Origin of the sequence: Gemmobacter lanyuensis, assembly GCF_014652355.1 — a bacterium.
Lineage (GTDB): Bacteria > Pseudomonadota > Alphaproteobacteria > Rhodobacterales > Rhodobacteraceae > Gemmobacter > Gemmobacter lanyuensis.
On the sequence record NZ_BMYQ01000002.1, the window covers coordinates 228,422 to 336,814 of the forward strand.

Here is a 108,393-nt window from a genome sequence, read left to right on the forward strand (position 1 = left end):
CAGCTTTGAACACGAAATCGCGCTGGCCTCGGCGTTGGGGATTTTCGGGTCGATCGACATGAACCGCAACGACTATCAGTCGGGCTGGGATACCGATCAATTCCCGAACAACCATGCGGAAAAGGCGCTGGCCTTCTACGAAATCCTGCGTGCGGGCGGCTACACCACCGGCGGCACGAACTTTGACGCCAAGGTGCGCCGTCAGAGCCTCGACCCCGAGGATCTGATCCTCGCCCATGTCGGCGGTATGGATACCTGCGCCCGCGCGCTCAAGGCCGCTGCGGCCCTACTGGAAAGCGATGAGCTTGAGGCCAACCGCCGCGCCCGTTACGCGGGGTGGGACGCGCCGGCCGCGCAGGCGATGCTGCAAGGCTCGCTGGAGCAGGCCGCCGACCGCGTGCTGACCGAGGGGCTGGAGCCCCAGCCGCGTTCGGGCCGGCAAGAGCGTCTGGAGAACCTCTGGAACCGCTATATCTGAGCAAGCTTCTGCAAGGCGCGAACCCCGCGCCTTGCAGCTTTGGCCAAGGGGGCCTAATCAGCCGGCATCACTTTCATCCGGATCTGGCCCCATGAATTTTTCCGATTCCCTGCTGATCGCCGCGCCCGTCGATGCCGTCTGGCAGCGCCTGATGGATGACAAGGCCCTGCACGGTGCCATCCCCGGCTGCCGCAGCCTACGAAAACGGAAGGATGGCTGCCTTGAGGCGCAGATCCGCGTGTCTCTGGCCTGGATGAAGCGTGACGTGAAGGTTGCGGTGCGCCGCGATGTCAAAGAAGCAGGCAAGGCCTTGGTCATGATCGGCACGCGGGGCGATGCGCAGACCGGGGCGCTGGCCGTTTCCCTGACGCCAGAGGGTGACGGGTGCCGTCTGGGCTATACGTTCAGCGCCAATCTGGGCGGCAAGGCCGCTGTGCTGGGCGGGGCGCTTCTTGGGCGCACGGCCCGCCGCATGGTGCAGGAAACCCTTCTGCGGCTGGCGCAGCCTACGGTCTGAGTTTCGCTAACGGTTCCGAAAGATTCGGCCCCTAACTTCGGCAGGAGTCCCCTGTCGGAGAATCCGAATCCATGTTGCTGCGCCTTTTGCCGGTCCTGTCTGCGCTGATCCTGCCGGGATTGTCCCATGCGCGCCCTGCGTCATCTTGCGATCAGGCCGCAGCGGTTGTCGCGCAGGAAACGGGGGTGCCGCTGGATGTTCTGCTGGCGCTGACCCGCGCTGAAACCGGGCGGGCCGGTGAACAGGGGCTGACACCCTGGCCCTGGGCCGTCAACCAGGCGGGGCAGGGCTATTGGTTTGATACCCAGGCCGAGGCGGAACAATTCGTCGAGGCGCAGCTGGCTTTTGGCTATTCCAACCTTGATGTCGGGTGCTTTCAGCTCAATCACCGCTGGCACGGTGCCGCCTTCCCCGATCTGCAGACCATGTTTGATCCGGTGGAAAATGCCCGTTACGCCGCGGGCTTCCTGTCAGAAAAATATCAGCAGACTGGTGACTGGGTGGCTGCTGCGGGTGCGTATCACTCGGGGACCGAGGAATATGCCGCGCGCTACATCGACAGGTTTTCAGAAATCCTTTCCGGCCTGTCGGCGGTCCAGATGGCCGGGCTGCCGGAGGCAGGTCCCGTGATGCGGATCAACAGCTATCCGCTTTTGCAACCCGGTGCGGCGGGGTCTGGGGCTTCGCTTGTGCCGCGGGTTGCAGGCATCGGGTCCCTTTTCCTTCAGGTGCCGTAATGCAGCTTCCCGCGACTCGCACCCTGTTCCAGCCCACGATCCTTCTGGCATTGGCGCTGATGTCGGTCATCGCGATGATGATCCTGCCAGTGCCCACCTGGCTTCTTGATTTCGGGTTGGCGCTCTCGTTCGGGCTGGCGATCCTGATGTTCACCGTGACGCTGTTCGTCGAACGTCCGCTGGATTTTTCGGCCTTCCCGACCATTCTGCTTGCTTCGCTTTTGCTGCGCCTGTCGCTCAATGTCAGTTCAACCAAGCTGATCATCGGGCAGGGCCATACCGGCACCGATGCCGCGGGCCATGTGATTGAGGGTTTTGCCAATTTCATCATGGGCGGCAATCTGTTGCTTGGCCTCGTCATCTTTTGCGTCTTGCTGATCGTCAACTTCATGGTGATCACCAAGGGGGCGGGCCGTATGGCCGAAGTCGGCGCCCGTTTCGCGCTGGATGGGATGCCGGGCAAACAGCTGGCCATCGACGCCGACATGGCAGCCGGCGCAATCACCCATGCCGAGGCCAAGATGCGGCGCGAGCGTGAATTGGCCGAAACCAATTTCTTCGGCTCGCTCGATGGTGCCTCGAAGTTCGTCAAGGGCGATGCCGTGGCGGGCCTGCTGATCACCGGGCTGAACATCGTCATGGGCCTGATCATGGGGATTGCCGTGCATGGGATGCCTGCCGGGCAAGCCCTTGAAACCTATGTGATCCTGACCGTCGGTGACGGTCTGGTCACGCAGATCCCGGCCGTTGTGATCTCGGTTGCATCGGCGCTTCTGCTTGCAAGGGGCGGCGCGCAGGGCTCTGTCGATGGCGCTTTTTTCCGCCAATTGGGCCAGTATCCGGGGGCGGTGGGCACGGTTGCAGTTCTGCTTGGTCTTTTTGCCCTGGTTCCGGGGTTGCCCTTTCTGCCCTTCGTGATTGGGGCTGCCGTTCTTGCCTTTATCGCCTGGCGCGGCGGCAAAGGTCCGGCCATCGCCCCGGTCGAGCTGGCCGAGCCCCCGGTCGCCGCCCGCAAATCCATGGGCGATGTTCTTGATTTTGATGAAATTCATGTCGAGTTTGCGCCCGATCTGGTGCCCATGGCGCTTGATCCCGCGACAGGGCTCGACGCCCGGATCAACAACATGCGCACCCATATTGCGGGCAATTATGGCCTGATCCTGCCGGAAATCCGCCTGACTGACGACGCGGCGCTGCCCCCCGGGGCTTATCGCATTCGGTTGCAGGGGGTGGAGCGGGTGCGTGATCGCCTTATGCCCGATCGAGTTCTCGTGCTCTTGGCCGATGGGCTGGAGGCGCCCGAGGGCATTGACGTGCGTGAGCCGGTCTATGCGGCCCCTGCCCGCTGGATCGTGCCCGATCTTCAGGAAGAGGCTGCCCTGGCGGGCCTGACCGTTGTCTCCCCGCCCGAGGTTCTGGCCACCCATATGCTGGAGCTGCTGAAGGCCAATCTCGCCCGGCTTCTGACGCTCAAGGGCCTGCGCCGTCTGCTGGACGAATTCACCAATGTTTCCGATCCGGCACGGGCCGAGGCGAACAAGCGCTTGCTGGACGAACTCGTGCCGGATCGCGTTCCCGTGGACCTGCTGCTCGGGGTGCTGCGGCTGCTTCTGGAAGAGCGGGTGTCGATCCGCAATCTTCCTCTCATCCTTGAATCCGTCGCCGAAGCGCGCGCCCTTGGCGCGGTCGAGCTTGTCTGTGAACATGTCCGACAAAGGCTCGGCTTCCAGATCGTGGCCGAACTGAAGCGCGAAGATGGGACGATTCCGCTGCTTCAACTCGCGCCGGACTGGGAAAAGACCTTTGTCATGTATCAGATGGAGGGGGATCGCGGGTTGCGCGACATTGCCCTGCCGCCCGAGCAATTCAGCCGCCTTGCCAATGCCATGGCAGACAAGCTCAACCGCGCCGCAGAAAACGGGGTTCATGCCGCCCTCGTCACATCAACCCTCCGCCGGCGGTTCCTTCGCACCGTTTTGGGGGCGAAGGGACTGACCAATCCCGTCCTCTCTTATGAGGAAATTGGTCTGGAGGCCCGCCCCGCCATGATCGGCGTCGTGTCCGCATGACGGCGGCCCTGGCACGCCTGACCGAAGTTTCCGGATGGGGGCAACCTGTCATTCTGGGATGGTTCTTGGTGTTCATCCGTGTCGGCGGCCTCATGGCGGTGCTTCCCGCCTTTGGTGACCAGATCATCCCGGCGCGTGTCAGGCTGGTCGTGACCCTCGCCTTTGCGACGATCCTTGCGCCGATGGTCATGGTCCCCCAAAGTGATCTTTCCTTTGGCCCGATCCTGGCAGAGGCCGGGGTGGGTCTGCTGTTTGGCCTGTCCGTTCGGTTTCTGATCTTCGCCTTGCAGACCGCCGGAATGATGATTGCCCAAGCGATTTCGCTGGCGCAGCTTTTCGGGGCTGTGGGTGAACCCCAACCCGTTCTGGGCAGTCTGCTCACGTTGGGTGCACTGGCGGTCGCAGTGGCGTCCGGCCTGCATTTGCGTGTCATTGAGCTTTTGGTGTTGTCCTATGATCTGTTTCCCCCCGGTGTACCGCCCCATCCGGGGGATGTTGCACAATGGGGCACGGGGCGGGCCGCGCATTGTCTGGCGCTCGCGGTATCGCTGGCCGCACCGTTCCTTGCGGCGTCGCTGCTTTACAACATCGCCCTCGGCATCATCAATCGGGCGATGCCGCAGCTTATGGTCTCGTTCATCGGCGCGCCGGCCATGACCTTGGGCGGGCTTGCTCTCTTTGCCGTTGCTGCACCGCTCTTGCTCAATCTCTGGCAAACGGCCTTGGCCGAAGCCTTGTCCAACCCGTTGGCGGTGCCACCATGAGCGCCTCGGTGGATGACGAAGACAAACCGCATGAGGCCAGCGCCAAACGCCTCGAAGACATGCGCAAGCAAGGACAGATTCCGCGTTCCCAGGATCTGTTCGGTGCGGCCGCATTCGCAGGTCTGGTCGGCGCGCTTTTCGGGCCCGCCGCGAAGGCGCCCGAACATCTGGGTGCTTCATTGGCGATACTTTTGGCAAGTCCGGACAGGATCGAGCTCGAGAGGCCTGCGCTTGCCGGCCTATTGCTTGAGGTCTTGACGGCTCTTGCCCCAATTTTCCTTTTGCCAATGGTTGCGGTGATCCTGATGATCACGCTCCAACGCGCCTGGCTTTTCACACCGGGCAATTTCGCATTTCGGTTCTCACGGATATCACCCTTTGCAGCTGCGGCGCAGCGGTTCGGGCCACAAGGGCTTGTGGCTTTCGGCAAGAGCGCAGCAAAGCTTATTGTGATCAGCCTGGTCCTCGGGCTGTTCCTTCAGTCGCGGGAAAAGGTGGTTCTGGGTGTGATGTTCCTTGCCCCGGCCCCGGCCATGGCGGTGACCCTTGGGCTTTTGCGCGATTTTTTGACGGTGGTTCTGGGGATCGTGATCGCGTTTGGCTTGGGCGATTACTTCTGGCAATGGCTGCAACACCGCAAACGTGCGATGATGTCGCGGCAAGACATGATCGAAGAGCACAAGGAGAGCGAGGGCGATCCCCATCTCAAGGCGCATCGTAAACAGCGGGGACAGGACATTGCCATGAACCGCATGTTGCTCGATGTTCCGGGTGCGGATGTCGTGATCGTCAACCCGACCCATTATGCCGTAGCGCTGAAATGGGACCGGGCGGCGCGCCGGCCGCCCGTCTGTGTTGCCAAGGGTGTGGATGAAATCGCAGCCCGCATCCGCGAGCAGGCCCAAAAAGCGGGCGTCCCCATCCACAGTGATCCGCCCACCGCGCGTGCCCTCCACGCGGCCCTGAAGATTGGCGATGAGATCGCGCCCGAACATTACAAAGTTGTGGCCGCCGCCATCCGATTTGCCGAAGCCATGCGCCGCCGGGCAAGAAAGTACTGAGGATGGACAAGCACCAGCTCGCAACGATCACCATGCTCGCGCAGCTTCTCAAGGACCGTCAGCTCGAGGCTCTGCGTCGTTCGGCAGCGCAACAGGCGCAGACCCGTGCGCTGATCGCGGGTCTTGAGGCTGCGCCCGCGTTGGACTTGCCTCCGGTGCCTGCGGCGCAGACAGCCTTGACCTATTCGGTCTGGGCGGATCGTCGGCGATCAGAACTTAACCGCCAGCTGGCAGCCCAGCTCGTCGAGCTTGAAGAACGTCGTTCCGAGGCCTCGCTTGCCTTCGGCCGTGTTCAGGCGCTCGGTCGGGTTGCAGCGAAGCGTAAATGAAAAGGCCCCGGCGGTGCCGGGGCGTTTCTATTTGTCCTCTCGACCGATCTCAGTGATGACCACGTCAAAGACCATGTCGGGAAGGATGTCCCGGGCGGCTGTCAACAGCCGCCGCCTCAGCCGCTCAAGCGGAAGTGATTTCGTGAAGGCTCCCTCAAAGCCGCCTTCATTCGCAAAGGTGAAAAGAACGCGCAGAAAGGCGTTTCTGAGGCGTGGTTCCTTGGCAAAAACCGCCTCGCTGCCACCTGGCACAACCTCGAGGCTTAGCGACACGACGACAAGCGCCGCGATGTTCTGGCGCGCGATCACTGGAACGACGAACTGGCTCGGCATTCGCGCATATTCGGCTTCCTGGCCGGGTTCCAAGGGCAGAGGCGCATTGGTGATGCGCGGTTTGGGTGTTTCGGCTTCGGTCGGCACGGGGCGTAGGTAAAGACCCGCCCCTGCGCCCCCGCCCGCGCCAACCACCGTCAGGATGAGAGGAATGAGGATCTTCTTCATGACAGGTCAGAATGGCAGGATGACATCAGCGATTTGCTGACCGTAACGCGGCTGCTGCACGTCGGAGATCTGACCGCGCCCGCCATATGAGATACGTGCGCCCGCGATCTTGTCATAGGTGATCTCGTTTTGGCGCGAAATGTCGGTCGGTCGGACATAGCCGGTCACAATCAGCTCGCGCAGCTCGAAATTCACGCGGACTTCCTGTTGTCCCTCGAGACGCAGAACGCCATTCGGCAATTCCTCCACGATGGTCGCTGCGATGCGCAGGGTCATCTGTTCGTTCCGCGTGACCGAGCCGTCACCTTTGTAGCTTGAGGCGGATGAGGTCTGCACGGCATCAGCCATGCTTGCGCCATCTGGTAGCCGTTCGTCGAGCCGCTGCGGGATGCCGAACAGGTCCGGCAGAGCCATCGTGTCGCTTCCTGACCTGCTGCGCCCCGAGCTGTTGGAAATCTTGGCGCGATCATCAATTTCGATGACGACAGTCAGGATGTCTCCACGCCGCTGGGCCCTGCGTTCGCCGAACAACGACTCGCGGTTGGCCGACCACAGCGAAGATGCATCGGCCGGGCCTGCGGGTGGAATGTCTCTGGGCAGAGGGGAAGAATACATGGCGTGGTGCTGGTAGCTTCCTTCCAGCGGCGAGAATCCGGGTGATTTTCCGACCTCTTCCAATCGGCTGCAGGCAGCGAGGCACAGGCAGAGCAAAAGTAACCGACGCATCACTGTCCTCATGGGCTCAGGTTCGGGTTCGGGCCGACCGCGACGCTGCCGTCCGGTCGAATTTGCCCGCTGACGCTGGTTTTCGATGCAAGATTCATCACTCGGATCACGTCACCGATCCCGCCTCGCGACAGCGCGCGGCCTTCAGCCGCGATCTGCAAGGAGCCCTTCGCATAGCGCAGCAGGACAAAGGCGTTCCGATCAATGATGGACGCAGGCCCCAGATCGTCTGGCCGCAACGGCCTGTTGGCGTAAAGTGTCACGCGCGCTTCAAGGCCAATGGCCTCATCCGGTCGGGTGAGTGCGCCGGGGGTATCGCGGGCGGCGATCGCCAGATCCTCGGCGGTGATGATACTTTGGGCCCGGATCGTCCGTTTCGGGACAAGAGTTTCTGCTCCGGCCAGGGCAGGTAACAGGCACAGCAGACAGACACGCCACATCATCGCACCTGTGTCGTTGCAGACAGCATCTGATCCGCCGCCGTTATGACCTTGGCATTCAATTCATAACCACGTTGCGCCTTGATCAGTTCGGTGATTTCCCGCACCGAATCGACCGAACTTTCCTCAAGAAAACCTTGCCGCAAGATGCCCAGCCCATCTTCGCCAGGCGCGCCGATGAGTGCCGGGCCGGAAGCTGGACTTTCCAGAAACAGGTTGCCGCCTGTCGCCTCGAGGCCTTTTTCATTGGCAAACCCTGCAAGCGTCAATTGTCCGAGGAGTTGTGGCTCTACCGCGTCGGGAAAATGCGCATAGACCTCGCCTGCCGCATTGATGCTGATCTCGCGGGCATCGCTGGGTATGGTCAGGCCGGGTGCCAGCGCATAGCCTTCGGAGGTGACGATCAACCCGTCGGCGCTGCGCTTCAATGCCCCGTCGCGCGTATAGGCAGCCCCCCCCGATGGCAGCGTCACCTCAAGGTAGCCCCGGCCCTCAATCGCCAGATCAAGGTCGCCCCCCGTCGCCATCAAAGAGCCTTGCGCCAGAATGACCGAAACCGAGGCTGGCCGCACCCCCAGACCAAGCTGGATCCCAGTCGGCAGCATGCTTCCATCGGTGGCCGAGATTGCGCCGGGCTTGGCCAATTGTTCATAATGGAGATCCGCGAATTCGGCCCGCCGCGCATTGTAGCCGGTGGTCGACATGTTCGCGAGGTTGTTGGAGACGACATCGACCCGCATCTGTTGGGCCGCCATGCCGCTTGCCGCGATTTGAAGTGCCTTCATCTTAACGCCCCAATGTCTGTATCACGGTGCGAAGGCGGTCATCCTCACGATCGAGGAAGCTCTGCCCCATTTCATAGGCGCGCTGCACCTCAATCAGGCGGGATACCTCGGTCAGCGGGCTGACATTGCTGCCTTCGAGGTGCCCCTGCAGGATCACGGCCCCCGAAACCGGTTCTTCGCCAGCCGAGGTGGCAAACAACGTTCCGGCCTCATGCCGCAGGTCGCCGGGCTCGATCGGCTGCCAAAGCCCGATGCGCGCAAGGGGCGCCCCATCGGCCGAGAGGGTTCCGTCCGGTGCGAGCTGGACGTCACGCGCATTCGGCGGGACGAAAATCGGCCCACCTCCTTCATCCAAAAGCCTGTGGCCCGTGGCGGTCACCAGATCCCCGGTATCCGAGGGGGTGAAACTGCCGGCCCGCGTCAGCCGGTTCCCTTCCGGAGTTTCCACCAGAAAGAACCCTTCCCCCTCGATTGCAAAATCGAAGGATCCGCCCGTGACAGAAATCTCGCCCTGTGTCAGGTCGATGTTTCGCGCGGAGGCACGTGCCATTGAAAGTGACGGTGCATCGGCAAGTCTTTGGACATATTCGGAAAAAACAACGCCTTCACGTCGGAATCCAGTTGTGGAGGCGTTGGCGATATTGTTCGCGAGGGTTTGGACCTCGCGCATCAACCCAGTCTGACGGGTCAATGTGGTATAGCCGGATACATCCATCTCAGCCTCCTGCGATCTGGGGAACCAGCTGGTCCCGGAAAAAATCGACCAAGCCGGTTGTCATGAAGTTCATGGAAACCCAGAAGACAATCAGCATCATCCCCACCTTGGGTACGAAGGTCAGAGTCGCCTCCTGGATCGAGGTGAGCGCCTGAAACAGCCCGATCACCACCCCCGCGACCAGCGCGACAAGCAGCAAGGGTGCTGAAATCTTGACGGCCAGCCACAACCCTTGCCGGAGCGTGTCATAGATCAGCTGTTCGGTCATATCGGCATCCTCAGGATCTCCTGATAGGCCTCGACCACCTTGTCGCGCACGGCGACAACCGTTTCGACGGCCATTTCACTGGCTGCAAGGGCTTCGACCAAGGCATGCGGATCCGCGCCCCCGATCATGGCAGACCGGGCCGTCGCTTCGCCGGTTGCGAGAACCTGCTCGAATTCGTTGGCGACATCTGACGGACCGGGCGCCGCCTTGTCCGGGCCAAGCGCCTGCGGTGCGGCCGCACTTCGCGCGGTTGCATAGGATTGTGTGGCGAGACTGGTGCGCAAATCCATTCTGGATCTCCTTATCTGCGGAGGAGCTCGAGCAGGCTTTGCGCCATCTGCCGCGCCTGATCGAACATCTTGAGGTTGGCCTCGTAGCTGCGCTGCGCTTGGCGGGCGTCCGCGATTTCAGTGACGAGGTTCACATTGGACCCGAAATAATTGCCGCTTTCGTCAGCGAGCGGATGACTCGGATCATGGATCTGGGGCAGGGGTGCCGGATCCAGGCGCAGCTTCCCCAATTCCACGCCAGCCGCGTTGGCCGCCTCTTCGAACGAGACAGTCTTGCGACGGTATCCGGGCGTATCGGCATTGGCGATGTTTTCCGAGACGTGACGCAGGCGACCCGATTGCGCCTGCATGCCGGAAGCTGCGAAACTGAGTGAGGTGAGCAGATCGGACATGGCTCAACCCTGCCTGCCAAGAGACAGGCGAAGAATGCGAGAGGTGCTGCGATAGATGGCTAGGGCCATATCGTGCTGCTGACGAACCTCCGCTGCCTTGAGCATCTCCGTCTCCAGAGAGACTGTGTTGCCATCTGGTGAGGCGGCTCCTTTCGTCACGCAGATTTCGGCCGCGCCCCGATAGGTGGAACCGCTTTCCAGATGCCCGGGCCGCGACTGCCGCAGCCCCCCACCGTCAGCATAAGCGGCCGCAAAATCCGGCATGTCGCGCGCCCGATATCCGGGTGTATCCGCATTGGCGATGTTGCGCGCAATTTCGCCCTGCCTTGCGCCGGCATGACCGGCAAGAGCCTGTGCCATTCTGACAATCTGCAATTTTTCAAACATCGGGGCTTCTCCCTCGATCACCTTCACCAAGGCTTAAGGGTGATTCCTTTAGAAAGGGTAAGCAGCGAACGAAGGGAGAACCCGATGGCCGGAATTTTTGATGGGCTTTGCGCCGAAATCGCCGCCATTCCGGTCCTGACACGAATTGGCCGTGTGCAAGAGCTTGCGCGCGGAACGCTCCGTGTAGCGGGCCTCAGTGCCGTTGCGGCCTTGGGGGACCGGGTCGCAGTCCGAACAGCTGTCGGCGTGATTGGGGGGGAAATCGTGCGGCTTGCACGTGACGGTGTCACCGTCTTGCCGGATCAATCACCCGAGGGCGCGCGGATCGGTGATCTTGTTGAAATGCTGGGAGAAACCCGGATTGCACCTGATGACAGCTGGGTCGGACGGATCCTGGATCCCTACGGCCAGCCGCTTGACGGTCGCCCGCTTTTCCGTGGCACGCAGCCCCGGCCTCTGAGGGCGCCAGCGCCCGCTGCCGCCGAACGCAGGCGTCTCGGCGCCCGCCTGGCAACGGGATCGGCTGTTTTCGATACGTTCTTGCCATTGGTGCGCGGCCAGAGGATCGGCCTCTTTGCGGGGTCGGGCGTCGGAAAGTCCACGCTGCTGGCGCGATTTGCCCAGCATGTGGAAGCGGATGTCGTCGTGATCGCCCTGATTGGCGAACGCGGGCGCGAACTGCGTGAATTTACCGAACGTACGCTGGGGCCGCACGGCATGGCGCGGAGTGTGATTGTGACAGCAACGTCAGATCAGTCTGCGCTCACCCGGCGGCGATGCGCCTGGACCGCCATGGCGGTCGCCGAGCATTTTCGCGACCAAGGTTTGCATGTGCTGCTTCTGGCCGATTCGATCACGCGCTTTGCGGAAGCGCACCGCGAGGTGGCCCTGGCGGCGGGGGAGGAGGGCAACCTGCGTGGGTTCCCGCCCTCTACCTCGCATACGATCATGGCCTTGGCGGAACGAGCCGGCCCCGGCCCGGAGGGTGCGGGTGACATCACGGCGATCTTCACCGTTCTTGTGGCAGGTTCAGACATGGAGGAGCCTGTTGCCGATATTCTGCGAGGTGTTCTCGACGGTCATGTGGTCATGGACCGCCGCATTGCGGAGCGTGGTCGGTTTCCGGCTGTAGATGTGTTGCGATCCGTCTCGCGAAGCTTGCCCGAGGCAGCAAGCGACGCGGAGAACAATCTTCTTGCGGACGCGCGACGTTTGCTGGGGGCATATGATCGTGTTGAGCCGATGGTCCAGGCGGGGCTTTATGCAACAGGGTCAGATCCAGTGGTTGATCGCGCGATCCGTGTTTGGCCCTTGTTGGACCGCTTTCTGGCTGAACTTTCACCCGAGGGTATTCATAATAGCTTTGCGCGCCTGGCGCAGAGCCTTGAGTAATCGTCCAAAGCAGTGTCTCCGACCGGGTGGCCGTCGATCTCCTGCTTTCGCGGCCGACTTGCGCGCTACAGCTCTACCCACCGTGGCAACTCGTCCATGCAGAATGCGCGCCTGGATCGTTTTATCGAATGTCTTTTTTCAATAGAAACAGTTTGATCAACTTGTCGATTTTCTCGGGTTCGCCCAATTGAGAGGGCGAACCAACGCCAAGGACCTGTCGGGATTTTCGCTCAAGCATTGAGACTTGCATGTCGATGTCCAGGGCGCCGAATGACGATGGGAGGCCAAGTGCGCCTTGGAAAACTTTGCTGAGCGCGGAGGACCCGAGAATGGTGTACCATTTCGCAGCGTCGGACGCCGTTTTTCCTGCCAATTCCGGCAATTGGTCTTGTGCGAAGAGCGCGAGGCGCATGTTCTCGTCAACTGCGCCGACGGCCTCCTGAAATCTCTGTGACCGATAGGAACTGATGATCGTGTCAGCAAAACCCTGTGCCTGGGTGGCCGGCTTTGACTTGTCAAACTGGAAAGTCTTCGCAAGCTCGGCATAGCGCTTGTCGGGCAATCGGTTCGCGAGGTCTGTCTTGTCGTCTGTTCCATCTGCAAGGACTTTGCGAATGAAATAGGATTTCCCGATCTCCTCGGACAGGCCGAAGGCCCCGAGAGCGACCTGTAGCAGCCTGCGATCCTTGACAAGCTGGTCGGCTGTTTCAACCTTCGCGATACGCGCACGAAAGTAAGTTTCCGCCCTTTGTTGTGCCGCATCAGCAACCAGGGCGGCTTCCTGCCGGGCTTGGGTACGCTTCAGGAACGACCAGCCTGCGTAGCCCGACAGGGGGAGCGTGATGGTAAAGCTCATCGCGGACAGGCGGCGAAAAGCTGATTTTCGCGCGGCAGCAAGGCGCGCAGATGTTTCAACACCTGATAGGGCTCGCCTTCACCAACCGCCATCGCCGCTTGTGCAAGATGGCTGCGACTATCAGCGTCCAGCAAGACCTGGCCAAGCTGTTCGATGCCGCGCAGCAACTGCAACCGCGCTTCTTGCGCGTCGGCATCACCAGAGAGCACCAGCTGCGCGATATAGCAGACCCGCCGGACCGGGGTATTGACCTGCTCAGGATGAAGCGCATCCTTCAGCCTCAGGATATTTGCGTTCGGGGTCATCACCGCAAGTCGCGACCGCCGGTCTCCGTTTTCGATGACCGCGCCGTTGATCAGCACCCTCTCATGCGGGCCGAGTTTCAAGACAAGCCCGGTCATCTGACTTCCCCTTCCCCGCGCAGTCCACGCATGATGGATGTATTGATGTCGATCAGAACTGAAACTTCCGCCTCGGCGGAAATCACCTTTCTGCCATGCTGCAAGGAAAACTCTGCGAGATAGCAGAGCTTTTTGCGCAAGGGGTCTGGCAATCCATTTCCTGGGTTTGCCAGATCACGGGCCAGAGTGCGCCAGAGGCGCGCATTGTCGTTCAGGGCCTGAACGAAGGCAGGATAATCTTGCTGCCGATTTTGATATGTCGAGGTGAGGCGCTGGGTGATCCGCGCAAAGAGATCATATTCGATCTGCCGTGGCGATCGGACAGGGGTTTCCGGTCGGCCATAGGCCGTCCGGGCATGGAAGGGGACATTCACGGATAAACCTTTCTCATCAACGGAAGGTGGAAATGACCCGCGGCACCGGCACAGCGCCGCGGGCGGTCATCCGTTAGCGGAACAGGGACAGGATGCTCTGCGGCGCCTGATTCGCGATCGACAGGGCCTGCACCCCGAGCTGTTGCTGGGTTTGCAGGGCCTGCAGACGGGCCGAGGCTTCCTCCATATCCGCATCGACCAGAGAGCTGATACCGGTCGTCAGCGCATCCGACATTTTAGATACGAAGTCTTGCTGGGTGTTCAGGCGCGACTCGGACGAGCCGAAGGCTGCCGAGGCATCCGTGGCGGCCTGGATCATGGTTTCAATTGAGGCGAGCGCCGCAGCGGCGCCCGCATCGCTTTGCACATCCATCGATTCGAGACCCGACAGGGCGCCGTTGCCACGGGCCGCGCTGAACTCAACCGCGGTGCCTGCGACGTTGGATTCGTTTGTGACGGTCAGCGAACCCGAGGTGGTGATGTCGAGCGAGAACTTCGAGGAATCGAAGCCATTCGAGGTCAGTGAATTCTTCAGCCCCGCGAGGATCGAATCTGCCGTATCGCCTGCCTTGACGGTGTAGGCCCCTTCCACGGATCCGATTCGAAGTTTCAGCGCATCGCCTTCGATCAGGCCCGAACTGTCTGCCGGATCAGCCGCCGCATCGGTTTTCGCCAGGGCCCCACCCCCCCCTTGCAGGGTAAGGCCGGTGAGCGTGCTGGTGTCCGATGCCCCGCCCGATGCAGTGAGGGTAGCAGCCGAAACGCTTGCCCCGATGGTGGCCGACAGGTCGGTACCCGCCCGTGTCGACAGGTTTTGGGCATCAACGCCGATGTAGCTGGCTGTCACTGACCCGTTCGACGCACGGTCGAGCGAGGACAAGACATTGATCCCGGTGTTGCCGTTGGTGTTGGTATTCGACGCCGAACCATTGACGAGGTTCAGCCCGTTGAACTGCGCGGCGCCGACGACCGATTTGACCTGTTCGGTCAGGGCTTCGATGTCGGTCTGCAGTTTGGCGCGGTCGGCGGTCTGTTCTTGCGACGCCACGATCTTGCCTTTCATGTCGGTCAAGAGCTTGGTGACGGTTTCCGAAGCCTGCCGCGCGACGGATACGGTCGAGGTGCCCAGTTCAAGGCTGTCCGAGATCGAATCGAAGCCTTTCACATCCGATTCCATCACTTTGGAAATCGCCCAGACCGCCGCATTGTCTTTGGCCGAGGCGACGCTTTTGCCGGTGGAGATCTCGCTCTGGACCTTCTCGAGGTTGCCGTTGATGCCCTTCAGGGTTTGAAGGGCAACCATCGCGCTGGTGTTGGTGAGAATGGACGACATGTCCTGATCCTTTTCAAAGGGCCGTCGCTTTGCGTCCGGCCTTGGGCTGCCTTTCGGCGGTTTCGGCATTCTCGCCCTGCGTTGGCCTTTGGCCCCGCGCCACCCCGTCTGGGATGCCCCTTGATTGATGGGGGCGAACCTCTAACAGTTTGCTAAGGCGGGGCTGATCCTGACCCTCATATTCCGCGCATTTGAATCACTTCAGAAACGTTTGTGCAGGCCCTTGGTGCGCCTGGGCGGGTCGGTACGGCCGCGCGGGTCGTAAGTGGCAAGCCCTTGTTCGGCGCGCGCGATCTCTGCCAGACGCCGCTGGGTGGCCCGCAGCCCGCGTCCTGCTGCCCGCAGAAGCGACTGATTGCCTTCGGCGAGGCGCCGCAATTCAGCACTTTCATAGGGGTCCGTGGGCGCGGTGGATTGGATCGCTGTGAAAGCCTGTTCCAGCCGCGCCAAGGCAGCCAAATCCCCTGAAAGCAGGGCCTGGCGGAGGTCGTGCATAAGGTTCAAGGCTTCAGACATGGGCGGTCTCGGCCTTCAGCATGGCCTTGAACAGCGATTCGGCAAGGCCAATGCCCCCGGCGCGCGCCATGGCTGTCGCTTGCTCCTGCCGGAGGAAAGACACGAATTGCTCTTCCCCGGATCCGCCCGAAAATGGCCCCGCGGAGTCTCCGAGCCCGGCATGTGCCAGCATTTCCGATAGAAAGGCCGCCTCCAATTCCTGCGCTTTCGCACGGAGGGCTGTCTGCCGTTCGGCAGAAATAGGGGGCGCTGTGGGGGGGATAGGGGTCATGCTTGGTTCCTTTCCTGAAGATTTTCCAAGAATGGCCCTGTTGCGGTAAACAAGCGGTAACCCGTTTGCGAAATAACGACAGGATCAACCGGGTCCGAGGCCGAAATGATTCCGCTGCCTGTCGCGCAATTTCCGATGCTCTTGCTGCCTGTTGCCCTTCCAAGCGGCGCCGAGTCGGCGCCGATGGACGCGTTTTCGAAAGTCATGGCCGAGGGGAAAGAGAGCCCCGATGAGATGGAGCTGGAGGACGCCCCCCCTGACCAAGCGCCCTTGAGCAACTTGCCTGTCGTATTGCCCCTGACGGTGGAGATTGGCACCGCACGACAGAGCCCGACTGGAAGCTCTTTGGATTTGGTGGAGTCAAAGGTCGAAGAGGCCCCCGCCGAGATTGCAGCACCGATGCAGCGTATTGAAAAACCTGTTTTTCTTTCGGAGGCTGCCAGTGATCCCGCCAACCCGCCACCGCCAGTTGATGTGCCAGAGAAAGATGTTGTCGTGGTGGCTGCCATCCCCGAAAAACCTGTTTTGCGGCGAACGGTTGCGGAAGCGGTGGTGACCTTTCAGGCCGGGTCTGTGATCGTGGCTGAGGCGGAAACGGCCGAACCCGAGACGCCGCCCCTAGAACCTGCGTCGGTGGAGGCGGCGGTTTCCTCCCGGATTGACGCTGCCACCGGACCTTTGCCCGAGGCCGATCCTCTCGGTACCGATGACGGTGGTGCGGTCGTGCGGCAGGTGCGGGCCGCAATTTCGCCCGACACCCCTTTGCCCCAGATGCCGGAGGTAGCCGAAAAGGGCCGTGTCATCGAGCTTCGCCTTGATCCTGAAGAGCTTGGGCGCCTGTCCATCATCCTCTCCCATGACGGTGATCGGGTCGCCGTTCATATCGTGGCCGAACGCCCGGAAACGATGGATCTTCTCCGACGGCATGTCGACCAGCTGCAGCAAGAGTTTCGGTCGGTCGGCTATCGTGAAACTCAGATGAGTTTTGGCCAGATGGATCAGGGGGGGAACGGTCCACCGCCGCGCCCGACGATCCTGCCTCTGGCTGAACCGCAAGATTTGCCGGGCGATTCGCTTTTGACGCCCGTCGGATCTGCCCCGATTTTGTCGCCCGCGGCAGGCGGGCTCAACCTTCGACTGTGAGGCTCCATGGATATCCCCGCCACCGCTGCCACGCCGCAGGCTGCCGCCACCAGATCGCGCGGTTCGCTCACCTCTGATTTTGATACATTCCTGACCCTGATGACGACCCAGCTGCAGCATCAAGATCCGTTGAAACCGGTCGACAGCACGGAATACCTGTCGCAATTGGCCAGTTTTTCCACGGTCGAGCAGCAATCTTACACCAATAACCTGCTGGAAACCCTCATCGCCAGTTTTGGCGGCATGGGGCTCAGCCAGGCCGCTGCTTGGGTTGGGCGCGAGGCGCGGGGTATCATGCCCGCCCATGTTGCGGGGCCTGAGGCGATTCCGATCTTCCCTTCGATCTCTCCCTCGGCGGACCGGGCGGTGTTGGTCGTCCGCAATGAGGCGGGCGATGTCGTCAACCGAATCGATCTGGCTGTGGGTAAGACTGAATTTTCCTGGCTCCCGCAGGACATGACCGGGGCTGAACTGCCAGAGGGGCTCTATTCTTTCGAAGTCGAGAATTATCAGGGTGATATGCAGCAGACCAGCAGCGCCGTTGAACTGTATGGGCGCGTGACCGAGGTCAGGGCCCTGCCGGGTGGCATGGTTCTGATGGTTGACGGGGGACGAGAGCTGGCGGCTGGATCCCTGACCGCGATCCGGGGATGAGGGCCTTGCCTCATGGCCCGCCCGGCCCTAGCTTGCGCGCCCATGACCATCGCGCCCCCGATCCTTCCTGTGGATGCCCCCCCTCCTTGGCTTGTCCAGGCGGTAGGCGCCACTGTTCCAATCGAAGGGCCCTGGCTGCCGTTGGAAGGGGGGCGCAGCAACCGCGTCTGGCGTGCCGGCGATCTTGCCGTCAAGCTGTACGACCCGACCAGCGCGACACCGCTTTTCCCCAACGATCCTGCCGCCGAGGCGTTCGCGCTGCAAAGCCTGACCTCGCTCCCCCTCGCGCCCAGTTTCGTGTCGTCAGGCGCGGGGTGGCTGGCCTACCGATATCAGCCCGGTGCGAGCTGGCGGCAGGATCCGGCGGCGGTGGCACGGCTTTTGGGCGAATTGCACGGGCTTGGTCCGCTGCCGGGACTGCGCAGCCTGCCTGTCGGACCGCAGCAGATTGGTCAGCAGGCGCGCAGTTTTGCGATCGCAGGCCTGCCGCCCATGCCGAAACTGTCCGACCCTGGTCCGGTTCGCCCCACCATCGTTCACGGGGATGCGGTGCCGGGAAACATCGTTGTGACCCCGCAGGGGCTACGGCTGATCGATTGGCAGTGCCCCGGAAACGGCGATCCCGTCGACGATCTGGCTCTGTTTTTGTCCCCAGCGATGCAGCTTCTCTATCGCGGGGCACCGCTCAGCCTGGCCGAGCGCGAGGCATTTCTGGCTGCCTATCCCTGCCGCGCGACGGTTGCACGGTATGTTTTGCTGGCGCCTTTGCTGCATTGGCGTATTGCGGCCCATTGTGCCTTTCGCGCGGCGCGGGGCGATGCCGGCTATGGCGCGGCGATCCAGCTGGAACTGGGTTAGAGCAAGGCCCCAAGCCCGACCCCAAGTGCCACAAGCGCACCACCGACGAGCATCCAGACAGCCGGATGGGCCTGGCGCTGCGCGGGCTGCGGCAGTTCACTTTGGCGGATCAGCTGCGCTTCGACCAGCGCGGGCAGCTTCGGCCCGAACCGGCCCAGCACGCGGGCGGTTTGCACCAGATCCCGCAGCAAGGCGCGCGGTCCCACATTGGTCTTGATGTAATCTTCGACCACCGGGCGGGCGACCTGCCAGATATTGATATGCGGGTCGAGGCTGCGGGCAACGCCTTCGACCACCACCATGGTGCGCTGCAGAAGGATCAGCTCGGTCCGGGTTTCCATCCCAAATCTCTCTGTCACTTCAAAGAGATAGGCGAGAAGTCGGGCCATCGAGATGCGGCTTGCATCCATGCCGAAGATCGGTTCTCCCACCACGCGCAGCGCGCGGGCGAATTCGTCGATGTCGCGGTCGGCGGGCACATAACCGGCCTCGAAATGCACCTCGGCCACGCGGCGGTAATCCTTGCGGATGAAGCCGAACAGGATTTCGGCATAGACGCGGCGGGTGTAATCATCCAGCCGCCCCATGATGCCAAAGTCATAGGCGATGATGGCACCATCCGGCCCGACCTTCAGGTTGCCGTGATGCATGTCGGCATGGAAAAAGCCGTCGCGCAGCGCGTGCCGCAGGAACAGCTGCAGCACCCGCGCGCCCAGCGCCACGCGGTCATGCCCGGCGGCATCGATGGCGGCGGTGTCGGCCAGTGCAATCCCCTCGGCCCAGCCCAGCGTCATCACCTGTCGGCCCGAAAGGCCCCAATTGGGCTTGGGCACACGGAAACCTTCATCACCTTCGGTATTGGCGGCGAATTCGGCGGCGGCCGCGGCTTCAAGCCGCAGGTCCAGCTCTCCCATCACCACGCCTTCGAAATGCCGGATCACATCCATCGGCCGCAGGCGGCGCGACGCGGGCGAGAGTGTTTCGATCACGCGGGCGGCGAAATAGAAGGCGTCGATATCCTTGCGGAAGGCGCGCTCAATGCCGGGGCGCAGCACCTTGACGGCGACATCCTCGCCCGTTTCGGCCAGCCGCGCGCGATGCACCTGCGCGATCGAGGCGGCGGCCACAGGCTCGGAAAACTCGGAAAACACCTGGTCCACCGGCAGCGCCAGTTCGGCTTCGATGGTCTGTTTCGCGATTCCGACCGGGAAGGGGGGCAGTTTGTCCTGCAGGTATTTCAGCTGCTCGGCCATGTCTTCGCCCACGATATCGGGGCGCGTCGAAAGGATCTGGCCGAATTTGATATAGGCCGGGCCAAGTGCGGTCAGCGCACGGGTCGCAGGCGGCAGGGCCGGATCCCCCTTGAGGCCCAACCATTTGAACGGCCAGCCCAGCACCCGCGCGGCGGCGCGGATGCGCGGCGGCGCCTGCATCGCCTCAAGCACCACGCCGATGGCGCCGGTACGCTCCATCGTGGCAAGGGTGCGGACGAGGCGGATGATATTGTGGGGGCCACGCATCTCAGATCTTCCAGCCGGAATGCAGTGCCGCGATACCGAGCGAGAGGTTGCGGTATTTCACCTGCCCGAAGCCCGCCTTGCGGATCATGCCGGCAAAGGTATCCTGATCCGGGAATTTACGAATGCTTTCAACAAGATACTGATAGCTGTCACGATCATTGGCGATGATCTGCCCCATGACCGGGATCACATTGAAACTGTAGAGGTCATAGAGCTTTTGCATCATTTCGTTCGGCAACTGGCTGAATTCCAGCACCATGAGGCGCCCGCCGGGACGCAGCACGCGGTAGGCCTCATTCAGGGCGTCCTGCACCCGGGTCACGTTCCGGATGCCGAAGCTGATGGTATAAACGTCAAAGCTGTTGGCGGCGAAGGGCAGGGCCATGGCGTCGCCCACCACCCAATCAAGACTTTCGGCCATGCGGTCGGCCTCGGCCCGCTGGCGCCCCTCGATCAGCATGGATTCGGTCATGTCGCAGACCGTGGCATGGGCGCCCGGCGCGCGCTTCAGATAGCGGAACGACACATCCCCCGTGCCGCCCGCCACATCGAGCAGCCGGGTGCCGGGGCGCGGGGCCAGCCAGTCCATCATCGCATCCTTCCAGACGCGGTGGATGCCCATGCTCATGACATCGTTCATGATGTCGTACTTGCTGGCGACGCGGGTAAAGACGCCATGCACCATTCCGGCCTTTTCGGCCTCGTTCACGGTCTGAAAGCCGAAATGCGTCGTTTGCTGGTCGTCGGTCATGGGATACTCGCCGGGGCTTGCCTTGTGGGCCTCGGCACTCCTTATAGGGCGATGTGCGCGCGCTGCAATGCGCGGAACTGTCCGAAGGTGTGCGATGCCCGAACTGCCAGAGGTGGAAACCGTCCGACGCGGCCTGTTGCCGGTGATGGAGGGGCGCGTGATTTTGCAGGCGCAGGTGAACCGCCCGGATCTGCGCTGGCCGCTGCCGCCGGGCATGGCCGAGCGGCTGACCGGCGCGCGGGTCGAGACGCTGCGGCGGCGGTCGAAATACATCCTCGCCGATCTCTCCACCGGCGAGACGCTGCTCGTGCATCTGGGCATGTCTGGGCGGATGCTGATTTCCGGCGCCATGCTGGGCGATTTCCACCATGACCATCCGGCGCCCGCGAAACATGATCATGTCGTGCTGGATATGGAGGGGGGCGCCCGTGTCACCTTCAACGATGCGCGGCGGTTTGGCGCGATGGACCTGCTGCCCACGGCCACGGCGGCGGCGCATCCGCTTTTGGCCGTCATCGGGCCAGAGCCTTTGGGGAATGATTTCCACGAAGATTACCTTGCCGGACGTCTGGCGGGGCGGAACACGCCGATCAAGGCCGCGCTGCTGGATCAGCATCTGGTGGCGGGTCTGGGCAATATCTACGTCTGTGAGGTGCTGTTCCGGGCGGGTATCCACCCTGCCCGCAAGGCGCGCGATGTGACCGGGTCCGAGGTCGCGCGGCTTGTCCCCCTGATCCGCGAGGTGCTGGCCGAGGCGATCGAGGCCGGGGGATCATCCTTGCGCGACTATCGGCAGGCCGATGGCGAGCTGGGCTATTTCCAGCACACCTTCCGCGTCTATGACCGCGAGGGGGCTGCCTGCCATCGTGCCGATTGTGCAGGCAGCATTGCCCGGATCGTGCAATCAGGGCGGTCGAGCTATTTCTGTCCGCAGTGTCAGCGGTAACGCGGGCCCCATGCCCTTGCGCTGTGCGGCAAGGCTGCTAGGACTCTGCCCAGACCAAAGGGGAGCCTCCGCATGGCCTATGAGACGCTGATCGTCGAGATCGAGGACTATATCGCATTGATCCGGCTGAACCGGCCCGATGCGCTGAACGCGCTGAATTCCAAACTGCTGTCGGAGCTGTCCGAAGCCCTGCGCGCCGCGGATGCCGATGATTCCGTGCGCTGCATCATCATCACCGGGTCGGAAAAGGCCTTCGCCGCCGGGGCCGACATCAAGGAGATGTCGCAGAAATCGTTCGTCGAGATGTTCGGCACCGATTTCTTCGCGGCCGATTCCGACTGCATCATGCGGACCCGCAAGCCGATCATCGCGGCGGTTTCGGGCTATGCTCTGGGCGGCGGCTGCGAGCTGGCCATGGCCTGCGATTTAATCATCGCCTCGGACACCGCCAAATTCGGCCAGCCCGAGATCAATCTGGGCGTCGTGGCAGGTCTGGGCGGCACCCAGCGTCTGACGCGCTTTGTGGGCAAGTCCAAGTCGATGGACATGCACCTGACCGGCCGCTTCATGGATGCCGCCGAGGCTGAACGCTGCGGCCTGGTTTCGCGCGTGGTGCCGGCCAAGGACCTGCTGGTCGAGGCGCGCAAGGCTGCCACCAAGATTGCCGAGAAATCCATGCTCACCGCCATGGCGGTCAAGGAATGCGTCAACCGCAGCTATGAAACCACGATGCGGGAAGGCATTCTTTATGAACGCCGCGTCTTCCATGCGCTGTTCGCGACGGAAGATCAGAAAGAGGGCATGGCCGCCTTCCTGGAAAAGCGCCAGCCGCAATTCCGCGACAAGTAAGATGGGGGGCGTTTGCCCCCTTTCCTTTTACGGCGATTTGCCCTAAGGACCCCGCTTACATGCGCGTGGGCCCGCTTAGGCAAGAATCATGTCCGACCCTTCGGGGGCGGAGCCGTGGGTCTTTGGCGCAACCGAAACCAAAGATCTACAGGAGCCAGACCCATGGCCAATACCGTTCAGTCCAAAAAGCGCGCCCGCCAGTCGGAAACCCGCTACGCCATCAACAAAGCCCGCCGTTCGCGCATCCGCACCTTCCTGCGCAAAGTCGAGGAAGCCATCGCTTCGGGCGATCAGGCCGCTGCCGCCGAAGCCTTCAAGAATGCCCAGCCGGAGCTGGCCCGTGGCGTCTCGAAAGGCGTCCTGCACAAGAACACCGTGTCGCGCAAACTGTCGCGTCTGGCCTCGCGCGTGAAGGCGGTTGCCGCCAAGGCCTGAGGCCTTTTCGGACCCGAATCCGCGGAATTTGAAAGGCGCGCCAGACCGGCGCGCCTTTTGCTTTTTCAAGCCCTTTTCAGGCGATTTTCACCGATTTTCCCGGCCTGCGTGGCGGTTTTGCACGGTCTGGGGGATTCGCTGCGACAAAGCGGAGTCAACAGCGAAGTTCGGTTGCAGGCCCCTCCCGCGGCTTGCTAGCTTCACCCTGCGATTCACGGTGTCCTGGGGGACAAGCCGAGAAAGCGATCCAGATGGAAGGGCTGCCATCCTGCTGTTTTAACAGCGGGAATCCTGATTTCCGGGTCGCGTTCAAAAGCGAAGGGGTCTGCGCGAAAGCTGCGTCAGATTCGGAACAGAAGCAACATGTCGGGCTTTGCTCGACGTGACCTGTTTTTGCGTTCCTGACCCTCCCCCCGAACATCAGCGAAGCGTCCGGCGGCTTGGGGGCTGTCCGGCTGGGTGTATCGGTGAAGAACGGGCAGTTGCCCCAATCAGGCCAAAGAATGGCGCGGGACGGGTTGTAAAAAACATGACCAATGAAGCTTGGGGTGAGATTCGTGAGCAGCTGGAGAAACGCCTCGGAAAGAACAATTATACGACCTGGATCGAGCCTCTCAAACTCAACGGTCTGAAGAACGGCGTCGCCCGTTTCGAGGTGCCGACCTCTTTCTTTGGCGATTGGGTGTCGCGCAATTTTGCCGATCACATCCGCGCCCATTTGAACGCCAATGGCGCGCAGGTCGAACGTTTGGAATTTGCGGTGAAGGCCCCGGCGCGTCGTGCGCCTGCTGCGGCCACCGCCCCGGCCGCACCGCGCGCCGAATCTGCCGCACCGGCGCCGGTGGCCCGCCCGAAGGCCGCCGCCCGCGCCCGCGTGTCCGAGGAAGAGCTGCCGGGCGCGCCGCTTGATACGCGCTTCACCTTTGACAGTTTCGTCGTGGGCAAGCCGAACGAGCTGGCCCATGCCGCCGCGCGCCGCGTGGCCGAGGGGGGGCCTGTCTCTTTCAACCCGCTGTTCCTTTATGGCGGCGTGGGGCTCGGCAAGACCCACCTGATGCATGCCATCGCGCATGAGCTTCAGACCCGGCGGCCCGAGCTGCGGGTGCTCTACCTTTCGGCCGAACAGTTCATGTATCGCTTTGTGCAGGCGCTGCGCGAACGTCAGATCATGGATTTCAAAGAGCTGTTCCGCTCGGTCGATGTGCTGATGGTCGATGATGTGCAATTCATCGCCGGCAAGGACAGCACGCAGGAAGAATTCTTCCACACCTTCAATGCGCTGGTGGACCAGAACAAGCAGATCGTGATTTCCGCCGATCGCGCGCCGGGCGAGATCAAGGATCTTGAGGAACGCATCAAGAGCCGTCTGCAATGCGGTCTGGTCGTGGACCTGCACCCGACGGACTACGAACTGCGGCTGGGCATCCTGCAGCAGAAGGTCGAATTCTACCGCGAGCAATACAAGGGTCTGAAGATCGCCGATGGCGTGCTGGAGTTTCTGGCCCATCGCATCTCGACCAACGTGCGGGTGCTGGAAGGCGCGCTGACGCGGCTTTTCGCCTTTGCCTCGCTCGTGGGCCGGGAAATCACGCTGGATCTGACGCAGGACTGTCTGGCCGATATCCTGCGCGCCTCGGACCGCAAGGTCACGATCGAAGAGATCCAGCGCAAGGTGGCTGAACATTACAACATCCGCCTGTCCGACATGATCGGGCCGAAGCGTCTGCGCACCATCGCGCGTCCGCGCCAGATTGCCATGTATCTGTCCAAACAGCTGACGCCGCGGTCGCTGCCGGAAATCGGGCGGCGCTTTGGCGGGCGGGATCACACCACCATCATGCACGGCGTCCGCAAGATCGAAGAGCTGATGGCGACGGACAGCCAGTTGGCCGATGACCTGCAGCTTCTGAAGCGACTGCTTCAGGCGTAAGGGAAAACAGGGGGCTTCGGCCCCCTGTTTCTTTTGGGGGAAGGCGCATTCCGGGATGACGTTTGTGCAACGCGGGCAGGGACTTGGGTCCAGGCTGGCTTGACGCCCCCGACAATCCGGCAGATTGTCGCCGAAATGGCTTGAGAACCGGCGGGAACCGGATAGATTTCTGTTCCCGCAATCCAAGGGGTGACAGGGATGAAGATCAGCATCGAACGCGGCACGCTTCTGAAAGCCGTGGGTCAGGCGCAGTCGGTCGTGGAACGTCGCAATACGATTCCGATCCTCGCCAATGTGCTGATCGAAGCCGATGGCAATCAGGTGAGCTTCCGCGCCACCGACCTCGATATCGAGGTGGTGGACCGCGCCCCGGCGATGGTGGAGCGGTCGGGGGCAACCACCGTCTCGGCCGTGATGCTGCATGAGATCGTCCGCAAGCTGCCCGATGGTGCGCTGGTGACGCTGACCGAGGATGGCGCCGCCGGGCGTCTGACCGTGACGGCGGGCAAATCGACCTTCAATCTGGCGACGCTGCCGAAGGAAGATTTCCCGGTCATGGCTTCGTCCGAATATGCCACCAATTTCGCGGCGCCTGCGCCCGTGCTGCGGCGGCTGTTCGACAAGGCGAAATTCGCGATTTCCACCGAAGAGACGCGCTATTATCTGAACGGCGTCTATATGCATGTCGCGGCGGGCGAGGATGGCCCGGTGCTGCGCTGCGTGGCGACCGATGGCCACCGGCTGGCCCGCATCGACGCCCCCCTGCCCGAGGGCGCGCAGGGCATGCCCGGCGTCATCGTGCCGCGCAAGACGGTGAATGAGCTGCGCAAGCTGCTGGATGACGACGAGGCGCAGATCGCGGTTTCGGTCAGCGAGACCAAGGTGCGTTTTGCCACCCCGGCGCTGACCATGACCTCGAAGGTCATTGACGGTACCTTCCCCGATTACACCCGCGTCATTCCGATGAACAACACCCGCCGGCTTGAGGTGGATGCCACGGATTTCGCCAAGGCGGTGGACCGTGTGGCGACCGTGTCGTCCGAGCGGAGCCGGGCGGTGAAGCTGAGCCTGGACGAGGATCGTCTGGTGCTGTCGGTCAATGCGCCCGACAGCGGCGCCGCCGAGGAAGAGCTGGCCGTGGCCTATGGCGACGAGCGGCTGGAGATCGGTTTCAACGCGAAATACCTGCTGGAAATCGCAAGCCAGGTGGACCGCGAGAATGCGGTGTTCCTGTTCAACTCCTCGGGCGATCCGACGCTGATGCGCGAAGGCAATGATACTTCCGCCGTCTATGTTGTGATGCCGATGCGCGTGTGACCGGCGCCGGGGGGTTCACACCCCCGGACCCCCGTGGGATATTTTCAGACAGAAAATGGAGGGCAGGGTGAGCGGCTTGGCGATCCTTGCGCTGCATCTTTCGCATTTTCGTAGCCATCGCGCGGCACGGCTGGTGTTTGACGGGCGTCCTGTGGCGCTTGTGGGCGCGAATGGGGCGGGCAAGACCAATATTCTGGAGGCGGTGTCGCTGTTGTCGCCCGGGCGCGGGTTGCGCCGGGCGGCGGCGGAGGATTTTGCACGGCGGCCCGAGGCTTTGGGCTGGAAGGTCGCGGCGCAGGTTGCGGGGCTGACGGCGGCGCATGAGGTGGAAACCTGGGCCGAGGCCGGGGCGGCGCGGCAGGTGCGGATTGATGGGAAGGCTGCGCCCCAGGTGGCGCTGGCGCGGATCCTGCGGCTGGTTTGGCTCGTGCCCAGCATGGACCGGCTTTGGACCGAGGCGGCTGAGGGGCGGCGGCGGTTTCTGGATCGGCTGACGCTGAGCTTTTCGCCCGATCATGCCGAGGCGGTGCTGGCCTATGAAAAGGCGATGCGGGATCGCAACCGGCTGTTGAAGGATAAGGTTGCGGACCCGCATTGGTATGCGGCGCTTGAGGCGCAGATGGCGGCTTCGGCTGCGGTGATCGAGGGGAACCGGGCGGCGGCGGTGGCGCGGCTGATGGCGGCGCAGGAGGGGGCCGAGACGGCCTTTCCACAGGCGGCGCTGGAGATTTTGCAGCCTGAAGGACCGGTTGACGATCTGGCACGCGCTTTGGCCGAGACGCGGCGGCGCGACATGGCGGCGGGGCGGACGCTGATCGGGCCGCACCGGGCCGATCTGGGGGCCGTGTTTGCGGCCAAGGGCGTGCCAGCCGATCAGTGTTCCACCGGTGAACAGAAGGCGCTGCTGATCAGTCTGGTTCTGGCCAATGCGCGGGCCTTGGCGGCCGATCTGGGGCGCCCGCCGATCCTGCTTCTGGATGAGGTGGCGGCGCATCTGGATGCCGGGCGGCGTGCGGCGCTTTACGATGAAATCTGTGCCCTTGGGGCGCAGGCGATCATGACGGGGACGGAGCCGGGGCTGTTTGACAGCCTGGGCGCGCGGGGGCAAAGCTTTCTGGTGGCCGATGAGGCTGGCCAATCCATCCTTGAGGAGATGTGACATGACCCCCCAGCGTGTGACGCTGATCACCCTTGGTGTGGCCGATCTGGTAGCGGCAAAGGCATTTTACGGGCGTCTGGGCTGGCAGGAGCATGGCGCGCAGGAGGGCGTGGCCTTTTACCAGATGAACAGGTTGGCGCTGGCGTTGTTCGGCCTGCGTGATCTGGCGGCGGATCAGGGGCAGCCGGAGGCGGTGCTGGGCACGGGGGCTGTGACGCTTGCCCAGAATTTTGCGACCGAGGCGGAGGTCGATGCCGCCTTTGCGGCGGCGCTCGCAGCCGGGGGGCGGGCATTGAAGGCGCCGGAAACGGTGTTCTGGGGGGGCTATTCGGGCTATTGGGCCGATCCGGACGGGCATGTCTGGGAGGTGGCGATGAACCCCTTCTGGCCGCTTGAGGCCGATGGATCGCTGAGGTTGCCGGCATGAGCATTTCGATCTGGCAGGTCCTGGCCTATGCCGGGGGAATGGCGGCGCTTTGGGCGGTGCCCGGCCCGGTCTGGGTCGCCCTGTTGGCGCGCGCGCTGTCGGGCGGGTTTGCCGCCGCCTGGCCTTTGGCAGTGGGGGTGGCGCTTGGTGATCTGCTTTGGCCGCTGGCGGCGATCCTGGGGCTGTCCTGGGTGCATACGCAATATGGCGATGTGCTGTCGCTGTTGCGTTGGGTGGCGGCCGGGGTCTTTCTGACCATGGGGGTCATGTTGCTGCGGAAAAAACCGCAGGCGCCGGGCACGGACAGCCGTCTGACGCGGCCGGGGCTTTGGGCCGGGTTCAGCGTGGGGGTGGCTGCGGTGGTCGGAAATCCCAAGGCAATCCTGTTCTACATGGGTGCGCTGCCGGGGTTCTTTGATCTGGGCCGCCTGACCGCGCTGGATACCGCCATCATCATCTGCATCTCGGCCTTTGTGCCGATGCTCGGCAACCTTGCGCTCGCGCTGTTTCTGGACCGCGCACGGGCTGTTCTGTCCAGCCCCGAGAATATCCATCGGCTCAACCTTGCGTCGGGGATCATGCTGATGGGCGTGGCGCTGGTGATCCCCTTCCTTTGACCGCCTATTTCCGGCCCGAGGGGTGACATTGCCGCCCCTAGCCGCTATAACTCGCGGGCAATTCGAGGGATGCAGGATACATGGCCGAAGCCGCGAAGAAGCCGCAAGAATACGGCGCCGATTCTATCAAGGTTCTCAAAGGGTTGGAGGCTGTCCGCAAGCGCCCCGGCATGTATATCGGGGATACCGACGACGGCAGCGGCCTGCATCACATGGTCTATGAGGTCGTGGACAACGGCATTGACGAGGCCTTGGCCGGTCATGCCGATTACGTTCACGTGAAGATCCACGCCGATGACAGCGTTTCGGTGCGTGACAATGGCCGCGGCATCCCGGTCGATATCCACGCCGAAGAGGGCGTTTCGGCGGCCGAGGTCATCATGACCCAGCTGCACGCGGGCGGGAAATTCAACAATACCGATGACAGCGGCAATGCCTACAAGGTGTCGGGCGGTCTGCACGGCGTGGGGGTTTCGGTCGTCAACGCGCTGTCGGAATGGCTGGAGCTGACGGTCTGGCGCAACGATACCGAATATCGCGCGCGGTTCGAATTTGGCGAATGTGTCACCCATGTCCATGAGGTTGGCCCTGCCCCCGGTCAGCGCGGCACCGAGGTGCGGTTCCTCGCCAGCGCCAAGACCAACCGTGAGGACGGGACATTTTCGAACCTCGAGTACAGCTTCAAGACGCTCGAAACCCGCCTGCGGGAATTGGCCTTCCTGAATTCGGGCGTCCGCATCATCATCGAGGATGAGCGCCACGCCGAACCCCAGAAGACCGAGCTGTTCTATGAGGGCGGCGTCAAGGAATTCGTGAAATACCTTGATCGGTCGAAGCAATCGGTGATGACCGATCCGATCTACATGACCGGCGAGGTGCGCGGCATCGGGGTTGAGGTCGCGATGTGGTGGAACGACAGCTACCATGAAACGGTGCTGCCCTTCACCAACAACATCCCGCAGCGCGATGGCGGCACCCACCTTGCAGGCTTCCGCGGGGCACTGACGCGCACGATCAACAGCTATGCCCAGTCGTCGGGGATTGCGAAGAAGGAAAAGGTCGATTTCACCGGCGATGACGCCCGGGAAGGCCTGACCTGCGTGCTGTCGGTGAAGGTGCCGGACCCCAAATTCTCGAGCCAGACCAAGGACAAGCTTGTCTCCTCCGAGGTGCGCCCGGCGGTCGAGAATCTGGTGAACGAAAAGCTGTCGGAATGGTTCGAGGAACATCCGGCGGAAGCCAAGATCATTGTGGGCAAGATCATTGAGGCCGCCCTTGCGCGCGAAGCCGCCCGCAAGGCACGCGAACTGACCCGCCGCAAGACGGCGATGGACGTGGCCTCGCTGCCCGGCAAGCTGGCGGATTGTCAGGAAAAAGACCCCGCCCTTTCGGAACTTTTCATCGTCGAGGGTGACAGCGCCGGTGGTTCGGCCAAGCAGGGCCGGTCGCGCAAACAGCAGGCCGTGCTGCCGCTGCGTGGCAAGATCCTGAACGTCGAACGCGCGCGGTTTGACCGGATGCTGTCGTCGGAAACCGTCGGCACGCTGATCACCGCGCTTGGCACCGGTATCGGGCGCGATGAGTTCGACATCAAGAAACTGCGCTACCACAAGATCGTCATCATGACCGATGCCGACGTGGACGGCGCGCATATCCGGACGCTGCTGCTGACCTTCTTCTACCGGCAAATGCCTGAAATCATTGATGGCGGCTATCTCTATATCGCGCAGCCGCCGCTCTATAAGGTCTCGCGCGGCAAGTCCGAGGTCTATCTCAAGGACCAGTCGGCCTTTGAGGATTACCTGATCGAACAGGGGATCGATGGCGCCGTGCTGCGGCTTGGCCATGGCGAGGAGATCGCCGGGGCCGATCTGCTGCGCGTGGTCGAAGGCGCGCGTGCCTTCCGCCGCGTGCTGGAGGCCTTCCCGACGCATTACCCGCGCGGGATTTTGGAACAGGCCGCGCTCTCCGGGGCGTTCGACGCCGGGCGCGCCGATGCCGATCTGCAGCTGGTGGCCGATACCGTGGCCAAGCGGCTGGATGGCGTGGCGGTCGAATATGAAAAGGGCTGGCAGGGCCGCATCACCCAGGATCACGGCATCCGTCTGAGCCGCATCCTGCGCGGCGTCGAAGAGCTTCGGACGCTGGACGGCGCCGTTCTGCGGTCGGGCGAAGCGCGCAAGCTTTCGCAGATGGCTGGCAATGTGAAGGATATCTTCGCCTCCGAGGCGACTTTGGCCCGGAAGGATCGCGAACAGCCGATCCATGGACCGATCGACCTGCTGCGCGCCGTGCTGGCCGAAGGGGAAAAGGGCCTGTCGCTGCAACGCTACAAGGGTCTGGGCGAGATGAACCCCGAACAGCTGTGGGAAACCACGCTGGACCCCGATGCCCGCACCCTGCTGCAGGTGAAGGTAGATGACGTGGCCGATGCGGATGACCTTTTCACCAAGCTGATGGGCGATGTGGTCGAACCGCGCCGCGAATTCATCCAGCAGAATGCGTTGAACGTCGAAAACCTCGACTTCTGATTTTGTGGCCCGGCGGGTCCGGGCTGCCCCCGCGCGGAGGTGGGCCTCCGCGCTTTTCCATGCCGAAGGACGCGCCATGTTCACCGTCACGCTTCTGACCAACCCCGAAACCCCGGTGCTGGATCGCGCCACGGTGGAAAGCCTGCGCAACGCCTGGGGCGGGGGGGATGCGGTCTGGCTGGAGCCGGGGGTGGCGGCGGAGTTCGCGCTGCCCGTGGTGCCGGAGAACCGCTGGCAGGTCTGGGAAGATTTACAGGTCCTGCGCGTCGATCTGATCGTGCAAAAGACCGAAGGCCGCCGCAAGCGGATGCTGATCGCCGATATGGATTCGACGATGATCCAGCAGGAATGCATTGACGAGCTGGCGGATGAGGCCGGGGTGGGCGCCTATGTCGCCGATATCACCAAGCGCGCCATGAACGGCGAGCTGGATTTCGAGGCCGCGCTGCGCGAACGGGTCGGCCTGCTGAAAGGTCTGCCCGAGGCGGTGATCGAGCGGGTCTACCGTGACCGCATCACCTTCATGCCCGGGGGCAAGGCGCTGCTTGCGACGATGAAGGCCAATGGTGGTTACGCCGCGCTGGTGTCGGGCGGCTTCACCGCCTTCACCGCCCGCGTGGCAGCCGCGCTGGGGTTTGACGAAAACCGTGCCAATACGCTCCATGCGGCCGATGGGCTGCTGACCGGCACGGTGGGCGAGCCGATCCTGGGCAAGCAGGCCAAACTGGATGCGCTGCTGGAGATATCCGCCCGTCTGGGCATCGACCCGGCCGAGGCCATGGCCGTGGGTGATGGTGCGAATGACCTGGCGATGCTGAACCGCGCAGGGGCAGGGGTGGCGCTGCATGCCAAGCCCTCGGTCGCGGCGCAATGCGACATCCGGGTGAACCACGGCGATCTGACGGCGCTTCTGTTCTTGCAGGGCTATGCCCGCGAAGATTTCGCCGCCTGATCCGCCATGTTTGAAATCGCCAATGATCTGGCCGCGATGCTGATCTGTGCGGCCTTCGTTGCGGGCTTTGTGGACAGTATTGCCGGCGGTGGCGGGCTGATTACCCTGCCTGCCCTGCTTCTTGCGGGGGCCAGCCCGGTTCAGGCGCTCTCGACCAACAAGGTGCAGGGGGCCTTTGGTGCGGCGACGGCGGCGATTTCCTATGCCCGCGCGGGGCATGTGGATGTGCGGCGGCAGCTGGGCGCGGGGGCGGTGGCTTGCGGCGCCAGTTGCGCGGGGGCGCTGCTGGTCAGCTGGATCCCGACCGAGGGGCTGCGCCTTGCCCTGCCGGTGGTGCTGATCGCCATCGCGCTGTTCTTTGCGCTGAAACCGGGGCTGACGGATGATGACCGTCTGGCGCGCGTGACCCCTACCGTCTTTGCCGCGACCGTGGTGCCGCTGGTGGGGTTCTATGACGGGCTGATCGGGCCGGGCGCCGGGGCCTTTTACATGATCGGCTTTGTCCTATTGGGCGGCTATGGCGTGCTGCGTGCGACGGCCCATACAAAATTTCTGAACTTCGCTTCGAACATCGGAAGCCTTGTCGTGTTTGCAGCACAGGGGGCGCCGTGGTGGGCGATGGGGCTTGCCATGGGGGCTGCACAGATTGCAGGCGCCCAGATCGGTTCGCGGGTGGCAATGCGGATCGGTGCGCGGGTGATCAAGCCGCTTTTGGTCGTCACCTCGACCGCGCTGGCGCTGCGCCTGATCTGGCAAATGCTGTGATCCAGCCCACCATGGCCAGTCTTTTTGTTGCAAAAGTTTCAACAAAAGTATTGACGCTGTCGTCGCCCGGGCCTTTTGTGCAAGAAAATTCCTGTCCAGAGACATGAGTCCATCTTGAAAAAACGTCTTCAATCCCTAGCCGCGTTGCTTGCTCTTGTTGCCCTGTCGGCCTGCGCGGCCCCACCCAAGGCTGACGCGCCACCTGCGACGGTGCCGGGCTATGAGGGCGTGCAGGACGGCGAATTCTTTATCGAGCCGGTGCAACCCCATCACCTGCGGGACGGCGTGCCCCGCACCGAGGTGGAGTACAAGGGCGATGAAAAGCCCGGCACCATCGTGGTGGACCCCTATTTCCGCAAGCTGTACTACGTCCTCGAAGGCGGGCGGGCGATGCGCTATTCCATCGCCGTGGGCCGCGCGGGTCTGGGTTTCCGCGGCAATGCCGTGATCAGCCGGAAAGAGAAATGGCCCGCCTGGACGCCGACGGCGAACATGATCCGCACCATGCCCGAAATGTATTCGGAATATGCGGGCGGTCTGCCGGGGGGCTTGGAAAACCCGCTGGGCGCACGGGCGCTTTACCTCTACCGCAATGGCAAAGACACCTATTTCCGTATCCATGGCACGATCGACAACCGTTCGATTGGCCGTGCAACATCGGCCGGGTGCATCCGTCTGTTCAATCAGGATGCGATCGACCTGTTTGACCGCGTGGACTATGGGACGCGCGTCCGCGTTCGCTCGCGCGAGGAATCGGAACAGATCGAAGGCAAGTGGATGGACAATGAATATGGTCTGCTCGTACCCTATGATGAAACGCAGATCCCGCTGATCGCACAGCGCAAGGCCGAGCTTGAAGCCAAGGAAGCGGCTGAAGCTGCTGCCGCAGAAGCAGCTGCTGCCGCAGAAGCAGCCGCGGCGGAACCCGCAACCGAAGAGGCCGCGCAGGGCTGATCGGCGCTGGCAGCTTGTCCGATCTGACAAACGCCCCGGCCTGACCGGGGCGTTTTGCTGTGGCTCACCAGCCGATGTGCCTTTGGAAATCCGAGAGGACCTGCGTCCAGATCCCGACCGTATTGGCAAAGTTTTCCGGCGTCAGCATCCCGGTGGTGTTCACGTCCAGTTCGACATGGGGGTCGCCGGTGGTGTCGGCATAGGCCTTGCCAAAGCGGGTGCTGTGGTTCCATTCGTTCAGCACGGCCACGTCAACCCCATCCGGCGTATCGAACCCGGCAGAAAATTGAATTGAGCCACAGTCCTTGCCATTGGTGCAGCCATAGAACCAGATCGAGAAGTTGGCACCATCCGCGGCTGAATCGATGCGGGGATCGCCCTTGTCGTCAGTGGCCAGTTGCGCCTTGTAACCCAGCCCCTGCAGCGCATCGGCAAGACCCTGTGGATCGGCGGCCGAAAGCAGCCCGGTGGCTGGTCCTGTCTGGGTTTGCGCAAGAAGCGGGCCTGCCAGAAACGGCAGCGCAAGTGCTGTGGCCAATAGTGTCTTCATTCTGAAAATCCCTTATCTGAAGCCATTTGGGAAGCCGCGCCGGATCAATCCGCCCGGTCGGCATCAGGAAAGGATGACATAATCTTTCAGCGTCGTCTCCAGACATTCCCAGGTGCCCGCAAAGCCGGGACGGATCACCCAGCTGTCCCCTGCGCGCAGCGTGGTGGCCCGGCCCTCCACATCGGTCAGCACCGAAACACCTTCCAGGATATGCACATATTCCCATTCCGTATAGCTGACGCGCCACTTGCCGGGGGTGGATTGCCAGATGCCGCAGTACAGGCCATCGCGGTCCTCCAGGTTCCAGGTGGTGTGAACCGGGTCGCCCGACAGCACCTTTTCGGGCGCGGGTCGCGTGATTTCGGGGGCGCATGCCCTGCGGTCAATCCGTTGCAAGAGGTCCATTCTGCTATCCTTTTCCTTGTTAGCGCCATCATTCGTGCTGGTCTGAAACCCTCCGTCAAGTTCCTCGCCGCCGCGACGCGGCGGGCAAGTTTCGCTGGTGCGGCACCGGACCGGGGGCTATACAAAGCCAACCGTTCCTCTTGAGGGAGTGCAAGAGCGACATGAGCGCCTCGAGTACCATCCGGCCTCTGCTGCCTGTCGATATCCAAGCCCGCAAAGGTGCTGACCCGCTGGTGGTGCTGACCGCCTATACCACGCCGATGGCGCGGGTGGTGGACCGGCATTGCGATATTGTGCTGGTCGGGGACTCGGTCGGCATGGTGCTGCATGGCCTGCCCTCGACGCTGGGCGTCACGATGGAGATGATGATCCTGCATGGCCGCGCCGTGATGCGGGGGTTGCAGCGGGCCATGGCGGTGATCGACATGCCCTTCGGATCGTATGAGGAAAGCCCCCAGCAGGCCTTCCGCAATGCCGCGCGGCTGATTGCGGAAACCGGGGCGCCGTCGGTCAAGCTGGAGGGCGGTCAGCATATGGCCGAAACCATCGCGTTCCTGACCAGCCGGGGCATCCCGGTGATGGCGCATGTCGGGCTGACCCCGCAGGCGGTGAACACGCTGGGCGGCTACAAGGTGGTGGGCCGCGACCATGAGGCCGAAAAGGTCATGGCCGACGCCCGCGCGGTGGAAGCGGCCGGGGCGTTCTCGGTCGTCCTGGAAAAGGTGCCCGAGGGGCTGGCCGGCCGGGTGTCGCAGGCGCTGTCTATCCCGACCATCGGGATCGGGGCGGGCGTCAATTGCGACGGGCAGGTGCTGGTGCTGGATGACATGCTGGGCCTTTTCACCGATTTCCGCCCCAAATTCGTCAAACGTTATGCGGAGCTGGGCCTGACCGCCGACGAGGCCGTGGCCGCCTATGCCGCGGATGTCCGCGCGCGCCGCTTTCCGGCAGCTGAACATTCCTTCGCGGATGTCCTGCCGTCCAAGGGACAGAAGAACTGATGCAAATCCTCCGGACTGTTGCGGAATTGCGCACCCGTGTGCGCGGCTGGAAATCCGATGGCCGTCAGGTCGGCGTCGTGCCCACGATGGGCGCCCTGCATGAGGGGCATCTGAGCCTTGTGCGCGCCGCCAAGCGTGGCTGTGACCGGGTGATCGTCACGATTTTCGTGAACCCCAAGCAGTTCAACAACCCCGACGATCTGCAGAAATACCCGCGGACCGAGGATTCGGACGCGGCGCTTCTGGCTGCCGAGGGGGTGGACGTGATCTTCGCGCCCGGCCCGGATGAGGTTTACCCCGAAGGCTTTGCCACGCAGGTCGCTGTCTCGGGTGTGTCCGAACCGCTGGAAGGCACCATGCGCCCCGGCCATTTCGAAGGTGTGGCCACGGTGGTGGCCAAGCTCTTTGGCATGACGCAGGCCGACCGCGCCTATTTCGGCCAGAAGGATTGGCAGCAGCTTCAGGTCGTCAAGCGGCTGGTCGCAGACCTGAACATCCCGATTGAGATCGTGGGCGCCGAAACCGTGCGCGAACATGACGGTCTGGCGATGTCCTCGCGCAATCTGCGGTTGGACCCTCTGTCGCGCGCGCAGGCACCTGCGCTTTACCGCATCATGACCCGCGTCGCGGGCCAGCTGCGTGACGGGGCACCGGTCGATCAGACCTTGGCGCAGGGGCGCGAGGATCTGCTGCAAGCGGGCTTTAGCGCCGTCGAATATCTGGAACTGCGCGCGGCCAGCACGCTGGCACCGATCGCTACGCTTGACGCCCCGGCCCGGCTTTTGGCGGCGGCGACGATTGGCGATGTGCGGCTGATCGACAATATCCCCGTGTGACTTGCCGCAGACGGGGCAGGCCGTTAGCCTGCCCTCATGACCTGGATTGACCTGACCCGGCCGCTCGACCGTCATCTGGCGATCTATGCCGAGGCCGATTACCGCGACCCGCCCTTTGCCGTGCATCCCTGGTGCAGCATTGCCGATCAGGGCTATGCCGTGCAGCGGCTCGACCTCGGCACCCAGACCGGCACCCATATCGATGCCCCCGCCCATATGCACCCCGGCGGCGCCACGCTGGAGGCGCTGCCCCCTGATGCCTTGATCGGTCCCTATGTCACCCTGTGGCCCGGACAGGACGTGCCCCAGCGGGCGGGGGCGGTGCTGCTGTTCGTCAATGCACCCGATGGTGGCGCGATCAGCCGCGCGCAGTTCGACCGGGCGTTGGATCTGGGTTTTGCCGTCTGGGTCATCGCCGGGTCTTTGCAAGTGCAGGGGGAGGAACCGCTCTTCCTGCACCGTGCACTGGCCCGCGCCGGGGTCTTTCTGGTTGAGGATCTGGCCGAAGACCCCGCGCGCCCTTTGCCCGACCGGGGCGAGATGATCGCCGCCCCCCTGCGGCTGATCGGCACCTCGGGCGCACCCTGCCGTGTTCTCGCACGCGGGATGGTGGCGGAGCGGGGGCAAAGTGATTATCTCTGATCCCGTGGCAGGCAAGCGCAGGGGGCGCTGATGTTCGCGATACTTCGGGCCTGGGTCGCGGCCTTCGTGGTGCTGACCATCCTTTACTGGATGCTGCGGGTCTATTTCCGCTCGACCCGGCGTGAGGCGCTGGAACAGCAGTTCGAGGCCGAAGGCCAGACCGGCGACCGCGACGCCTGGGTTGACGCCCGGCTTCGCGATTATGGCCGCAGCCTGAAGATCACGCTCTTGTGGCTGGTCTATATCGTGCCGATGGTGGCCATCGGATTGATCGTTTACTTCGTGAATTACGACTGAAGGAGTGCCCTGGGCATGTGGACAAAGATCAAATGGGGCATTCGGCTGGTGCTGATCGCCATCGTGGCGGCCTTCCTGCACTATACCCTGCCGCAGCGCGATGTGGTGCGCCTGACCGGCACCTATAACCGCATGACCGAGGTCGGCGCGAATTCCATCTTCTACGCCTCGCCCGACAGCGGCACCACCACCGCCACGGTCGATCGCCGCGATATCCGTTTCATCGAAGCGGTCTTTCCCGATGGGGGCGTGATGGTCTACCGGAACGAGGATACCGGCTGGGTCTGGCCGCCCTACTTCAAATACGACAGTTCGAACCTGCAGGCCGAGGCGACGAATTACGTCTCGACCAAGGAAAAGCCGGAATGGGTGGCGGTCACCCATTATGGCTGGCGGATGCCGATCTTCTCGATCTACCCCAATGCGGTGAAGATCCGCCCGGTCGATGGCCCGGATGTGCAGCTGATCCCCTGGGTCAATATCATCGTGCTCGGGCTTCTGGCACTGGGATTCGGGATGCTGTGGCGCATGTGGCAGCAGTTCAAGGAACGCATGATCGAACCGGCGGTGGACGATCTGAACAACACGCTGGATGCGATGGACGCCGGGGCCGATGCCGCCAAGGCCAAGGCGCGCGGCTTCTGGGGGCGGATGTTCCGCCGCAAATAACCCCCGGCCAACAAAAAACCGCCCGGATTGCCGGGCGGTTTTTCTTTCTGTCGGCTGCTTACTTCCGCAGCGTGCCGCCGGTGGCCTTGCTGACCTTCTCGACGATCTTGGCGGACACGGCTTCAATGTCCTTGTCGGTCAGGGTGCTGTCCTGCGGTTGCAGGCGCACGGTGATCGCCACCGATTTCTTGCCCGCACCCATCTGCGCCTCGGCCTTTTCGCCGGTGAACTGGTCAAAGACGCGGACGCTTTCGATCAGCGCCTTGTCCGACCCGGCGGCAGCGTTGACAAGGGTCAGCGCCTCGACCTGCGCGTCCACGACAAAGGCAAAGTCCCGCTCCACCGCCTGCAGATCCGAGATCGCAAGTGCGGGCTTCGTGGGCGTCTTGGTCTTGGGCAGCGGCACATTGGCAATCTGCACGGTGAAGGCGACAGCGGGGCCCTTGATGTCGAACAGCTGCAGGATGCGCGGATGCACCTCGCCGAAGGTGGCAAGCGCATTCGGCCCCAGCCCGATCACGCCCGACCGGCCGGGATGCCACCAGCCCGCAACCTTGCGGCCGATCTGCACCTTGGCGGGGGCGCCCAGCGTGGCCAGCACGGCCTCGGCATCGGCCTTGGCGTCGAACACATCCACCGGACGGCGCGAGCCGTAGGGATCGCGCGCGGCCGAGGCACCGACCAGAAGGCCGGTGGCCACGGTGGTCTGTTCCCCCGGCTCACCGCCCGCAAAGACGGGGCCAACCTCGAACAGCGCCAGATCCATGAAGCCGCGCGCCTGATTGTGCCCTGCGGCCCGCAGCAGGCCCGGCAGCAGATCGGGGCGCAGATGGGTCATTTCCGACGAAATCGGGTTGTCGACCTTCACTGCATCGGCGCCGCCGCCAAAAGCCTCGGCCGCGGTCTTGTCGATGAAGCTGTAGGTCACGCATTCATTATACCCCAGCGCCGCGATCTGCCGGCGCGCGGCTTTTTCGCGGATCTGCAGCGGCGTCAGGATCGGCTTTGGCACCCCGGCGGTGCGGCGCACCATCGGCTTGCCCACCAGCTTGGTCAGCGAAGCGACGCGGGCCACTTCCTCGACCAGATCGGCCTCGCCCTGCACATCGGGGCGCCAGCTGGGCGGGGCGGCCTGATCGCCGGTCAGGGTAAAGCCAAGCGCGGTCAGCGTGGCGCGCTGATCGGCCTCGGGGATGTCCATCCCGACCAGACTGACCACGCGGGCCGGATCAAAGCGGTAGCTGCGGCCGGTATCGGGCACGGCGCCATCGACCACCATCTCGGACGCCTCACCCCCGCAGAGATCAAGGATCATCTGGGTGGCCAGGTCCAGCCCTGCCAGGGTGAAGGCCGGGTCCACCCCGCGTTCAAAGCGGTAGCGGGCATCCGAGTTGATCTTCAGCGCACGGCCCGTGGTGGCAATGGTGATCGGGTCCCAGAAGGCGCTTTCGAGGAAGACATCGACCGTCTCCTCGGTGCAGCCCGAATGTTCGCCGCCCATGATGCCCGCAAGGCTTTCGGGCCCCTGATCATCGGAAATCACCATCATGCCGGGGCGCAGGGTATAGGTCTTGCCATCCAGCGCCAGCAACTCTTCCCCGCCCGCAGCGGCGTGGATCCGCAGATCGCCCTTGACCTTGGCCACGTCAAAGACATGCAGCGGGCGGTTTAGCCCGAAGGTGAAATAGTTGGTAATATCCACCAGCGCCGAGATCGGCCGCAGGCCGATGGCGCGCAGGCGGGCCTGCATCCATTCCGGCGCGGGGCCGTTCTTCACGCCGCGGATGGTGCGGCCGGCAAAGACCGGGCAGCCCTTGGCCTTCAGCGCATCGTCAATCCGAACGCCGACGGGCGAGGCGAAGCTGCCGTTGATCGCAGGCACCTCAAGCGGTTTCAGCACGCCCAGGCCGCGCGCCGCCAGATCGCGCGCAATGCCGCGCACGCCCAGGGCATCGGGGCGGTTCGGGGTGATCTTCACATAGATCATCGGGTCATTGATGCCGCGATAATCGATGAACTTCACACCGACGGGCGCATCGGCGGGCAGCTCGATAATGCCGTTGTGATCGTCCGAAAGCTCGAGCTCGCGTTCCGAACATAGCATGCCGTTGCTGTCCACGCCGCGGATATTGCCGGGTTTCAGGTCCACGCCGGTGCCGGGCACATAGGTGCCGGTGGGGGCGAAAACGCCGACAAGGCCGGTCTTCGCGTTGGGGGCGCCACAGACGACCTGCACCTCCTCCATCGCGCCTTCGGGGCCATTGGGCCAGGTGGCCACGCGGCAAACGCGCAGGCGGTCGGCATTGGGGTGCTGCACAGCCTCGATCACGCGGCAGATGCGGAAGGCGCCCAGCTTGTCATCCGGGTTCACCACCTCCTCGACCTCATGGCCGAGATCGGTGAGCGCATAGAGGATCTCGTCGAGCGTCGCGCTCGTTTCGAGGTGATCCTTGAGCCAGGACAAGGTGAATTTCATGGCACGCCCTCTGCGGAATTTCTTGCCTTGGCCTTAGCGCATCATGGGGCCGAGGGGAAGGCGGCGCGGCAGAAATGCAGCTGCCGCAGGTCAGGGGCGTGGCGCGTTGTGTTCGGCCAGCTCGCAGACCATGGTTGCCGCGCTTTCAAAGCCGAAGGCATGGCGCAGCAGGCCCAGCCGATCATGCTTGATCACCCGAAACCCCAGCCGTTCATAGAGCGCGCGGGCGCGGATATTGGTGTCGATCACCTCAAGGCGGATGGCGTCATGGCCGCGGGCTTCGGCCTCGGCGCAGAGCATCTCGACCAGCGCGCGACCGATGCCCCGCCCGCGATGGTCGCGCGCCACGCAGATGCCATCGACCAGAAAGCGCTGGTTGTCGACCTCATGGCTCAGCGCGGCCAGAAGCGCCATGCGCCAGCCCGCGCCGATCAGGCCATAGGTGGCGCGCATGTCCGGCCAGCCACCTTCGGCAAAGGCACCTTTGGCGGTCTTGAACCCCGCAAGCCCCACAAGTTCGCCCCCGTCGACCGCAGTAATCGCATGGTCCGACCGCATGACGCGCGCCAGATAGGCCATGGCGCGGGGTTCGGGGCCCATGACGCGGCCCAGCTTGCTGCCGAATGCCTCCCAATAGATGCGGGCGGCGACGGGGCGATGTTCGGGGGCAAGGCCAAGGCGGATTTGCAGGGTCATTGGCAGGCCTCGGACAGGGTGGTGCTATGGCCTGCGCCCAGAATCCAGCCCTCATCGGCCGGGGTGTCGCCGGGGGGCGGGGCCAGCAGCGGGTCAAGCCGCCCCTCGGCCCCCAGACGCCACAGCGCGCGCGAAAGCAGCGCCACCTGCGCCGCGTCCCGGATGCCACCAAAGGCGGGCAGCTGCCGCGCGACAGCCGCCGCTAGAAGCGAGGGCCAGACCTCGGCCAAAGTCACCCGCGCCGGTGGCTGAAACGGCCAGACCGAAACGCCGGGCTGCCGCGCCAGACGTGCGATCATCGGCAGGCCCATCATCACCTGCGACCCGACGGCCCCGGTGGTGTAGAGCTTCCACACCGGATGGGTGCCGCGCAGATCGCGTTCGACGCGCCGCCGCTCGGCCAGGCCCAGATCCGCATAGCGCGTGGGCTTGCGCGGTGGCAGGTCGGGCAGGTCAAGCCCGGCGGGGCGGCCCCAGAACAGCGGCCCCAGCCGACGGTTGATGCCCGCAGCCACGGCAAAGCGGTTGTTGGCATTGGCGGGGCTGTCGGTGATTTCACGTTCGAACCACTGCCAGACGGCGGGCGCCTCTGGCGTGCCGGTCAGGCGTTCGGCAAAGCCTGTGGGATAGCCGAAGGCGAAATCGCAGCCGACCAGCCAGTCGCCCGTGGCGATCAGGTCCTGTAGTGCAGTTTCGGCGGCCTGCCGGGTGCGGAAATAGCGGGTTGCCACCGTGCCATCCACGCAGGTGCCAATCCAGATCGCATCGGCGCTGGGGCGGGCGGGGCTGGGCGTGGATGCGGCCGACCAGTCGACAATGGCAACATTCAATCGGCGCATCGCAGCAGGGTCTCGGCGCGGGCAAGGTCTGCGGGGGTGTTGAGATTGGTGAAAGGGTCGGGGTCGCTGGCGGGGAAGGGAGCCTCCACGGCGCCCTGCGCCTCGCAAAAGGCCATGACCCGCGCGCCGCCCGTGGCCAGATAGTCGCGCAACGCCCCGCGCAGGCCGCGGGGCCAGAGCGCGAAGGTCGGATGCCAGCGCCCGGCGCTGCTCGCCACGGCAAGGCGCCCCTCGCCCGCAAGCCACAGGCGCGGCACCAGATCGCCGGGGAAGAAGGGCGTATCCACCGCGACCGAGACTACGGCGTCCGCGCCCTCGGCCCAATCCAGCGCCGCCAGCACGCCCGAAAGCGGTCCCTGAGATTGCGCGTCGGGCAGGATCGGCAGCCCGGTAAAGGCCAGGCGCGTCGCATCCCCATTGGCGGAAATCGCCAACCGTTCCACCTGCGGTTCAAAACGGTCCTGCACATGCTGCACCATGGGGGTGCCGTTCAAGCCCAGCAGGGCCTTGTCCACGCCCCCCATGCGGCGGCCCGTGCCGCCCGCCAGGATCACCCCGAATATCCGCATCCCGACCCCGGTTGCATGTGCCTGATCCAAGCCCTAAGCCTTCACTGCTCAGCCGTAAAGCCGGAACCATCATGCTGTCTCCCTCGGTCCGATCGACATTCCTGCGCGGGTTGCGCGCCTCATTGCCCTTTACGGCGATGATCGTGCCGTTCGGTGCGCTCTTCGGCATCGTGGCGCGGGCGCATGGGCTTTCGATCCTCGAGGCAATGGCCTTTTCCATCGTCGTCATCGCTGGCGCGTCGCAGTTCGCGGCGCTGCAACTGATGCAGGAAGGGGCGCCCTTGCTGATCGTGATCCTGACGGCCACGGCGGTGAACCTGCGCATGGCGATGTATTCGGTGGCGATGGCGCCGCATCTGGGCCGGGCGCCGTTGTGGCAGCGCGCGCTGGTGGCCTATGTGCTGATCGACCAGAGCTATCTGCTCGGCGCTGCCGCCTTTGAGCGGGAGCGTGGGTGGTCGCTGGCGGAAAAGCTGGGCTATTACTTCGGCTCGGTCGTGCTGCTCTGTGGGCTGTGGTATCTGGCGACATGGGTCGGGGCGGCCTTCGGGGCGCTGCTGCCGCAGGGGCTTGCGATCGATTTCATCGTGCCGGTGACCTTCCTTGCGATGATTTCGCCGATGCTTCTGACCCGTGCCCAGATGGCGGCGGCGCTGGTGTCGATCGGCCTGTCACTTGCGTTGTGGTGGATGCCCTACTCCTCGGGGCTGCTGGTGGCGGCGCTTTGTGCCATGGCGACAGGGGCTGCCGTCGAAACCTGGGAGGGCCGCAATGCCTGAGATGATCGCCGACAAGTGGCAGCTTTGGACCGTGATCCTTGGGCTGGGCCTGACGACCTTCGTGCTGCGCTTTTCGTTTCTGGGGCTTATCGGCAACCGGCAATTGCCGCCGCTGGTGCTGCGGCTTCTGCGCTACACGCCGATGGCGGTCATTCCGGGGCTGGTGGCCCCGGCGGCGGTCTGGCCTGCGGCAACGGGGGGCGAAACCGACCCGGCCCGTCTCTGCGCTGCGCTGGCGACCGTGGCGGCGGGGCTTTTGTGGCGCAATACCCTGGCCGCCGTGGCGGTCGGGGTGGTCACGCTTGTGGCGGGATTGCAGATCTTCGGCTGAGCGCCCCGAAACCGGGCGCCCAGCCGATCTGATCAGTCGTGCAGGCGCGGATCGCCCGCCTGCAGCAGCAGGATGCCGTGATTGTCGTCGGCATCATCATCGGTGATGGTGCGTTCGGTCACGCCCGGCAGTTCCGCAAAGGCCTTCATCAGCTTTTTCGGGAACATGGTCTGCGGCAGGGTTTCGAACCCCGGAACCCCGGCCAGAATCTCGGTGATCGAATCAGTGCAATGGGCCTTGGCCACGGCACCGTGCGCCATGGCGCGCTGCATCACCAGCTCGGCCACCTCGGGCGGGACGACCTTGGTCTGTTCCACCACGTAGTAGGTTTCGCGGGCATGATAGTCGATGTAGAAATTGACCATCTTGTCGGTGATGCCGAAATGCACGTCATTGCGTTCGGCCAGACGCGGCAGGGTCCAGCTGCCCGCCGGATCGAACATGATCCGCTGCGAGCCGTTGATCATCAGCCCCGAATGCGCCCCAGCCCCGTTCGAGGTGCTGACCACCGTGAACAGCGTGATGGCGGGCGGGCCGTCATGCACGTAGCGGGCCTTCGCGACGGCCTCGTCCGGGGCCCATGTCGGTTCGGCCGCACCACAGGCGGCCAGCGCCGCGACCAGCGCGAGCGACAGGAAATGGCGGCGCATGCTGCGCTCCTATGCAGGGGCGGTCAGGCTCAGGCGTTGGCCAGCGCGAGGAAGATCAGCACGCCGATCGAAATAGCGGCGCCCCAGGTGACCATTTTCACGAAACCGGCAAAGGTTTTCTCTTGGTTGCGGATGTCCATGCTGCCGATCTTGTGCTCGCCCATGATGCGTCTCCCGTTGATGCGCGTTTGCAATGCCTGTTAGCCGATTCACCGGCCTCTGTCACGCCCCAGTGACGGGCGGCGGCGTTTCGGGGGGCGGCGGCGCGTCCCAGTCCTTCGCGAGGCGAAAGCCGATGCGGCGGGCGGGTTCCTCGGGTTCGGCGCGCGGCACGGCGCGCAGCAACACGTTCAGCTGCGTGACATGCTGCACCAGCTGGGTTTTCACCCCATCCTCATCCCGGCCGTAAAAGGTGATCAGATCGGGGTCGAAATAGCCCAGACCTTCGATCCGCAAGACCCCGGCATCGCCCCCGGCAAAGCCCATGGCGACCTCATCCTCGGCCTCAAGCTGGGATTCGAAGTTGCGGATATAGAGGATCAGCCGCTCATAGGCCCATTGCGCCTCGGACTTTTCCTCGATGGGCTGGCGGCTTAGGGCCGCGGGCAGCGGTTCCTGTTCGGCGGTCGGCATGGCGGTCGGATCGGCATGCACCACCCCGGCGCAGGGCAGGGCGGTGGCTTCATGCAATTCTGCGCTGGTGCGGATTTCGTCGGTCATGCCCTCTCCCATAGCCAAAGTCCCTGCGGGCTGAGGGAACGCCGCGCCTCGCCCCGATGCAAGAGATAGTTGAGATGGGCGACCGCCTCGACCAGTGCAAGGCCATAGGAGCCGCCGTCAATCTCGCGCTTGAACAGCACGGGAAAGCAGCCCGCCGCGGTTTGTGGCTGCGACAGGTGTTCGCGCAGCCGGTCCAGCGCCGAAAGGTGGTTTTCCATCATCTGCCGCAGGCGCAGCGGCAGGCCCGTGAAGGGCAGCTTGTGCCCCGGCAGGACAAGGTGCCGCTCTTCGGCGCAGGTGGCAAACCGCGCGCAGGAGGCAAGCCAGTCCGCCAGAGGGTCAGCCAGTGGTTCGGTCGCATAGACCCCGATATTGGCCGAGATCGAGGGCAGCAGCTGATCCCCGCCCAGCACCAGATCGTCCGACAGGCTCCAGAACGTCGCGTGTTCGGGGGCATGGCCGTCGCCCATGCGAACCAGCCAGTCACGCCCGCCCATCCGTAGCGTCGCCCCATCGGTCAGTCGCGTAAAGCCGAGCGGCAGCGGATGTACCACATCGCAAAAGTTGAAGGGCCGTTCCGCCGCTCGCTGCGCCAGCAGGCCCGGCTCCATCCCCGCGCCCTGCCAGAAGGCGATCTGTTCGGCGCTGGCCTGCGGCTGTTCATCCAGTGTCAGCATCCGGGCATAGATCCACCCGGTGCGCGGCATCAGGAGCTCGGCCCCGCGGGCCTGAAACCAGCCTGCCAGCCCAATGTGATCGGGGTGATGATGCGTGACCAACACCCGCCGCAGGGGCCGCCCGGCCAGCGGGCCTGCCAGCCAATCTTCCCAGATCGCGCGGCTCTTGTGGCTGTTCAGGCCGGTGTCGATCACCGTCCAGCCATCGTCATCGGCCAGCGCATAGAGGTTCACATGATCCAGCGCCATCGGCAGCGGCATCCGCAGCCAAAGGATGCCGGGCGCAATTTCGGACCACGCGCCGGGGGCGGGCGCGTCCTGCGGGTAGCGGATGGTCACGAGGCCAGTGCCTCGGGCGTCAGGGCGTAAAGATCGGCGGCGCCTTCGCGCAGCTGCGCCAGCAGGGCGGCATGTTCCGGCAGCAGGCGGCGGATCGCGATGCGCGCCAGCGGCAGGCGTGCGGCATCGGCCAGCGCGGCCTTCAGGTGGTAATGCCCGCCCAGCACCCGTGCAAAGGCCCGCAGATAGGCCACCGCCCCGGCGTTCCGGTCATCGGCCGATTGTGCGACCAGCCATTCCGTCGCCTCGCGCAGCGCTTCGGCCGCGGCCCAGACATCGCCCGCCAGATCGGGCAGATTGGCGCGGCTGTTGCGGGCGTGATCCTCGATTTCCTGCAGCAGGCGATAGGCGGCCTCGCCGCCGTCCATCATCTTGCGGCCCACCAGATCCATCGCCTGAATGCCGTTAGTGCCTTCATAGATCGAGGTCACGCGGACATCGCGGCTGAATTGCGCGGCGCCGGTTTCCTCGATGAAGCCCATGCCGCCATGCACCTGCACGCCCAGATGGGCGACCTCATGGCCGATGTCGGTGCCAAAGGCCTTGGCGATGGGCGTCAGCAGCGCGGCGCGGGCCTGCCAATCGGTGCTGCCGGTCGCGCGGGCCATGTCGATCGCCACGGCACAGGCCAGCGCAATGGCGCGGGCGCTGAAGGTTTCGGCCTTCATCACCCCCAACATCCGCCGCACATCCGCATGGTCGATGATCGATGTGGCGCCCAGCGGGGTCTTGCCCTGCTTGCGGTCCTGCGCATAGGCCAGCGCCTGCTGCAGCGCAGCTTCCGCCACCGAGACGCCCTGCACCCCCACGCCAAGCCGGGCGTTGTTCATCATGGTGAACATCGCGGCCATGCCCTTGTGTTCCTCACCGATCAGCCAGCCCTTCGCCCCGTCGAACTGCATCACTGCGGTGGGCGAGCCGTGTAGGCCCATCTTGTGCTCCAGGCTGACGACGCTCAGGCTGTTGCGGGCGCCGAGGCTGCCATCGGGGTTGGGCAGGAACTTCGGCACCATGAACAGGCTGATGCCCCGCGTGCCGGGGGCCGCATCGGGCAGCCGCGCCAGCACAAGGTGGCAGATGTTTTCGGCGAAATCATTGTCGCCCCAGCTGATGTAGATCTTTTGCCCCGACACGGCATAGGTGCCATCGCCATTGGGTTCGGCCCGGCTGCGCAGCGCGCCGACATCGCTGCCCGCCTGGGGTTCGGTCAGGTTCATCGTACCGGTCCATTCGCCCGAAATCAGCCGCGGGATATAGAGCGCCTGAATCTCGGGGCTGGCGTGATGTTCCAGCGCCTCGATCTGGCCCTGCGTCAGCAGCGGGTTGAGCTGCAGTGCAAGGCAGGCCGACCCCATCATTTCATTCACCGCGGTGGTGACGGCCATGGGCAGGCCCATCCCGCCATGTTCGGGGTTGGCCGAAATCCCTACCCAGCCGCCTTCGGCAATGGCGCGGAACCCCTCGGCAAAGCCGGGCGAGGTGCGGACGACCCCGTTTTCCAGCCGCGCGGGAAATTTGTCGCCCGCACGGTTCAGCGGCGCCAGCACGGTTTCCGACAGCTTGCCTGCCTCGGACAGAATCGCCTCGACCGTGTCGGGCGTGGCTTCGGCGAAAAGCGCGGTCTCGGCCACCTGCTGCAGCCCCACGATCTGATCCAGAACGAAGCGGAATTCGGAAACCGGGGCGCGGTAGGGCATCTATCCTCCTTGCCGCGCTTGGCATTTCTTGGGCGCGGGCGTAATCAGGGTCACTGTGTCAGCGGCAAGACTAACGCAAGGTCAAACCGCCTCAAGTTCAACGCTGCGTCACGACCGATGGAAACCCGCCTGATCACCGCCACGCCCGAGGGAATCGCCGAGGCTGCCGCCATTTTGCGCGCGGGCGGCCTTGTCGCCATGCCAACCGAGACGGTCTATGGCCTTGCGGGGGATGCGCGCGATGGCCGGTCGGTTGCGCGGATCTATGCGGCGAAGAACCGCCCTTCGTTCAACCCGCTGATCGTGCATCTGCCGGATGTCGAATCGGTGTCGCGCTATGCCCATCTGACGCCCGAGGCGGAACGGCTGGCCGCCGCCTTCTGGCCCGGCCCGCTGACCATGGTCCTGCCCCTGCGCGACGGCGCGGGGCTGTCGCCCTTGGTGACGGCGGGTCTGACGACCGTGGCGATCCGGGTTCCGGCGCATCCGGTGGCACGGGCGCTGCTGCGCGCGGCGGACCTGCCGCTTGCCGCGCCGTCGGCCAACCCCTCGGGTCGGGTGTCGCCCACGCGGGCGGCGCATGTCATGGCCGGGCTGTCGGGCCGGATCGAGGCGGTGCTGGACGGTGGCGCCTGTGCCGTGGGGGTGGAAAGCACCATTCTGGCGCTGGATGGCCCTGCCGCCCTGCTGCGCCCCGGCGGGGTCTCGGTCGAAGAGATCGAGGCCGTTCTGGGCCACTCCCTGCTGATGCCGGGGGATCCGACCACGCCCAAGGCGCCGGGGCAGCTTGCATCACATTACGCACCCGAGGCGCGGGTCCGTCTGAACGCGACCGCCGCCGCGCCGGGGGAGGTGCTGGTGGGCTTTGGCGCTGTGCGGGGGCAGATTTCCTTGTCAGATCAAGGTGATCTGATCGAAGCCGCCGCCAATCTGTTTCATATCCTGCGTGAGGCTGACAGCCTTGCCGGCCCGCTGGGCGCCATCGCCTTTGCCCCGGTGCCCGAAAGCGGGCTGGGCCGCGCGATCAATGATCGTCTGCGTCGCGCGGCGGCACCGCGCCCCTGAGACAATCCGCATCATGCCCCGGATCGGCGCCGGGAACCGGATCATAGCCTGATCCGCCCCAGGGGTGGCAGCGGCAGATGCGATGCACCATCAGATAGCCGCCCTTCACCCCGCCGTGGCGGTGCAGCGCGTCAAGCGCATAGGCCGAACAGGTGGGCTGAAACCGGCAGCCATGCCCAACCCAGGCCGACAAAAACAGCCGATAGGCGCGGACGGGCAGGGCGATGACATGGGCCAGCGGGGTCATGCGGGGTTTTCCCGTTGGATGGCCCGACGCAGCCATTCAGGCGGGCTTTCCAGTCGGGGCGCGCGGCGGCCGGGGGGCGTGGATCTGGCGCAGGGCGCCTTCCAGATCGGCCTGCAGCAGGGCAAAATCGCGGTCGATGGTCACGCCGGGGCGGCCGACCAGCACATAATCCCAGCCGGGACGCGCCAGGGTGGGCAGCACCATCCGCACCACCTCGCGCAGGCGGCGCTTGGCGCGATTGCGCGCCACGGCATTGCCAATCTTCTTGGAGCAGGTGAACCCCACGCGGATCGCATCTGATCCGTCATCGCGGCGTCGGGCCTGCAACAAAAATCCCCCCGCGCCCTGACGACGGGCCGAGGCGGCGCGCAGGAAATCGGCGCGCTTGGCAAGAATGGCATAGGCCGGATATGACGAAACCGCCGCAAGGCCATCGGGGCTTGCCGCAAGGTTGCGGTCAGTCTCCGGGGCCAGCGGCGGTGTCATTTGCGTCACCTCGAATGGCCCCATTGCTGGGGCCAGCCAAAGATCAGGCCGACAACTTCTTGCGGCCCACGCGGCGGCGGGCGGCCAGCACCAGACGACCACCTTTGGTGGCCATGCGGGCGCGGAACCCGTGGCGACGCTTGCGAACCAGGTTCGACGGTTGGTAAGTGCGCTTCATCGCGGCTCTCCGTATGACATGCAGCCCGAACCCCGAGAGGATTCGAGGGCCGCGGCATCTGAAGCCCGTCCTTTAGGGATGGTTTCTCCACAAGTCAATTCGGCTTCGGCGCCATCCCTTCGTTTTTCCTGCCCATTTGCGCCGCGATCTGGCCGGAATGTTACAGATCCCTCGCCACGGGGGCCGTTTTCGGTGCTTTCCATCAACCCGGCGTGAGGGGTCTTTCCCCGCGCCGCCAGAATCGCAGATGGTTGGCGCATGACCGATGAAACATCTTCTCAGCGTGCCTCCGGCCGCCTTGCGCGCCTGCCCATCCTGATCATCCTGCTGGCGGCGGGGATCGGTGCGGTGGCGCTGCGCGATCAGCTGTCCTTTGCTCAATTGGCGCAGCACCATGACACGCTGCTGATGTGGCGGGATTCGTATTATGCGCTGACGGTTGCGGGGTTTTTGCTGGCCTATGTTGCGGTGGTTGGGCTGTCACTGCCGGGGGCTACGGTTTTCACACTTGCAGGCGGGTTTATGTTCGGTGTCTTTCCCGGCGTGGTCTTCAATGTCGTCGCGGCGACGACGGGGGCCTGCCTGATCTTCCTTGCGGCGCGGTCGGGCTTTGGCGCGCGGCTTTCGGCACGATTGGCGCAGGGGGGCGGGGCTGCGGCCCGGTTGCAGGCCGCATTGCAACGGAATGAACTGTCGGTCCTGCTGATCATGCGACTTGTGCCGGTGGTGCCCTTCGTGCTGGCCAATCTGATTCCCGCCTGTCTGGGCGTGCGGCTGGGGCGTTTTGCCCTGACCACGGCGGTTGGCATCCTGCCCGCCACGCTGATCTTTACCTCGGTCGGGGCGGGGCTTGCGGATGTCTTTGCCGCAGGCACCCAGCCTGACCTTGCGGTCCTGCTGAAACCGCAGGTTCTGTTGCCGCTTCTGGGTCTTGCGCTGCTCGCGGCGCTGCCGCTGTTCGTGGCGCCGCTGCGGAGGGTGCGATGATCCGCGCCGATCTGTGCATCATCGGGGCCGGGGCCGGGGGGCTGTCGCTGGCGGCGGGGGCGACGCAGATGGGCGCGCGGGTCGTGCTGGTTGAAGGGGCCGAGATGGGGGGCGATTGCCTCAATCACGGCTGCGTCCCGTCCAAGGCGCTGATCGAGGCCGCGCGGGCCGCGCATACCATGGCCACGGCCGGGCGTTTCGGATTGGCGCCGGTGCGGCCCGTCGTCGATTATGCGGCGGTCATGGATCACGTGGCCCGTACCATCGCCGCCATCGCGCCCATGGATAGTCAGGAACGGTTCGAGGGGCTGGGCGTCCACGTCATCCGCGGCTGGGGCCGCTTTGCCGGCCCCGATACGCTGGAGGCTGCGGGCCAGCAGATCCGGGCGCGCCGCTTTGTCATCGCCACCGGGTCACGCCCCGCGCTTCCGCCGCTGCCGGGGTTGGACGAGACGCCCTATCTGACCAACGAAACGCTATTTTCCCTGCGCGCGGCACCGGCGCATCTGCTGGTGCTGGGGGGTGGCCCCATCGGGGTGGAAATGGCGCAGGCGCATCTGCGGCTGGGCGTGGCCGTCACGCTGATCGAATCGGGAAGGCTGATGGGGCGTGAAGATCCCGAATTGGCCGCCCAGATCACCGCCACACTGCGCGCCGAAGGGGCCACTGTGCTGGACCAGACCGCCGCGCTGCGGGTGGAACCGGCCGGAGAGGGCGTGCGGCTGCATCTGGCCGACGGGCGGCAGATCCTCGGCAGCCATCTTCTGGTGGCAACGGGGCGGCGCGTGGCGCTTGAGGCGCTGAACCTTTCGGCGGCGGGGGTTGAGGCTTCGGCCACCGGCGTCCGGGTGGGCGATGATCTGCGGTCGGTCAGCAATCGCCGCGTCTATGCTATTGGTGACGCCGCGGGACGGGGGCAGTTCACCCATGCGGCGGGGTATCACGCAGGGATCGTGCTGCGGCAGGTGCTGCTCGGCCTGCCCGCCCGCATCGGGGCGCCCATTCCCCGCGTCACCTATAGTGACCCGGAACTGGCGCAAGTCGGCTTGACCGAGCCCGAGGCCCGCGCCGCCCATGGCGACCGGCTGCAGGTGCTGCACTGGGGATTTGACCACAACGACCGCGCGCAGGCCATGGCCGAAACCACGGGCCGGATCAAGCTGATGGTGGTGCGGGGCCGTGCGGTTGGCGTGTCGATCTGCGGCCCCCATGCGGGTGAGCTGATCGGTCTTTGGGCGCTCATGCTGGGAGCGCGTCTCCGCCTTTCGGCGCTTGCCGGTGCCGTTCTGCCCTATCCCACGCTGTCCGAAGTTTCGAAACGCGCGGCAGGAGCCTATTTTTCCCCGAAACTGTTTGATAATCCTGTGATCAGGCTGGTGGTCCGGTCGGTGCAGCGCCTGCTGCCCTGACGGGTGTGCCCGCTGGACAGGACAGATCGGGGGCTGCGAAAGCGATTGAGACATCTGGCCGCGCGCATCCTGAATACGCTTTCAGGGCGGTTCCTGCTGCTGACCGTGGCCTTTGTCATGCTGGCCGAGGTGCTGATCTTTGTCCCCTCGATCGCGCGGTTCCGGCTGGATTACCTGCAACTGCGGCTGGAAAAGGCGCAGATCGCCTCGCTGTCTCTCGATGCCAATGCCGGGATGATTCCGGCCGAGCTGGAACAGGAACTGCTGGCCAATGCCGGGGTGTTCAACGTCGTGCTGCGGCGCGATGAGGTGCGCCAGCTTGTGCTGTCTTCGGCCATTCCCGAACCCGTTTCGGCCACCTATGACCTGCGTATGGCGGGTCCGTATGAGTTGATCCGCGATGCGATGGTCACGCTGTTTGATCCGAAGGAACAGATCATCCGAATCATCGGCCAGCCGGTCCAGGATGCGGGTCTGTTGATCGAAATCACGCTGAAGCAAAGCCCGCTGCGGCGCGAGATGCTGGATTACGGGCTGCGGATCCTGATTCTGTCGGCGCTGATTTCGGTCATCACGGCGGCGATGCTGTTCTTTGCGGTGCGCGGTCTGATGGTGGTGCCGATCCGCCGCGTCGTGCGCCACATGCAGGCCTATGCCGCAGCGCCCGAAGATGCGCGGCTGGTCATCACCCCCACGGCGCGGGTGGTCGAACTGCGCGATGCCGAAGCGGCGCTGGCGCAGATGCAGACCGAACTGATCGCGGCGCTGCGACAGAAGGAACGTCTGGCACAGCTGGGCGGTGCGGTGGCCAAGATCTCGCATGACCTGCGGAATATCCTGACTTCGGCGCAGCTTTTTGCGGATCGGATCGAACAAAGCGCCGATCCCGGTGTGGCCCGCGCAGTGCCCAAGCTTGTGACCTCGATCAGCCGGGCGGTGAACCTCTGCGAGGCAACGCTGGCCTTCGGCAAGGCCGAAGAACACCCCCCGCGCCTGTCACGCTTTGCGCTGCGCCCGCTGCTTGAGGAAGTGGCCGAGGGCGAAGGCCTGTCTCCTGGCAGCGAACCCAGCTGCCTGATCGATGCCGCGCCTGGCCTGATGATCCGCGCCGACGACGAACAGTTGCACCGCGTGCTGGCCAACCTGGTCCGCAATGCCCGTCAGGCGATCGAGGCCACGGGCCGTTCCGGCACCATCGAGCTTTCGGCGGGCGAGGGCGAACAGGATTGGTGGATCCGCGTGGGTGACACCGGCCCCGGCCTGCCCCCCAAGGCGCGCGAGCATCTGTTCATGGCGTTTCAGGGCGCGGCGCGCAAAGGCGGCTCGGGACTGGGTCTTGCCATTTCGGCCGAGCTGATCCGCGGCCACGGCGGGCGGCTTGATCTGCTGCGCTCGGATGAGGACGGCACCGAATTCCTGATCCACCTGCCGAAATCGGGGGGGCTCGATCTCTCCGCGCCCGAGGCGGCGGTCTGATCGGGCGCCTGCGCCTTCGGCAATATCCTGATCCCCCTGCGAAAATCGGCGGCTGAGCCAAGCTGGCCGCCGGAAAGGCCCTTTGGTGCAGAAAATTAGCTACCAGCAATAAAGTTTTCAGAAATCTGCGTTTTCGCTCTTGCGCTGGTCCGGCGATGGGGCTAATTCCCTGCCTCAAGACGGACCCGTAGCTCAGCTGGATAGAGCATCAGACTACGAATCTGAGGGTCGGGCGTTCGAATCGCTCCGGGTCCGCCACTTCCCCTCAATCAACCGCACATTCGACGCATGGAGCTGATTTGCTTCAGCATTTCCTGCGGCGGGATCGTGCGGCAGATGTCCCGCATCATGCGGACATCCGCCCCGAGGCCCGGCCAGAACCCCATTTTTTGTGATTTCAGCGGGCTGCGGACTTCGGGCCAGCGGACGACCGTGAGGGGCAGGCCTTCGGCAATCAGGCGGCGGTTCATCGCAACCTCAAGACCGAATCGCGCAGGCGGCTCAAGCCCTTGCAGGATCTGCCGGGGCAGCAGGCGTTCGCCCGAAATGTAATCCAGCCCGATCCAGCGCCAGGGGGCGGGGGCATTGCCGCGCAGCGAGATCGTGGTTGCGGCCCGCCCCGCCAGAACCGGGCTGATCAGTTCGGTCAGGTGCCGGGGGGCGAGCCCCACCAGATCGGCATCCAGCAGCAGGATCAGATCCCCGCGCGCCGCGGCAAGACCACGGGCCACGGCACGCGTCTTGCCGGTGTTCCGTTCCTGCCGGATCAGGGTCACGCCGAACGCCTGCGCTGCGATTTCGGCCGTTGTGTCGCGGCTGGCGTCATCAACGACGATCAGTTCGTCGATCAGCGGATGCCCCGAGACGGCCGCCAGCACCCCACCCAGCCGGGCGGCTTCATTATGGGCCGGGATGATGCAGCTCAGGCGCGTCATACCCGTGCCTCGCGCCGCAGGTGCAGGGCCAGCGCAGCCAGACCCAGCAGCCCGAGGCCCGTCCAAACCAGCGCGGGCGGCGGCTCTGCGCCCAGACTGTAGCCCAGTGCCATGAGCGCGGCGGTTTTGATGGCTCCGGCAGCCAGATTGGCCCCGAGGAAGGGACCCAGGCGCATTCCCGCCGCGCCCGCCGCCGCCAAAACCGGGGCGCCCGCGCCCTGGGTCAGTTTGGCGAGGATCAACCATCGCGTGCCGTTGCGCGCAAACCCTGCGCTGAGCGCGGCAATGCGGTGCCGATCAAGGCCCAGCCGCGCCTGCCAGCGGGCAGGGATGCGCCGCGCCCCCTGATGCCCCAAAGCGTAGAACATGAGATCTCCGATCAGGTCCCCGACCAGACAGACCACAAAAGTCACGCCCGGGGGCAGCGCCGCCAGCCGCACCAGCCATCCGGCAATGATGGTGGCGACCGGGCCTTCGAGAATGGTCACGGGCAGCAGGATCAGCAGGCCCCAGTCCGAAATCAGCCGCAAAAGGGTGGCCGTCTCCATCCGCTTATTCCGCGGGCACCTGCATCGGGATGGCGCCCCCCTGGGTGGGTGCCATCGGCGTGCCGCGCCAGTCGAATCCGCGCCCCGCAAAAGTGAAGAGCCAGAGCACCGGCATCATCACGTCGCGGAGCATTGCGGCCAGCAAATCGATGGGCGCAAAGCGCCACCCGGCCTGCCGCGCCAGAAGCCCCTCGGGCAGATACCACGCAAAGGCGAACAGCAGCGGCGCCAATGCCGACGGGGCAAAGCCAAGCGTCAGAACCAGCGGGATCAGGGGGCCGTTCAGCGGCTCCAGCAGGAAGAGCGCGGGAAAGCCAGCGCGGCGCACACGTGACCAACGCAGCTGCCGCCCCCAGACCTGCCCAAGGCGGCGCTGCCCGATCGGTTGGGCAAAGGGGTCCTGCGTCAGCCTGACCTGTAGCCCCATGCCCCGCACCACCTTGGTCGCGGCGACATCCTCGGCCAGATCCTGCCCCAGCAGGGCAAGCCCGCCGGCATCATCCAGATCGGCCTTGCGCCACATCAGGGTCTTGCCCTGCGCAAAGCCGAAACCCAGCTCGTCTGCGGCCAGCTGCAGGCGTGCCTGGTTGCCGTTCAGGAAGGCCGCTTCGACCGCCCCCCACAGGCCCTTGGCCCGAACCCCGACAGGCGGCGCGCTGACCAGCCCGGTATCTGCCTGCCACGCCGCCAGCACCTGATGCAGGTAATCGGGTGGCAGCAGGACGTTGCAATCGCTCAGGACCACGAATTCGCCCTCGGCGGCATTCCAGCCTTGCCACAGATTGTTAAGCTTGGGGTTCCGCGTGATGGGGTGATCCCCGATCATCAGCCGGGCTTCGACCTGCGGATGGGCGGCGATCAGTCGGCGCAGCACCGGAATGGCCGGATCATCGGCGCGCGCAACGCAGAAGACCAGTTCCCAATCGGGATAGATCTGGTCAAAGCTGGTGGCAAAGGTTTCGGGATCATGTGTATCCAGCCCGCAGACTGGGCGGATCAGGCTGATCCGCGGCAGGGGCCCTGCGGGCAGATCGGCTGCGGGGCGGTCAAACCGGCGGATGACCAGCAGGGCCGAAATCCAGTGCAGGCCCAGAAGGGTCAGAACGATCAGTGCGGCGATCATGGCAGCACCTCCTCAAGTTTTGCAGAGTTGCAGGGGATCGGAGCAGAGGCCGGCGCCGCCCACCCGATAAGCCGCAGGTGGCCGTCGGCATCTTCTGCCAGTGCGGTGAAGCTATCGACCCAGTCGCCGCAATTGGCGTAGGTCAGGCCGTGGCGGCGGTGCAGCATGGGCTTGTGAAAATGGCCGCAGATCACGCCGTCCTGATCCATGGCCCGGGCAAGCGCGGTCAGCTTGCGTTCATGCCGCGATCCCAGCGCCATCAGGGCATTCACCCCCGCCAACGCGGCCTCGATCAGGCTGCGACGGTCGCGGTCCATTTCCCGGCGCAGGCGCGACAGGCGCCGGTCGAGCACGCGCAGGCCGTTGTCCAGGCGACTGCCGATCCGCGTCGCAACATGGCTGCGCAGCCACCGGCCGTCGGCCACGTCGCCATGAATCACCAGATAGGACCGGCCATCCCCGCTGACGTGGATGGCCTGTGTCACGATGGCGATGCCCGGCGGCAGGTGATGGGGTTCGGCCAGCGCCTCGGCGTCGTGGTTGCCGATCAGATAGACAACCCGCGTTCCGCTGGCTGCCCGCGCTGCCAGCAGGCCCAGAACCGCATCCTGTTGCGGCCCCCAATGCGGGCGGCGCGGATGCCAGATATCCAGCACGTCACCAACGAGGTAGATCGTGTCGGCCGAACAATTCTGAAGAAAATCCAGCAGCCGGTCCGCCCGGCAGCCCAGCGCGCCCAGATGCAGATCTGAAAGGAACAGCGCGCGGTGGTGGTGGCGGGGGGCGGGGTGCATGGCGGCCTCCGGTTCGGTTTGCCCCCAAGCATCGCCGCCCCGCGCGTCAGCCGCGTGACGGCTTCATCACAGTTGCATGACGGTCGGGCAGATCAACCGACGCGACGACCCTGCACCCAGACCCCGCGCACCGCGCCTGCGTTTCCGATCCGGGCCACGCGGATCACGTCGGCCCGCCCGCCGGGCACCAGATGCCCCCGGTCGGTCAGACCCGTCGCCTCGGCCGGGGCGGCAGTGACGGTCGCAATGCCGCGCGCCATGTCACCCCACAGATCCCCCAGCATCAGCGCCGCCGAGAGCAGCGATGAGGGCACATAATCAGACGACAGGATATCGAGCAGCCCCGCCTCGGCCAGCACGGCGGCTGCCACATTGCCGGAATGCGATCCGCCGCGGATCAGGTTCGGCGCCCCCATCATCACGCGAATACCATGGGTGTGGCAGGCGCGGGCGGCCTCGACCGTCGTGGGGAATTCGGCGAAATGCACACCATGCGCGGCCGATTGCGCGACCTGTGCCTCGGTCGTGTCATCATGGCTGGCCAGCACAGCGCCGTAGCGCCGCGCCTCGGCCACGGCGGTGGCTTCGTGCTGGGCGCCCAGCCGGTCGCGCAGGGCACGCTGGCTTGTGACATGGTCGTCGAACTGGGCGTCGTTCAGGCCATGCTTGCCGCAGACGTAATCGCGCAGCTTGCTGAGATCGCGGAACTGCCGCTCTCCGGGGGTGTGGTCCATCAGACTGACGATACCGATCCGGTCATCGGGGCCGAATTTGGCCATTTCCTCGACCAGCGTTTCGGAACAGACCTCGGCCCGCAGATGCAGAAAATGGCTGATCCGCAGCGCCCCGGCGGCGCGCAGGTCCAGAATTTCGGTTGCAAGCGCCCGTGCATATTCGCCGTAATTCGCCTTGCCCTGCGTGACGACCGATCCCACCCGCAGCGCATCGAACACCGTCGTGATCCCGACCGAGGCGAGTTCGGCATCATGCGCCACGATGGCCGCCTGATGCGGCCAATCGACCCGCGGGCGGGGTTGGATATGGCGTTCCAGATTGTCGGTGTGCAGTTCGATCAGGCCGGGCATTACCAGATCACCGCCGCAGTCGATGGCGCCCTTGGGCAGCGCGCTGCCGGATGTGATATCGGTGATCCGGCCATCTTCCATCCGCAGCGTGCCGCGAAGGGTGGCATCGGGCAGGACCAGCGTGGCATTTGCAAGGAGGGTCTGGGTCATTCTGAAGGTTCCTGTCTTGCGATCCGGCGCGCGAAAGGCCCCAATGGCATGGGGGCGTCACAGCGGTGTGACATTGGCCCGCTAAGGCAGCGCGCATGGATCAGATCAAACGTTTTGCCGTGTATTACGCCCCGCCGGCCGGGGATTTTGCCGATGTCGCGGCCGCCTGGCTGGGCTGGGATGCCGCGCTGGGCTGTGCGGTGCAGCAGCCCGACCTGGGCCTGCCCGCCGCGGAAATCACCACGGAGCCGCGCAAATACGGGTTCCATGGCACGATCAAGCCGCCCTTCCGACTGGCAGAAGGCCAGAGCGAGGCGGATCTGCGGGCGGGCCTTGCCGCATTGGCGCGGCAACTCGCGCCGGTGGTTCTGCCGGGGTTGCGGTTGAAGAACCTTGACGGTTTCCTTGCGCTGGTGCCGCAAGGTGACGCCGCCGCGCTGGGCGCGCTGGCTGAGGCCGTGGTCAAGGGGTTGGAGCCGTTTCGCGCCCCCCTCAATGCCGCCGAGATGGCCAAGCGCCGCCCCGAACGGCTGACGCCGCGCCAGCTGCATCTGTTGCAGGCCTATGGCTACCCCTTCGTGATGGAGGAGTTCCGCTTTCACCTGACGCTGACGAACCGGCTGTCCGAGCCGCTGGCCAGCTTGGCGGCGGAACGTCTGATGGCGCATTTCGCCCCGGTGATCCCGCAGCCCTTTGTCATCGGCGACCTCTGCCTGTTTGGTGAGGCTGCGGATGGACGCTTTCATCTGCTGCACCGCTATACCCTTTCCGGCTGAAGCGCTGCGAGGAACCGGACCAGACCCAGCGCCGGGGTGCCGTCATTCAGCACCTGCCGCACGGCCAATCCGTCCGGCAGGGCGAAATCGGCGCGCGCCAGCCGCCGGACCTGATCGTCGCCGCTTTCCCGCCCCCGCCCCGCAAGGCGCGCGGCCAGCACAGCGGGGGGGGCCGTCACCAGCACCACGGTCAGATCGGGAAACCGCCGTGCCGCATCGGGCAACACCGCGCGCGAAAGGTTGAGCAAGACCGTCCCCGTCCCCGCCAACTGCGCCACCGGGATGGCATAGCGCAACCCATGCGCCCGCCAGTGCAGGGCGAAGGCTCCGCTGGCGGCCAGGGCGTCGAACTCGGCCTCTGTCACGGAGTGGAAATCCTCGCCCCCCGCTTCGGCAGGGCGGGTGATCCAGCGGCGCACCCGGCGCAGATCGGGCCGGGCGGCGCAGGCCGCATCCATCAGCGTGTCCTTGCCCGCGCCCGACGGGCCGACGACGGCAACGATCCGCGCCGTCATGCGGCCAAACCCGGGGTAAAGGCGGTGACATCGACCAGCCGGTCACAGACCCGCGCCCGCGCGCCTTCATCGTGGAAGATACCCAGAAGCGCCGCACCCCGCGCCTTGGCTTGCATGATCAGATCCAGCACCACCTCGCGGTTCCGGGCATCAAGGCTGGCCGTTGGCTCATCCAGCAGCAGGACCGGATAGTCATGCACGAACCCCCGGGCGATGTTCACGCGCTGCTGTTCGCCCCCCGAAAAGGTGGTGGGCGACAGCGACCAGAGCCGTTCGGGGATGTTCAGCTGCGCCAGCAGACGGGCGGCGCGGGCCTCGGCCTCATCCCGCGGGACGGAAAGGCGCAGCAGTGGTTCCGCCACCACCTGCAAGGTCGGCACGCGGGGCACCACACGCAGGAACTGACTGACATGGCCCATGACCTGCCGGCGCAGACGGATGATGTCACGCGGGGCGGCGCGGGCCACATCGAGGCCCGCCACCAGGATCTGCCCGCCTTCGGTGCGGTAATTGCCCTGCACCATCCGCATCAGGGTGGATTTCCCCGCCCCCGACTGGCCTACAAGGCCAACACATTCTCCCGGCGCCACCGTCAGCGCCGCGCCCGCCATCACGGGAATGACCGCCCCACCCTGATTGTGCAGGGTAAAGGATTTGGACAGGTTTGAAATCTGGATCATCACCAAGGCTTTCGCTGAAAGGTCTGTCTTGTGCCGGTTCCCTGCATGTCACACCTGCAGAACCGAACTGACGAGAAGCTGGGTATAGGCATGCTGCGGATCATCGAGCACCTGATCGGTCAGGCCCGCTTCGACGACATGGCCCGATTTCATCACCATCAGCCGGTCGGCCAAGAGCCGCACCACCGCCAGATCATGCGTCACGATGATGACCGACAGGCCCATTTCCCGCACCAGCCCGCGCAGCAGATCCAGAAGCCGGGCCTGCACGCTGACATCCAGCCCCCCGGTTGGCTCATCCATGAACACAAGCCGCGGGCCGGTCACGAGATTTCGGGCAATCTGCAGGCGTTGCTGCATCCCGCCCGAAAAGGCCGAGGGGCGGTCATCGATGCGTTCGGCGGCAATCTCGACCCGGCCCAGCCAGTCGGTCGCGGTGTCGCGGATGCGGCCGTAATGACGTCCGCCCACGCCCATCAGCCGTTCGCCCACATTGCCCCCGGCGCTGACACCCATCCGCAGCCCGTCGCGCGGGTTCTGGTGGACATAGGCCCAGTCACCGCGCAGCAGGCGCCGCCGGTCGGCCTCGGACAGGGCCAGAACATCGGTGCCGTCAAACAGGATCTGCCCGGCGTCAGGGCGCTGGTGGCCCGCAAGGCAGGACAGCAGCGTCGATTTCCCCGACCCGCTTTCGCCGACGATCCCCAGGACCTCGCCGGGCCAGAGATCAAAGCTGACATCCGCGCAGCCGATCCGGGCGCCATAAAGCCGGGTCAGACCGGTGACTTGCAGCAGCGGGGTGTCCGTCGTGCTGGGCACCAGCAGGGCGTTTTGCGTACCATCCATCAGGCAATCTCCTTGCTCAGCGGGGACAGCCGCCCGCGATGCCCGGCCGCCTGACGGCCGGTGCAGAAATCGGTGTCGGAACAGACGAACATCCGGCTGCCCGCATCATCGGTGATAACCTCGTCCAGATAACTTTCCGCCGCGCCGCACAGGTCGCAGGCGTGGTCTGCTTTGCTGGCGCGGAAGGGATGGTCCTCAAAATCAAGGCTGACGACCTGCGTATAGGGCGGCAGCGCATAAATGCGGCTTTCCCGCCCCGCGCCGAACAGCTGGATCGCCGGATTGTCCGAGAGTTTGGGGTTGTCGAATTTCGGAATGGGCGAGGGGTCCATGACATAGCGCCCCTCGACCTTCACCGGATAGGCATAGGCGGTGGCAATCTCGCCATGGCGGGCGATGTCCTCGTACAGCTTCACATGCATGAGGCCGTATTCCTCAAGCTCGTGCATCTTGCGCGTCTCGGTTTCGCGCGGTTCCAGAAAGCGCAGCGGCTCGGGGATCGGCACCTGATAGACAAGGATCTGCCCCTCGGTCAGCGGCGTTTCCGGGATACGGTGGCGCGTCTGGATCACCGTCGCCTCGGCCGTGGACTCAGTGGTGGCCACGCCTGCGGTGCGCTGAAAGAAGCGGCGGATCGACACGGCGTTTGTCGTGTCATCGGCGCCCTGGTCGATCACCTTCAGCACGTCATCCGGCGTCAGGCACGCGGCCGTCACCTGCACGCCGCCCGTGCCCCAGCCATAGGGCATGGGCATTTCACGGCTGGCAAAGGGCACCTGATAGCCGGGGATCGCCAGCGCCTTGAGCAGCGCGCGGCGGATCATGCGTTTGGTCTGTTCATCCAGATAGGCAAAATTATAGGCGTCGTCAGACATGGGAAACCTGCGCGGCAAGGGGGGCTATGCGATGCGGCGTCATTCGGCGGCCGCGCGCGGGGAAGGTTGGGTCTGGGCCAAGGCCTCGGCGCGCAGGCGGCGCACCAGTTCCAGCTCGGCCTGGAAATCGACGTAATGGGGCAGCTTGATATGTTCGAGGAACCCGGTCGCCTGCACATTGTCGGCATGAGAGAGAACGAATTCCTCATCCTGCGCGGGGGCTCCGGTGAAATCCTCGCCCAGTTCTTTCCAGCGCAGGGCGCGGTCCACCAGGCTCATGGCGATCGACTTGCGCTCGCACTGGCCCAGAACCAGCCCGTAGCCGCGGGTGAATTGCGGCGGCTCGGTGCGGGATCCCTTGAACTGGTTGACGGTTTCACATTCCGTCAGGGTCATTTCCCCGATGGTGATGGCAAAGCCCAGCTCGGGGATCTCCAGTTCCACCGCGACGGCGCCGATGCGCAGCTCGCCCACGAAGGCATGGGTGCGGCCGTAGCCCCGCTGGGTCGAATAGGCGAGCGAGAGGATGAACCCCTCATCCGCGCGGGCCAGTGCCTGCAGGCGCAGGGCGCGGTTGGCGGGCAGTTCCAGCGGCTGGCGTGTCAGATCGGGCGGGGCTTCGCCTGTGTCGGGCGTGGCTTCGATCAGCTCGTCGCGGTCCAGAAGCGCGGTCACATGCGGCACGGGGGCCATGTCGGGCGCGGCCTGCGGCGTGGGGGCAAGGGGCGCGCCTTCGGCCGCCAGTTTGAAATCCAGCAGGCGGTGGGTGTAATCGAAGGTCGGGCCCAGGATCTGCCCGCCGGGCAAGTCCTTGAACGTGGCCGAGATGCGCCGATCGACCCGCATCCGCGCGGTATCCACCGGGATCGAGGTGCCAAAGCGCGGCAGGGTGGTGCGATAGGCGCGGATCAGGAAGACCGCCTCGATCAGATCGCCCCGCGCCTGCTTGATCGCCAGCGCGGCAAGATCAGGGTCATAGAGCGACCCTTCCGCCATTACGCGATTGACCGCCAGCGCCAGCTGTTCGCGGATCTGCGGCACCGAAAGCTCGGCCACCGTGGTGTCGCCACGGCGGTCTTCGGCCAGCCAGGCATGGGCATTGTCGATGGCGCGTTCGCCCCCTTTGACGGCGACATACATCAGGCATTCTCCACGATGGTGCTGCGGGGCAGGGCGGCAAGGGTGCTGCCGCTGGTGAACAGGCAATCAAAGCCCAGCGGGAAACGCGCCCGGTTGGCGATGAAGGCCGCCGTTTCGGGCAGGGACAGTTCCGCCCGGTCGCGGATGCCGGGACCGCGCAAATGCGCGCCGCTGGCGGTCAGGGCGGGCAGCTCCACGATCAGCGTGGCGGAACGGTCAGGGTAATCCGGCAGGCCCATGGAAAAGCGGCTGACGGGTTGCAGCGCGTCCCAGGTGCCAAGTGCGATGGCCGCACTTTCGGCCGCGACCAGCGGCGCCCCGCAATGGAAGGCGATCCAGGCGCGCACGGCTTCGGTATCCGCTGCGCCCGCCAGATGTACCGGCACCGTCGGGTCGGCCAGCGTCAGAAGTGCCACACCCGCCGCCACCGAAAGCGGCGCGGGGGGCTGGGCGCCGGTTACGGTTTGCATCGTGCCGGGGCGGGCCATTGCGGCCAGAAGCGCCCGGAAGGCATGGGCCGATTGCACTGCCGGCTCGACAAATCCGCCAGACAGGACGCTGGCATCTTGGGGGGCGGTCATGCGTCTTCTCCGCGGACGAGGGTGAAGAAATCGACCTTGGTGGCCTGCGCGCGTCCGGCGCGGGCAGCGCGGGCATCGGTTTCAATCCGGGCAAGGGGCGCCAGGATGCGGGCCTGAAGGTCTGCGGCGGCGCCGGTCTGCATCAGCGCATCCACAAGGGCGGCGCGGTGGGCATGGTCACGGTCGCGGCCCTGCACATGGGCATGGCCCACGGTGCCGCAGGTCAGCTGCAGGCTGCAGCGCGTGACGGTGATTTCCCCTAGATGGAAGGGCGCGCCGCTGCCGCCCGTGCGACCCTGCACCATGACCGCTCCCACCTCGGGCGGGCGGAGCCATTGGCTTTGCGGCAGGTCCGGCAGCAGGGCGGCCAGATCGGCGGGCCGGGCGCGTGCGAGCAGGCCCATCCAGTTCTGTCTGTCCATGATCGACATCTTGCGAATTTGTCCAGATTAATATACAACTAGACAAATCATAGGTCATGCAGGGCCTCGGGCTCAAGAAAAGTCCTGTGAATTTTCCATGACGTTCGGATGAACGGGGGGCGGCCTTGGCCACGCGCAGCGCAATCTGGAAATCCATTGCCGACACGCTGGCGGCCGAAATCGCTGAGGGCCATTACGCCCCCGGCGACCGCCTGCCGACCGAGGCGCAGCTTTCAGCCCGCTTTGGCGTGAACCGCCATACCGTGCGCCATGCGTTGCAGACGTTGGCCGATCTGGGCACCGTCCACGCAAGGCGCGGATCGGGCGTCTATGTCACGGCGCGGCCCACGGACTATCCGCTGTCGCGGCGGACGCGGTTCCATGAAAACGTCCTCGCCTCGGGGCGGACGCCTTCGCGCCGGCTGAACCGGCTGGAAACCCGCGCCTGCGACGGGGAGGAGGCCGCAGCCATGCGCCTGAACCCCGGCGATCCGGTGCATGTGGTGGAGGGGATTTCGCTGGTCGATGATCAGCCCATCGCGGTTTTCCGGTCGCTGTTTCCCGCCAGCCGCCTGCCCGGTTTGCTGGAACATCTGAACGCCGTGCCTTCGGTCACGGCGGCGCTCGCGGCCGTTGGCGTGGGGGATTACACCCGCGCGGAAACCCGGCTGACGGCGGTGGCGGCGACGCCGACGCTGGCGCTGCATCTGCGGCTGGCCGAAGGGGCACCGCTGCTGCGCAGCCGCGCGCTGAACCATGATCCGGCAGGGCAGGTGGTGGAATTCGGCACGACCTGGTGGGCTGGGGATCGGGTGACGCTGACCGTGTCACCAGATCCGCATCTGCCTGTCACAGACCCGTCGCCTTGAGCGCCTATTGTCACGGTCAAACCGCTGCAAGGCCGAGATCGTGATGCCCTCCTTTCTGCCCCCGCTGCGCCTGACCGGCGCCGAAATCCTGCGCGACGGCGAATTGCAGCGCCGGTCCATCGGCATTGCCGAAGGGCGCATTACCCGCGGCCCGCTGCCCGAGGTGAATCTGTCGGGCTATTTGATCCTGCCGGGTATCATCGACCTGCATGGCGACAGTTTCGAACGGCAGGTTGCGCCGCGCCCCTCGGCCCCGTTTCCGCTGCGGGCGGGGCTGGCCGCCACCGACCGCGAGGCTGCGGCCCACGGTCTGACCACCGCCTATCTGGCCCAGGGCTGGAGCTGGGAGGGCGGCCATCGCAGCCCTGACCATGCCGAGGCGCTGGCCGAGGCGCTGGCCGCCTATCGGCCGGACTCGCTCATTGACCTGCGTCTGCAAATCCGGGCCGAAACGCGGCTGGTGTCGGAAGGCGACCGCCTGATTGAGGCCGTGCGCCGCCACCGCATTGATTATGTGGTCTTCAACGACCATGCCGAAGAGGGTCTGACAATGGCGCGCGGCGATCCGGCGGCCTTCGCCTATTGGGCGCGCAAGCTGGGCGTGAAACCCGAACAGCTGCGCGAGCGGCTGGAGGCCGTCCGCACCCAGGCCCGCGCCGTGCCCCGGCACCTGTGTTCTCTGGCCGAGGCCTTTGACCGCATGGGCGTGATCTATGGCAGCCACGATGACCCTGATGGCGAAACCCGCGAATTCTATTCGATGATCGGGGCGCGGATCGCGGAATTCCCCACCTCGCGCCGTGCCGCCGTGGCCGCCCATGCAATGATGAGCCCGGTCCTGTTGGGGGCGCCCAATGTGGTGCGGGGCGGCAGTCAGGCGGGCAATGTCTCGGCGCGGGAGCTGATTGCCGAAGGGGTTTGCGATGCGCTGGTGTCGGATTACCACCTGCCTGCGCTGGCCATGGCCGCGTGGGCGCTGGTGGACCGCGGGCTTCTGCCGCTGCCCAAGGCCTGGGCGATGATTTCCTCAACCCCGGCCGAGATCCTGCGCATGACCGACCGGGGACGGCTTGATCCCGGGATGCGCGCCGATCTGGTGGTGGTGAATGCCGAAACCCGCGTGGTCGAGGCGACCATCGCGGGCGGGCGTCTGGCCTATCTGGCCGGAGAGGCCGCGCGCCGCTTTCTGGCGCAGCCGGTGCCGCTGCGCCTTGCGGCGGAATGATCAGCCGCCGTATTTTTCCAGAAACGCCTCGGCAGGAAGGGCGCGGAAATCGGCCAGCGCGTCGCGCAGCCGGTCGTGCGGCCAATCCCACCAGGCCAGTGCCATCAGCCGGTCGGCAATCCCCGCGCTGAACCGCGCGCGCAGCGGCACGGCGGGCACCCCCGCCACGATCATGTAGGGCGCGACATCCTTCGTCACCACCGCCCCGGCGGCGACAATGGCCCCCGCACCCACCGTCACCTCGGGCTTGACGATCACGCCATGGCCCAGCCAGGTATCCGGCCCGATCACCGTGCGGCGGCCTTCGCGATGGGCGAAAAAGTCGGGATCATCGGCCACATCCTCCCAATAATAGGACGACCGATACAGAAAATGGTGGAGCGAAGCGGTATGCATCGGGTGATCCGTCGGCCCGATCCGCGTCATGGCTGCCACATTGGCGAATTTGCCCAGCGTGGTATTGGCGATGTCAGCCAGCCGGTCGCAATAGGCGTAATCCTCGAACCAGGTGTTGAGGATGCGGCTTCCGGCGCCGACCTCGCACCAGGCGCCGAAACTGCTGTTCACGATCTGGCAATCGGGGCCGATCACCGGGGTGGTGGCGGAAAGTTTGGGCATATCAAAAACCTGCAACGGAAGGGGCGTCAGCCGCGGATCAACCTGCGCCGCAGCCAGCCGGATATCGTGTCCATCAGCATGACCATCAGCACGATCAGGACCATGTAATAGGCAACCTCCTCCCAGTCCTTCTGGGTGATGATCGCCTGGGTCAGCATCAGGCCGATACCGCCGCCCACGATGGCCCCGATCACCGTGGCGCTGCGGGTATTGCTTTCGAGGTAATAGAGCACCTGGCTGAGCAGCACCGGCGTCACCTGCGGGATCACGCCAAAGCGCGCGCGCAGCAGCGCCCCGGCCCCGGTGGAGCGCACGCCCTCGACCTGCTTTTCGTCGATGTTTTCCAGCGCCTCGGAAAAAAGTTTGCCGAAACTGCCGGTATCGGTGATCAGGATGGCCAGCGCCCCCGTCATCGGGCCAGGGCCAAAGGCACGCGACAAGATGATGGTCCAGATCAGCCCATCCACCCCGCGGATGAAATCGAAGACCCGGCGCAGGGCAAAGCGCAGGGCGCGCAGGGGCATCATGTTCGATGCGGCCAGAAAGCCCAGCGGCAGGGCCACAAGGGCGGCGCCAAAGCTGCCCAGGAAGGCCATCAGCATGGTTTCAAAGATTGCCCAGGCCACATCGGCATGACGCCACATCTTGTTGGTCCAGACATCGTGCAGCATGGCCAGGATGTTCGGGCGGGCCGAATCGACGCGATCGCCCCAAAGCGCCAGCGCCGCAAGTTCACCCCAGCTGCGGTCATGGAAGGGGCTGTCGAGCGTGAAGAAGAACAGCTCCCACCCCGGCTGGTAGCGGAAGGTTTCGACCTTGGACCGTGTATAGTTGAAGCGCCCCGCATCGGTCTTGACGCTGATCCGTGTGTCGGAAACGCTGAGCCAGTCGGGCAAAGGTTCCGGCGCGGTCAGCGCCAGCCGGTCGCCTTCGGGGCGGATGTCGATGGTGCCATAGCCCGGCACCACATAGCGCGCGCCTGCATCATCATAAGTCACAATATGCCCGCGCCCAAGGTCGATGGTCGTGACCGCGCCCTGCACCGTGACCCAATCGGGAAGCTTTCCTGCGGGGTAGGTGCCCTTTGCCTCGCCCTCGACCGCGACGGTCAGGGCGCCGCTGCGGTTGTTGCGGGTGACATGGGTCTTGTAGTTCCAGAAATCCGACAGAAGGATCGCGGCATTGTCGAGCCGCGCGCGCGCCGCCAGACCCGCCACATCAAAGGACAGCGCGGCATAGACCAGATAGGCCAGCACCAGCGCGGGCAGGGCCAGCGCGACAAGGCGGCGGCGGATAAAGCGGGACGAGATATCATCGATCAGCGCGGCATCAAGCGAGGCCATAGGTCAACCTTTCACCATGCGGGTGCGGAAACGATCGGACAGGCGGTCGATCAGGGCGATGGTCAGGAACAGCATGAGGAAGATCGCCACCACCTGATCGTAGCGGCCCTGTCCCCATTGCATTGCAAGCTTCAGCTCGTGACCGATGCCGCCCTCGCCCACGAAGCCCAGAATGGCCGAGGCGCGGACGTTGATTTCAAAGCGCAGCAGGGCATAGCTGATCCAGTTCGGCGCGACCTGCGGCAGAACGCCCAGCCACATCCGCTGCGTCCAGCCCGCGCCGACCGATGTCAGCCCTTCGACCGGTTTCAGATCGGCGTTTTCGGCCACTTCGGAAAACAGCTTTCCCAACGCGCCCGCGGTATGCAGCGCGATGGCGATGACGGCCGGGATCGGCCCGCCGCCCAAGATGAAGATCAGCACCAGCGCCACGACGATTTCCGGCACCGCCCGCAGCGCATCCATCAGGCGGCGAAAGATGCCCGTCGCCCGCGGCCAGCGCGCCAGCCCCCGGGTGGACAGCAGCGCCAGCGCCATGGCGGCCAGCGCCCCCAGCAGCGTGGCCACCGCCGCGATGTTCAGCGTCTCGATCAGCGAGGGCAGATAGCTGATCGCAAGGGCCGGAACTTCGGCCCGCTTTTCCCAGGCTTCGGACAGGACCTCTGCCGGGAAGGCGCCCAGCATGGGCAGGCCGTCCAGAAAGCCGCCCGCGTTCCGGTCTTCCGCCATGCGAAAGCCCGAAGCCATGAGAACGACGAACAGCAGCAGCAAAAGCCCGCCATAGAGACGGCGGCGCTGTACCTGTTGCAGATAGCTGTCGCGGAGCGTGCCGGGTTCGGGCTTGGGGCCGCGGTCCGGGCCAAAGGCGATGTCAACCATGGGCAGTCCCCCAGGGCCCGCGGCAGTCCGGGGCCGGAAATGAAATTGCCGGACCCCCTTTCAGGGGCCCGGCAGAGCGTTCTGAAATTACTGTGCGTCCTGCAGCTTGCGTGCTTCCAGGATGCCTGCGTAAGCGTCGAGCGTGACCGGCACAAAATCCTTCGCCTCGCCCGCAGCCACACCATAGGCGCAGTCCTTGTCGGTTTCATGAAGGTCGGCGGTCAGTTTGGTGACCTTGTCCTTCACGTCCTGCGGCAGGGCTTTGCGCACGACCATCGGGCCTTCCGGGATCAGCTTGGATTTCCAGATCTCGACCAGATCATTCATCTCGACCAGACCGGCATCGGCGGCCTTGCGGAAGGCGCCCGAATTGTAGCCGTCTTCCCAGTTGCCCAGACCGTCAGCCCAGCTGACGCCCGCGGCGAAATCGCCGTTCGCCACGCCCACGATGGTTTGTTCGTGCCCGCCCGAGAATTTCACTTCGCCAAAGTAATCCTCAAGCTTGCCGTAGGTGGCCATCAGTTCGGCGGCCGGCACCAGGTAGCCCGAGGTCGAGTTCGGTTCCCCGAAGGCAAAGACCTTGCCCTTAGCATCTTCGATCTTGGTGATGCCGCTGTCCTTGCGGGCAAAGGCAATCGAATAGTAACCGGTCGACCCATCGGCGTTCTGCTTGGTCAGGGCCAGGTCCACGGCATTCGGGTCGGTCAGGTGGATCTTCGCAAAGGCCGAGGCGCCCAGCCAGGCCATGTCCAGCGTCCCGCCCAGCAGGCCCTGAATCACGCCATCATAATCGGCCGGGGTGAAAACCTTGACCGGCACGCCCAGCTCGGCCTCGATCGCGGCGCGGTAGCATTCGTTCGAGGTCATGCGGTCCTGCGCGTTTTCGCCGCCGAGGATGCCGATGTTGAATTCCTTGATCTCTTGCGCGGCAGCGGCGCCCGACAGGGTGGTCGTCGCAGCAAGGGCGAGAAGGAGGTATTTCATGGTCGTCTCCGTAACGGCCCCCGTCCGTCGGGGGCGGGGTGAAACTCAGGCCAGCATCTGCTCGGCCCAGGCGGCATCGGCCTCGGTATCCGTGGGGATCGCGGTCGAGGTCGCGGCTTCGTTGAAGGTGTCGTCGGCGCCATAGATGTCGCGGGCGACGCCGGTCGAAAGCTGTTCGGGGCTGCCGTCAAAGACGATGCGCCCGTCGCGCATGCCGATAACGCGGTCGCAATAGCGGCGCGCGGTATCGAGCGTATGGAGGTTCGCGATCACCATCCGCCCGTCTTCGACATTGATGCGGCGCAGGGTATCCATCACGACCTGCGCATTCATCGGGTCGAGGCTGGCGATGGGTTCATCGGCCAGAATGATCCGGGGGTCCTGCATCAGGGCGCGGGCAATGGCCACGCGCTGCTGCTGACCACCTGACAGGGCCTCGGCCCGTTTGGGGGCCTGTTCGGCGATGCCCAGCCGGTCGAGAATATCCAGCGCGCGCAGGATATCGGCGCGGGGCCAGAGGTTGAACATCGCGGTCAGGGTCGAGCGGCGGTTAAGCAGACCGTGCAGCACGTTCGAGGCCACATCCATGCGCGGCACAAGATTGAACTGCTGGAAGATCATCGCGCATTGGCTCTGCCATTCCCGGCGGGCGGCGCCGCGCAGCGACAGGATCTCGCGCCCGTCCACGTGGATTTCGCCGGCGCTGGCATCGGTCAGGCGGTTCATCATGCGCAGGAAGGTGGATTTCCCTGCGCCCGACCGCCCTATGATGCCGACAAAGGCAGGGCGATCGACCGAAAAGCTGATATTGTCCACCGCGGCCTTCTGGCCAAAGAGACGCGAGACGTTGCGAACCTGCAGCATGGTATCCCCCTGAACCTGTTGCCAGCGGGATAGGCAGGCTGTGTGACAGCCGCGTCGCGCCGCCGTGAAAGTTTCACGACGAAGGGGGCCGGGGGCGGACGGGCCGCCCCCTGCGGGTCAGTGCGCGCGGGCCGGTGCTGCGGTCAGCAGATCACGCACCATCGGGATGACACGGGTGCCGTAAAGTTCGACCGAGCGCATCAGGTCAGCATGGGGGGTGGTGCCGGCCGAATACTTCATGCTGAAGCGTTGCAGACCCAGCGCCTGCACCGTCGAGGCGATCTTGCGCGCGACGGTTTCGGGGCTGCCGACATATTGGCTGCCACGCTCCACCTCATGCAGGAAGGCGTCCTTGGTGATGGGCGGCCAGCCGCGTTCGCGGCCGATACGGTCATGCAGCGCCTTGTAGCCCACATAGGCGGCCTCGCGCGCGGCCTCGTCCGTGTCGGCGATCAGGCCGGGGGAATGCACGCCCAGCGGTTTCGGCGCCGTGCCGATCTGGCGATGTGCGTCGTGGTAAAGCTGCACGAAGGGTTTGAAGCGCCGCGGATCGCCCCCGATGATTGCCAGCATCATCGGCATGTCATAGCGCACCGCCCGCACGACGGATTCCGGGCTGCCGCCCACCCCGATCCAGGCCGAAATCCCGCCCGGTCCGGCGGGGGGATAGACCGCATCCACCTTGACCGGGTCGCGGTGCTGGCCTTTCCAGCTGACCTTGCCGCCACGGTTCACCGTGGCAAAGAGATCCAGCTTTTCCTCGAACAGCGTCTCGTAATTCCGCATGTCATGGCCAAACAGCGGATAGCTTTCGGTGAAGGACCCCCGGCCCAGGATCACCTCGCCCCGCCCGCCGGAAATCGCGTTCAGGGTCGAAAACCGCTGATAGAGCCGGATCGGATCATCGGTGGACAGCACCGTCACCCCGGTGGCCAGCCGGATGCGCTGCGTGCGCGCCGCGATATTGGCCAGCAGGATTTCGGGCGCGGAAATCGCGAAATCGTCGCGGTGATGTTCCCCCAGCGCGATGACATCCACGCCGACCTGATCGGCCAGCACCGCCTCGGCCACCACATTACGCAGCACCTGATCCTGCGACAGCAACCGCCCCGCGGCATCGCGCGTCACATCGCCGAATGTATCAAGACCGAAGTCCATGATCTGTCTCCTGTTCGTCCGTTGTGGCTAAGCTAAGTGCAGCAAGGCTCGCTGTCGCCCTGCGTCATCGCACAGCCAGATGATTGTTTTGGCCATTTTGCACGAATTCGCCGAAATCCGCTGGTTTTGTCACATCCCTTGCACCCGGGGGGCATAGGGCATATGTAGCGCCGCTATTGTCCCTTTTGGCCCCGGGGGGGATTCTCATGATCCAGACACCGTACTACCTGATCGACCGGGCGAAGCTTTCCCGCAATCTTGCGATCATCGACCAACTCCGTCAGGGGTCGGGTGCGAAGGCCCTGCTTGCGCTGAAGTGCTTTGCCACCTGGCCGGTCTTTGACCAGATGCGCGAACAGATGGATGGCACCACGTCGTCCAGTCTTTATGAACTGCGCCTCGGCCGCGAGAAATTCGGCAAGGAAACCCACGCCTATTCGGTGGGCTGGTCCGATCACGAGATCGCCGAGGCGGTCAGCTATGCCGACAAGATCATCTTCAATTCGATCGGTCAGCTGGAGCAGTTCGACAACCAGTCGGCCAGCATCTCGCGCGGGCTGCGGCTCAATCCGCGGTTCTCGACCAGCGGCTTCGATCTGGCCGATCCGGCCCGGCCCTTCTCGCGCCTGGGCGAATGGGACCAGACCAAGATCGAAACCGTGATGGACCGCATCTCGGGCTTCATGATCCATTACAACTGCGAAAACGCCGATTTCGACCTGTTCGACCGGCAGCTTTCGCGGATCGAGGATGAGTTCGGCGGCCTGCTGAAGCGCCTGAAATGGGTCAGCCTTGGCGGCGGGATCCATTTCACCGGCGAAGGCTATCCGGTGGACAAACTGGCCCGGCGGCTGCGCGAATTCGCCGACCGTTTCGAGGTGCAGGTCTATCTGGAACCCGGCGAGGCCGCGATCACCAATTCGGCCAGCCTTGAGGTGACGGTGATCGACATCCTCAACAACGGCAAGGATCTGGCCGTGGTGGACAGCTCGGTCGAGGCGCATATGCTCGATCTGCTGATCTACCGCCAGTCGGGCAAGATGGAGGTCAGCGGCGATCATCCCTATATGATCTGCGGCAAATCCTGTCTGGCCGGGGATATCTTCGGGGAATTCAACTTCCCCGCCCCGCTGAACGTGGGGGACCGCCTGTCGATCGCGGATGCGGCGGGTTATACCATGGTCAAGAAGAACTGGTTCAACGGCGTGAAGATGCCCAGCATCGTCGTGCGCGAACTCGATGGCTCGCTGAGCCTCAAGCGTGAATTCGGCTATGCCGATTACGAGAGCAGCCTCGGCTGATTGCCGGGGTGCCTCCCTTCCCTCTGTCCTTAAAGGAGACGGTTCGAAGTGAAACGGAACGTTCTGATCATCGGCGCCGGTGGCGTGGCTCAGGTCGTCGCGCATAAATGCGCGCAGTATAATGACCGGCTGGGCGATCTGCATATCGCAAGTCGCACCAAGGCCAAATGCGAGGCCGTCGTCGCCAGCGTTCACGAAAAGAACGCGATGAAGGTGCCGGGCGTGTTCGAGGCCCATGCCGTCAACGCCATGGACAGCGCGGAAGTGGCAGCCCTGATCCGCAAGACGGGCTGCCAGATCGTCATCAACGTGGGTTCGTCCTTCGTGAACATGACGGTGCTGGAGGCCTGCATCGAAACCGGCGCCGCCTATATGGACACCGCCATTCACGAAGACCCGGCCAAGATCTGCGAAACGCCGCCGTGGTACGGGAACTACGAATGGCAGCGCCGCGACCGCTGCAAGGCGGCGGGCGTGACCGCGATCCTCGGCATCGGCTTTGACCCCGGCGTGGTGAACGCCTGGGCGCGCGTGGCCGAAGGCATGATGGACAAGATCACCTCGATCGACATCGTCGACATCAACGCAGGCAGCCATGGCAAATGGTTCGCCACGAACTTCGACCCGGAAATCAACTTCCGTGAATTCACCGGCACGGTCTATTCTTGGCAGCAGGGGGCCTGGCAATCGAACAAGATGTTCGAGGTGGGCCAGACCTGGACCTTGCCCGTCGTCGGTGACCAGAAGGCCTATCTGACCGGCCATGATGAGGTGCACAGCCTCTCGAACCGCTACAAGGATGCCGATGTCCGCTTCTGGATGGGCTTTGGCGACCATTACATCAACGTTTTCACCGTGCTGAAGAATCTGGGCCTGCTGTCCGAAAAGCCGGTGAAAACCGCTGAGGGGCAGGAAGTCGTGCCGCTGAAGGTGGTCAAGGCCGTGCTGCCCGATCCGGCCAGCCTTGCGCCGAACTACACCGGCAAGACCTGCATCGGGGATGTGGTGAAGGGCGTGAAGGACGGTCAGCCGGTCGAGGTGCTGATCTACAACGTCGCCGACCACAAGGAAGCCTATGAGGAAGTGGGCAGCCAGGGCATCAGCTATACCGCAGGTGTGCCGCCGGTTACCGCGGCGCTGCTTATTGCCGATGGCACCTGGGATGTCGGCACCATGGTCAATGTCGAAGAGCTGGACCCCAAGCCCTTCATCAACCTGCTGAACACGATGGGGCTGCCGAGCCGCATCAAGGATGCCGCAGGCGACCGCCTGCTGACGTTCTGAGATGAAAAGGCGGCCTGCGGGCCGCCTTTTTCGTTCCGGGGATCAGCGTTTCATCATCGCAAGGCGGATCAGCGCGCGTTCCATCACCGCCATTGCCGGCGCCTTCGAGGCCGACCGCAGCGTCAGGTCCGTCTCCACGATCAGCGCCAACGCATCCTCGATCCGCTTGACGCCCCAATCCTTGGATTGCCGCAGGATGCGGTCCTTGCGCGGCCCGCGCACCCGGTAATGGGCCTGCCCGCTGGTATCGGTCGCCAGAGCATGCAGCGTGCGGAAGTGGCGCAGCGCCATGATGCAGATGGCCACCGGCTGCGTGCCCTGGCCTTCCAGTCGCCGCACCATCGGGCCGATGGCCCCGCTGCGCCCCTCGGCCACGGCGTCTATCAGGTCATCGACCTCGGCCTCGATGGTGGCGGGGGCCATGGCGGCCACATCGGCGGGCGACAGCGGCGTCCGGTCCTGCCATTTGTAGAGCGCGATCTTTTCCACCGTCTGGCGGAAATCACCGGGGTCGAGCTCGCGCGCGAGCGTTTGCAGATCGGCCATGGCGGCGCGGTCAATCTCGGTCAGACCGGCTTTCCGCAGCGTGGCCTCGATCTCTTCCCGGCTGGGCGGGTCGTCGTATATGCCGATGCAGCGGGCAGTGGGATGGGCCTCGAACAGCTTGACCATCGCGGATTTGGTGGTCAGCCCGCCTGCCGTCACCACGATCTGGGCATCGCCCGGCCGCCATTCCTTGAGCGCGGCGGTAATGGTCGGCGTCAGCGTATCGGTTGCATCTTCGACAAAGGCCACGCGGGGGCCGGGAAAGAACCCCTGCGCCTTGATGGCATCCATCAGCAGCGCCGGATCTTTCCGCAGTTCGGCGGCCTGCATCCGGCTCAGGCGCATTTCGCCCTCGCCTTCTGGGCCGATCAGCGCAAGGATCACCTCCTGCCGCCGCAGGGCAACCCGCATCGCATCCTGCCCAAAGATCAAAATCCCCGCCGAGGCCGGGTCCGGCTTGCCGAAATAGGCAACCGCCGCCGCACCGGTCAGCTTCATGGCAAGGTGCCGGCCGTGGCCACCAGCCGCGTGACGATCTGGTCCGCCAGAATCCGCATCAGCCGATAGGCGGCGTCTTCTTCCGCCGCGAGGCCCGAAACCGTCGATCCCGTCGCCGACCACGAGGTAAAGCTCTGCGCGACCCCTTCGGTCACGCTGGCGCCGCCCTGATCCTTCAGCTGCCATTCGACCCGACCGCGCAGGTGATAGCGGCTGATCGCGTTTTCCGGCGTGACGCCCACACCGATTCGCTCGGTGCTGATCTGATAGCTCAGCGCATAGCGCGGGGTCTGCGGACGGCCCAGACGCTCTTCCAGCCGCTCGACCAGATCGAATCCGTTCTTGCTGTCGGGGCTGTCCACCCGCACCGCGCCCTGCAGCGCGGCGGCAGGCCCGCCCGGCGCATAGGCCGGTGTGAAGGTGCAGCCCGAAAGGGCCGCACCCGCCATGACCATGAAATTACGGCGTTTATACCACGACATTGATGATGCGCCCCGGAACGACGATGATCTTCTTCACCGGCTGACCGGCGAGGAACTTGATCACATCCTCATTCGCAAGCGCGATCTTTTCAACCTCGGGTGCGGGCATGTCCTTGGGTACGCTGATTTCCGCCCGCCGCTTGCCATTGATCTGGATGGGCAGCGTCACCGTGTCATCGATCAGCAGCGCCGGATCAGCCTTGGGCCAGGGCGCCTGCGCGCAAAGCCCCTCACCGCCCTGATAGGTCCAGATCGATTCCGCGATATGCGGCGTCATGGGCGACATCAGCTGCGCCAGCGTGCGGATCGCTTCCTTCATCACCGGGGTCGAGGCATCGGCCTTGGCCAACGTATTGGTGAATTCGTAAAGTTTGGCGATGGCCTTGTTGAAGGCAAAGCCGTCGATCCCGCGCGTGACTTCGTCCACCGCCTTGGCCGTGGCTTTCCGCAGCGCCAGATCATCGGTGCCCGCGTGATCGGCGGGCATTTCGCCGATGCGGCTGCACAGGTTCCAGACGCGCGACAGGTGCTTGTAGGCCGCCTCGGCGCCCGAGGCGGTCCATTCCACATCGCGTTCGGGCGGGCTGTCCGACATCACGAACCAGCGCGCGGTATCGGCACCGAATTGCGCGATGATGTTCATCGGATCGACGACATTCTTCTTCGACTTCGACATCTTCGCCGAAGGGATGACCTCGACTGCCGTGCCGTCCTTCAGCGTGGCGCCGCCCTCGCTGCGCAGGATGTCCTCCGGCAGGTGATAGACCGGCCGCCCATTGGCATCCCGCGTCAGGTAAATCTCATGCGTCACCATGCCTTGGGTGAACAGGGCATTGAACGGCTCGCGTGCCTTGGCGGGCAGATGGCCCGTCTCGTTCATCGCGCGGGCGAAGAACCGGCTATAGAGCAGGTGGAGAATCGCATGTTCAATCCCGCCGATATACTGGTCGACGTTCATCCAGTAATCGGCATCCTCGGCCACGGTCGGCGTGGTCGCGCGCGGCGCGGTGAAGCGCGCGTAATACCAGGACGAATCGACGAAGGTATCCATCGTGTCGGTTTCGCGCTTCGCCGCCGCACCACATTTCGGGCAGCTGCAATCACGCCAGGTCGGGTGACGGTCCAGCGGGTTGCCGGGCTTGTCGAAGGCCACGTCATAGGGCAGCTCGACCGGCAGGTTTTCCTTCCGTTCGGGCACCACACCGCAGCTCGCACAATGCACCACCGGGATCGGGCACCCCCAATAACGCTGCCGCGAAATGCCCCAGTCACGCAGACGGAACTTGGTGACGCCCTGACCAAAGCCGCGGGATTCGGCCAGCGCAATCGCCTGCGCCACGCCTTCTTCCCCGGTCATCACGCTCTCGCCCGCAATGCCGCGGACATAGCGTACGCGCTCGGATTTCAGCGGCGTATAGGCTTCGGTCAGCGCGGCGTCCTCGGCACCCTCAGCCACAAAGACCTGGGTGATCGGCAGGCCATATTTGCTGGCAAATTCGAAATCGCGCTGGTCGTGCGCCGGGCAGCCGAAAATCGCGCCGGTGCCGTAATCCATGAGGATGAAGTTTGCGATCCAGACCGGCAGCTCCCAATCCGGGTTCAGCGGATGCTTCACACGGATGCCCGTATCGAACCCGATCTTCTCGGCCGTCTCCAGCGCCTCGGCCGTGGTGCCGCCCAGACGGCACTGCGCGAGGAACGCTTCGACCTTCGGATCGCCCGCCAGCGCCTTGGCCATCGGGTGATCCGGGCTGATCCCGGCGAATGAGGCCCCCATCAGCGTATCGGGCCGCGTGGTATAGACCTCCAGCCGGTCAAAGCCGTCCGGCGCGCCCACGGTATCAAAGGCAAATTGCAGCCCGCGCGACTTGCCGATCCAGTTCGCCTGCATCAGACGCACCTTCTCGGGCCAGTCCTTCAACCCGTCCAGCGCCTCCAGCAGATCCTCGGCCATGTCGGAAATCTTGAAGAACCACTGCGTCAGCTCGCGCCGCTCCACCGCCGCGCCCGACCGCCAGCCCTTGCCGTCGATCACCTGCTCATTGGCCAGCACGGTCATGTCGACCGGGTCCCAGTTCACCATCGCCGCCTTGCGATAGACCAGGCCCTTTTCCATCATGTCGATGAACATGGCCTGCTGCTGCCCGTAGTATTCCGGGTCACAAGTGGCGAACTCGCGGCTCCAGTCGATCGACAGACCCAGCGGCTTCATCTGCCCGCGCATGTCGGCGATATTGCCATAGGTCCAGTCCTTGGGGTGGCCGCCCCGCTCCATCGCCGCATTCTCGGCCGGCATCCCGAAGGCATCCCACCCCATGGGATGCAAAACCGAAAACCCGCAGGACGATTTGTAGCGCGCCACCACGTCGCCCATGGTGTAGTTGCGCACATGGCCCATGTGGATACGCCCCGACGGATAGGGGAACATCTCCAGCACATAGTATTTCTGCTTCGCCGGGTCGCGCTTGGCGGTGAAGACTCCGGCCTTGTCCCAGGCCTCTTGCCATTTCGCCTCGATCACGGCGGGTTCGTAGCGCGACATGCTTGCCTCATTCATCCAGCGGATTGCCGCGCGGAATTAACCCGACCCGGCCCCAAAGGTCCAGCCCAAGCCCGGTTTCCCCGCAACTTTCCCTGATGGATTTTCTGTCCCCAAATATCCCGGGGGACGCTGCGCCGCAGGCGCAGCGGGGGGCAGAGCCCCCATCTTCCTTACAGCTTGCTGTCGCGCACGCGCAGCTGGCGGGCGCGGGTCAGGATCGCATCCTCGACCGCGCGCTGCGTCTCGGGCGCCACGGCGCTGCCGCCGCTCCCTTGCAGCGCAACCTTCAGCGAGCGCGCATCCAGCGCCGGGTCGCTGACATAAATCGTCGCGCGATAGGACCGACCGCCCCCGGGCGGGGTGCCATAGCCGGTGACGATCACACCCGTGAAGGGATCGACCGATTCGACCGGCAGGAAGTTGAGAACCTCCAGCGACGCCTGCCAGAGATACTTGTTCACCTCGACAGTGGTGTTCGGGTCGCGGCTTTTCGAGAACAGATCCCAGACTGTGCCGCGGTCTTTCTCGTAATCCGCGCGGGCGCGCTCGATCGCGGCTTCCTGTGCCTCACGGGCCTGCTGGTTTTCAAAGCTGGTCGCGGTCGGTGCAGCGCTTCGGCCGCTGAACGGACCCGATCCGATGCTGCCGCCACAGGCCGAAAGCGCAAGAACCACGCATCCGGCGGATGCTGCTGCTGCAAGGCTCTTCACGTTCATTCCCGCCCCCGTGTGGTCATTCCTGCTGTCTATACCGAGGGGGCAGAGCCGAACAAGGCTTTTCGGTTTCAGCTGTTACCGCGCCTGCGCGAGGGGCGCCTCTTTGCCGATCCTTGGGGCTTCGTGGCACTGTGACATTGCTGCACCACGCATCGCCCGTTTGGCTGATGCCGCGCCGCAATGATTGCAATCAGGCGGATGAGAGCGGAAAAGATACCCATACCCAATTCGGACTGGACCGAGTTGGGCCGCACCTTTGAGTCAACGAGGGAAAACATGAAAAAGATTCTCCTGGCGACCAGCATTCTCGCTGCGACCACCGGCTTCGCCGCTGCTGAAGTGGCCGTTTCGGGCGCCGCCCGTATGGGTCTGGTTTACGACGGCAACGACACCGAATTCTCGTCGCGTATCCGCGTCACCTTCTCGATGTCGGGCGAAACCGACTCGGGTCTGTCGTTCGGCGCTTCGATCCGCGCTGACCAAGCCGGCACCGGCAACGCTGGCGCTGATGGCGCTGGTGGCGCGTTCGGCGGCGACGACATGGACGCTGGCACCGTGTACATCTCGGGCGCCTTCGGCAAGCTGACCTTCGGCGACAACGACTCGGCTGCTAACGTTCTCGTTGGCAACGTTTCGGGCGTTGGCTTCACCGGCCTCGGCGACTTCAACGAACTGGGCTACCTGGGCCAAGTCGACACCTCGGCTCTGTACGAATACTCGACCGGCGCTCTGTCGTTCGCTCTGTCGTCGTCGCAGCTGAACACCGACGACGCCGTTTCGGTCGCCGTGAAGTACTCGACCGACGCGTTCTCGGTGGCTCTGGGCTACGAAGACGACGCTGCTGACTCGCAAATCTCGCTGGGCGGCTCGGCCACCTTCGGCGCTGCGACCGTCAAAGCCGTCGTTGCTGACGTTGACTCGGCCGCTGACACCGCTTTCGCTCTGTCGGTTGACTACGCGATGGACGCCACCACCGTCACCGCTTTCTACGCGGACCACGGCGCTGTTGACGGCTTCGGCCTCGGCGCTTCCTACGACCTGGGCGGCGGCGCTGCTCTGGTCGGCGGTGTGGTTGACAACGGCGTCGACACCGTTGCCGACCTCGGCGTGACCATGAAGTTCTGATCCTAACGGATCTGAACAGGAAAGAGCGGGCTTTGCCCGCTCTTTTCTTTTTTGCGGTGCCGTGTCTATGTCGGGCAAACGACGGAGGCAGATATGGCATTGGCAGACATCAAGGCGCGGATCGCAGCCGCCGAACGGGCCGCAGGTCGACCCGAGGGATCGGTCGCGCTGATTGCGGTGTCGAAGATCCAGCCGCTGGACCGCGTGGTCAGCGTGCTTGAGGCCGGGCATAGCGTGTTCGGTGAAAACTATGTGCAGGAAGCGGCCGGAAAATGGCCCGACCTGCGGGCGCGGTTCCCCGGCACCAAGGTGCATATGATCGGGCCATTGCAGACCAACAAGGCCAAGACCGCGCTGGAGCTGTTTGACGCGATCCACACGCTCGACCGCCCATCGCTGGCAGAGAAACTCTCGCGTCTGGTGCAGGCGCGCGGCGTCGCGCCCGAGCTTTTCGTGCAGGTCAACACCGGGTCAGAGCCGCAAAAGGCCGGTGTTTTGCCCGAAGATGCCGACGGTTTCATTGCAGCGTGCCGGCTGCTGGACCTGCCAGTCACGGGCCTGATGTGCATCCCCCCCGATGGGGAAGACAGCGCCCCCCACTTCCGCATGCTGGCCGAAATTGCCGAACGCAACGGCGTCAGCGCCCTGTCGATGGGGATGAGCAGCGATTTTGAAGTCGCCATCGCCCATGGCGCCACCCATGTGCGGGTGGGCAGCGCCATCTTCGGGGCGCGCGTCACGGCCTAAACCAGCCAGACCCGCGCCTGCGGGGGCAGCGCGATATGCCCGTCATAGACGGGCACCTGCCCTTCGGACAGTTCGTCGCGGAGGTGGCTGGCCCCCTGCGCGCGGACCCAGGTCTCTGACAGGTGGACCCAGCCATCAGTAAAGTTGAACAGGCACAGAACCGTACCTGTCGGGGCCCGTCGCGCAAAGGCAAAGAGGCCGGGAATCGGTGCCTCCAGAACCTCGGTCGGGGTGGCGCCGTGCAGCGCCGTCACCGCCCTGCGCCGCGCTAGGATATGCTGAATACCCCGAAAGGCGCGCGCCGAATGCCCCGCGCTGTCATGGCGCAGTGCCGCCAGATCCCAGTTCATGCGCGGGCGGTGCAGCCAGCGGCTGTCGTGGGCATGCTCGGGCACGGACAGATAGCTGTAGTCGTTGAGCAGCGCGAGTTCGTCCCCCATGTAGATGAGAGGAATCCCGCCAAAGCTTGCGATCAGGGCGTGACCCATCAGGAGCCGCTGCAAGGCTGTGTCGGCAGACGCCTCATCCCCCTCGGCCAGCGCCTTTTCTAGCCCCGCCAAGGCGGCGAAAGACCCCGAAATCCGCTTGTCCCCCGTCAGCGGATTGGCCTGGAACAGCGCGCCGCGGGCGAAGCTGCCGGGAAAGCTGCCATCGTAGAAATCCGACAGATAGGCCCGATGCGCGGGACCAGAGAGGCCGAGCGCCGCCGCATCCTCATCCGTCACCGCCCAGCCGATGTCATCGTGGCAGCGGATATAGGTGGCATAGGTCGCATTGGTCAGCCGGTCGGGAAAATGGCTGCGCAGGACATGGGTCATCATCCGCGTGTCGCGCGTGGCAAGCGCCCCCCAGAACTGCACCATCAGGCTGTTGTGATAGGCAAGGTTTCCTTCCTTGCCGTCATGCCGCCCCCGGCCCAGATAGGGCAGCATCTCCGCGGGCGCGACGATGGCCTCTTCCAGATGGATCACCGCCGGGGCCGCAATGCGACAGCAGGCCCGCAGCGCCTGCAGGATCATGTGGACCTCCGGCTCTGACTGGCAGCGGGTGCCCATGCGTTTCCACATGAAGGCCACCGCATCCAGCCGCAGCACATCCACCCCCTGATTGGCGAGGAAGAGCATGATCTGGGTGATTTCCAGAAACACCTCTGGGTTGGCCCAGTTCAGATCCCACTGATGTTCGTTGAAGGTGGTCCAGACCCATTTCCCGAAATCGGGGTAATGGGTGAAGTTGCCCGGCGCATGTTCGGGAAAGACCTCGACCAGCGTTTCCTCAAATCGCTTTGGCACTTCGGGCGAATCGAACATCAGGTAGTAGTCCTGATAGCGACGGTCGCCCGCGCGGGCGGCCTCGGCCCAGGCATGTTCCTTGGCGGTATGGTTCAGAACCAGATCGACGCAAAGGTTGATCCCCCGTTCGCGCAGCGCGGTCGCGACGGTCGCCAGATCCTCCATCGTGCCATAGGCCGGGTTGATCTGGCGGTAATCCATCACCGAATAGCCACCATCGCTATCGCCTGGGCGCGGCTTCAGACAGGGCATGAGATGGACATAGCTGATGCCCAGATCCTGTAGGTAATCAAGTTTATCAACCACTTGGGGTAACGTTCCCGCAAAGCGGTCGATGTAGAACACATAGCCCGCGCGGTCGGACCGTTGGAACCAGTCCGGCTCCAGATCGCGCTGCAGGTCAAGGCGGCGAAGATCGGCAGGTCGGGCCTTCCATCCGGTCCGCAGCGCGTCGAGCAGCCGGGCGCGAAAATCCGCATACCCCGGCAGATGACCATAGAGCGTCTCAAGCATGGGCCAGAGATCGGGCGCACTGCGGTTCAGCCGCAGGGTAAAGATCTCATCATCCTTGATGCTAGCCTTGCGTGCCATCTCTGCCTCCCTGAATGGGGGCAGCATATGGGTTTGAAAGCGGTTTGGAAAGCCTCAGCCGATGATCAGCCGGGTCTGCAGTTCAATTCGCTCGGCGATCCAGCGCAGGTCTGCCGGGTCAAAGGCGACGCAGCCCGCCGTGGGGTAGTGCGGCCTGCGCCAACGGTGCAGGAAGATCGCCGAACCCCGGCCGGGCGTGGCATTGGGCCAGTTCCAATCGGTGATCAGCACAAGGTCATAGAGCGGATCGGCGCGGCGCATCTTTTCATGGCCAAAGGGGTGGGGCGCGCGGACCAGATGGTTGTAATCCGGGTCGGTGCCATCATCGGACCAGAGGTCACAAGGCCCGATCGGCACCGCCCAATCCGGCAGGCCCGACAGGCGGTCGGGGCGATACATCATGCCGACGATGCGATGCACCCCGGCCGGGGTCGCGCCATCGCCTTCCCGCTTTTGCGCGGCGGGCACGATACCACCCCGGCCGACGACCGAAGGGAAGCGCCGCCCGCGAAACCGCGTGCCCCAGCGGGTGACGACAAGGTCCAGCGCGTTCATAGCAGGTGGCCCGACTTGCGCGCCTTAGTGGCCAGATAGGCACGGTTCTGCGGGGTTTCGCCCACTTTCAACGGCACGCGTTCCACCACGGCGATGCCCTGCCCCTCCATCATCGCGATCTTGCGGGGGTTGTTCGTCAGCAGCCGTACCGAAGAAAATCCGAGCCGCCGCAGGATGCTGGCGCCGATGCGGAAATCGCGTTCATCATCCTCGAACCCAAGGCGATGGTTCGCCTCGACGGTGTCAAACCCCTGATCCTGCAGGGAATAGGCGCGCATCTTGTTCGCAAGGCCGATCCCGCGCCCTTCCTGGTTCAGATAGAGCAGGATGCCACCGCCATCGGCCCCCATCTGCGCCAAGGCGGCGCGCAGCTGCGGGCCACAATCGCATTTCAGGCTGCCCAGCACATCACCGGTGAAACAGGCGGAATGCAGGCGCGCCAGAACTGGCTTGTCGCGCGGGGGCTGGCCGATCTCGATGGCGTAATGTTCTTCGGCGCCATTTTCGGGGCGGAAGATATGCACCCGCCCGACCTCTGACGCGACCATCGGCAGCCGGGCCGACACGATTTCATGCATGGCGCTGGCCTCGGCCAGGGCAGGCGTCGCCTCGCGCAGGTCGATCAGCGTCAGGTTGGAAAAGGTCGCCGCTTCGGCCCCGTTCGGCACCGGAACCAGCAGCGCGGCGGGCAGAAGATGCGCCGATTTCGCAATCTGGATCGCGGCGCGGTGCAGGGCGGCACCCCCGTCGCGCAGGCAGAGGAACGGCCCCTTCATCGGCTGGCGCAGATCATCGGCGGGGTCTGCCATGGCCCGCAGCCAGCTCACCCCCAGATCGTCCGGAACGGCCAGCCGCGCCACATCCCCGTCATAAACCTGCGCCTTCAGCGTTTCGGCCCGGCGGCTGGTCAGCGCCAGTTCCGGCCGCCCGATGCAGCGCAGATCGGCCAGGCGATCCTCGGTCAGCGCCTCGACCGCGACGGCCAGCGCGGCCTCTTCGCCCTGGCACAGCACCACAGGCACCCCCATGCGAAGGTCGCCCCGTGCGCGGGCCAGTCGTTCGGTAATGCTGGGGGCAAGTGGCATGGCATGTCCTTTCCGTCGCCCTGATGTAACGGGGCGCGCGAAGAATTGAAACATAAGACGGCCTGCCGACACGTCCGCGTGAAAACTCTGTCGCAAATCTTGCCGGAACCGTGTGGGCTTCGCATCTGTTGGACATGAACAAACGGGGGCAGAGATGGCACAACTCCGCAAGATCCTTCTGGTCGATGATGATGACGACCTGCGCGAGGCGCTGAGCGAACAGCTGGTGATGACCGAAGACTTCGACGTGTTCGAGGCCGCGACCGGCCTTGAAGGCATGGAGAAGGCCAAGGCCGGTGCCTATGACATCGTCATTCTGGACGTGGGCCTGCCCGACACCGACGGGCGCGAACTCTGCCGTCGGATGCGGAAGCAGGGGGTGAAATGCCCCATCCTGATGCTGACCGGGCATGATTCGGATGCCGACACGATTCTGGGCCTTGATGCTGGCGCGAACGACTATGTGACCAAGCCCTTCAAGTTTCCGGTGTTGCTGGCGCGCATCAGGGCGCAACTGCGGCAGCATGAGCAATCCGAAGACGCGATTTTCCAGCTTGGCCCTTACACCTTCAAACCGGCGCAGAAGCTTTTGGTCGATGAGAAAGACCGCAAGGTCCGTCTGACCGAAAAGGAAACCAATATCCTGAAGTTCCTTTACCGCGCACAACAAGGCGTGGTGGCCCGCGACGTGCTGCTGCATGAGGTCTGGGGCTATAATGCCGGGGTCACGACCCACACGCTGGAGACGCATATTTATCGGCTGCGGCAGAAAATCGAGCCCGATCCGTCGAATGCGCGACTTCTTGTGACGGAAAATGGCGGTTATCGCCTCGTCGCCTAGGGCATATTTACGTTAATTTAACCGCCAAAGGTCTTATTGTTGCCTGTATGGCATACTATATGATCGGCGCAGGGCTATCGGTCGCGGGGCCGATGACCCAAGAGTTCCCCTCGCCACATCGGGGTCATGATGTGGCTCCTCCCTGTTGGACTGGCCGGGCCTCGTGCCCGGCCTTTTTTTGCGCGGTGACGCGAAGTGCCACATTCTCCCCGTTGGAATCCGGCAGACCCGTGCTTAAATTTCCCGACAGACGCATTCCGCGTCAGAGGATGTCAGATGATCGGACGTTCCGCCTTTACGGTCGTGGCCCTTGCTGCGATGACGCTGCCGGCCTTGGCCGATGATGTGACCTTCACCCTCTCGAACATGTCGAGCGCCGACCTGACCGAGTTCTATGCCTCGCCCGTCGGCAACGACAATTGGGAGGAGAACATCCTTGGCGGTGGTGTCCTGTCTGCCGGGGCCAGCGGCGAGGTGACGATCAACGGGGCGCAGGGCTGCGATTATGACCTGCGGATGGTCTTTGCCGATGGCGATGTGGTCGAGGACAGCTCGAACATCTGCGACACCGCGACCTATACAATTCAGTGACCCGGGCGGAGGGTGCTTGCCGCACGGCTCCACGCCTCCTAGAGATGGGGGCGAAGGAGCCGCGCAATGACATTCACCCTCGCCACCTGGAACATCAACTCGGTCCGCCTGCGCGAGGCGCTGGTCTGCCGCCTGCTGCAGGAAGAGGCGCCTGACGTTCTATGCCTGCAAGAGATCAAGACCCCGGTCGAGAAGTTCCCGCTCGAACAGTTCCACGCGCTTGGCTATCGCCACATGGTGGCGCGGGGGCAAAAGGGCTATAATGGCGTGGCGATCCTGTCCAAACTGCCGATCACCGATGTGGGCGGGCGCGATTTCGCCACGCTGGGCCATGCCCGCCATGTGGCGGGGCAACTGGAAAACGGCGTGACCATCCACAATTTCTATGTGCCTGCCGGGGGCGACATCCCCGACCGCGAACAGAATGTGAAGTTTGGCCAGAAGCTCGATTTCCTGACCGAGATGCGCGATTGGGCCCATGCGGAAAAGCCCCAGAAGGCCATTCTGGTGGGCGATCTGAACATCGCCCCGCGCGAAGATGATGTCTGGAACCACAAATCGCTGCTGAAGATCGTCAGCCATACCCCGATCGAGGTGGAGCATCTGGCACAGACCCAGGATGCGGGCGCCTGGGTCGACGTAACGCGGCAGGATATCCCCGAGGGGCGGCTTTACAGCTGGTGGAGCTATCGCGCCGCCGATTGGGATGCCGCCGACAAGGGCCGCCGTCTGGACCATGTCTGGGCGACGCCCGATATCTCGGGGGCGGCGCATGGATCGCGCATCCTGCGGCCGGTCCGGGGCTGGGAACAGCCCTCGGACCATGTGCCGGTCTTTGCCAGCTTCGATCTGTAAGGCGCCTCAGGCGATCAACTTGCCCACCGCCGCGGCCACCGCGGCGCCGAGGGCCTCATGCGCGTCGGCCTCGAAATGCACACCGTCGAGGGCGCTGACCGCGATCACATCGCCCGCATCCAGAAAACCCACGCCGCGCGATTGCGCCAGGGCCTGATACAGCGGTGGCAGCGCCCGCGCCTTGGCGGCACCGCCCCAGAAATCGGCGGCCAGCACGCCGACCTCGACCACCGGGGGCGGGCAGATCAGCAGCACGCGAAAGCCGCCGTGGCGGGTCTGCATCTCGGCGCTGGACGCCAGATCCAGCAGCCCGGCAATGCCGCCCATGATCGTTTCGGGGCTGGCGCCGAAGCGGGTTTTCACGTCATTCGTGCCCAGCATGATCGTCAGCACATCAATCGGCCCATGGCTTTGCAGCGCCTGCCGCAAGGCGGGGTGGCCGTTCATCAGCCCGTCCATCCCCGGGTCATCGAACTGCGCGGTGCGCCCGGGCAGACCTTCCTCGACCAGCTCCCAAGCGGGGCCAAGATGCTGCCGGGCGACACCGGGCCAGCGCACGGTCGGCCCGAACCGGGCATAGGTTTCACGGTCGGCCATAGGCGGGGTGCCGTGGGTGTTGCTGTCGCCAAAGGTCAGAAGTAGGGGCATCGGGCTCTCCTTGTCCGGGGCAGGCTAACGGTTGTGGCGGGTGTTGCAAATCCCCTTGGCCTTTCGCGCGGCTGCGCCCATATAAAGGCAAAGATTTTGCACGAGGATCCACATGTTCGGACTGGATGGAACCAAAGCCGCTGCCGCACCTGCCACGGGTGACCTGATCAAGGACAGTTCGGAAGCCACCTTCATGGCCGATGTCATCGACGCCAGCCGCGAGGTGCCGGTGATCGTTGATTTCTGGGCACCCTGGTGCGGCCCCTGCAAGCAGCTTGGCCCCGCGCTGGAGGCGGCGGTCACTGCGGCCAAGGGCCGGGTGAGGATGGTGAAGATCAACGTCGATCAGAACCAGATGATCGCCTCGCAACTGCGGATTCAGTCGATCCCGACGGTCTATGCCTTCTGGCAGGGCCAGCCGGTCGATGGCTTCCAGGGGGCGCTGCCCGCGTCCGAGCTGGGCAAGTTCGTCGAGCGCGTCGCGGCCCTTGCGGGGGATGGCGGTCTGGGTGAGGCGCTGGAAACCGCCGAACAGATGCTGGGCGAAGGCGATGCCGTCTCTGCCGCAGAGGTCTTTGCCGCCATTCTGGGCGAAGAGCCGGAAAATGCGGGCGCTTTTGGGGGGCTGATCCGCGCGCATCTGGCGGCCGGCAATCTTGATCAGGCCGAGGCTTTCCTTGCGGGCGTTCCCGCCAAGATCGCCAATGCCAAAGAAATCGAGGCCGCCCGCGCCCAGATCGAGCTTGCCAAACAGGCCGCAAGTGCCGGCCCCGAGGCCGATCTGCGCGCCGCCGTGGCCGCTGACCCCGACAACCATCAGGCGCGCTTTGATCTGGCCGTGGCGCTGAATGCGGCAGGCAAGGTGGATGAGGCTGTGGATGAGCTGCTCGATCTGTTCCGGCGCAATCGCGACTGGAACGATGGCGCGGCGCGGACGCAGCTTTTCACCATCTTTGATGCGCTGAAACCGCAAGACCCCATCGTACTGCGCGGTCGTCGTAAACTTTCGTCGATGATATTTGCCTGAACCGCGCTGCGGCCTAGGTTAGTCGCATGATCAAACCCGCTGACCTGCCCGATGTGATTCCGATCTTCCCTCTGCCGGGGGCGTTGCTTCTGCCGCGCGCCCGGTTGCCCCTGCATATCTTTGAGCCGCGCTATCTGGCGATGCTTTCGGATTGCATGAAGACCGATCACCGCCTCATTGGCATGATCCAGCCGCGCGAGGTGCCCGGCTCGGCCGAGCGGCGCCTTCAGGCCATTGGCTGCGCAGGCCGCCTGACCGGCTTTTCCGAAACCGAGGACGGGCGCTACATGATCACCCTTTCGGGCATCTCGCGGTTCCGCGTGGCCGAAGAGGTGGCTGGGTTCCAGCCCTATCGCCGCTGCCAGGTGGAATGGGCGCCTTTCACCCGCGATCTGGGACCTGCCGAAACAGACCAGGCCTTCCAACGGACCGAATTTCTCGCCCTGCTGGGCCGTTATTTCGAGGCGCAGGGGCTTTCGACCGATTGGGGCAGCCTGCATGAGGCCGACCCGGAACTGCTGATCAACTCACTCTCCATGTTGTGCCCCTTCGATCCGTCTGACAAACAGGCGCTGCTGGAGGCGCCTTCCCTGCCGACCCGGCGCGAGACGCTGGTCACGCTGATGGAAATCGCCCTCCGCGGCGGCACGGATGGAGAAAGACTGCAATGACCGATCATGTGGTGGTGGAACGCCGGATGCTGGAGGCGCTGGTCTGCCCGGTGACCCAGGCGCAGCTGACCTGGGATGCCGAGCGGCAGGAGCTGATTTCCAAGGCGGCCAATCTGGCCTTCCCGGTGCGGGATGGCATTCCGATCATGCTGGTGTCCGAGGCTCGCCCGCTGGAATGACGGGCCACAGGACGACAGGTTAGATCGGGCGCCCGGCCAGAAGGCGCGGCAGATCGTCCGAAAGGCCCGCCGCCTGCCGCATGAAGCCGCGCCGCAACCCCGGCAGGGCATTGACGACCCCAAGGCCCAGATCGCGGCCCAAGCGCAGCAGCGGGTTGTTGTTGGAAAACAGCCGGTTGACCGTATCCATCCCCAGCGCAAGCGTCGTGGAATCAAACCGCCGCCATTGCTGATACCCTTCCAGCGTGACGGGGCTGCCAATGTCATCGCCGCGGCGATGGGCATCGACCACCACCTGCGCCAGCGCGCCTACGTCACGAAGGCCGAGGTTCAGGCCCTGACCGGCAATCGGATGCACCCCATGCGCGGCATCCCCCACCAGCGCCACACGCGGCGCGATGAAGTGGTTGGCCAGCGTCAGGTTCAGCGGATAGGTAAAGCGTGCCCCGGCCAGTTCGATCTGGCCCAGAAAATCGCCAAAGCGCGGGCGCAGCACCTCAAGATAGGCGGCATCGTCCAGCGCCTGTATGGCGCGGGCGGTGGCGTCCGTCTCGCTCCAGACGATGCTGGAATGGTGGCCCCCGGCCAGCGGCAGGATCGCCAGTGGCCCGGCGGGCATGAAGAACTGATGGGCGGTGCCTTCGTGGTTTTTCTCATGCCGGATCGCGGTGACCAGCGCGGTCTGCCCATAGCCCCAGCCGGTGCGCCGGATGCCCGCACGCGCGGCGGTGCCCGACTGGCGCCCGTCGCAGCCCACCAGAAGCCGCGCCGAAATCTCGCGCCCCGAGGCAAGTGTCACGCTGATCCCCTGCGGCCCCGGCGTTTGCGCCACGACCGTTTCCCCCGACAGCAGGGTGATGCGCGGTTCCGCCTGCATTGCAGTCAGGAAGGCCGCGTAAAGATGGCGATCCTCGACCATATAGCCCATCGGGCCTTCCTCAAGCTCGGCGCTGTCAAAGCCGAGGAAGAAGGGCGAAGGCCCCTGTCCGGCGATGCCGTCGCTCGCCTTGATCTTCAGGATGGGCTGGAAGCTGTCGATGCGGGGCCAGACGCCCGTGGCCATCAACAGGCGTTTGGACGCCAACGCCAGCGCATAGGCGCGGCCATCAAAGCCCGCCTCGGCCCTTTGGGGGGCGGGGCGGCTGTCCACCACGGTGACAGAAAGCCCGCCTTGCGCGAGCGCGAGCGCGAGGGCCGGGCCATTCAGCCCGCCGCCCGCGATAAGAATGTCTGTTTCCGGCGTCATGGCGCAAATATGGCGTGCCGCACGGGATTGTCCATGCGCCGATGCGTCGCTAGCGTGGCGAAAAACGGAGGCGCGCGATGAACAAGTGGCTTGGGCGGACGGCGGCGGATCTGGGGCGGGCGATCGGGGCGGGCAAGCTGCACCCGGTCGAGCTGACCGAGGCTTATCTCGACGCCATCGCAAGCCATCCCGAGGCCAAGCGCATCTATGCCCGCACCACCCCGGCGCGCGCGCAGTCGATGGCGATCTCGGCCGCCGGGCGGGCGCGGGCGGGCACGCGGATCGGCCCGCTCGATGGGGTTCCGCTGTCCTGGAAGGACAATTTCGATGCTGCGGGCGCGGTCTGCGAGGCGGGTTCTGCCCTGCTGCGCGGACGCATTTCCGAAAGCGATGCCGAAGTGCTGCATACCGCCACGGCGCAGGGGCTGGTTTGTCTGGGCAAGACGCATATGACAGAACTGGCCTTTTCGGGGCTGGGGCTGAACCCGGTCACGGCCACGCCGCCCTGCATCAACTTTCCCGGCGCGGTGCCGGGGGGATCGTCTTCGGGCGCGGCGGCTTCGGTCGCCTTTGGTCTGGCACCTGCCGCCATCGGGTCGGACACGGGCGGGTCGGTGCGGGTGCCTGCGGCCTGGAACGACCTTGTGGGCCTGAAAACCACGCATGGCCGCCTGTCGCTGAAGGGGGTCGTCCCGCTGTGCGAAAAGTTCGACACGGTCGGCCCCTTGGCTACCAATGTGGAAGATTGCGCGCTGATCCTTTCGGCGCTGACCGCGCGGCGGGCTGCCGACCTGAAAGGGGCCAGCCTGTCGAACGCCCGTTTCGCCGTGCTGGATACCGTCGCGATGGAGGATCTGCGCGAAGCCCCCGCCAAGGGGTTTGAAGATGCGGTCTCGCGCATGGCCCATGCCGGGGCGGACATCATCCATATCGACGCCCCCGAGGTGGCCGAGGCCATGTCGCTGGCCGGGCTTTTGTTCACGCCCGAGGCCTATGCGATCTGGGGCGACACCATCGAGGCCGCGCCCCACAAGATGTTCCCCCCGGTGTTGGAGCGGTTCCGCTCGGGCGGCACGGTCAAGGCCACCGATTACATCCGCGCCTGGCGGCGGCTTGAGGAATTGCGCAAGATCTGGGAACGCCGCGTGGGCGGGTTTGATGCGGTGCTGCTGCCCACCTCTGCCATCCTGCCGCCCGATGCGCAGCGCCTGATCGACGATCCGGCCTATTTCGCGGCGGAAAACCTGCTGGCCCTGCGAAACACCCGCATTGGCAATCTGATGGGCGTTTGCGCGCTGACGCTGCCCACCGGGCAGCCGTCGTGCGGAATTTCGCTCATGGCGCCGGCGATGCAGGAGGAGCGCCTGCTGCGCTTGGGCGCGGCGGTCGAACGGGTGCTGGGCTAGGCCCATCGGCGCGGGGCGAAAAAGCCACAACCCCGCCCCCGCCCCCCGAAAGCGCGTCGCGTTTTGCTGGACCGGGCGGGACTTGCCCGCTATCCTTTCGGAAAACGGGGCGCTACGACCCCGACGAGAGGCAGATAAATGGCGTTTCCAGAGCGGTTTTCGAACCTGCCGGACTATGCGTTTCCGCGTCTGCGGAAGCTGGTCGATCACTTGAAGCCCGGCGGGGCCCCGATTGCGATGACGATCGGCGAACCCAAACATGCGATGCCCGATTTCGTCGGCCCGATTCTGGCGGCCAATCTGGACGGGTTCGGCGTCTATCCGCCCAACGACGGCACGCCCGAACTTCTGGCGGCCATCGGGGGCTGGTTGCAGCGCCGGTATGGCGTGACGTTGGGTGAAGATCGGCTGATGGTGCTGAACGGCACGCGTGAGGGGTTGTTCAACGCCTGTATCGCGCTTTGCCCGGAAACCAAGCGCGGCAAGCCGCCGGTCGTGCTGATGCCCAATCCCTTCTATCAGGTCTATGCCGTGGCCGCGCTGACCGTGGGGGCCGAGCCGGTCTATGTGCCTGCCACCGCCGCCACCGGTCATCTGCCTGATTATGCGGGTCTTCCGGCCGAGCTGCTGGACCGCGTGACCGTGGCCTATATCTGTTCGCCCGCGAACCCGCAGGGCGCCGTGGCCAGCCGCGATTACTGGAAGACCCTGCTGGCGCTGGCAGAAAAGCACGATTTCCAGATTTTCGCGGATGAATGCTATTCCGAAATCTGGCGCAGCGCGCCGCCCCCCGGCATTCTGGAGGTCGCGGCCGAGGTGGGCGCCGATCCGGAACGCGTGGTGGCCTTCCATTCGCTGTCGAAACGGTCGAACCTGCCGGGGCTGCGGTCGGGCTTTGTGGCCGCCGGTCCGCAAAGCATGTTGCGCCTTCGCAAGCTGCGCGCCTTTGCCGGGGCGCCGTTGCCCCTGCCGCTGCAGCGCGTGGCCGAGGCCGCCTGGAATGATGAGGCGCATGTCGCGGCGTCACGCGCGCTGTATCAGCAGAAATTCGCGTTGGCCGACCAGATCTTTGCCGGGATGCAGGGCTATCAGTCGCCTGAGGGGGGCTTCTTCCTCTGGCTGCCGGTCGAGGATGGCGAGGCGGCGACGCTGAAGCTCTGGACCGAGACTGGCGTGCGGGTTCTGCCGGGGGCCTATCTCTCGCGCGAGGTTGCGGGGGATAATCCGGGCAAGCCCTATATCCGCGTCGCGCTGGTGGCGTCGAAAGAGGAAACGGAACGCGGCCTGCAGACGCTGCGCGACTGCCTTTACGGGTGAGATGAGATGGCCCTGTATCAGATGCGTCAACGTGATCCGCTTGTAGACCCCTCGACCCAGGCCGTGCTGGAACGCCGCGCGCGTGAGCTGATCGGGCTTGCGCTGTGCTTTGCCGCGCTGCTCTTTGCGGTCATGCTGCTGTCCTATTCGCCCGAGGATCCGGGCTGGATGGTCGCCTCGGATCAGCCGGTGAACAACTGGCTGGGGCGTCTGGGGGCTTCGGTCGCATCGACGCTGATGATCATCACCGGGCGCGGGGCTTGGGCCATTCCCACCATCCTGCTGGCTTGGGGTGCGCGCTTCCTGCTGCATCGCGGGGCCGAACGGGCCGTAGGGCGCGTGGTCTTTGCGCTGATCGCGGTGGCGATGGCCTCGGTCTTTGCGGCGACGCATGTGCCGGGCGATGGCTGGGCGCATTCCTTCGGGCTGGGGGGCCTTTTCGGCGATACCGTGCTGGGCGCGATGCTGGGCGTGGCGCCGGTCAAGGCGACCTTCGGGCTGAAGCTGCTGTCGCTGATCATGGGGCTGGCGCTGCTGGCCATGATGCTGTTCGTCACCGGCTTTGATCTTGAGGAATTGCAGGTGATCCGGCATTTCCTCGCGGTCGGGTCGGTGCTGACCTATTCGCAGATCATGGAATGGGCAGGGCAGGGCACGGCGGGGGCGCTGAATGCGGCTTCGGCCATGCAGGAACGTCAGCGCCAGCGCAAGGCGGATGCCCAGGCGCTCCGCACCTCGCAGCCAGAGGCGCATCGCTTCGCGCCGGTCAATCTGGCGCCGCCGCAACCCATGGCCGTTCCGACGGCGCCGCCCATGGCGGTGGCCGCAGCCGCGGCAGCCCGGCGCAACCGCGTGATCCGCGCCGGGGCTGAGCCTGAGCTGCCGCTGATGCCCGAGGCGGATCCCTACGCCGATTACCTGCCCGAGGGCGACGACGCCCTGTTTGAGCCGATGCCCGCGCCGATGCCCGTCATGGCGGCGCCGCCGATGGCCCGCCGCCCCGACGCGGGTCTTTACGCGCCCGCGCCGATGATGGCCCCGCCCTCGCGCAAGAAGGAAGGATTCCTCAGCCGTTTCCGCCGCGCCCCCGAACCCGAACTTCCCCCCCTGCCGATGTTCGAAGACCCCGAAATGCCCAGCGATCTGCCGCCCGAAGACCGTATCAAGGCCCGTATCTCGGATGTGATCCGCAGTCGCGTGCGGCATGGCATGGGCGCGGCTGCCCCGCAGCCGCATATGACGCCGCTGCAGGCCGCCATCGCGCGGCGGGAACCTGCGCTGTCGAAGCGCGGTCTGGGCGGTGTGACGCGGGTTGAACCGCCGTTGGTCGCGGCCCCCGCAAATGCAGCGGCAACCGGGCCGATGAATGCGGTATCGGCGGCAGTTGCCTCGGCCGCGGCGCGTGCGGCGGCGGCACAGGCCCAACTGGCCGAACATCAGGCTGCGGCGCCCGCGTTTGCGCGCCCCGCCCCGCCCGTTGCGCCGGCCCCCGTGGCCCCTGTGCTGATGGCAGAACCTGCGCCGACGATGCCGGACCTGTCTACCGCGCCTTCGGCTGCGCCTGCCGCTGCTGCCCGCGTGGCGGCGCAGACCCCGGCCGCTGCTGCCGCGGCTGCTGCCGTTGCGGCGGCAATCCGCGCCGGGGCGGCCCGTGCCGCAGCCCCCGCCCCCCGCATGGCTGGCGCCGTCCGTGCCGAAACGCCGGCGCCGCTGTCCCGCCCGGGTGGGGCGGCCCCGCTGACCCGCCGCGCCGAACCGGCCGCCTTCCATCCGCAACCCGAAGAAATCGCGCCTGCCCGCCCCGCCCCGCTGTTGCGCGCGCCTGCGCCCGCGCCCGGTGTTGCGCCCATCCCTGCCCCGCAGCCCGCGCGTTTCGTGGCGCCCGAGCCGGTGCAGGAAGACTGGCAGGTCGAGGATGATTTCGACCGCGCCTTCGATCGCATTGCCGCAGGCGAAGACAACTTTGACGATCTGCCGCCAGAGGCTGGCGACTGGTTGCCGGACGACAATTACGAACCCGACTTCGACCCGACCCCGGTTGTCCCGGCGGTCCATGCGCCCGCCAATACCGCGCCGCTGCGGCTCGCGCCCTCGCGCCATGATACCCCGGCGGCCGCGCCCCGCATTGCCGCGCCGCTGATCGCGCCCGAGGTGAAGCGCGGTGTGGTGCAGCATCCGGCGAAAAAGCCCGTCGCGCCGTCAACCCGCGCCGTCGCCGAAGCCCAGCCCCGCCTGCGGTTCGAAGATCAGGTGCAGCCGGACTATGAACTGCCGCCGCTTTCGCTGCTGTCCTCGCCCTCGACCATCCAGCGCCATTCGCTGTCGGATGAGGCGCTGGAGGAAAACGCCCGCATGCTGGAAAGCGTGCTGGACGATTACGGCGTGAAGGGCGAAATCGTCAGCGTCCGGCCCGGTCCTGTGGTGACGATGTATGAACTCGAACCGGCGCCGGGTTTGAAGGCCAGCCGCGTGATCGGCCTTGCGGATGACATCGCGCGCAGCATGTCGGCCCTGTCGGCGCGGGTGTCCACCGTGCCGGGGCGCAGCGTGATCGGGATCGAACTGCCCAACGCACAGCGCGAAAAGGTGGTGCTGCGCGAAATCCTGTCGGCCCGCGAATTCGGCGACAGCGCCATGCGCCTGCCGCTCGCGCTTGGCAAGGATATCGGCGGCGACCCGGTGGTCGCGAACCTTGCCAAGATGCCCCACCTGCTGATCGCGGGGACCACGGGGTCGGGCAAGTCGGTGGCGATCAACACCATGATCCTCTCGCTGCTCTACAAGCTGACGCCCGAGGAATGCCGCCTGATCATGATCGACCCGAAGATGCTCGAACTCTCGGTCTATGACGGGATCCCGCATCTTCTGTCGCCCGTGGTGACGGACCCGAAGAAGGCCGTCGTCGCCCTGAAATGGGTCGTGGGCGAGATGGAAGAGCGCTATCGCAAGATGTCGAAGATGGGGGTCCGCAACATCGACGGCTACAACGGCCGCGTGCGCGAGGCCATCGCCAATGGCGAGATGTTCAAGCGCACCATCCAGACCGGCTTTGACGAGGACACCGGCGAGCCGGTTTTCGAAACCGAGGAATTCCAGCCCGTCGCGATCCCCTATATCGTGGTGATCGTGGACGAGATGGCCGACCTGATGATGGTCGCCGGGAAAGAGATCGAAGCCTGCATCCAGCGCCTTGCACAAATGGCGCGGGCCAGCGGCATCCACCTGATCATGGCGACGCAGCGGCCTTCGGTCGATGTGATCACCGGCACGATCAAGGCGAACTTCCCGACGCGGATTTCCTTCCAGGTCACCTCGAAGATCGACAGCCGCACCATCCTGGGCGAACAGGGCGCCGAACAGCTGCTGGGCATGGGTGACATGCTCTATATGGGCAATGGCGCGCGCATCACCCGGATCCATGGCCCCTTCGTCAGCGACGAAGAGGTCGAAGAGATCGTGAACCACCTGAAATCCTTCGGGCCGCCGCAGTATATGTCGGGTGTGGTCGAAGGCCCCGAGGATGATGTCGCCAGCGATATTGATGCCGTGCTGGGCCTGAACACCGGCGGCAATACCGATGGCGAGGATGCGCTTTACGATCAGGCCGTGGCGATCGTGGCCAAGGACCGGAAATGTTCGACCAGCTATATCCAGCGCAAGCTGGGCATCGGCTATAACAAGGCCGCACGTCTGGTCGAGCAGATGGAGGAGCAGGGGGTCGTCACCGCAGCCAACCATGTGGGCAAGCGCGAAATCCTGATCCCCGAGGCGTAATCTCACCCGCCGATTGCAAGGCCCGCCCTCGTGGCGGGCCTTTTCGATTGCACCCCCTACAGGCCGCTTGCCAGACGCCCCGCGATCTGACATCATTTCACCTGAGCCGTGACGATGGCGTCGTCACAAAGGTCCGAATCGGACCTGCCGCTTGCAGTAAATCTGCCAAAGTCCTGTACGCCGGGACCTTTCGGGGTCTTGGTCATGCATATGCCAGATCCCTTGATAGAGGTCTGACATGACTGAACGTCCGCAAATGTATCGCTTCCATCAGGGCGACCGCGTTCTTCCCTTTGCCGCGTCGGAATATGACGCGCGTCTGGCCGGCCTGCGCAAGAGCATGGCCGCCGAAGGGGTCGATGCCTGCGTCTTCACCTCGATGCATAACATCGCCTATTACTCGGGCTTCCTCTACTGCTCGTTCGGGCGGCCCTATGGCCTTGTGGTGACCAACACCGAAAGCGTGACCATCAGCGCCGGTATCGACGCCGCCCAGCCCTGGCGCCGTTGCCATGGTGACAACATCACCTATACCGACTGGCAGCGCGACAACTACTGGCGTGCGATCCTGTCGGTGACCGGCTCGGGCAAGGTGATCGGTTATGAAGGCGACCACCTGACGCTGCTGCAATCGGACAAGCTGCGCGGCTTCCTGTCGCCCTCCAAAACCGTTGACATCGCCCCGGCCACCATGCGCCAGCGCATGATGAAATCGGCGGCCGAGCTGGAAATCATCCGTCACGGCGCCGCCGTGGCCGATGTGGGCGGCTTTGCCATCCGTGATGCCGTGAAGGAAGGCGCGCGCGAGATTGATATCGCCATGGCCGGCCGCGATGCGATGGAACTGGAAATCGCCAAGCGCTTCCCCGATGCCGAATACCGCGACACCTGGGTCTGGTTCCAGTCGGGCATCAACACCGACGGCGCGCATAACCCCGTCACCGCCCGCCAACTGCAGCGCGGCGACATCCTGTCGCTGAACACCTTCCCGATGATCTCGGGCTATTACACCGCCTTGGAACGGACGATGTTCGTGAAAGAGGTCGATGCGGCCAGCCTGAAGATCTGGGAAGCCAACGTCGCGGCCCATGAATATGGCATGTCGCTGCTGAAGCCCGGCGCCTCTTGCGCGGAAATCACCGCCAAGATCAACGCCTTCTTCGAAGAGCGCCAGCTGCTGCAATACCGCACCTTCGGCTATGGCCACTCGTTCGGCGTGCTGTCGCACTACTATGGCCGTGAAGCCGGTCTGGAACTGCGCGAAGACATCGACACCGTGCTGGAGCCGGGCATGGTGATCTCGATGGAGCCGATGCTGACCATCGCCGAAGGCCAGCCGGGCGCCGGTGGCTACCGCGAACATGACATCCTCTTCATCACCGAGGATGGCAACGAAGACATCACCAAATATCCCTACGGCCCGGAATTCAACGTCGTGGGCTGATCCTTCGGGACAGGGTGAAACGGGAAAGGGCAGGCCGCGCGGCCTGCCCTTTTTCCATCTCAGATCCGGAACAGCGGCTGTAACAGCCGTGGCATCATGCTGTTGAACCGCAGTGGCGCGTCAGTCGCGGCCAAGCAGATGCAGGGCGGGCCTGCTTCGGCGGTGGGGGTATGTTCCAGCTCTTCATTGGCGATTTCCACATCGCCTGGGCCGAACCGGTCGGTCGCGTCGCGGAAGGCACCTTGCAGCACCAGCGTCAGTTCCGTCCCGCGGTGGCCGTGATCCGGCACCGCCTGCCCCCCGGGGATGTAAAGCAGCCGCGCCCGCGCCCCGGCCGAGGTCGGCAGGATCGCCTGCCGCACGCCCATGCCCAGCGGGCGCCACTTCACCGATTCCAGATCGCCGCCGATGTAATCCTGCAAAGGCGTTGGCAGAACGCTGCGGCGTGGGGCGGGCCGCTGCGCCGTGCGCGGGGTCATGGGCAGGCTGTCGATGCGGGCGAGGCAATCATCCAGGCTGCTGTCCGACACGCTGGCCGAACAGCCATCCAGCACCGTCGCCCCCACGGCATCAAAGGCCCCGGCGCGGGCGCGGCAGTCATCGCACATCGACAGATGTGTGGCGACGACAAGATTGAAGGCTTCGGGCAGGCTACCCGCGGCATAGGCCATCAAGAGGCTGTCGTTCAGGTGGTGGCGGATCGTCGACATCGGTCTTGCCTTCATCACTTCATCTGCGCCCGCAGCCGGTCAAGTGCCAGCCGCAGCCGTGATTTGATCGTTCCAAGCGGCAGCCCGGTTTCTGCCGCGATCTCAGTATGGGTCAGGTCCCCGAAATAGGCCTTTTCAATCAAGCTGCGCTGGGTTTCGGGCAGGGTGGACAGCGCCGCCCCAAGCCGTTCGGTATCCTGTGCCAGTTCAAGCGCCGCCTGCTGGTCGGGTTCCGCCTCGGGGCCCCAGGGCAGATCCTCGGGCTCGGGGCGTGCGGCGCGGCGCAGGGCGTCGATCCGCCGGTTCCGCGCGATGGTGAAGACCCAGGTCGTCACGCTTGCGCGTTCGGGATCGTAAAGATGGGCCTTTTGCCAAAGGGTGGCCATCACGTCCTGCATGCATTCCTCGGCAAGCGCCTCGGCGGCGCCGGATTTCATCAGAAACCCTTTGACGCGCGGGGCATAGTGTCGGAACAGCGCGGCAAAGGCCGTCCGGTCCTGTCGATCGCGCACCGCAAGCAGAAGTGCCGTCCAGTCTTCTTCTGCTGTCGTTGTCACGCTCTCGACGCCCTTTCGCAATCCGGCCTGCCGCGCAGCATAGGGGCGGCGCAGAAGCTGTGCATCCGGAAAAATAGAGGTTGTGTGAGCGATCATCATGGCGGTGATACGCGCGCAATTCCCTTTCGGATCACAGGGCGACGTGCTTTTTATGGCGGGTGATCCGGTCGGCGCCCTGCCGCGTATCCGTTGAAAATGCGTAGCCAGACAGGACACCCCATGCCCTTTGAAATGCCGCCCGCCCCGCGTCGCCGTGTTGCCGTGATCGGTGGGGGGATCTCGGGGATGGCCGCCGCGCATTTTCTGGCCGATCAGGCCGAGGTCACGCTGTTCGAGGCCGCGCAGCGCCTTGGTGGCCATGCCCGGACCGTGGTGGCGGGCAAGCGGGGCGACCAGCCGGTCGATACAGGTTTCATCGTCTTCAACAATGAAAACTATCCGCATCTGACGCGGCTTTTTGATGACCTGCGCGTGCCGACCAAACCCAGCAACATGAGCTTTGGTGCCTCGTTCGGGGGCGGGCGGATGGAATATGCTCTGGCCAGTCTCGATACGCTGTTTGCGCAACGCTGGCGCGGGATGGATCCGCGCTTCTTGCGGATGCTGCGTGATATTCTGCATTTCAACGCCAATGCCGAACGCGCGTTGAAATATCCGGGCATGACGATCCGCGAATTCCTGCGGGAACTGGGGACGGGCGCCTGGTTCCGTGACCGTTATCTGCTGCCCTTTTCGGGGGCGATCTGGTCAACCCCTGCGGCAGATATTCTCGATTTTCCGGCCCATGCGCTGATTACTTTTTTCCGCAACCACAAGCTCATGAATACCTCGGGGCATCACCAGTGGTATACGGTCGATGGCGGGTCGGTCGAATATGTCCGTCGGCTGCAGGCCGGGCTTGAGGCGCGCGGCGTCCAACTGCGCCTTGGGGCCGGGGTGGCCGGTGTGCGTCGGTCCGAAGGCCCGCAGGTCCGCGCCTATGGCGGGGACTGGGAAAGCTTTGATGAGGTGGTCTTCGCGCTGCATTCCGATGATGCGCTGCGCTGCCTTGCCGACCCCACGCCGGAAGAGCGCGCAGCACTGGAGGCCGTGGGCTATCAGCCGAATGAGGCCATCCTGCATTGCGATCCGTCGGCCATGCCCAAGCGGCGCAAATGTTGGTCAAGCTGGGTCTATGTCGAATCGCAACTGCCCATGACGGATCGCGTCTCGCTGACCTATTGGATGAATTCGCTGCAGGGCATCCCCGAGGAAGACCCGCTGTTTGTGACACTGAACCCCGCCGCCCCGCTGCGCGAGGAGTTGATCTATGACAGCGTGACCTTCCGCCACCCGGTCTTTGACCTTGAGGCTCTGGCGGCACAGCGCGCGATCCGCGCGATGAACGGCACCCGCGATACCTGGTTCTGTGGCGCCTGGATGCGGAACGGTTTTCACGAGGATGGCATCGCCAGCGCTGTCGAGGTTGTCGAGGCGATGGCCAGCCGCAACCGGCAGCAGGCGGCGGCATGATGGCGGGGGTCGATCACATCGCGGGGCAGACCTTCCACGGCCGCAAGGGGGCCGTGACCAACGCCTTCCGCTATGGGGTCGATTACCTGCTGCTGGATGCCGAGGAGCCGCCCGCCGCCCCGCGGCTTTTCTCTCGCAACCGGGGCAATCTTCTGTCGCTGTGGGATGTGGATCATGGCGGGCCGCCCGGTGCGGGGCGCGGGGCGGCCTGGCTGCGTGAGGTCTTGGCCCAACACGGCCTGCCCAGCCCTCGGCGGATTGAGCTTCTGGCCCAGCCGCGTGTCCTGGGCCATGTGTTCAACCCGGTCAGCTTCTGGCTCTGCCATGGTGATCAAGGGGTGCAGATCGTGGTGGCCGAGGTGACGAATACCTATGGCGACCGCCATTCCTATCTCTGCCATCGCGTGGATCTGGCGCCAATCACGGCCGCTGACCGGATCGTGGCGCGCAAGATCTTTCACGTCTCGCCGTTTCAGCCCATCGCGGGCGAGTATGAATTTCGCTTCGACCTGCGCCCCAATCGGATCGGGATCTGGATCGACCATAGCCATGCGGGGGGCGGTATTTTCACCAACCTCATCGGTGTCCGTCGGCCGCTGACCACCGGGGGCATCCTGCGGGCTTGCCTGCGCCGTCCCCTTGGGTCGCGCCGGGTGCTGGCGTTGATCCATTGGCAGGCGCTGCGGCTGTTTCTGAAGGGGGCGGGGTTCCGCAATCGCCCCACCCCGCCCGAGCAGGAGGTGAGCCGATGAGCTCGCATCTGCAGGGCAAGCGATACTGGCTGGTCGGCGCGTCAGAGGGGCTGGGCGCGGCTCTGGCGCAGGGCATGGCGGACCGGGGCGCGCGGCTGGTGCTTTCGGCCCGCAATGCTGACCGTCTGGCCGAGGTCGCGGCCCCCCTGGGCGCCGAGATCGCGCCGATGGACGTGGCCAAGCGCGAGGATGTGCGCCGCGTGGCCGAAACCGTCGGGCCGGTCGATGGTCTGGTCTGGCTGGCGGGCATCTATTGGCCCATGCGCGCGCAAGACTGGAACCCCGATCAGGTCGAGGCGATGTGCGACGTGAACTTCACCGGCTGCGCGCGGGTGATCGGGGCAGTGCTGCCCGGCATGGTCGCGCGCGGGCAGGGGCATCTGGTCATCACCGGGTCGCTCTCGGGCTTTCGGGGGCTGCCGGGGGCGGTGGGCTATGGCGCGTCCAAGGCGGGCTGCATGTCGCTGGCGGAAACGCTGCATGCCGATCTGCGCGGCACGGGGGTGCGGGTGCAGCTTGCAAACCCTGGTTTCATCCGCACGCGCCTGACCGCCATGAACGATTTCGCCATGCCGCAAATCATGGAGCCTACCGCGGCGGCGGACCATATGCTCCGCCTGATGGAGAGCAACCGCTTTTCCGCCAGCTTCCCCACGCCGTTCCAATGGCTGTTCCGGGGCGGAAATTTCCTGCCCGATGCCTTGTATTACCGCCTCTTCGCCCCGAAATCGCGCTGAACCGCGGGAACGGCGGGGCATGGGGGTGTGATGCGGTGGCTGGTGGTTTTGCTGTTGGGGATAGGCGTCCTGTGGTGGCTTTGGTCGGCGCGCACGCTTTCGCCCGCGGCCTTTGCGGCCCGCTATACCGAGCCGCTGCCGCCGCAACCGCCCGCCGCCGTCTATCATCTGGGCCACAGTCTTGTGGGGCGCGACATGCCCGCCATGCTGGCGCAGCTTCTGCGGCACCGCTATCACAGCCAGCTGGGCTGGGGCGCCTCGCTCAACCAGCATTGGCAGGGCGCCGTCCCCGGTCTGGCCGAGGAAAACCGCCCCCCCGCCTATCGTCCCGCACAAGAGGCGCTGGCCTCGGGCGAATACGATGCCGTCGTGCTGACCGAGATGGTCGAGCTGCGCGATGCCATTCGGTATCATGATAGCGCCCGCGCGCTGGCAGATTGGGTGCGCCTCGCCCGTGGCGCCCGGCCGGATGTGCGGGTTTACCTGTATGAAAGCTGGCACCGTCTGGATGATCCGCAGGGGTGGTTGGAGCGGCTGGACCGCGATCTGCCCGATCTGTGGGAGGGCGCGCTTTTGCGGCGCGCGATGGCGCAGAGGGATGTCGGCACGGTTTATGTGATCCCTGCCGGCCAAGTCATGGCGGCGCTGGTGCGGCGGATCGAGGCAGGCGAGGTGCCGGGCCTGAGCGGGCGGCGCGATCTCTTTGGCCTGATGCCCGATGGGTCGCCCGATCCGATCCATCTGAACGATCTGGGCGCCTATGTCGTGGCGCTGACCCATGCCGCCGTCCTGACGGGGCAAAGCCCTGTGGGCCTGCCCCATGCGCTGCGCCGCGCCGATGGCACGCCTGCCACCGCGCCGACTGCCGAGGCCGCGCGCATCATGCAAGAGGTGGTCTGGCAAGTGGTCAGCCGCTATGCTCTGACCGGCGTATCCGGTTGAAAGGCTTGCCGCATGTCCTTTGTTGCCCTGCTGGCTGAGGTTCTGTTCATCGGGCACAGCCTTGTCGGCCCCAATCTGCCGCCCATGGTCGAGGCGGGGTTGGCCCTGCGCGGGGCCGCGGGCGCAGAGGTGCAGGCGCAGATCATCAATGGCGCCTCTCTCAAATATCAGTGGGACAATGCGGCCACGGCCGAGGGCGTGGATGGCAAGGCGGCGCTGGCCACGGGCAAGGTGGACGCGCTGATCCTGACCGAGGCGATTCCCTTGGCGGGGCAGGTGGAATGGGCCGACAGCGCCGGGCAGGTGGCGGCCTGGGCGGGCCTCGCCTGGCAGAGCAACCCGGAGACGCAGGTTTTCATCTACGAAACCTGGCACAGCCTGAAATCCGGCACCGGGGTGACGATCCCGGATGATCCGGGCGGGGATGTGCCTTGGCTCGATCGGGTCCAGGCCGACCTTCCGGTCTGGCAAGGCCTGACCGAGGCGGCCAATGCCGCCCGCCCGCCTGCGGCCCCTCCGGTGCGGCTGATTCCGGCGGGGCAGGCCATGGCGCTGGCGGCAAAGGCCGCAGCGGCGGGCGATCTGCCGGGCATCACCCGGATTGAGGACCTTTTCACCGATGACATCCACCCCAATGGGCGCGGCACCTATCTGGTGGCCATGGTGCATCTGGCGGCGCTGACCGGGCAAAGCCCCGAGGGGTTGCCGCCCATGCTGGGGCGCCGCTGGCAAAGCCGCGATGCGGTGGTGTCGGACGATCTGGCGCGGGCGCTGCAACGCATTGCCTGGCAAGCGGTGCAGGAAACCCCGGCCCGCGCGACGCCCGCGCCCGCCGCCGCACCCGCCCCGCAGGCCGCGCTGACCCCCATCACCAATCCGTCACTGGGCTTCGGCCTGTCGGGCGTCAATGACTGGTCCGTGCAGCAGCCCTTTCTGGATGTGATGAAGACCGCCCGCCCCTGGACCGCGCATCTGGGCGACCAATGGGGGGGCATGGATCATGCGGCCCTGGCGGCGGGCGGTTGGCTTGATGACAGCGGCTGGCCCAAGGCGCTACCGCCGGGGGTGCGGGGCATCACCACGCTGGTGCTGACCGATCTGCCAACCGACGCAGGCGGGGTGGCGGGGCGCTATCTCTTGCGTTGGCGCGGCACGGGGGAGGTGCGGCTTGAGGGCCGCGCCCAGGATATCCGGCCCGAAGAGGGCGGGCTTTCCTTCGCCTATACCCCCGGCGAAGGGGCAGTGCTGATCACCCTTGCCGCCATTGATCCGGCCGATCCGATCCGCGGTATGACGCTGGTTCGCACCGACCGGCAGGCTGCGCTGGATGCGGGGCAGATCTTCAACCCCGATTGGCTGAACCGCCTGCGCGGAGTGCGGCTGATCCGGTTCATGGACTGGATGATGACGAATGATTCGCCGCTGGCGCGGATCGAAGATAGCCCCAAACCCGATGACTACACCTGGGCGCGCGTGGGTGTGCCGCCCGAAATCATGGTCGCGCTGGCGAATGAACTGGATGCCGATCCCTGGTTCACCCTTCCGCATCTGGCCTCGGATGATCTGGTGCGCTTTTATGCGGAAACCGTGGCCGATCTGCTGGAACCGGGCCGCGTCGCCCATGTCGAGTTTTCCAATGAGGTCTGGAACTGGCAATTCGCCCAAGCCCGCTGGGCCGAGGAGCAGGGCAAGGCCCGTTGGGGCGCCGAGGGGACCTGGCTGCAATTCTACGCCCTGCGCGCGGCCGAAGTGGCGGGCATCTGGGCCGAGGTTTTCGGCCCCGAGGCGCGTGACCGTCTGGTCCGCGTGGTCGCCACGCAAACCGGGGTGCCGGGGGCCGAGGATGCGATCCTGAACGCGCCCCTTGTGGTGGCAGAAGGCCGCCCCGCGCCGAAAACCGCCTTTGATGCCTATGCCGTCACCGGCTATTTCGCGGCCCTTCTGGGCAGCGAGGCAAAGCGCCCCATGCTGCAAGGCTGGCTGCGCGACAGCGCCGCCGCCAATCCGGCGCAGCCCTATGCCGGGGCCATCATCCTAGCGGCCGAGGAATTGCTCGATGGCCGCCACTCTGGCTTGCCCGAGGATACGCTGCAGGATCTGACCACCCGGATCTGGCCGCATCATCAGGCGGTGGCCCGCGCGAATGGCCTGCGGCTGATGATGTATGAAGGCGGCAGCCATGTCGTGGGCTATGGTCCGGTGGTGGACGATGACCAGATCACCGCCTTCCTGCAGGCGCTGAACTACACGCCCGAGATGGGGGCCCTTTATGGCCGCCTGCTGACTGCTTGGGGCAAGGTGGCCGATACACCCTTCAACGCCTTCGTCGATGTTTATCGCCCGACGAAATGGGGCAGTTGGGGCGCGTTGCGGCATTTGGGCGATGACAACCCGCGCTGGCAGGCTCTGGCACGGGGGTGTGACCCGTGCTGAGCGTGATCCTTCCCGCCTCGAATGAGGCTGATTACATCGGCGCCTGCCTGCAGGCGCTGTTTGCGGGCCACAAGGTGCCGGGCGGGGCCGAAGTGGTGGTGGTGGCGAATGGCTGCACCGATGCTACGGCGACAATCGCCCGCGGCTATGCCGATGCGGCAGCGGCGGCGGGCTGGGGCCTGCAGGTGCTGGACCTGCCGCGCGGTGGCAAGATCGGCGCGCTGAATGCGGGTGATGCCGCGGCGCGCGGCGATCTGCGGGCCTATCTGGATGCCGATGTGCTGGTCAGCCCGGCCCTGATGGCCGAACTGGCGGGCGTGCTGGCGGCCGCTTCCGGGCCGCTTTATGCCAGCGGCACGCCAGTGGTGGCCCGTGCCCGCAGTGCGGTGACCCGGGCCTATGCACGCTTCTGGCAGACGCTGCCCTTTGTCCGCAGCGTGGCGCCGGGGTTTGGCCTTTTCGCCGTCAATGCGGCGGGGCGGGCGCGCTGGGCGGCCTTTCCGCCGGTCATCTCGGATGACACTTTCGTACGGATTCATTTCCGGCCTGCTGAACGGGTGCAGATTGCGGCGACCTACAGCTGGCCGATGATCGAGGGGTTCCGGGCGCTTGTCCGGGTGCGCCGCAGGCAGGATGCAGGCGTGCAAGAGCTTCTGCGCCTGCGCCCGGATCTGATGCTGAACGAAGGCAAGGCACCTTTGACCCCCGCCGGGCTGATCGCACGGGCGCTGCGGCACCCGCTGGGCTTTGCCGCCTATGCGGCGGTTTCCATCGCGGTGCGGATGCGCCGGGGTGGGACGGGCTGGACGCGCGGGCGCTAAAGGCTGCCGCGCAGGTCAAGCCAGCCGCAGCGCCGGGCCAGCTCTTCCACCGGGGTGCCGGTATCAACCGTCATGCCCGCGCGGAACCCGGCCGAACGCCGCGCGCGCCACAGATCGCGGCGCAGATGCAGACCTGACCGGCTGATCTTGGTGATGGGGCTGCGCAGCGGCAGCTGCCCCGCCCATTTGCGCTGCATCGCACGGTAGCAAGCGACGTAGTCGGGCCCCAGCGCCTCGTGAAAGCGGTCATTGTGGATGCAAGGAAGGCTGGTTGCATAGGCGCCCCGCCCGGCCGCGCGGGCCTGCGTGACGATGTCGGTGCCGTAGAAATGCCAGCCTGCCAGGGTTCCATCAAAGCGCAGCCCGCTGTCGCGGCGCAGGATGATGACCATCTCATCAAAGCTTTGCACCGGGACCGGCGCCATGGCGACGCGGCCCACGATCTGCCCCAGCGACGACGACCAGACCGGCCCGAAATGCGCGCCATCCAGCCCGACGCCAAAGGGCGACACCACCGCCCAATCCGCAGGCAGATCGGCGATGCGCCGGGCCAGCAGATCCTCCCACCCCCGGGGGAAATAGACATCGTGATGGGCGAAAATCACCACGGGCGCGGTCGTCGCATCCAGCGCGCGATTATAGGCCACGGCGGCCGAGGGCGCGTTCCATTCCACATGCAGCGGCACATGGGCCGTCATCGGCGACCGGCGCAGGTTGGCGTCCAAAAGCTCTTCAGAATTGCTGGCAACGGCAAGAACGAAATCTGTCACGATGGCCCCCGGATCAGCAGGGCGAGCTTTGTCGTCTCACGGTCAATATCGTGCCGGGCCAGCACGCGGGCGCGGCCCGCCAAGCCCATCTCGGTCAGGCGCGGCAGTGGCGTTTCGGCCAGCGCGCCGATGGCGCTGGCCAGCGCCTCGGCATCGCCCGCGGGCACCAGCCAGCCGGTTTCGGGCGTCACCAGTTCCGGCAGACCGGCGATCGAGGTGGCAATGACCGGGCGGCCTGCCGCCATGGCCTCCATCACCACCATGGGCAGCCCCTCGGCGAAAGAAGGCAGGATCAGCGCCTGTGCCTGACGCAATTCCGCGCGCACGCCGGCCTCATCCAGCCAGCCGGTCAGGGTGATGTGGCGGCGCAGCGTCTGTTGTTCGATCATCGCCTCGATCTCGCCGCGCAATTCGCCATCGCCCACCAGCGTCAGACGCAGGCCGGGGTGCTGGCGGGCGGCGCGGGCCACGGCCTCGATCAGCAGGGAAAAGCCCTTCTGTTCGCTGAAGCGCCCCACCGCCACCAGCCGCAGCTTTTCAGGCAGCGGCGCGGGG

The 108,393-nt window shown here is 65.0% G+C and carries 119 protein-coding genes and 1 tRNA gene (2 of these 120 only partly in view); 58 read left to right on the forward strand and 62 right to left on the reverse strand.

Annotated features, from left to right (window positions below; all coding sequences use genetic code 11):
• The 7 genes from xylA to IE101_RS06190 form a co-directional block, all read left to right on the forward strand.
• Positions 1-478 carry the end of a xylose isomerase gene (gene xylA, locus IE101_RS06160; RefSeq protein ID WP_189632941.1) on the forward strand. The gene continues 824 nt to the left of window position 1, outside the view, so 478 of the gene's 1,302 nt are visible here — the last part of the coding sequence; its start codon lies off the left edge, out of view; the stop codon is at positions 476-478.
• A gap of 91 nt (positions 479-569) precedes the next feature.
• Positions 570-995 (forward strand): SRPBCC family protein, encoded by a 426-nt coding sequence (locus tag IE101_RS06165; RefSeq protein ID WP_189632942.1) that lies wholly within the window; start codon positions 570-572, stop codon positions 993-995.
• A 71-nt stretch (positions 996-1,066) separates the two neighbouring features.
• Positions 1,067-1,732 carry a transglycosylase SLT domain-containing protein gene (locus tag IE101_RS06170; RefSeq protein WP_189632943.1) on the forward strand — a complete coding sequence of 222 codons (666 nt, stop codon included), beginning with the start codon at positions 1,067-1,069 and terminating at the stop codon, positions 1,730-1,732.
• Positions 1,732-3,801: a flagellar biosynthesis protein FlhA gene (flhA, locus tag IE101_RS06175; protein ID WP_189632944.1), complete on the forward strand. Its 2,070-nt coding sequence runs from the start codon at positions 1,732-1,734 to the stop codon at positions 3,799-3,801. Before IE101_RS06170 ends, flhA begins: the two co-directional genes overlap by 1 nt.
• Positions 3,798-4,565 (forward strand): flagellar biosynthetic protein FliR, encoded by a 768-nt coding sequence (locus tag IE101_RS06180; protein ID WP_189632945.1) that lies wholly within the window; start codon positions 3,798-3,800, stop codon positions 4,563-4,565. Before flhA ends, IE101_RS06180 begins: the two co-directional genes overlap by 4 nt.
• A complete protein-coding gene (locus IE101_RS06185) occupies positions 4,562-5,626 on the forward strand; it encodes an EscU/YscU/HrcU family type III secretion system export apparatus switch protein (RefSeq protein WP_189633112.1) in 1,065 nt (354 codons plus the stop codon). The genes IE101_RS06180 and IE101_RS06185 overlap by 4 nt, the downstream gene beginning before the upstream one ends.
• A 2-nt stretch (positions 5,627-5,628) precedes the next feature.
• Positions 5,629-5,955, forward strand: a complete 327-nt coding sequence (locus IE101_RS06190; protein WP_189632946.1) for a hypothetical protein — start codon at positions 5,629-5,631, stop codon at positions 5,953-5,955.
• A 27-nt stretch (positions 5,956-5,982) separates the two neighbouring features.
• Here IE101_RS06190 and IE101_RS06195 read toward each other — a convergent pair whose 3' ends face one another.
• From IE101_RS06195 to IE101_RS06235, 9 genes are read right to left on the reverse strand one after another with little or no spacing between them, the layout of a single operon-like run.
• On the reverse strand, positions 5,983-6,456 hold the full coding sequence (locus IE101_RS06195) for a flagellar basal body-associated protein FliL (protein WP_189632947.1): 474 nt from the start codon (positions 6,454-6,456) through the stop codon (positions 5,983-5,985).
• Between the two features lie 6 nt (positions 6,457-6,462).
• Positions 6,463-7,182 (reverse strand): flagellar basal body L-ring protein FlgH, encoded by a 720-nt coding sequence (gene flgH, locus IE101_RS06200; protein WP_189632948.1) that lies wholly within the window; start codon positions 7,180-7,182, stop codon positions 6,463-6,465.
• An 8-nt stretch (positions 7,183-7,190) separates the two neighbouring features.
• Positions 7,191-7,625, reverse strand: coding sequence for a flagellar basal body P-ring formation chaperone FlgA (gene flgA / locus IE101_RS06205; RefSeq protein WP_189632949.1), 435 nt, complete (start codon positions 7,623-7,625; stop codon positions 7,191-7,193).
• On the reverse strand, positions 7,622-8,407 hold the full coding sequence (flgG, locus tag IE101_RS06210) for a flagellar basal-body rod protein FlgG (protein ID WP_189632950.1): 786 nt from the start codon (positions 8,405-8,407) through the stop codon (positions 7,622-7,624). Before flgG ends, flgA begins: the two co-directional genes overlap by 4 nt.
• 1 nt (position 8,408) lies before the next feature.
• Complete coding sequence (locus tag IE101_RS06215) at positions 8,409-9,122, reverse strand: flagellar hook-basal body complex protein (protein WP_189632951.1); 714 nt, start codon at positions 9,120-9,122, stop codon at positions 8,409-8,411.
• 1 nt (position 9,123) lies between these two features.
• Complete coding sequence (locus tag IE101_RS06220; protein WP_189632952.1) at positions 9,124-9,390, reverse strand: flagellar biosynthetic protein FliQ; 267 nt, start codon at positions 9,388-9,390, stop codon at positions 9,124-9,126.
• The gene (gene fliE, locus IE101_RS06225; protein ID WP_189632953.1) at positions 9,387-9,680 is read right to left on the reverse strand and encodes a flagellar hook-basal body complex protein FliE; all 294 of its coding nucleotides are present in this window, start codon (positions 9,678-9,680) and stop codon (positions 9,387-9,389) included. The genes IE101_RS06220 and fliE overlap by 4 nt, the downstream gene beginning before the upstream one ends.
• Before the next feature lie 11 nt (positions 9,681-9,691).
• Positions 9,692-10,072, reverse strand: a complete 381-nt coding sequence (gene flgC, locus IE101_RS06230; protein WP_189632954.1) for a flagellar basal body rod protein FlgC — start codon at positions 10,070-10,072, stop codon at positions 9,692-9,694.
• Positions 10,073-10,075: 3 nt separating this feature from the next.
• Positions 10,076-10,459 carry a FlgB family protein gene (locus IE101_RS06235; protein WP_189632955.1) on the reverse strand — a complete coding sequence of 128 codons (384 nt, stop codon included), beginning with the start codon at positions 10,457-10,459 and terminating at the stop codon, positions 10,076-10,078.
• Between the two features lie 84 nt (positions 10,460-10,543).
• Between IE101_RS06235 and IE101_RS06240 the strand changes: the two genes are divergently transcribed.
• Positions 10,544-11,851 carry a FliI/YscN family ATPase gene (locus IE101_RS06240; protein ID WP_189632956.1) on the forward strand — a complete coding sequence of 436 codons (1,308 nt, stop codon included), beginning with the start codon at positions 10,544-10,546 and terminating at the stop codon, positions 11,849-11,851.
• Positions 11,852-11,972: 121 nt separating this feature from the next.
• On the opposite strand, the gene IE101_RS06245 is transcribed toward IE101_RS06240, so the two are convergent.
• The 6 genes from IE101_RS06245 to IE101_RS06270 all read right to left on the reverse strand — a co-directional run bounded on the left by IE101_RS06245 (position 11,973) and on the right by IE101_RS06270 (position 15,602).
• Positions 11,973-12,707, reverse strand: a complete 735-nt coding sequence (locus IE101_RS06245) for a DUF1217 domain-containing protein (RefSeq protein WP_189632957.1) — start codon at positions 12,705-12,707, stop codon at positions 11,973-11,975.
• Positions 12,704-13,108 carry a flagellar biosynthesis repressor FlbT gene (flbT, locus tag IE101_RS06250; RefSeq protein ID WP_189632958.1) on the reverse strand — a complete coding sequence of 135 codons (405 nt, stop codon included), beginning with the start codon at positions 13,106-13,108 and terminating at the stop codon, positions 12,704-12,706. The genes IE101_RS06245 and flbT overlap by 4 nt, the downstream gene beginning before the upstream one ends.
• Positions 13,105-13,482 (reverse strand): flagellar biosynthesis regulator FlaF, encoded by a 378-nt coding sequence (gene flaF / locus IE101_RS06255; RefSeq protein ID WP_189632959.1) that lies wholly within the window; start codon positions 13,480-13,482, stop codon positions 13,105-13,107. Before flaF ends, flbT begins: the two co-directional genes overlap by 4 nt.
• Before the next feature lie 73 nt (positions 13,483-13,555).
• Positions 13,556-14,815 carry a flagellin N-terminal helical domain-containing protein gene (locus tag IE101_RS06260; protein ID WP_189632960.1) on the reverse strand — a complete coding sequence of 420 codons (1,260 nt, stop codon included), beginning with the start codon at positions 14,813-14,815 and terminating at the stop codon, positions 13,556-13,558.
• A 201-nt stretch (positions 14,816-15,016) separates the two neighbouring features.
• Complete coding sequence (locus IE101_RS06265; RefSeq protein ID WP_189632961.1) at positions 15,017-15,331, reverse strand: hypothetical protein; 315 nt, start codon at positions 15,329-15,331, stop codon at positions 15,017-15,019.
• The gene (locus IE101_RS06270) at positions 15,324-15,602 is read right to left on the reverse strand and encodes a rod-binding protein (RefSeq protein ID WP_189632962.1); all 279 of its coding nucleotides are present in this window, start codon (positions 15,600-15,602) and stop codon (positions 15,324-15,326) included. Before IE101_RS06270 ends, IE101_RS06265 begins: the two co-directional genes overlap by 8 nt.
• Positions 15,603-15,737: 135 nt before the next feature.
• Between IE101_RS06270 and IE101_RS06275 the strand changes: the two genes are divergently transcribed.
• From IE101_RS06275 to IE101_RS06285, 3 genes are read left to right on the forward strand one after another with little or no spacing between them, the layout of a single operon-like run.
• Complete coding sequence (locus IE101_RS06275; protein WP_229804042.1) at positions 15,738-16,745, forward strand: flagellar hook-length control protein FliK; 1,008 nt, start codon at positions 15,738-15,740, stop codon at positions 16,743-16,745.
• Between the two features lie 6 nt (positions 16,746-16,751).
• The gene (locus IE101_RS06280) at positions 16,752-17,399 is read left to right on the forward strand and encodes a flagellar hook capping FlgD N-terminal domain-containing protein (protein WP_189632964.1); all 648 of its coding nucleotides are present in this window, start codon (positions 16,752-16,754) and stop codon (positions 17,397-17,399) included.
• A 42-nt stretch (positions 17,400-17,441) separates the two neighbouring features.
• Entirely contained in the window at positions 17,442-18,257 is an 816-nt protein-coding gene (locus IE101_RS06285; RefSeq protein WP_189632965.1) for an aminoglycoside phosphotransferase family protein, read from the forward strand.
• Here IE101_RS06285 and ubiB read toward each other — a convergent pair.
• Complete coding sequence (gene ubiB / locus IE101_RS06290) at positions 18,254-19,777, reverse strand: 2-polyprenylphenol 6-hydroxylase (protein ID WP_189632966.1); 1,524 nt, start codon at positions 19,775-19,777, stop codon at positions 18,254-18,256. The two genes, IE101_RS06285 and ubiB, sit on opposite strands and share 4 nt — an antisense overlap.
• Before the next feature lies 1 nt (position 19,778).
• Positions 19,779-20,528: a bifunctional demethylmenaquinone methyltransferase/2-methoxy-6-polyprenyl-1,4-benzoquinol methylase UbiE gene (ubiE, locus tag IE101_RS06295; protein ID WP_189632967.1), complete on the reverse strand. Its 750-nt coding sequence runs from the start codon at positions 20,526-20,528 to the stop codon at positions 19,779-19,781.
• 94 nt (positions 20,529-20,622) lie between these two features.
• Here ubiE and mutM point away from each other — a divergent pair, with 94 nt between their 5' ends.
• The 12 genes from mutM (at position 20,623) to IE101_RS06355 (ending at position 33,410) form a co-directional block, all read left to right on the forward strand.
• Positions 20,623-21,474 carry a bifunctional DNA-formamidopyrimidine glycosylase/DNA-(apurinic or apyrimidinic site) lyase gene (mutM, locus tag IE101_RS06300; protein ID WP_189632968.1) on the forward strand — a complete coding sequence of 284 codons (852 nt, stop codon included), beginning with the start codon at positions 20,623-20,625 and terminating at the stop codon, positions 21,472-21,474.
• Between the two features lie 72 nt (positions 21,475-21,546).
• Positions 21,547-22,323, forward strand: a complete 777-nt coding sequence (locus tag IE101_RS06305) for an enoyl-CoA hydratase (RefSeq protein ID WP_189632969.1) — start codon at positions 21,547-21,549, stop codon at positions 22,321-22,323.
• Between the two features lie 162 nt (positions 22,324-22,485).
• The gene (rpsT, locus tag IE101_RS06310) at positions 22,486-22,758 is read left to right on the forward strand and encodes a 30S ribosomal protein S20 (protein WP_189632970.1); all 273 of its coding nucleotides are present in this window, start codon (positions 22,486-22,488) and stop codon (positions 22,756-22,758) included.
• A gap of 529 nt (positions 22,759-23,287) precedes the next feature.
• A complete protein-coding gene (dnaA, locus tag IE101_RS06315) occupies positions 23,288-24,688 on the forward strand; it encodes a chromosomal replication initiator protein DnaA (RefSeq protein WP_189632971.1) in 1,401 nt (466 codons plus the stop codon).
• Positions 24,689-24,886: 198 nt separating this feature from the next.
• Positions 24,887-26,005, forward strand: coding sequence for a DNA polymerase III subunit beta (gene dnaN, locus IE101_RS06320; RefSeq protein WP_189632972.1), 1,119 nt, complete (start codon positions 24,887-24,889; stop codon positions 26,003-26,005).
• Positions 26,006-26,072: 67 nt separating this feature from the next.
• On the forward strand, positions 26,073-27,164 hold the full coding sequence (gene recF / locus IE101_RS06325; protein WP_189632973.1) for a DNA replication/repair protein RecF: 1,092 nt from the start codon (positions 26,073-26,075) through the stop codon (positions 27,162-27,164).
• Between the two features lies 1 nt (position 27,165).
• Positions 27,166-27,591: a VOC family protein gene (locus IE101_RS06330; protein WP_189632974.1), complete on the forward strand. Its 426-nt coding sequence runs from the start codon at positions 27,166-27,168 to the stop codon at positions 27,589-27,591.
• Positions 27,588-28,208 (forward strand): LysE family translocator, encoded by a 621-nt coding sequence (locus IE101_RS06335; RefSeq protein WP_189632975.1) that lies wholly within the window; start codon positions 27,588-27,590, stop codon positions 28,206-28,208. Before IE101_RS06330 ends, IE101_RS06335 begins: the two co-directional genes overlap by 4 nt.
• 80 nt (positions 28,209-28,288) lie before the next feature.
• Positions 28,289-30,739, forward strand: a complete 2,451-nt coding sequence (gene gyrB, locus IE101_RS06340; RefSeq protein WP_189632976.1) for a DNA topoisomerase (ATP-hydrolyzing) subunit B — start codon at positions 28,289-28,291, stop codon at positions 30,737-30,739.
• A 76-nt stretch (positions 30,740-30,815) separates the two neighbouring features.
• Positions 30,816-31,691: a phosphoserine phosphatase SerB gene (serB, locus tag IE101_RS06345; protein ID WP_189632977.1), complete on the forward strand. Its 876-nt coding sequence runs from the start codon at positions 30,816-30,818 to the stop codon at positions 31,689-31,691.
• Positions 31,692-31,697: 6 nt separating this feature from the next.
• A complete protein-coding gene (locus tag IE101_RS06350) occupies positions 31,698-32,456 on the forward strand; it encodes a TSUP family transporter (RefSeq protein ID WP_189632978.1) in 759 nt (252 codons plus the stop codon).
• A gap of 114 nt (positions 32,457-32,570) precedes the next feature.
• Positions 32,571-33,410: a L,D-transpeptidase gene (locus tag IE101_RS06355; protein ID WP_373296070.1), complete on the forward strand. Its 840-nt coding sequence runs from the start codon at positions 32,571-32,573 to the stop codon at positions 33,408-33,410.
• 64 nt (positions 33,411-33,474) lie between these two features.
• On the opposite strand, the gene IE101_RS06360 is transcribed toward IE101_RS06355, so the two are convergent.
• The gene (locus tag IE101_RS06360) at positions 33,475-33,960 is read right to left on the reverse strand and encodes a YbjN domain-containing protein (RefSeq protein ID WP_189632979.1); all 486 of its coding nucleotides are present in this window, start codon (positions 33,958-33,960) and stop codon (positions 33,475-33,477) included.
• Positions 33,961-34,023: 63 nt separating this feature from the next.
• Positions 34,024-34,365, reverse strand: coding sequence for a cupin domain-containing protein (locus IE101_RS06365; protein WP_189632980.1), 342 nt, complete (start codon positions 34,363-34,365; stop codon positions 34,024-34,026).
• Positions 34,366-34,526: 161 nt separating this feature from the next.
• Here IE101_RS06365 and panB point away from each other — a divergent pair, with 161 nt between their 5' ends.
• From panB to IE101_RS06390, 5 genes are read left to right on the forward strand one after another with little or no spacing between them, the layout of a single operon-like run.
• Positions 34,527-35,366: a 3-methyl-2-oxobutanoate hydroxymethyltransferase gene (gene panB, locus IE101_RS06370; RefSeq protein ID WP_189632981.1), complete on the forward strand. Its 840-nt coding sequence runs from the start codon at positions 34,527-34,529 to the stop codon at positions 35,364-35,366.
• On the forward strand, positions 35,363-36,202 hold the full coding sequence (gene panC, locus IE101_RS06375) for a pantoate--beta-alanine ligase (protein WP_189633114.1): 840 nt from the start codon (positions 35,363-35,365) through the stop codon (positions 36,200-36,202). Before panB ends, panC begins: the two co-directional genes overlap by 4 nt.
• A gap of 36 nt (positions 36,203-36,238) precedes the next feature.
• Positions 36,239-36,844, forward strand: coding sequence for a cyclase family protein (locus IE101_RS06380; RefSeq protein ID WP_189632982.1), 606 nt, complete (start codon positions 36,239-36,241; stop codon positions 36,842-36,844).
• A 30-nt stretch (positions 36,845-36,874) separates the two neighbouring features.
• Positions 36,875-37,141: a hypothetical protein gene (locus IE101_RS06385; protein ID WP_189632983.1), complete on the forward strand. Its 267-nt coding sequence runs from the start codon at positions 36,875-36,877 to the stop codon at positions 37,139-37,141.
• A 15-nt stretch (positions 37,142-37,156) separates the two neighbouring features.
• Positions 37,157-37,810 (forward strand): DUF1523 family protein, encoded by a 654-nt coding sequence (locus IE101_RS06390; RefSeq protein WP_189632984.1) that lies wholly within the window; start codon positions 37,157-37,159, stop codon positions 37,808-37,810.
• 58 nt (positions 37,811-37,868) lie between these two features.
• On the opposite strand, the gene pheT is transcribed toward IE101_RS06390, so the two are convergent.
• From pheT to mobA, 4 genes are all read right to left on the reverse strand, one after another.
• Positions 37,869-40,286 carry a phenylalanine--tRNA ligase subunit beta gene (gene pheT, locus IE101_RS06395; protein WP_189632985.1) on the reverse strand — a complete coding sequence of 806 codons (2,418 nt, stop codon included), beginning with the start codon at positions 40,284-40,286 and terminating at the stop codon, positions 37,869-37,871.
• A gap of 90 nt (positions 40,287-40,376) precedes the next feature.
• On the reverse strand, positions 40,377-40,982 hold the full coding sequence (locus tag IE101_RS06400) for a GNAT family N-acetyltransferase (RefSeq protein WP_189632986.1): 606 nt from the start codon (positions 40,980-40,982) through the stop codon (positions 40,377-40,379).
• Positions 40,979-41,821, reverse strand: a complete 843-nt coding sequence (locus IE101_RS06405; RefSeq protein WP_189632987.1) for a molybdopterin guanine dinucleotide synthesis — start codon at positions 41,819-41,821, stop codon at positions 40,979-40,981. Before IE101_RS06405 ends, IE101_RS06400 begins: the two co-directional genes overlap by 4 nt.
• Positions 41,809-42,390, reverse strand: coding sequence for a molybdenum cofactor guanylyltransferase MobA (gene mobA, locus IE101_RS06410; protein ID WP_189633115.1), 582 nt, complete (start codon positions 42,388-42,390; stop codon positions 41,809-41,811). The genes IE101_RS06405 and mobA overlap by 13 nt, the downstream gene beginning before the upstream one ends.
• Before the next feature lie 71 nt (positions 42,391-42,461).
• Here mobA and IE101_RS06415 point away from each other — a divergent pair, with 71 nt between their 5' ends.
• Both IE101_RS06415 and IE101_RS06420 read left to right on the forward strand, forming a co-directional pair.
• On the forward strand, positions 42,462-43,169 hold the full coding sequence (locus tag IE101_RS06415; RefSeq protein WP_189632988.1) for an AzlC family ABC transporter permease: 708 nt from the start codon (positions 42,462-42,464) through the stop codon (positions 43,167-43,169).
• Position 43,170: 1 nt separating this feature from the next.
• Positions 43,171-43,500: an AzlD domain-containing protein gene (locus IE101_RS06420; RefSeq protein ID WP_189633116.1), complete on the forward strand. Its 330-nt coding sequence runs from the start codon at positions 43,171-43,173 to the stop codon at positions 43,498-43,500.
• A 32-nt stretch (positions 43,501-43,532) separates the two neighbouring features.
• Here the strand turns inward: IE101_RS06420 and IE101_RS06425 are convergent, their stop codons facing one another.
• Genes IE101_RS06425 through IE101_RS06445 form a run of 5 tightly spaced genes read right to left on the reverse strand, consistent with a single transcriptional unit; the run spans position 43,533 to position 47,583 of the window.
• Entirely contained in the window at positions 43,533-44,150 is a 618-nt protein-coding gene (locus IE101_RS06425) for a hypothetical protein (protein WP_189632989.1), read from the reverse strand.
• A gap of 29 nt (positions 44,151-44,179) precedes the next feature.
• Positions 44,180-44,314 carry an aa3-type cytochrome c oxidase subunit IV gene (locus IE101_RS06430; RefSeq protein ID WP_189632990.1) on the reverse strand — a complete coding sequence of 45 codons (135 nt, stop codon included), beginning with the start codon at positions 44,312-44,314 and terminating at the stop codon, positions 44,180-44,182.
• A gap of 58 nt (positions 44,315-44,372) precedes the next feature.
• Complete coding sequence (locus IE101_RS06435; RefSeq protein WP_189632991.1) at positions 44,373-44,870, reverse strand: DUF6173 family protein; 498 nt, start codon at positions 44,868-44,870, stop codon at positions 44,373-44,375.
• Positions 44,867-45,886, reverse strand: a complete 1,020-nt coding sequence (locus tag IE101_RS06440; protein WP_229804043.1) for an MBL fold metallo-hydrolase — start codon at positions 45,884-45,886, stop codon at positions 44,867-44,869. The genes IE101_RS06435 and IE101_RS06440 overlap by 4 nt, the downstream gene beginning before the upstream one ends.
• Positions 45,883-47,583 (reverse strand): acyl-CoA dehydrogenase, encoded by a 1,701-nt coding sequence (locus tag IE101_RS06445; protein ID WP_189632992.1) that lies wholly within the window; start codon positions 47,581-47,583, stop codon positions 45,883-45,885. The genes IE101_RS06440 and IE101_RS06445 overlap by 4 nt, the downstream gene beginning before the upstream one ends.
• 117 nt (positions 47,584-47,700) lie before the next feature.
• On the opposite strand from IE101_RS06445, the gene IE101_RS06450 reads away from it, so the two are divergent.
• Positions 47,701-48,648, forward strand: a complete 948-nt coding sequence (locus IE101_RS06450; protein ID WP_189632993.1) for an L-threonylcarbamoyladenylate synthase — start codon at positions 47,701-47,703, stop codon at positions 48,646-48,648.
• On the opposite strand, the gene yidD is transcribed toward IE101_RS06450, so the two are convergent.
• The 3 genes from yidD to rpmH are packed head-to-tail and all read right to left on the reverse strand — an operon-like array spanning position 48,608 to position 49,559.
• Complete coding sequence (gene yidD, locus IE101_RS06455; RefSeq protein WP_189632994.1) at positions 48,608-48,895, reverse strand: membrane protein insertion efficiency factor YidD; 288 nt, start codon at positions 48,893-48,895, stop codon at positions 48,608-48,610. The genes IE101_RS06450 and yidD overlap by 41 nt on opposite strands.
• A 36-nt stretch (positions 48,896-48,931) precedes the next feature.
• Positions 48,932-49,381, reverse strand: coding sequence for a ribonuclease P protein component (gene rnpA, locus IE101_RS06460; RefSeq protein WP_189632995.1), 450 nt, complete (start codon positions 49,379-49,381; stop codon positions 48,932-48,934).
• 43 nt (positions 49,382-49,424) lie between these two features.
• A complete protein-coding gene (gene rpmH / locus IE101_RS06465; RefSeq protein WP_149141565.1) occupies positions 49,425-49,559 on the reverse strand; it encodes a 50S ribosomal protein L34 in 135 nt (44 codons plus the stop codon).
• Between the two features lie 258 nt (positions 49,560-49,817).
• Between rpmH and IE101_RS06470 the strand changes: the two genes are divergently transcribed.
• The 4 genes from IE101_RS06470 to IE101_RS06485 all read left to right on the forward strand — a co-directional run bounded on the left by IE101_RS06470 (position 49,818) and on the right by IE101_RS06485 (position 53,689).
• Entirely contained in the window at positions 49,818-50,546 is a 729-nt protein-coding gene (locus IE101_RS06470) for a TVP38/TMEM64 family protein (RefSeq protein WP_189632996.1), read from the forward strand.
• On the forward strand, positions 50,543-51,955 hold the full coding sequence (locus IE101_RS06475; RefSeq protein WP_189632997.1) for a dihydrolipoyl dehydrogenase family protein: 1,413 nt from the start codon (positions 50,543-50,545) through the stop codon (positions 51,953-51,955). Before IE101_RS06470 ends, IE101_RS06475 begins: the two co-directional genes overlap by 4 nt.
• Positions 51,956-52,072: 117 nt before the next feature.
• Positions 52,073-53,431 carry a sensor histidine kinase gene (locus tag IE101_RS06480; RefSeq protein ID WP_189633118.1) on the forward strand — a complete coding sequence of 453 codons (1,359 nt, stop codon included), beginning with the start codon at positions 52,073-52,075 and terminating at the stop codon, positions 53,429-53,431.
• 181 nt (positions 53,432-53,612) lie between these two features.
• Positions 53,613-53,689: transfer RNA gene (locus IE101_RS06485), tRNA-Arg, on the forward strand.
• Between the two features lie 11 nt (positions 53,690-53,700).
• On the opposite strand, the gene IE101_RS06490 is transcribed toward IE101_RS06485, so the two are convergent.
• The 5 genes from IE101_RS06490 to IE101_RS06510 form a co-directional block, all read right to left on the reverse strand.
• Positions 53,701-54,366, reverse strand: coding sequence for a glycosyltransferase family 2 protein (locus IE101_RS06490; RefSeq protein WP_189632998.1), 666 nt, complete (start codon positions 54,364-54,366; stop codon positions 53,701-53,703).
• On the reverse strand, positions 54,363-54,914 hold the full coding sequence (locus IE101_RS06495; protein WP_189632999.1) for a DedA family protein: 552 nt from the start codon (positions 54,912-54,914) through the stop codon (positions 54,363-54,365). Before IE101_RS06495 ends, IE101_RS06490 begins: the two co-directional genes overlap by 4 nt.
• 4 nt (positions 54,915-54,918) lie before the next feature.
• Positions 54,919-56,037, reverse strand: a complete 1,119-nt coding sequence (locus IE101_RS06500; protein ID WP_189633000.1) for a ceramide glucosyltransferase — start codon at positions 56,035-56,037, stop codon at positions 54,919-54,921.
• Entirely contained in the window at positions 56,034-56,831 is a 798-nt protein-coding gene (locus tag IE101_RS06505; RefSeq protein WP_189633001.1) for a UDP-2,3-diacylglucosamine diphosphatase, read from the reverse strand. The genes IE101_RS06500 and IE101_RS06505 overlap by 4 nt, the downstream gene beginning before the upstream one ends.
• 92 nt (positions 56,832-56,923) lie before the next feature.
• A complete protein-coding gene (locus IE101_RS06510; RefSeq protein WP_189633002.1) occupies positions 56,924-58,066 on the reverse strand; it encodes an alpha-D-ribose 1-methylphosphonate 5-triphosphate diphosphatase in 1,143 nt (380 codons plus the stop codon).
• A gap of 95 nt (positions 58,067-58,161) precedes the next feature.
• Here IE101_RS06510 and IE101_RS06515 point away from each other — a divergent pair, with 95 nt between their 5' ends.
• Positions 58,162-58,842, forward strand: a complete 681-nt coding sequence (locus tag IE101_RS06515) for a DUF1045 domain-containing protein (RefSeq protein ID WP_189633003.1) — start codon at positions 58,162-58,164, stop codon at positions 58,840-58,842.
• On the opposite strand, the gene phnN is transcribed toward IE101_RS06515, so the two are convergent.
• The 7 genes from phnN to phnG are packed head-to-tail and all read right to left on the reverse strand — an operon-like array spanning position 58,824 to position 63,901.
• Positions 58,824-59,357: a phosphonate metabolism protein/1,5-bisphosphokinase (PRPP-forming) PhnN gene (gene phnN, locus IE101_RS06520; protein WP_189633004.1), complete on the reverse strand. Its 534-nt coding sequence runs from the start codon at positions 59,355-59,357 to the stop codon at positions 58,824-58,826. The genes IE101_RS06515 and phnN overlap by 19 nt on opposite strands.
• On the reverse strand, positions 59,354-60,037 hold the full coding sequence (gene phnL, locus IE101_RS06525) for a phosphonate C-P lyase system protein PhnL (RefSeq protein WP_189633005.1): 684 nt from the start codon (positions 60,035-60,037) through the stop codon (positions 59,354-59,356). Before phnL ends, phnN begins: the two co-directional genes overlap by 4 nt.
• A 48-nt stretch (positions 60,038-60,085) precedes the next feature.
• A complete protein-coding gene (gene phnK / locus IE101_RS06530; RefSeq protein ID WP_189633006.1) occupies positions 60,086-60,883 on the reverse strand; it encodes a phosphonate C-P lyase system protein PhnK in 798 nt (265 codons plus the stop codon).
• Positions 60,883-61,758: an alpha-D-ribose 1-methylphosphonate 5-phosphate C-P-lyase PhnJ gene (locus IE101_RS06535; protein ID WP_189633007.1), complete on the reverse strand. Its 876-nt coding sequence runs from the start codon at positions 61,756-61,758 to the stop codon at positions 60,883-60,885. The genes phnK and IE101_RS06535 overlap by 1 nt, the downstream gene beginning before the upstream one ends.
• A 39-nt stretch (positions 61,759-61,797) precedes the next feature.
• Positions 61,798-62,898 (reverse strand): carbon-phosphorus lyase complex subunit, encoded by a 1,101-nt coding sequence (locus IE101_RS06540; RefSeq protein ID WP_189633008.1) that lies wholly within the window; start codon positions 62,896-62,898, stop codon positions 61,798-61,800.
• A complete protein-coding gene (gene phnH / locus IE101_RS06545) occupies positions 62,898-63,479 on the reverse strand; it encodes a phosphonate C-P lyase system protein PhnH (protein ID WP_189633009.1) in 582 nt (193 codons plus the stop codon). The genes IE101_RS06540 and phnH overlap by 1 nt, the downstream gene beginning before the upstream one ends.
• On the reverse strand, positions 63,476-63,901 hold the full coding sequence (phnG, locus tag IE101_RS06550; RefSeq protein WP_229804044.1) for a phosphonate C-P lyase system protein PhnG: 426 nt from the start codon (positions 63,899-63,901) through the stop codon (positions 63,476-63,478). The genes phnH and phnG overlap by 4 nt, the downstream gene beginning before the upstream one ends.
• A 125-nt stretch (positions 63,902-64,026) precedes the next feature.
• Here phnG and phnF point away from each other — a divergent pair, with 125 nt between their 5' ends.
• Both phnF and IE101_RS06560 read left to right on the forward strand, forming a co-directional pair.
• Positions 64,027-64,770, forward strand: coding sequence for a phosphonate metabolism transcriptional regulator PhnF (gene phnF / locus IE101_RS06555; RefSeq protein ID WP_189633011.1), 744 nt, complete (start codon positions 64,027-64,029; stop codon positions 64,768-64,770).
• Between the two features lie 43 nt (positions 64,771-64,813).
• Positions 64,814-65,995, forward strand: coding sequence for an alpha-D-ribose 1-methylphosphonate 5-triphosphate diphosphatase (locus tag IE101_RS06560; protein WP_189633012.1), 1,182 nt, complete (start codon positions 64,814-64,816; stop codon positions 65,993-65,995).
• On the opposite strand, the gene IE101_RS06565 is transcribed toward IE101_RS06560, so the two are convergent.
• The 6 genes from IE101_RS06565 to IE101_RS06590 all read right to left on the reverse strand — a co-directional run bounded on the left by IE101_RS06565 (position 65,996) and on the right by IE101_RS06590 (position 71,841).
• Positions 65,996-66,613 carry an LbetaH domain-containing protein gene (locus tag IE101_RS06565; protein ID WP_189633013.1) on the reverse strand — a complete coding sequence of 206 codons (618 nt, stop codon included), beginning with the start codon at positions 66,611-66,613 and terminating at the stop codon, positions 65,996-65,998.
• A gap of 26 nt (positions 66,614-66,639) precedes the next feature.
• On the reverse strand, positions 66,640-67,956 hold the full coding sequence (gene phnE, locus IE101_RS06570; RefSeq protein WP_189633014.1) for a phosphonate ABC transporter, permease protein PhnE: 1,317 nt from the start codon (positions 67,954-67,956) through the stop codon (positions 66,640-66,642).
• Between the two features lie 3 nt (positions 67,957-67,959).
• A complete protein-coding gene (gene phnE, locus IE101_RS06575; protein ID WP_189633015.1) occupies positions 67,960-68,835 on the reverse strand; it encodes a phosphonate ABC transporter, permease protein PhnE in 876 nt (291 codons plus the stop codon).
• A gap of 87 nt (positions 68,836-68,922) precedes the next feature.
• Positions 68,923-69,819 (reverse strand): phosphonate ABC transporter substrate-binding protein, encoded by an 897-nt coding sequence (phnD, locus tag IE101_RS06580; RefSeq protein ID WP_189633016.1) that lies wholly within the window; start codon positions 69,817-69,819, stop codon positions 68,923-68,925.
• Between the two features lie 45 nt (positions 69,820-69,864).
• Positions 69,865-70,683, reverse strand: a complete 819-nt coding sequence (gene phnC / locus IE101_RS06585) for a phosphonate ABC transporter ATP-binding protein (protein WP_189633017.1) — start codon at positions 70,681-70,683, stop codon at positions 69,865-69,867.
• A 117-nt stretch (positions 70,684-70,800) separates the two neighbouring features.
• Entirely contained in the window at positions 70,801-71,841 is a 1,041-nt protein-coding gene (locus tag IE101_RS06590; protein ID WP_189633018.1) for an LLM class flavin-dependent oxidoreductase, read from the reverse strand.
• A gap of 206 nt (positions 71,842-72,047) precedes the next feature.
• Here IE101_RS06590 and nspC point away from each other — a divergent pair, with 206 nt between their 5' ends.
• Both nspC and IE101_RS06600 read left to right on the forward strand, forming a co-directional pair.
• A complete protein-coding gene (nspC, locus tag IE101_RS06595; RefSeq protein WP_189633019.1) occupies positions 72,048-73,142 on the forward strand; it encodes a carboxynorspermidine decarboxylase in 1,095 nt (364 codons plus the stop codon).
• 48 nt (positions 73,143-73,190) lie between these two features.
• Positions 73,191-74,426: a saccharopine dehydrogenase family protein gene (locus IE101_RS06600; protein ID WP_189633020.1), complete on the forward strand. Its 1,236-nt coding sequence runs from the start codon at positions 73,191-73,193 to the stop codon at positions 74,424-74,426.
• 42 nt (positions 74,427-74,468) lie between these two features.
• Here the strand turns inward: IE101_RS06600 and holA are convergent, their stop codons facing one another.
• From holA to IE101_RS06620, 4 genes are all read right to left on the reverse strand, one after another.
• On the reverse strand, positions 74,469-75,470 hold the full coding sequence (gene holA / locus IE101_RS06605) for a DNA polymerase III subunit delta (protein ID WP_189633021.1): 1,002 nt from the start codon (positions 75,468-75,470) through the stop codon (positions 74,469-74,471).
• Positions 75,467-75,952 (reverse strand): LPS assembly lipoprotein LptE, encoded by a 486-nt coding sequence (gene lptE / locus IE101_RS06610; RefSeq protein WP_189633022.1) that lies wholly within the window; start codon positions 75,950-75,952, stop codon positions 75,467-75,469. The genes holA and lptE overlap by 4 nt, the downstream gene beginning before the upstream one ends.
• Complete coding sequence (leuS, locus tag IE101_RS06615) at positions 75,939-78,494, reverse strand: leucine--tRNA ligase (RefSeq protein ID WP_189633023.1); 2,556 nt, start codon at positions 78,492-78,494, stop codon at positions 75,939-75,941. The genes lptE and leuS overlap by 14 nt, the downstream gene beginning before the upstream one ends.
• Positions 78,495-78,664: 170 nt before the next feature.
• Positions 78,665-79,210 carry a DUF3576 domain-containing protein gene (locus tag IE101_RS06620; RefSeq protein ID WP_189633024.1) on the reverse strand — a complete coding sequence of 182 codons (546 nt, stop codon included), beginning with the start codon at positions 79,208-79,210 and terminating at the stop codon, positions 78,665-78,667.
• A gap of 276 nt (positions 79,211-79,486) precedes the next feature.
• Between IE101_RS06620 and IE101_RS06625 the strand changes: the two genes are divergently transcribed.
• A complete protein-coding gene (locus tag IE101_RS06625; protein ID WP_189633025.1) occupies positions 79,487-80,335 on the forward strand; it encodes a porin in 849 nt (282 codons plus the stop codon).
• 93 nt (positions 80,336-80,428) lie between these two features.
• Entirely contained in the window at positions 80,429-81,082 is a 654-nt protein-coding gene (locus IE101_RS06630; RefSeq protein WP_189633026.1) for a YggS family pyridoxal phosphate-dependent enzyme, read from the forward strand.
• On the opposite strand, the gene IE101_RS06635 is transcribed toward IE101_RS06630, so the two are convergent.
• From IE101_RS06635 to ribA, 3 genes are read right to left on the reverse strand one after another with little or no spacing between them, the layout of a single operon-like run.
• Positions 81,079-82,965 (reverse strand): amylosucrase, encoded by a 1,887-nt coding sequence (locus IE101_RS06635; RefSeq protein ID WP_189633027.1) that lies wholly within the window; start codon positions 82,963-82,965, stop codon positions 81,079-81,081. The two genes, IE101_RS06630 and IE101_RS06635, sit on opposite strands and share 4 nt — an antisense overlap.
• A gap of 54 nt (positions 82,966-83,019) precedes the next feature.
• Positions 83,020-83,520 carry a L,D-transpeptidase family protein gene (locus tag IE101_RS06640; RefSeq protein WP_189633028.1) on the reverse strand — a complete coding sequence of 167 codons (501 nt, stop codon included), beginning with the start codon at positions 83,518-83,520 and terminating at the stop codon, positions 83,020-83,022.
• Positions 83,517-84,605, reverse strand: a complete 1,089-nt coding sequence (gene ribA, locus IE101_RS06645; RefSeq protein ID WP_189633029.1) for a GTP cyclohydrolase II — start codon at positions 84,603-84,605, stop codon at positions 83,517-83,519. The genes IE101_RS06640 and ribA overlap by 4 nt, the downstream gene beginning before the upstream one ends.
• A gap of 154 nt (positions 84,606-84,759) precedes the next feature.
• On the opposite strand from ribA, the gene IE101_RS06650 reads away from it, so the two are divergent.
• The 3 genes from IE101_RS06650 to IE101_RS06660 all read left to right on the forward strand — a co-directional run bounded on the left by IE101_RS06650 (position 84,760) and on the right by IE101_RS06660 (position 86,892).
• Positions 84,760-85,446 carry a response regulator transcription factor gene (locus IE101_RS06650; protein WP_189633030.1) on the forward strand — a complete coding sequence of 229 codons (687 nt, stop codon included), beginning with the start codon at positions 84,760-84,762 and terminating at the stop codon, positions 85,444-85,446.
• 276 nt (positions 85,447-85,722) lie between these two features.
• Complete coding sequence (locus IE101_RS06655; protein WP_189633031.1) at positions 85,723-86,037, forward strand: hypothetical protein; 315 nt, start codon at positions 85,723-85,725, stop codon at positions 86,035-86,037.
• Between the two features lie 66 nt (positions 86,038-86,103).
• Positions 86,104-86,892 (forward strand): exodeoxyribonuclease III, encoded by a 789-nt coding sequence (locus IE101_RS06660; protein WP_189633032.1) that lies wholly within the window; start codon positions 86,104-86,106, stop codon positions 86,890-86,892.
• Positions 86,893-86,898: 6 nt separating this feature from the next.
• Here IE101_RS06660 and IE101_RS06665 read toward each other — a convergent pair whose 3' ends face one another.
• Positions 86,899-87,540, reverse strand: coding sequence for an SGNH/GDSL hydrolase family protein (locus tag IE101_RS06665; protein WP_189633033.1), 642 nt, complete (start codon positions 87,538-87,540; stop codon positions 86,899-86,901).
• A gap of 112 nt (positions 87,541-87,652) precedes the next feature.
• Between IE101_RS06665 and IE101_RS06670 the strand changes: the two genes are divergently transcribed.
• The 3 genes from IE101_RS06670 to IE101_RS06680 are packed head-to-tail and all read left to right on the forward strand — an operon-like array spanning position 87,653 to position 89,417.
• Entirely contained in the window at positions 87,653-88,567 is a 915-nt protein-coding gene (locus tag IE101_RS06670; RefSeq protein WP_189633034.1) for a thioredoxin family protein, read from the forward strand.
• Positions 88,568-88,593: 26 nt separating this feature from the next.
• Positions 88,594-89,238 carry an LON peptidase substrate-binding domain-containing protein gene (locus IE101_RS06675; RefSeq protein WP_189633035.1) on the forward strand — a complete coding sequence of 215 codons (645 nt, stop codon included), beginning with the start codon at positions 88,594-88,596 and terminating at the stop codon, positions 89,236-89,238.
• The gene (locus IE101_RS06680) at positions 89,235-89,417 is read left to right on the forward strand and encodes a Trm112 family protein (protein ID WP_189633036.1); all 183 of its coding nucleotides are present in this window, start codon (positions 89,235-89,237) and stop codon (positions 89,415-89,417) included. The genes IE101_RS06675 and IE101_RS06680 overlap by 4 nt, the downstream gene beginning before the upstream one ends.
• Positions 89,418-89,436: 19 nt before the next feature.
• On the opposite strand, the gene IE101_RS06685 is transcribed toward IE101_RS06680, so the two are convergent.
• On the reverse strand, positions 89,437-90,663 hold the full coding sequence (locus IE101_RS06685) for a UbiH/UbiF/VisC/COQ6 family ubiquinone biosynthesis hydroxylase (RefSeq protein WP_189633037.1): 1,227 nt from the start codon (positions 90,661-90,663) through the stop codon (positions 89,437-89,439).
• 77 nt (positions 90,664-90,740) lie between these two features.
• Here IE101_RS06685 and IE101_RS06690 point away from each other — a divergent pair, with 77 nt between their 5' ends.
• The 4 genes from IE101_RS06690 (at position 90,741) to IE101_RS06705 (ending at position 98,604) form a co-directional block, all read left to right on the forward strand.
• Complete coding sequence (locus IE101_RS06690; protein ID WP_189633038.1) at positions 90,741-92,069, forward strand: amidase; 1,329 nt, start codon at positions 90,741-90,743, stop codon at positions 92,067-92,069.
• Positions 92,070-92,207: 138 nt separating this feature from the next.
• Positions 92,208-93,386 carry an aminotransferase class I/II-fold pyridoxal phosphate-dependent enzyme gene (locus tag IE101_RS06695; RefSeq protein WP_189633039.1) on the forward strand — a complete coding sequence of 393 codons (1,179 nt, stop codon included), beginning with the start codon at positions 92,208-92,210 and terminating at the stop codon, positions 93,384-93,386.
• Positions 93,387-93,407: 21 nt separating this feature from the next.
• Positions 93,408-97,160, forward strand: a complete 3,753-nt coding sequence (locus IE101_RS06700) for a DNA translocase FtsK (RefSeq protein WP_229804045.1) — start codon at positions 93,408-93,410, stop codon at positions 97,158-97,160.
• A 238-nt stretch (positions 97,161-97,398) separates the two neighbouring features.
• Positions 97,399-98,604 (forward strand): aminopeptidase P family protein, encoded by a 1,206-nt coding sequence (locus tag IE101_RS06705; RefSeq protein ID WP_189633041.1) that lies wholly within the window; start codon positions 97,399-97,401, stop codon positions 98,602-98,604.
• A 59-nt stretch (positions 98,605-98,663) separates the two neighbouring features.
• Here IE101_RS06705 and IE101_RS06710 read toward each other — a convergent pair whose 3' ends face one another.
• The gene (locus IE101_RS06710; RefSeq protein ID WP_189633042.1) at positions 98,664-99,314 is read right to left on the reverse strand and encodes a ChrR family anti-sigma-E factor; all 651 of its coding nucleotides are present in this window, start codon (positions 99,312-99,314) and stop codon (positions 98,664-98,666) included.
• A gap of 14 nt (positions 99,315-99,328) precedes the next feature.
• A complete protein-coding gene (locus IE101_RS06715) occupies positions 99,329-99,970 on the reverse strand; it encodes a sigma-70 family RNA polymerase sigma factor (RefSeq protein ID WP_373296072.1) in 642 nt (213 codons plus the stop codon).
• A 120-nt stretch (positions 99,971-100,090) separates the two neighbouring features.
• Between IE101_RS06715 and IE101_RS06720 the strand changes: the two genes are divergently transcribed.
• Genes IE101_RS06720 through IE101_RS06745 form a run of 6 tightly spaced genes read left to right on the forward strand, consistent with a single transcriptional unit; the run spans position 100,091 to position 107,068 of the window.
• A complete protein-coding gene (locus IE101_RS06720) occupies positions 100,091-101,383 on the forward strand; it encodes an NAD(P)/FAD-dependent oxidoreductase (protein WP_189633044.1) in 1,293 nt (430 codons plus the stop codon).
• Complete coding sequence (locus tag IE101_RS06725; protein WP_189633119.1) at positions 101,383-102,135, forward strand: DUF1365 domain-containing protein; 753 nt, start codon at positions 101,383-101,385, stop codon at positions 102,133-102,135. Before IE101_RS06720 ends, IE101_RS06725 begins: the two co-directional genes overlap by 1 nt.
• Positions 102,132-102,872 carry an SDR family NAD(P)-dependent oxidoreductase gene (locus IE101_RS06730; RefSeq protein ID WP_189633045.1) on the forward strand — a complete coding sequence of 247 codons (741 nt, stop codon included), beginning with the start codon at positions 102,132-102,134 and terminating at the stop codon, positions 102,870-102,872. The genes IE101_RS06725 and IE101_RS06730 overlap by 4 nt, the downstream gene beginning before the upstream one ends.
• A gap of 30 nt (positions 102,873-102,902) precedes the next feature.
• The gene (locus IE101_RS06735; RefSeq protein ID WP_189633046.1) at positions 102,903-103,814 is read left to right on the forward strand and encodes a hypothetical protein; all 912 of its coding nucleotides are present in this window, start codon (positions 102,903-102,905) and stop codon (positions 103,812-103,814) included.
• Between the two features lie 12 nt (positions 103,815-103,826).
• Positions 103,827-106,247 carry a hypothetical protein gene (locus tag IE101_RS06740; protein WP_189633047.1) on the forward strand — a complete coding sequence of 807 codons (2,421 nt, stop codon included), beginning with the start codon at positions 103,827-103,829 and terminating at the stop codon, positions 106,245-106,247.
• Positions 106,241-107,068, forward strand: coding sequence for a glycosyltransferase family 2 protein (locus IE101_RS06745; protein WP_189633048.1), 828 nt, complete (start codon positions 106,241-106,243; stop codon positions 107,066-107,068). The genes IE101_RS06740 and IE101_RS06745 overlap by 7 nt, the downstream gene beginning before the upstream one ends.
• Here IE101_RS06745 and IE101_RS06750 read toward each other — a convergent pair.
• Both IE101_RS06750 and IE101_RS06755 read right to left on the reverse strand, forming a co-directional pair.
• Positions 107,065-107,838 carry a glycosyltransferase family protein gene (locus tag IE101_RS06750; protein WP_189633049.1) on the reverse strand — a complete coding sequence of 258 codons (774 nt, stop codon included), beginning with the start codon at positions 107,836-107,838 and terminating at the stop codon, positions 107,065-107,067. The genes IE101_RS06745 and IE101_RS06750 overlap by 4 nt on opposite strands.
• Positions 107,835-108,393, reverse strand: partial view of a glycosyltransferase gene (locus IE101_RS06755; RefSeq protein WP_189633050.1) — the 3' portion only. 635 nt of this gene lie beyond the right edge of the window; the window shows 559 of its 1,194 coding nt (coding positions 636-1,194); its start codon lies off the right edge, out of view; the stop codon is at positions 107,835-107,837. The genes IE101_RS06750 and IE101_RS06755 overlap by 4 nt, the downstream gene beginning before the upstream one ends.

What these genes read in the sequence shown, in the direction of transcription:
- rpmH (WP_149141565.1), bottom strand. Translation starts at nt 49,559, where the DNA reads ATGAAGCGCACTTACCAACCGTCGAACCTGGTTCGCAAGCGTCGCCAC.
- IE101_RS06660 (WP_189633032.1), top strand. Translation starts at nt 86,104, where the DNA reads ATGACATTCACCCTCGCCACCTGGAACATCAACTCGGTCCGCCTGCGC.
- IE101_RS06215 (WP_189632951.1), bottom strand. Translation starts at nt 9,122, where the DNA reads ATGGATGTATCCGGCTATACCACATTGACCCGTCAGACTGGGTTGATG.
- flhA (WP_189632944.1), top strand. Translation starts at nt 1,732, where the DNA reads ATGCAGCTTCCCGCGACTCGCACCCTGTTCCAGCCCACGATCCTTCTG.
- IE101_RS06425 (WP_189632989.1), bottom strand. Translation starts at nt 44,150, where the DNA reads ATGCGCCGCCATTTCCTGTCGCTCGCGCTGGTCGCGGCGCTGGCCGCC.
- IE101_RS06640 (WP_189633028.1), bottom strand. Translation starts at nt 83,520, where the DNA reads ATGAACGCGCTGGACCTTGTCGTCACCCGCTGGGGCACGCGGTTTCGC.
- IE101_RS06500 (WP_189633000.1), bottom strand. Translation starts at nt 56,037, where the DNA reads ATGATCGCCGCACTGATCGTTCTGACCCTTCTGGGCCTGCACTGGATT.
- IE101_RS06190 (WP_189632946.1), top strand. Translation starts at nt 5,629, where the DNA reads ATGGACAAGCACCAGCTCGCAACGATCACCATGCTCGCGCAGCTTCTC.
- IE101_RS06360 (WP_189632979.1), bottom strand. Translation starts at nt 33,960, where the DNA reads ATGAAGACACTATTGGCCACAGCACTTGCGCTGCCGTTTCTGGCAGGC.
- phnL (WP_189633005.1), bottom strand. Translation starts at nt 60,037, where the DNA reads ATGATCCAGATTTCAAACCTGTCCAAATCCTTTACCCTGCACAATCAG.
- IE101_RS06280 (WP_189632964.1), top strand. Translation starts at nt 16,752, where the DNA reads ATGGATATCCCCGCCACCGCTGCCACGCCGCAGGCTGCCGCCACCAGA.
- IE101_RS06415 (WP_189632988.1), top strand. Translation starts at nt 42,462, where the DNA reads ATGCTGTCTCCCTCGGTCCGATCGACATTCCTGCGCGGGTTGCGCGCC.
- leuS (WP_189633023.1), bottom strand. Translation starts at nt 78,494, where the DNA reads ATGTCGCGCTACGAACCCGCCGTGATCGAGGCGAAATGGCAAGAGGCC.
- IE101_RS06365 (WP_189632980.1), bottom strand. Translation starts at nt 34,365, where the DNA reads ATGGACCTCTTGCAACGGATTGACCGCAGGGCATGCGCCCCCGAAATC.
- IE101_RS06195 (WP_189632947.1), bottom strand. Translation starts at nt 6,456, where the DNA reads ATGAAGAAGATCCTCATTCCTCTCATCCTGACGGTGGTTGGCGCGGGC.
- IE101_RS06270 (WP_189632962.1), bottom strand. Translation starts at nt 15,602, where the DNA reads ATGACCCCTATCCCCCCCACAGCGCCCCCTATTTCTGCCGAACGGCAG.
- flgG (WP_189632950.1), bottom strand. Translation starts at nt 8,407, where the DNA reads ATGAAGGCACTTCAAATCGCGGCAAGCGGCATGGCGGCCCAACAGATG.
- flgH (WP_189632948.1), bottom strand. Translation starts at nt 7,182, where the DNA reads ATGCGTCGGTTACTTTTGCTCTGCCTGTGCCTCGCTGCCTGCAGCCGA.
- IE101_RS06650 (WP_189633030.1), top strand. Translation starts at nt 84,760, where the DNA reads ATGGCACAACTCCGCAAGATCCTTCTGGTCGATGATGATGACGACCTG.
- IE101_RS06400 (WP_189632986.1), bottom strand. Translation starts at nt 40,982, where the DNA reads ATGACCCTGCAAATCCGCCTTGGCCTTGCCCCCGAACATCGCCCCGTC.
- IE101_RS06725 (WP_189633119.1), top strand. Translation starts at nt 101,383, where the DNA reads ATGGCGGGGGTCGATCACATCGCGGGGCAGACCTTCCACGGCCGCAAG.
- IE101_RS06710 (WP_189633042.1), bottom strand. Translation starts at nt 99,314, where the DNA reads ATGTCGACGATCCGCCACCACCTGAACGACAGCCTCTTGATGGCCTAT.
- serB (WP_189632977.1), top strand. Translation starts at nt 30,816, where the DNA reads ATGTTCACCGTCACGCTTCTGACCAACCCCGAAACCCCGGTGCTGGAT.
- IE101_RS06305 (WP_189632969.1), top strand. Translation starts at nt 21,547, where the DNA reads ATGGCCTATGAGACGCTGATCGTCGAGATCGAGGACTATATCGCATTG.
- mobA (WP_189633115.1), bottom strand. Translation starts at nt 42,390, where the DNA reads ATGCGGATATTCGGGGTGATCCTGGCGGGCGGCACGGGCCGCCGCATG.
- nspC (WP_189633019.1), top strand. Translation starts at nt 72,048, where the DNA reads ATGATCCAGACACCGTACTACCTGATCGACCGGGCGAAGCTTTCCCGC.
- IE101_RS06185 (WP_189633112.1), top strand. Translation starts at nt 4,562, where the DNA reads ATGAGCGCCTCGGTGGATGACGAAGACAAACCGCATGAGGCCAGCGCC.
- IE101_RS06435 (WP_189632991.1), bottom strand. Translation starts at nt 44,870, where the DNA reads ATGACCGACGAAATCCGCACCAGCGCAGAATTGCATGAAGCCACCGCC.
- IE101_RS06390 (WP_189632984.1), top strand. Translation starts at nt 37,157, where the DNA reads ATGTGGACAAAGATCAAATGGGGCATTCGGCTGGTGCTGATCGCCATC.
- holA (WP_189633021.1), bottom strand. Translation starts at nt 75,470, where the DNA reads ATGAAGCTGACCGGTGCGGCGGCGGTTGCCTATTTCGGCAAGCCGGAC.
- IE101_RS06420 (WP_189633116.1), top strand. Translation starts at nt 43,171, where the DNA reads ATGATCGCCGACAAGTGGCAGCTTTGGACCGTGATCCTTGGGCTGGGC.
- IE101_RS06240 (WP_189632956.1), top strand. Translation starts at nt 10,544, where the DNA reads ATGGCCGGAATTTTTGATGGGCTTTGCGCCGAAATCGCCGCCATTCCG.
- flgC (WP_189632954.1), bottom strand. Translation starts at nt 10,072, where the DNA reads ATGTCCGATCTGCTCACCTCACTCAGTTTCGCAGCTTCCGGCATGCAG.
- IE101_RS06220 (WP_189632952.1), bottom strand. Translation starts at nt 9,390, where the DNA reads ATGACCGAACAGCTGATCTATGACACGCTCCGGCAAGGGTTGTGGCTG.
- dnaA (WP_189632971.1), top strand. Translation starts at nt 23,288, where the DNA reads ATGACCAATGAAGCTTGGGGTGAGATTCGTGAGCAGCTGGAGAAACGC.
- fliE (WP_189632953.1), bottom strand. Translation starts at nt 9,680, where the DNA reads ATGGATTTGCGCACCAGTCTCGCCACACAATCCTATGCAACCGCGCGA.
- IE101_RS06535 (WP_189633007.1), bottom strand. Translation starts at nt 61,758, where the DNA reads ATGTCTGACGACGCCTATAATTTTGCCTATCTGGATGAACAGACCAAA.
- IE101_RS06670 (WP_189633034.1), top strand. Translation starts at nt 87,653, where the DNA reads ATGTTCGGACTGGATGGAACCAAAGCCGCTGCCGCACCTGCCACGGGT.
- IE101_RS06540 (WP_189633008.1), bottom strand. Translation starts at nt 62,898, where the DNA reads ATGTATGTCGCCGTCAAAGGGGGCGAACGCGCCATCGACAATGCCCAT.
- IE101_RS06275 (WP_229804042.1), top strand. Translation starts at nt 15,738, where the DNA reads ATGCTCTTGCTGCCTGTTGCCCTTCCAAGCGGCGCCGAGTCGGCGCCG.
- IE101_RS06735 (WP_189633046.1), top strand. Translation starts at nt 102,903, where the DNA reads ATGCGGTGGCTGGTGGTTTTGCTGTTGGGGATAGGCGTCCTGTGGTGG.
- IE101_RS06445 (WP_189632992.1), bottom strand. Translation starts at nt 47,583, where the DNA reads ATGCCCTACCGCGCCCCGGTTTCCGAATTCCGCTTCGTTCTGGATCAG.
- IE101_RS06260 (WP_189632960.1), bottom strand. Translation starts at nt 14,815, where the DNA reads ATGTCGTCCATTCTCACCAACACCAGCGCGATGGTTGCCCTTCAAACC.
- flbT (WP_189632958.1), bottom strand. Translation starts at nt 13,108, where the DNA reads ATGACCGGGCTTGTCTTGAAACTCGGCCCGCATGAGAGGGTGCTGATC.
- dnaN (WP_189632972.1), top strand. Translation starts at nt 24,887, where the DNA reads ATGAAGATCAGCATCGAACGCGGCACGCTTCTGAAAGCCGTGGGTCAG.
- IE101_RS06680 (WP_189633036.1), top strand. Translation starts at nt 89,235, where the DNA reads ATGACCGATCATGTGGTGGTGGAACGCCGGATGCTGGAGGCGCTGGTC.
- IE101_RS06245 (WP_189632957.1), bottom strand. Translation starts at nt 12,707, where the DNA reads ATGAGCTTTACCATCACGCTCCCCCTGTCGGGCTACGCAGGCTGGTCG.
- IE101_RS06165 (WP_189632942.1), top strand. Translation starts at nt 570, where the DNA reads ATGAATTTTTCCGATTCCCTGCTGATCGCCGCGCCCGTCGATGCCGTC.
- IE101_RS06705 (WP_189633041.1), top strand. Translation starts at nt 97,399, where the DNA reads ATGACTGAACGTCCGCAAATGTATCGCTTCCATCAGGGCGACCGCGTT.
- IE101_RS06450 (WP_189632993.1), top strand. Translation starts at nt 47,701, where the DNA reads ATGGAAACCCGCCTGATCACCGCCACGCCCGAGGGAATCGCCGAGGCT.
- IE101_RS06235 (WP_189632955.1), bottom strand. Translation starts at nt 10,459, where the DNA reads ATGTTTGAAAAATTGCAGATTGTCAGAATGGCACAGGCTCTTGCCGGT.
- IE101_RS06380 (WP_189632982.1), top strand. Translation starts at nt 36,239, where the DNA reads ATGACCTGGATTGACCTGACCCGGCCGCTCGACCGTCATCTGGCGATC.
- IE101_RS06170 (WP_189632943.1), top strand. Translation starts at nt 1,067, where the DNA reads ATGTTGCTGCGCCTTTTGCCGGTCCTGTCTGCGCTGATCCTGCCGGGA.
- IE101_RS06350 (WP_189632978.1), top strand. Translation starts at nt 31,698, where the DNA reads ATGTTTGAAATCGCCAATGATCTGGCCGCGATGCTGATCTGTGCGGCC.
- IE101_RS06265 (WP_189632961.1), bottom strand. Translation starts at nt 15,331, where the DNA reads ATGTCTGAAGCCTTGAACCTTATGCACGACCTCCGCCAGGCCCTGCTT.
- IE101_RS06495 (WP_189632999.1), bottom strand. Translation starts at nt 54,914, where the DNA reads ATGGAGACGGCCACCCTTTTGCGGCTGATTTCGGACTGGGGCCTGCTG.
- IE101_RS06405 (WP_189632987.1), bottom strand. Translation starts at nt 41,821, where the DNA reads ATGCGCCGATTGAATGTTGCCATTGTCGACTGGTCGGCCGCATCCACG.
- phnE (WP_189633014.1), bottom strand. Translation starts at nt 67,956, where the DNA reads ATGGCCTCGCTTGATGCCGCGCTGATCGATGATATCTCGTCCCGCTTT.
- IE101_RS06655 (WP_189633031.1), top strand. Translation starts at nt 85,723, where the DNA reads ATGATCGGACGTTCCGCCTTTACGGTCGTGGCCCTTGCTGCGATGACG.
- IE101_RS06560 (WP_189633012.1), top strand. Translation starts at nt 64,814, where the DNA reads ATGCCCTCCTTTCTGCCCCCGCTGCGCCTGACCGGCGCCGAAATCCTG.
- IE101_RS06690 (WP_189633038.1), top strand. Translation starts at nt 90,741, where the DNA reads ATGAACAAGTGGCTTGGGCGGACGGCGGCGGATCTGGGGCGGGCGATC.
- gyrB (WP_189632976.1), top strand. Translation starts at nt 28,289, where the DNA reads ATGGCCGAAGCCGCGAAGAAGCCGCAAGAATACGGCGCCGATTCTATC.
- IE101_RS06430 (WP_189632990.1), bottom strand. Translation starts at nt 44,314, where the DNA reads ATGGGCGAGCACAAGATCGGCAGCATGGACATCCGCAACCAAGAGAAA.
- ribA (WP_189633029.1), bottom strand. Translation starts at nt 84,605, where the DNA reads ATGCCACTTGCCCCCAGCATTACCGAACGACTGGCCCGCGCACGGGGC.
- IE101_RS06620 (WP_189633024.1), bottom strand. Translation starts at nt 79,210, where the DNA reads ATGAACGTGAAGAGCCTTGCAGCAGCAGCATCCGCCGGATGCGTGGTT.
- flgA (WP_189632949.1), bottom strand. Translation starts at nt 7,625, where the DNA reads ATGATGTGGCGTGTCTGTCTGCTGTGCCTGTTACCTGCCCTGGCCGGA.
- rnpA (WP_189632995.1), bottom strand. Translation starts at nt 49,381, where the DNA reads ATGACACCGCCGCTGGCCCCGGAGACTGACCGCAACCTTGCGGCAAGC.
- IE101_RS06470 (WP_189632996.1), top strand. Translation starts at nt 49,818, where the DNA reads ATGACCGATGAAACATCTTCTCAGCGTGCCTCCGGCCGCCTTGCGCGC.
- IE101_RS06480 (WP_189633118.1), top strand. Translation starts at nt 52,073, where the DNA reads ATGCTGGCCGAGGTGCTGATCTTTGTCCCCTCGATCGCGCGGTTCCGG.
- IE101_RS06635 (WP_189633027.1), bottom strand. Translation starts at nt 82,965, where the DNA reads ATGGCACGCAAGGCTAGCATCAAGGATGATGAGATCTTTACCCTGCGG.
- pheT (WP_189632985.1), bottom strand. Translation starts at nt 40,286, where the DNA reads ATGAAATTCACCTTGTCCTGGCTCAAGGATCACCTCGAAACGAGCGCG.
- phnE (WP_189633015.1), bottom strand. Translation starts at nt 68,835, where the DNA reads ATGGTTGACATCGCCTTTGGCCCGGACCGCGGCCCCAAGCCCGAACCC.
- ubiE (WP_189632967.1), bottom strand. Translation starts at nt 20,528, where the DNA reads ATGACCGACGACCAGCAAACGACGCATTTCGGCTTTCAGACCGTGAAC.
- IE101_RS06335 (WP_189632975.1), top strand. Translation starts at nt 27,588, where the DNA reads ATGAGCATTTCGATCTGGCAGGTCCTGGCCTATGCCGGGGGAATGGCG.
- yidD (WP_189632994.1), bottom strand. Translation starts at nt 48,895, where the DNA reads ATGACCCCGCTGGCCCATGTCATCGCCCTGCCCGTCCGCGCCTATCGG.
- IE101_RS06180 (WP_189632945.1), top strand. Translation starts at nt 3,798, where the DNA reads ATGACGGCGGCCCTGGCACGCCTGACCGAAGTTTCCGGATGGGGGCAA.
- IE101_RS06590 (WP_189633018.1), bottom strand. Translation starts at nt 71,841, where the DNA reads ATGGACTTCGGTCTTGATACATTCGGCGATGTGACGCGCGATGCCGCG.
- IE101_RS06625 (WP_189633025.1), top strand. Translation starts at nt 79,487, where the DNA reads ATGAAAAAGATTCTCCTGGCGACCAGCATTCTCGCTGCGACCACCGGC.
- IE101_RS06730 (WP_189633045.1), top strand. Translation starts at nt 102,132, where the DNA reads ATGAGCTCGCATCTGCAGGGCAAGCGATACTGGCTGGTCGGCGCGTCA.
- IE101_RS06565 (WP_189633013.1), bottom strand. Translation starts at nt 66,613, where the DNA reads ATGCCCAAACTTTCCGCCACCACCCCGGTGATCGGCCCCGATTGCCAG.
- phnN (WP_189633004.1), bottom strand. Translation starts at nt 59,357, where the DNA reads ATGACGGCGCGGATCGTTGCCGTCGTCGGCCCGTCGGGCGCGGGCAAG.
- IE101_RS06330 (WP_189632974.1), top strand. Translation starts at nt 27,166, where the DNA reads ATGACCCCCCAGCGTGTGACGCTGATCACCCTTGGTGTGGCCGATCTG.
- phnH (WP_189633009.1), bottom strand. Translation starts at nt 63,479, where the DNA reads ATGACCGCCCCCCAAGATGCCAGCGTCCTGTCTGGCGGATTTGTCGAG.
- IE101_RS06665 (WP_189633033.1), bottom strand. Translation starts at nt 87,540, where the DNA reads ATGCCCCTACTTCTGACCTTTGGCGACAGCAACACCCACGGCACCCCG.
- IE101_RS06475 (WP_189632997.1), top strand. Translation starts at nt 50,543, where the DNA reads ATGATCCGCGCCGATCTGTGCATCATCGGGGCCGGGGCCGGGGGGCTG.
- IE101_RS06675 (WP_189633035.1), top strand. Translation starts at nt 88,594, where the DNA reads ATGATCAAACCCGCTGACCTGCCCGATGTGATTCCGATCTTCCCTCTG.
- IE101_RS06715 (WP_373296072.1), bottom strand. Translation starts at nt 99,970, where the DNA reads ATGATGATCGCTCACACAACCTCTATTTTTCCGGATGCACAGCTTCTG.
- phnG (WP_229804044.1), bottom strand. Translation starts at nt 63,901, where the DNA reads ATGGACAGACAGAACTGGATGGGCCTGCTCGCACGCGCCCGGCCCGCC.
- IE101_RS06515 (WP_189633003.1), top strand. Translation starts at nt 58,162, where the DNA reads ATGGATCAGATCAAACGTTTTGCCGTGTATTACGCCCCGCCGGCCGGG.
- IE101_RS06505 (WP_189633001.1), bottom strand. Translation starts at nt 56,831, where the DNA reads ATGCACCCCGCCCCCCGCCACCACCACCGCGCGCTGTTCCTTTCAGAT.
- mutM (WP_189632968.1), top strand. Translation starts at nt 20,623, where the DNA reads ATGCCCGAACTGCCAGAGGTGGAAACCGTCCGACGCGGCCTGTTGCCG.
- panB (WP_189632981.1), top strand. Translation starts at nt 34,527, where the DNA reads ATGAGCGCCTCGAGTACCATCCGGCCTCTGCTGCCTGTCGATATCCAA.
- lptE (WP_189633022.1), bottom strand. Translation starts at nt 75,952, where the DNA reads ATGTCGTGGTATAAACGCCGTAATTTCATGGTCATGGCGGGTGCGGCC.
- IE101_RS06490 (WP_189632998.1), bottom strand. Translation starts at nt 54,366, where the DNA reads ATGACGCGCCTGAGCTGCATCATCCCGGCCCATAATGAAGCCGCCCGG.
- phnC (WP_189633017.1), bottom strand. Translation starts at nt 70,683, where the DNA reads ATGCTGCAGGTTCGCAACGTCTCGCGTCTCTTTGGCCAGAAGGCCGCG.
- IE101_RS06630 (WP_189633026.1), top strand. Translation starts at nt 80,429, where the DNA reads ATGGCATTGGCAGACATCAAGGCGCGGATCGCAGCCGCCGAACGGGCC.
- IE101_RS06510 (WP_189633002.1), bottom strand. Translation starts at nt 58,066, where the DNA reads ATGACCCAGACCCTCCTTGCAAATGCCACGCTGGTCCTGCCCGATGCC.
- phnD (WP_189633016.1), bottom strand. Translation starts at nt 69,819, where the DNA reads ATGAAATACCTCCTTCTCGCCCTTGCTGCGACGACCACCCTGTCGGGC.
- IE101_RS06385 (WP_189632983.1), top strand. Translation starts at nt 36,875, where the DNA reads ATGTTCGCGATACTTCGGGCCTGGGTCGCGGCCTTCGTGGTGCTGACC.
- IE101_RS06685 (WP_189633037.1), bottom strand. Translation starts at nt 90,663, where the DNA reads ATGACGCCGGAAACAGACATTCTTATCGCGGGCGGCGGGCTGAATGGC.
- IE101_RS06720 (WP_189633044.1), top strand. Translation starts at nt 100,091, where the DNA reads ATGCCCTTTGAAATGCCGCCCGCCCCGCGTCGCCGTGTTGCCGTGATC.
- ubiB (WP_189632966.1), bottom strand. Translation starts at nt 19,777, where the DNA reads ATGCGTGGCCCCCACAATATCATCCGCCTCGTCCGCACCCTTGCCACG.
- phnK (WP_189633006.1), bottom strand. Translation starts at nt 60,883, where the DNA reads ATGGATGGTACGCAAAACGCCCTGCTGGTGCCCAGCACGACGGACACC.
- IE101_RS06700 (WP_229804045.1), top strand. Translation starts at nt 93,408, where the DNA reads ATGCGTCAACGTGATCCGCTTGTAGACCCCTCGACCCAGGCCGTGCTG.
- rpsT (WP_189632970.1), top strand. Translation starts at nt 22,486, where the DNA reads ATGGCCAATACCGTTCAGTCCAAAAAGCGCGCCCGCCAGTCGGAAACC.
- IE101_RS06740 (WP_189633047.1), top strand. Translation starts at nt 103,827, where the DNA reads ATGTCCTTTGTTGCCCTGCTGGCTGAGGTTCTGTTCATCGGGCACAGC.
- IE101_RS06285 (WP_189632965.1), top strand. Translation starts at nt 17,442, where the DNA reads ATGACCATCGCGCCCCCGATCCTTCCTGTGGATGCCCCCCCTCCTTGG.
- IE101_RS06695 (WP_189633039.1), top strand. Translation starts at nt 92,208, where the DNA reads ATGGCGTTTCCAGAGCGGTTTTCGAACCTGCCGGACTATGCGTTTCCG.